This is a genomic window from Streptomyces sp. NPDC043853 (genome assembly GCF_056436025.1).
This window is the reverse complement of sequence record NZ_JBWKDJ010000004.1, coordinates 115,344-230,686: the sequence shown is the minus strand read 5'-3', so window position 1 is coordinate 230,686 and position 115,343 is coordinate 115,344. Positions and strand designations below refer to the sequence as shown.

96 protein-coding genes and 2 tRNA genes (2 of these 98 cut by a window edge) are annotated in these 115,343 nt (G+C 72.5%); 58 read left to right on the top strand and 40 right to left on the bottom strand.

The window, feature by feature from the left end; translation table 11 throughout:
- Together AC067U_RS13250 and AC067U_RS13245 are read right to left on the bottom strand one after the other, a co-directional pair.
- Nucleotides 1–990, bottom strand: partial view of a cytochrome P450 gene (locus AC067U_RS13250; protein WP_478829768.1) — the 5' portion only. Its footprint begins 258 nt before the window's first position; only the first 990 of its 1,248 coding nucleotides appear in the window; its start codon is at nt 988–990; the stop codon falls past the left edge of the window.
- Between the two features lie 14 nt (nt 991–1,004).
- The gene (locus tag AC067U_RS13245; RefSeq protein ID WP_478829767.1) at nt 1,005–2,171 is read right to left on the bottom strand and encodes a low temperature requirement protein A; all 1,167 of its coding nucleotides are present in this window, start codon (nt 2,169–2,171) and stop codon (nt 1,005–1,007) included.
- A gap of 244 nt (nt 2,172–2,415) precedes the next feature.
- Between AC067U_RS13245 and AC067U_RS13240 the strand changes: the two genes are divergently transcribed.
- From AC067U_RS13240 to AC067U_RS13215, 6 genes are all read left to right on the top strand, one after another.
- Nucleotides 2,416–3,579 (top strand): MFS transporter, encoded by a 1,164-nt coding sequence (locus AC067U_RS13240; RefSeq protein WP_478829766.1) that lies wholly within the window; start codon nt 2,416–2,418, stop codon nt 3,577–3,579.
- Complete coding sequence (locus tag AC067U_RS13235; RefSeq protein WP_478829765.1) at nt 3,576–5,873, top strand: molybdopterin oxidoreductase family protein; 2,298 nt, start codon at nt 3,576–3,578, stop codon at nt 5,871–5,873. Before AC067U_RS13240 ends, AC067U_RS13235 begins: the two co-directional genes overlap by 4 nt.
- Nucleotides 5,874–5,880: 7 nt before the next feature.
- Nucleotides 5,881–6,480: a 4Fe-4S dicluster domain-containing protein gene (locus AC067U_RS13230; protein ID WP_478829764.1), complete on the top strand. Its 600-nt coding sequence runs from the start codon at nt 5,881–5,883 to the stop codon at nt 6,478–6,480.
- Nucleotides 6,477–7,118, top strand: a complete 642-nt coding sequence (locus AC067U_RS13225) for a QcrA and Rieske domain-containing protein (protein ID WP_478829763.1) — start codon at nt 6,477–6,479, stop codon at nt 7,116–7,118. Before AC067U_RS13230 ends, AC067U_RS13225 begins: the two co-directional genes overlap by 4 nt.
- A complete protein-coding gene (locus AC067U_RS13220; protein ID WP_478829762.1) occupies nt 7,118–7,486 on the top strand; it encodes a hypothetical protein in 369 nt (122 codons plus the stop codon). The genes AC067U_RS13225 and AC067U_RS13220 overlap by 1 nt, the downstream gene beginning before the upstream one ends.
- Nucleotides 7,487–7,611: 125 nt before the next feature.
- Complete coding sequence (locus tag AC067U_RS13215) at nt 7,612–7,842, top strand: hypothetical protein (RefSeq protein ID WP_478829761.1); 231 nt, start codon at nt 7,612–7,614, stop codon at nt 7,840–7,842.
- Between the two features lie 157 nt (nt 7,843–7,999).
- Here AC067U_RS13215 and mscL read toward each other — a convergent pair whose 3' ends face one another.
- The 6 genes from mscL to AC067U_RS13185 all read right to left on the bottom strand — a co-directional run bounded on the left by mscL (nt 8,000) and on the right by AC067U_RS13185 (nt 14,184).
- Entirely contained in the window at nt 8,000–8,503 is a 504-nt protein-coding gene (mscL, locus tag AC067U_RS13210) for a large conductance mechanosensitive channel protein MscL (RefSeq protein WP_478829760.1), read from the bottom strand.
- Between the two features lie 123 nt (nt 8,504–8,626).
- On the bottom strand, nt 8,627–9,091 hold the full coding sequence (locus tag AC067U_RS13205; protein ID WP_478829759.1) for a hypothetical protein: 465 nt from the start codon (nt 9,089–9,091) through the stop codon (nt 8,627–8,629).
- Between the two features lie 331 nt (nt 9,092–9,422).
- Entirely contained in the window at nt 9,423–10,256 is an 834-nt protein-coding gene (locus AC067U_RS13200; RefSeq protein ID WP_478829758.1) for an S-methyl-5'-thioadenosine phosphorylase, read from the bottom strand.
- Between the two features lie 110 nt (nt 10,257–10,366).
- Complete coding sequence (locus tag AC067U_RS13195; RefSeq protein WP_478829757.1) at nt 10,367–10,660, bottom strand: FmdB family zinc ribbon protein; 294 nt, start codon at nt 10,658–10,660, stop codon at nt 10,367–10,369.
- A gap of 67 nt (nt 10,661–10,727) precedes the next feature.
- Nucleotides 10,728–12,071 (bottom strand): MFS transporter, encoded by a 1,344-nt coding sequence (locus AC067U_RS13190; RefSeq protein WP_478830104.1) that lies wholly within the window; start codon nt 12,069–12,071, stop codon nt 10,728–10,730.
- Nucleotides 12,072–12,663: 592 nt separating this feature from the next.
- The gene (locus AC067U_RS13185; protein WP_478829756.1) at nt 12,664–14,184 is read right to left on the bottom strand and encodes a potassium/proton antiporter; all 1,521 of its coding nucleotides are present in this window, start codon (nt 14,182–14,184) and stop codon (nt 12,664–12,666) included.
- 205 nt (nt 14,185–14,389) lie between these two features.
- Between AC067U_RS13185 and AC067U_RS13180 the strand changes: the two genes are divergently transcribed.
- Entirely contained in the window at nt 14,390–17,272 is a 2,883-nt protein-coding gene (locus AC067U_RS13180; protein WP_478829755.1) for a penicillin acylase family protein, read from the top strand.
- 22 nt (nt 17,273–17,294) lie between these two features.
- Here AC067U_RS13180 and AC067U_RS13175 read toward each other — a convergent pair whose 3' ends face one another.
- Complete coding sequence (locus AC067U_RS13175) at nt 17,295–17,912, bottom strand: 5-formyltetrahydrofolate cyclo-ligase (RefSeq protein WP_478829754.1); 618 nt, start codon at nt 17,910–17,912, stop codon at nt 17,295–17,297.
- Nucleotides 17,913–18,009: 97 nt separating this feature from the next.
- On the opposite strand from AC067U_RS13175, the gene galU reads away from it, so the two are divergent.
- The 10 genes from galU (at nt 18,010) to AC067U_RS13125 (ending at nt 27,328) form a co-directional block, all read left to right on the top strand.
- Nucleotides 18,010–18,915, top strand: coding sequence for a UTP--glucose-1-phosphate uridylyltransferase GalU (gene galU, locus AC067U_RS13170; RefSeq protein WP_478829753.1), 906 nt, complete (start codon nt 18,010–18,012; stop codon nt 18,913–18,915).
- A 3-nt stretch (nt 18,916–18,918) separates the two neighbouring features.
- Nucleotides 18,919–20,313, top strand: coding sequence for a molybdotransferase-like divisome protein Glp (gene glp, locus AC067U_RS13165; protein WP_478829752.1), 1,395 nt, complete (start codon nt 18,919–18,921; stop codon nt 20,311–20,313).
- Nucleotides 20,314–20,472: 159 nt separating this feature from the next.
- Nucleotides 20,473–20,952 carry a cyclic pyranopterin monophosphate synthase MoaC gene (moaC, locus tag AC067U_RS13160; RefSeq protein WP_478829751.1) on the top strand — a complete coding sequence of 160 codons (480 nt, stop codon included), beginning with the start codon at nt 20,473–20,475 and terminating at the stop codon, nt 20,950–20,952.
- Nucleotides 20,949–21,569 carry a MogA/MoaB family molybdenum cofactor biosynthesis protein gene (locus AC067U_RS13155; RefSeq protein ID WP_478829750.1) on the top strand — a complete coding sequence of 207 codons (621 nt, stop codon included), beginning with the start codon at nt 20,949–20,951 and terminating at the stop codon, nt 21,567–21,569. Before moaC ends, AC067U_RS13155 begins: the two co-directional genes overlap by 4 nt.
- Before the next feature lie 17 nt (nt 21,570–21,586).
- Nucleotides 21,587–22,189 carry a GNAT family N-acetyltransferase gene (locus tag AC067U_RS13150; RefSeq protein WP_478829749.1) on the top strand — a complete coding sequence of 201 codons (603 nt, stop codon included), beginning with the start codon at nt 21,587–21,589 and terminating at the stop codon, nt 22,187–22,189.
- A gap of 146 nt (nt 22,190–22,335) precedes the next feature.
- Nucleotides 22,336–23,361 carry a divisome protein SepX/GlpR gene (gene sepX / locus AC067U_RS13145; protein ID WP_478829748.1) on the top strand — a complete coding sequence of 342 codons (1,026 nt, stop codon included), beginning with the start codon at nt 22,336–22,338 and terminating at the stop codon, nt 23,359–23,361.
- A 52-nt stretch (nt 23,362–23,413) separates the two neighbouring features.
- Nucleotides 23,414–23,487: transfer RNA gene (locus AC067U_RS13140), tRNA-Ala, on the top strand.
- Between the two features lie 250 nt (nt 23,488–23,737).
- Complete coding sequence (locus AC067U_RS13135) at nt 23,738–24,202, top strand: hypothetical protein (RefSeq protein WP_478829747.1); 465 nt, start codon at nt 23,738–23,740, stop codon at nt 24,200–24,202.
- Nucleotides 24,203–24,700: 498 nt separating this feature from the next.
- Nucleotides 24,701–25,714, top strand: coding sequence for a Kelch repeat-containing protein (locus AC067U_RS13130; RefSeq protein WP_478829746.1), 1,014 nt, complete (start codon nt 24,701–24,703; stop codon nt 25,712–25,714).
- A gap of 273 nt (nt 25,715–25,987) precedes the next feature.
- On the top strand, nt 25,988–27,328 hold the full coding sequence (locus tag AC067U_RS13125; RefSeq protein ID WP_478829745.1) for a CoA transferase: 1,341 nt from the start codon (nt 25,988–25,990) through the stop codon (nt 27,326–27,328).
- A gap of 25 nt (nt 27,329–27,353) precedes the next feature.
- Here AC067U_RS13125 and AC067U_RS13120 read toward each other — a convergent pair whose 3' ends face one another.
- Entirely contained in the window at nt 27,354–27,848 is a 495-nt protein-coding gene (locus AC067U_RS13120) for a GNAT family N-acetyltransferase (RefSeq protein WP_478829744.1), read from the bottom strand.
- Between the two features lie 107 nt (nt 27,849–27,955).
- Between AC067U_RS13120 and AC067U_RS13115 the strand changes: the two genes are divergently transcribed.
- The gene (locus AC067U_RS13115) at nt 27,956–28,756 is read left to right on the top strand and encodes an exodeoxyribonuclease III (RefSeq protein WP_478829743.1); all 801 of its coding nucleotides are present in this window, start codon (nt 27,956–27,958) and stop codon (nt 28,754–28,756) included.
- Between the two features lie 50 nt (nt 28,757–28,806).
- On the opposite strand, the gene AC067U_RS13110 is transcribed toward AC067U_RS13115, so the two are convergent.
- Nucleotides 28,807–29,502 carry a MerR family transcriptional regulator gene (locus tag AC067U_RS13110; protein WP_478829742.1) on the bottom strand — a complete coding sequence of 232 codons (696 nt, stop codon included), beginning with the start codon at nt 29,500–29,502 and terminating at the stop codon, nt 28,807–28,809.
- Between the two features lie 142 nt (nt 29,503–29,644).
- Between AC067U_RS13110 and AC067U_RS13105 the strand changes: the two genes are divergently transcribed.
- From AC067U_RS13105 to AC067U_RS13090, 4 genes are all read left to right on the top strand, one after another.
- On the top strand, nt 29,645–31,216 hold the full coding sequence (locus tag AC067U_RS13105; protein WP_478829741.1) for a flavin-containing monooxygenase: 1,572 nt from the start codon (nt 29,645–29,647) through the stop codon (nt 31,214–31,216).
- Complete coding sequence (locus tag AC067U_RS13100; RefSeq protein ID WP_478829740.1) at nt 31,213–32,121, top strand: alpha/beta fold hydrolase; 909 nt, start codon at nt 31,213–31,215, stop codon at nt 32,119–32,121. Before AC067U_RS13105 ends, AC067U_RS13100 begins: the two co-directional genes overlap by 4 nt.
- Complete coding sequence (locus AC067U_RS13095) at nt 32,118–33,002, top strand: SDR family oxidoreductase (RefSeq protein ID WP_478829739.1); 885 nt, start codon at nt 32,118–32,120, stop codon at nt 33,000–33,002. The genes AC067U_RS13100 and AC067U_RS13095 overlap by 4 nt, the downstream gene beginning before the upstream one ends.
- A gap of 76 nt (nt 33,003–33,078) precedes the next feature.
- Nucleotides 33,079–33,267: a hypothetical protein gene (locus AC067U_RS13090; protein ID WP_478829738.1), complete on the top strand. Its 189-nt coding sequence runs from the start codon at nt 33,079–33,081 to the stop codon at nt 33,265–33,267.
- Between the two features lie 129 nt (nt 33,268–33,396).
- Here AC067U_RS13090 and AC067U_RS13085 read toward each other — a convergent pair whose 3' ends face one another.
- The gene (locus tag AC067U_RS13085) at nt 33,397–36,828 is read right to left on the bottom strand and encodes a S41 family peptidase (RefSeq protein WP_478829737.1); all 3,432 of its coding nucleotides are present in this window, start codon (nt 36,826–36,828) and stop codon (nt 33,397–33,399) included.
- Nucleotides 36,829–37,006: 178 nt separating this feature from the next.
- Here AC067U_RS13085 and AC067U_RS13080 point away from each other — a divergent pair, with 178 nt between their 5' ends.
- Both AC067U_RS13080 and AC067U_RS13075 read left to right on the top strand, forming a co-directional pair.
- Nucleotides 37,007–37,576, top strand: coding sequence for a TetR/AcrR family transcriptional regulator (locus AC067U_RS13080; protein WP_478829736.1), 570 nt, complete (start codon nt 37,007–37,009; stop codon nt 37,574–37,576).
- Nucleotides 37,577–37,719: 143 nt separating this feature from the next.
- Entirely contained in the window at nt 37,720–39,924 is a 2,205-nt protein-coding gene (locus AC067U_RS13075; protein WP_478829735.1) for an MMPL family transporter, read from the top strand.
- 144 nt (nt 39,925–40,068) lie between these two features.
- Here AC067U_RS13075 and AC067U_RS13070 read toward each other — a convergent pair whose 3' ends face one another.
- Complete coding sequence (locus tag AC067U_RS13070; protein WP_478829734.1) at nt 40,069–40,434, bottom strand: SsgA family sporulation/cell division regulator; 366 nt, start codon at nt 40,432–40,434, stop codon at nt 40,069–40,071.
- A gap of 179 nt (nt 40,435–40,613) precedes the next feature.
- On the opposite strand from AC067U_RS13070, the gene AC067U_RS13065 reads away from it, so the two are divergent.
- From AC067U_RS13065 to AC067U_RS13050, 4 genes are all read left to right on the top strand, one after another.
- On the top strand, nt 40,614–41,717 hold the full coding sequence (locus AC067U_RS13065; protein WP_478829733.1) for an energy-coupling factor ABC transporter permease: 1,104 nt from the start codon (nt 40,614–40,616) through the stop codon (nt 41,715–41,717).
- Nucleotide 41,718: 1 nt separating this feature from the next.
- Nucleotides 41,719–42,480, top strand: coding sequence for a cobalt ECF transporter T component CbiQ (gene cbiQ / locus AC067U_RS13060; protein WP_478829732.1), 762 nt, complete (start codon nt 41,719–41,721; stop codon nt 42,478–42,480).
- Nucleotides 42,477–43,274 carry an energy-coupling factor ABC transporter ATP-binding protein gene (locus AC067U_RS13055; protein ID WP_478829731.1) on the top strand — a complete coding sequence of 266 codons (798 nt, stop codon included), beginning with the start codon at nt 42,477–42,479 and terminating at the stop codon, nt 43,272–43,274. Before cbiQ ends, AC067U_RS13055 begins: the two co-directional genes overlap by 4 nt.
- A gap of 76 nt (nt 43,275–43,350) precedes the next feature.
- The gene (locus AC067U_RS13050) at nt 43,351–44,577 is read left to right on the top strand and encodes a serine hydrolase domain-containing protein (RefSeq protein WP_478829730.1); all 1,227 of its coding nucleotides are present in this window, start codon (nt 43,351–43,353) and stop codon (nt 44,575–44,577) included.
- 60 nt (nt 44,578–44,637) lie between these two features.
- Here the strand turns inward: AC067U_RS13050 and AC067U_RS13045 are convergent, their stop codons facing one another.
- Entirely contained in the window at nt 44,638–46,266 is a 1,629-nt protein-coding gene (locus AC067U_RS13045; RefSeq protein ID WP_478829729.1) for a penicillin-binding transpeptidase domain-containing protein, read from the bottom strand.
- Between the two features lie 48 nt (nt 46,267–46,314).
- The gene (locus AC067U_RS13040; protein ID WP_478829728.1) at nt 46,315–47,997 is read right to left on the bottom strand and encodes a dolichyl-phosphate-mannose--protein mannosyltransferase; all 1,683 of its coding nucleotides are present in this window, start codon (nt 47,995–47,997) and stop codon (nt 46,315–46,317) included.
- A 77-nt stretch (nt 47,998–48,074) separates the two neighbouring features.
- Between AC067U_RS13040 and rsmI the strand changes: the two genes are divergently transcribed.
- From rsmI to AC067U_RS12965, 15 genes are all read left to right on the top strand, one after another.
- Nucleotides 48,075–48,962 (top strand): 16S rRNA (cytidine(1402)-2'-O)-methyltransferase, encoded by an 888-nt coding sequence (rsmI, locus tag AC067U_RS13035; RefSeq protein ID WP_478829727.1) that lies wholly within the window; start codon nt 48,075–48,077, stop codon nt 48,960–48,962.
- Nucleotides 48,963–49,122: 160 nt separating this feature from the next.
- On the top strand, nt 49,123–49,617 hold the full coding sequence (locus tag AC067U_RS13030) for a hypothetical protein (protein ID WP_478829726.1): 495 nt from the start codon (nt 49,123–49,125) through the stop codon (nt 49,615–49,617).
- A 10-nt stretch (nt 49,618–49,627) separates the two neighbouring features.
- Nucleotides 49,628–50,527, top strand: a complete 900-nt coding sequence (locus tag AC067U_RS13025) for a TatD family hydrolase (protein WP_478829725.1) — start codon at nt 49,628–49,630, stop codon at nt 50,525–50,527.
- An 808-nt stretch (nt 50,528–51,335) separates the two neighbouring features.
- Nucleotides 51,336–52,634: a ubiquitin-like domain-containing protein gene (locus AC067U_RS13020; RefSeq protein WP_478830103.1), complete on the top strand. Its 1,299-nt coding sequence runs from the start codon at nt 51,336–51,338 to the stop codon at nt 52,632–52,634.
- Nucleotides 52,631–53,545: a 16S rRNA (adenine(1518)-N(6)/adenine(1519)-N(6))-dimethyltransferase RsmA gene (gene rsmA / locus AC067U_RS13015; RefSeq protein ID WP_478829724.1), complete on the top strand. Its 915-nt coding sequence runs from the start codon at nt 52,631–52,633 to the stop codon at nt 53,543–53,545. Before AC067U_RS13020 ends, rsmA begins: the two co-directional genes overlap by 4 nt.
- Nucleotides 53,542–54,456: a 4-(cytidine 5'-diphospho)-2-C-methyl-D-erythritol kinase gene (locus AC067U_RS13010; protein ID WP_478829723.1), complete on the top strand. Its 915-nt coding sequence runs from the start codon at nt 53,542–53,544 to the stop codon at nt 54,454–54,456. Before rsmA ends, AC067U_RS13010 begins: the two co-directional genes overlap by 4 nt.
- A gap of 68 nt (nt 54,457–54,524) precedes the next feature.
- Complete coding sequence (locus AC067U_RS13005; RefSeq protein WP_478829722.1) at nt 54,525–54,881, top strand: hypothetical protein; 357 nt, start codon at nt 54,525–54,527, stop codon at nt 54,879–54,881.
- Entirely contained in the window at nt 54,878–55,141 is a 264-nt protein-coding gene (locus AC067U_RS13000) for a hypothetical protein (RefSeq protein ID WP_478829721.1), read from the top strand. The genes AC067U_RS13005 and AC067U_RS13000 overlap by 4 nt, the downstream gene beginning before the upstream one ends.
- Nucleotides 55,142–55,216: 75 nt before the next feature.
- Nucleotides 55,217–56,542 carry an acyltransferase family protein gene (locus AC067U_RS12995; protein WP_478829720.1) on the top strand — a complete coding sequence of 442 codons (1,326 nt, stop codon included), beginning with the start codon at nt 55,217–55,219 and terminating at the stop codon, nt 56,540–56,542.
- 27 nt (nt 56,543–56,569) lie between these two features.
- The gene (locus tag AC067U_RS12990; RefSeq protein WP_478829719.1) at nt 56,570–58,378 is read left to right on the top strand and encodes an ABC-F family ATP-binding cassette domain-containing protein; all 1,809 of its coding nucleotides are present in this window, start codon (nt 56,570–56,572) and stop codon (nt 58,376–58,378) included.
- Nucleotides 58,379–58,537: 159 nt separating this feature from the next.
- Complete coding sequence (locus AC067U_RS12985) at nt 58,538–60,220, top strand: outer membrane protein assembly factor BamB family protein (protein WP_478829718.1); 1,683 nt, start codon at nt 58,538–58,540, stop codon at nt 60,218–60,220.
- A gap of 22 nt (nt 60,221–60,242) precedes the next feature.
- Complete coding sequence (locus AC067U_RS12980) at nt 60,243–62,156, top strand: outer membrane protein assembly factor BamB family protein (protein WP_478829717.1); 1,914 nt, start codon at nt 60,243–60,245, stop codon at nt 62,154–62,156.
- Between the two features lie 129 nt (nt 62,157–62,285).
- Nucleotides 62,286–62,960: a response regulator transcription factor gene (locus tag AC067U_RS12975; protein WP_478829716.1), complete on the top strand. Its 675-nt coding sequence runs from the start codon at nt 62,286–62,288 to the stop codon at nt 62,958–62,960.
- A gap of 198 nt (nt 62,961–63,158) precedes the next feature.
- Entirely contained in the window at nt 63,159–64,127 is a 969-nt protein-coding gene (galE, locus tag AC067U_RS12970) for a UDP-glucose 4-epimerase GalE (protein ID WP_478829715.1), read from the top strand.
- 652 nt (nt 64,128–64,779) lie between these two features.
- On the top strand, nt 64,780–65,604 hold the full coding sequence (locus AC067U_RS12965) for a LuxR C-terminal-related transcriptional regulator (protein WP_478829714.1): 825 nt from the start codon (nt 64,780–64,782) through the stop codon (nt 65,602–65,604).
- Here the strand turns inward: AC067U_RS12965 and AC067U_RS12960 are convergent.
- Nucleotides 65,601–66,098, bottom strand: coding sequence for a MarR family winged helix-turn-helix transcriptional regulator (locus tag AC067U_RS12960; RefSeq protein WP_365108659.1), 498 nt, complete (start codon nt 66,096–66,098; stop codon nt 65,601–65,603). The genes AC067U_RS12965 and AC067U_RS12960 overlap by 4 nt on opposite strands.
- Nucleotides 66,099–66,229: 131 nt before the next feature.
- Between AC067U_RS12960 and AC067U_RS12955 the strand changes: the two genes are divergently transcribed.
- Nucleotides 66,230–67,114 carry a trans-aconitate 2-methyltransferase gene (locus AC067U_RS12955; protein ID WP_478829713.1) on the top strand — a complete coding sequence of 295 codons (885 nt, stop codon included), beginning with the start codon at nt 66,230–66,232 and terminating at the stop codon, nt 67,112–67,114.
- Nucleotides 67,111–67,506: a VOC family protein gene (locus AC067U_RS12950; protein ID WP_478829712.1), complete on the top strand. Its 396-nt coding sequence runs from the start codon at nt 67,111–67,113 to the stop codon at nt 67,504–67,506. The genes AC067U_RS12955 and AC067U_RS12950 overlap by 4 nt, the downstream gene beginning before the upstream one ends.
- 82 nt (nt 67,507–67,588) lie before the next feature.
- On the opposite strand, the gene AC067U_RS12945 is transcribed toward AC067U_RS12950, so the two are convergent.
- The 5 genes from AC067U_RS12945 to AC067U_RS12925 form a co-directional block, all read right to left on the bottom strand.
- Complete coding sequence (locus AC067U_RS12945; RefSeq protein ID WP_478829711.1) at nt 67,589–69,334, bottom strand: FG-GAP-like repeat-containing protein; 1,746 nt, start codon at nt 69,332–69,334, stop codon at nt 67,589–67,591.
- A gap of 284 nt (nt 69,335–69,618) precedes the next feature.
- Complete coding sequence (locus tag AC067U_RS12940) at nt 69,619–71,349, bottom strand: FG-GAP repeat domain-containing protein (protein ID WP_478829710.1); 1,731 nt, start codon at nt 71,347–71,349, stop codon at nt 69,619–69,621.
- A gap of 255 nt (nt 71,350–71,604) precedes the next feature.
- Nucleotides 71,605–71,910, bottom strand: a complete 306-nt coding sequence (locus AC067U_RS12935) for an FG-GAP repeat domain-containing protein (RefSeq protein WP_478830102.1) — start codon at nt 71,908–71,910, stop codon at nt 71,605–71,607.
- Between the two features lie 219 nt (nt 71,911–72,129).
- Nucleotides 72,130–72,801, bottom strand: coding sequence for a TetR family transcriptional regulator (locus AC067U_RS12930; protein WP_478830101.1), 672 nt, complete (start codon nt 72,799–72,801; stop codon nt 72,130–72,132).
- Nucleotides 72,801–73,790: an acyl-CoA desaturase gene (locus tag AC067U_RS12925; RefSeq protein WP_478829709.1), complete on the bottom strand. Its 990-nt coding sequence runs from the start codon at nt 73,788–73,790 to the stop codon at nt 72,801–72,803. Before AC067U_RS12925 ends, AC067U_RS12930 begins: the two co-directional genes overlap by 1 nt.
- Nucleotides 73,791–74,018: 228 nt before the next feature.
- Between AC067U_RS12925 and ppc the strand changes: the two genes are divergently transcribed.
- The gene (ppc, locus tag AC067U_RS12920; RefSeq protein WP_478829708.1) at nt 74,019–76,748 is read left to right on the top strand and encodes a phosphoenolpyruvate carboxylase; all 2,730 of its coding nucleotides are present in this window, start codon (nt 74,019–74,021) and stop codon (nt 76,746–76,748) included.
- A 143-nt stretch (nt 76,749–76,891) separates the two neighbouring features.
- Here ppc and pth read toward each other — a convergent pair whose 3' ends face one another.
- From pth to AC067U_RS12890, 6 genes are all read right to left on the bottom strand, one after another.
- Nucleotides 76,892–77,497 carry an aminoacyl-tRNA hydrolase gene (gene pth / locus AC067U_RS12915; RefSeq protein ID WP_478829707.1) on the bottom strand — a complete coding sequence of 202 codons (606 nt, stop codon included), beginning with the start codon at nt 77,495–77,497 and terminating at the stop codon, nt 76,892–76,894.
- Nucleotides 77,498–77,589: 92 nt separating this feature from the next.
- A complete protein-coding gene (locus tag AC067U_RS12910; protein WP_478829706.1) occupies nt 77,590–78,183 on the bottom strand; it encodes a 50S ribosomal protein L25/general stress protein Ctc in 594 nt (197 codons plus the stop codon).
- A gap of 204 nt (nt 78,184–78,387) precedes the next feature.
- A complete protein-coding gene (locus tag AC067U_RS12905; RefSeq protein ID WP_219667467.1) occupies nt 78,388–79,365 on the bottom strand; it encodes a ribose-phosphate diphosphokinase in 978 nt (325 codons plus the stop codon).
- 124 nt (nt 79,366–79,489) lie between these two features.
- Nucleotides 79,490–80,938, bottom strand: coding sequence for a bifunctional UDP-N-acetylglucosamine diphosphorylase/glucosamine-1-phosphate N-acetyltransferase GlmU (gene glmU / locus AC067U_RS12900; protein WP_478829705.1), 1,449 nt, complete (start codon nt 80,936–80,938; stop codon nt 79,490–79,492).
- Nucleotides 80,939–81,044: 106 nt separating this feature from the next.
- Nucleotides 81,045–81,121: transfer RNA gene (locus tag AC067U_RS12895), tRNA-Gln, on the bottom strand.
- Between the two features lie 14 nt (nt 81,122–81,135).
- The gene (locus tag AC067U_RS12890) at nt 81,136–82,029 is read right to left on the bottom strand and encodes a hypothetical protein (protein ID WP_478829704.1); all 894 of its coding nucleotides are present in this window, start codon (nt 82,027–82,029) and stop codon (nt 81,136–81,138) included.
- Between the two features lie 131 nt (nt 82,030–82,160).
- On the opposite strand from AC067U_RS12890, the gene AC067U_RS12885 reads away from it, so the two are divergent.
- Complete coding sequence (locus AC067U_RS12885) at nt 82,161–83,462, top strand: sensor histidine kinase (RefSeq protein ID WP_478829703.1); 1,302 nt, start codon at nt 82,161–82,163, stop codon at nt 83,460–83,462.
- A gap of 60 nt (nt 83,463–83,522) precedes the next feature.
- On the opposite strand, the gene AC067U_RS12880 is transcribed toward AC067U_RS12885, so the two are convergent.
- Nucleotides 83,523–84,032, bottom strand: coding sequence for an SUKH-3 domain-containing protein (locus AC067U_RS12880; RefSeq protein WP_478829702.1), 510 nt, complete (start codon nt 84,030–84,032; stop codon nt 83,523–83,525).
- The gene (locus AC067U_RS12875) at nt 84,032–84,562 is read right to left on the bottom strand and encodes a YwqJ-related putative deaminase (RefSeq protein WP_478829701.1); all 531 of its coding nucleotides are present in this window, start codon (nt 84,560–84,562) and stop codon (nt 84,032–84,034) included. Before AC067U_RS12875 ends, AC067U_RS12880 begins: the two co-directional genes overlap by 1 nt.
- Before the next feature lie 229 nt (nt 84,563–84,791).
- Here AC067U_RS12875 and AC067U_RS12870 point away from each other — a divergent pair, with 229 nt between their 5' ends.
- From AC067U_RS12870 to AC067U_RS12860, 3 genes are all read left to right on the top strand, one after another.
- Nucleotides 84,792–85,790, top strand: coding sequence for an SMI1/KNR4 family protein (locus tag AC067U_RS12870; RefSeq protein WP_478829700.1), 999 nt, complete (start codon nt 84,792–84,794; stop codon nt 85,788–85,790).
- Nucleotides 85,791–85,798: 8 nt separating this feature from the next.
- Entirely contained in the window at nt 85,799–88,378 is a 2,580-nt protein-coding gene (locus AC067U_RS12865; protein WP_478829699.1) for an SUKH-4 family immunity protein, read from the top strand.
- Nucleotides 88,379–88,633: 255 nt separating this feature from the next.
- Nucleotides 88,634–89,521 carry a DivIVA domain-containing protein gene (locus tag AC067U_RS12860; protein WP_478829698.1) on the top strand — a complete coding sequence of 296 codons (888 nt, stop codon included), beginning with the start codon at nt 88,634–88,636 and terminating at the stop codon, nt 89,519–89,521.
- Between the two features lie 87 nt (nt 89,522–89,608).
- Here AC067U_RS12860 and AC067U_RS12855 read toward each other — a convergent pair whose 3' ends face one another.
- Nucleotides 89,609–90,478 carry an alpha/beta fold hydrolase gene (locus AC067U_RS12855; protein WP_478829697.1) on the bottom strand — a complete coding sequence of 290 codons (870 nt, stop codon included), beginning with the start codon at nt 90,476–90,478 and terminating at the stop codon, nt 89,609–89,611.
- Nucleotides 90,479–90,562: 84 nt separating this feature from the next.
- Between AC067U_RS12855 and AC067U_RS12850 the strand changes: the two genes are divergently transcribed.
- On the top strand, nt 90,563–91,279 hold the full coding sequence (locus tag AC067U_RS12850) for a CGNR zinc finger domain-containing protein (RefSeq protein ID WP_478829696.1): 717 nt from the start codon (nt 90,563–90,565) through the stop codon (nt 91,277–91,279).
- Here AC067U_RS12850 and AC067U_RS12845 read toward each other — a convergent pair.
- From AC067U_RS12845 to AC067U_RS12835, 3 genes are all read right to left on the bottom strand, one after another.
- Complete coding sequence (locus AC067U_RS12845) at nt 91,222–92,037, bottom strand: hypothetical protein (protein WP_478829695.1); 816 nt, start codon at nt 92,035–92,037, stop codon at nt 91,222–91,224. The two genes, AC067U_RS12850 and AC067U_RS12845, sit on opposite strands and share 58 nt — an antisense overlap.
- A gap of 165 nt (nt 92,038–92,202) precedes the next feature.
- The gene (locus AC067U_RS12840) at nt 92,203–93,135 is read right to left on the bottom strand and encodes a hypothetical protein (protein WP_478829694.1); all 933 of its coding nucleotides are present in this window, start codon (nt 93,133–93,135) and stop codon (nt 92,203–92,205) included.
- 533 nt (nt 93,136–93,668) lie between these two features.
- Complete coding sequence (locus tag AC067U_RS12835; RefSeq protein ID WP_478830100.1) at nt 93,669–95,336, bottom strand: MFS transporter; 1,668 nt, start codon at nt 95,334–95,336, stop codon at nt 93,669–93,671.
- Between the two features lie 572 nt (nt 95,337–95,908).
- Between AC067U_RS12835 and AC067U_RS12830 the strand changes: the two genes are divergently transcribed.
- The 3 genes from AC067U_RS12830 to mfd all read left to right on the top strand — a co-directional run bounded on the left by AC067U_RS12830 (nt 95,909) and on the right by mfd (nt 103,034).
- The gene (locus tag AC067U_RS12830; protein ID WP_393573182.1) at nt 95,909–96,703 is read left to right on the top strand and encodes an ABC transporter ATP-binding protein; all 795 of its coding nucleotides are present in this window, start codon (nt 95,909–95,911) and stop codon (nt 96,701–96,703) included.
- Nucleotides 96,700–99,273, top strand: coding sequence for an ABC transporter permease (locus AC067U_RS12825; protein WP_478829693.1), 2,574 nt, complete (start codon nt 96,700–96,702; stop codon nt 99,271–99,273). Before AC067U_RS12830 ends, AC067U_RS12825 begins: the two co-directional genes overlap by 4 nt.
- A 224-nt stretch (nt 99,274–99,497) precedes the next feature.
- Nucleotides 99,498–103,034, top strand: a complete 3,537-nt coding sequence (mfd, locus tag AC067U_RS12820; RefSeq protein WP_478829692.1) for a transcription-repair coupling factor — start codon at nt 99,498–99,500, stop codon at nt 103,032–103,034.
- 68 nt (nt 103,035–103,102) lie between these two features.
- Here mfd and AC067U_RS12815 read toward each other — a convergent pair whose 3' ends face one another.
- The 3 genes from AC067U_RS12815 to AC067U_RS12805 all read right to left on the bottom strand — a co-directional run bounded on the left by AC067U_RS12815 (nt 103,103) and on the right by AC067U_RS12805 (nt 106,709).
- Nucleotides 103,103–104,392, bottom strand: a complete 1,290-nt coding sequence (locus tag AC067U_RS12815) for an SGNH/GDSL hydrolase family protein (RefSeq protein WP_478829691.1) — start codon at nt 104,390–104,392, stop codon at nt 103,103–103,105.
- A gap of 114 nt (nt 104,393–104,506) precedes the next feature.
- Nucleotides 104,507–106,042 (bottom strand): UvrD-helicase domain-containing protein, encoded by a 1,536-nt coding sequence (locus AC067U_RS12810; RefSeq protein WP_478829690.1) that lies wholly within the window; start codon nt 106,040–106,042, stop codon nt 104,507–104,509.
- A gap of 106 nt (nt 106,043–106,148) precedes the next feature.
- A complete protein-coding gene (locus tag AC067U_RS12805; RefSeq protein WP_478829689.1) occupies nt 106,149–106,709 on the bottom strand; it encodes a TetR/AcrR family transcriptional regulator in 561 nt (186 codons plus the stop codon).
- A 61-nt stretch (nt 106,710–106,770) separates the two neighbouring features.
- Between AC067U_RS12805 and AC067U_RS12800 the strand changes: the two genes are divergently transcribed.
- Nucleotides 106,771–107,826, top strand: a complete 1,056-nt coding sequence (locus AC067U_RS12800; protein ID WP_478829688.1) for an NAD(P)H-dependent flavin oxidoreductase — start codon at nt 106,771–106,773, stop codon at nt 107,824–107,826.
- A 115-nt stretch (nt 107,827–107,941) separates the two neighbouring features.
- On the opposite strand, the gene AC067U_RS12795 is transcribed toward AC067U_RS12800, so the two are convergent.
- The 3 genes from AC067U_RS12795 to AC067U_RS12785 form a co-directional block, all read right to left on the bottom strand.
- Nucleotides 107,942–108,748, bottom strand: a complete 807-nt coding sequence (locus AC067U_RS12795) for a hypothetical protein (protein WP_478829687.1) — start codon at nt 108,746–108,748, stop codon at nt 107,942–107,944.
- Nucleotides 108,749–108,912: 164 nt separating this feature from the next.
- Nucleotides 108,913–109,647: a hypothetical protein gene (locus tag AC067U_RS12790; RefSeq protein ID WP_478829686.1), complete on the bottom strand. Its 735-nt coding sequence runs from the start codon at nt 109,645–109,647 to the stop codon at nt 108,913–108,915.
- 214 nt (nt 109,648–109,861) lie between these two features.
- On the bottom strand, nt 109,862–110,581 hold the full coding sequence (locus tag AC067U_RS12785) for a hypothetical protein (protein WP_478829685.1): 720 nt from the start codon (nt 110,579–110,581) through the stop codon (nt 109,862–109,864).
- Nucleotides 110,582–110,723: 142 nt separating this feature from the next.
- Between AC067U_RS12785 and AC067U_RS12780 the strand changes: the two genes are divergently transcribed.
- From AC067U_RS12780 to AC067U_RS12770, 3 genes are all read left to right on the top strand, one after another.
- Nucleotides 110,724–112,859, top strand: coding sequence for an N-6 DNA methylase (locus tag AC067U_RS12780; protein ID WP_478829684.1), 2,136 nt, complete (start codon nt 110,724–110,726; stop codon nt 112,857–112,859).
- A gap of 79 nt (nt 112,860–112,938) precedes the next feature.
- Entirely contained in the window at nt 112,939–113,550 is a 612-nt protein-coding gene (locus AC067U_RS12775) for a hypothetical protein (protein ID WP_478829683.1), read from the top strand.
- A complete protein-coding gene (locus tag AC067U_RS12770; RefSeq protein WP_478829682.1) occupies nt 113,547–115,055 on the top strand; it encodes a protein kinase domain-containing protein in 1,509 nt (502 codons plus the stop codon). Before AC067U_RS12775 ends, AC067U_RS12770 begins: the two co-directional genes overlap by 4 nt.
- Before the next feature lie 19 nt (nt 115,056–115,074).
- Here the strand turns inward: AC067U_RS12770 and AC067U_RS12765 are convergent, their stop codons facing one another.
- Nucleotides 115,075–115,343, bottom strand: partial view of a YfhO family protein gene (locus AC067U_RS12765; RefSeq protein ID WP_478829681.1) — the final stretch only. Its footprint extends 2,143 nt past the window's final position; 269 of the gene's 2,412 nt are visible here — the last part of the coding sequence; its start codon lies beyond the right edge, outside the window — the gene reads right to left on this strand; it ends in the stop codon at nt 115,075–115,077.

The window sequence follows — 115,343 nt, the reverse complement described above, 5'->3', positions numbered from 1 at the left end:
GTAGTACAGCACCACCTTCTCGCCCGGCACGAAGGTCCGCCCGCCCAGCGCGTGTTCGGCCCGTACGGTCCGGCGGAACTGGATGATCGGCGTCGAGTGCCGGATCATCTCCTCCACCGCGCCGTCGGCGTACCTCTCGAAGTCCGAGAGCAGCAGCTCCCGCTGGTCCGGATGGTCCGTCAGCAGGGCCAGCCCGTGCGTGATCGCGTTCCGGGTGGTCTCCACCCCGGCCACCATCAGCAGCGAGAAGAACGCCCCCAACTGGCGTGCGCCCAGTGCCTGCCCGTCCACGTTCGCGGTCACCAGCGCCGAGATCAGGTCGTCGGCCGGGTTCCGGCGCCGCTCCCGGCCGATGCCCGCGACCATCCGCTGCATCCGGGCCAGCGCCCGCAGGCCCCGCCCCGGGATCCGCAGCCGGTCGGCGAGCCCGCGCTCCACCCCGATGTTCTCCGAGGCGTGGTTGACCCGGTCGGCGATCTCCGGCCGGTACCGCTCCGGGATGCCCATCATGTTGCAGATGACCTCCAGGGGCAGCCGGGAGGCCACCGCGGAGACGAACTCGTCCGGTCGCCGGGCCAGCACGTCGTCGACGATCCGCGCCGCCACCGCGTGGACGTCGGCCTCGGCGGCGGCCAGCAGCCGCGGGGTGAACGCCCGCTGCACGATCCGCCGCAGCTGGGCGTGGTCGCCGCCGTCCAGGTTCACCATCGAGTCCCCGAACAGCGCCCGCACCCAGCGGGCCGGCTCCGGCGTGGTCACCCCCGGCGCGCTCGCGAACACCTTCGGGTTCCGGCTGGCCTCCTGCACCTCGGCGTGCCGGACCAGAGCCCAGTGGCCCCGCCCGCGCCCCTCGGCGAAGTACGAGGGCCCGTCGAGCGCCCGCAGCCGCGCGAACGCGGCGAGCCGCTCGGCCGGGGGGAGTTGCCAGAACGCCGGATCGGCCAGGTCGCCGCCCGCCGGACCGCCGTACCGCTGTGCCGGGACCCTCATGGCCGTACCCCTTCTCATCCGCTCACCTGACGACCAGAACGCGTCCGGTGGGCCAAGGTCACGCCGACCGCGACGGTGGCGGTGGCCACCAGCCCGGCCCAGAGCACCGCGTACGCACCCGTCCAGGCGCACAGCAGGATCAGCAGGGCCGAGACCGGCAGCGTCAGCTGCTGCGCCACGCCCTCCTTGAAGTGCCGGGAGTGCAGCAGCCACACGAAGGCCATGTACAGCGCCGCGGGCACGCACACGGACAGGTTCGCGGCGACCGTGGAGAGGTGCGCCTTCCCCACGGCGTGTTCCACCGCCACCTCGATCCCGGCGCCGATCGCCGCCGCCGACGCGAAGATGACGAAGTGGCCGTACCCCCACGGAATGGCCTCCCGGTTGCCGGTCAGCCGGTGGTGCACGGGCACCGCGAAGTAGATCCACCAGGCTGAGAAGACCAGCAGCAGCCCGCCCGCGGCGATCGGCAGCAGCAGGTCCAGGGCCTCGTGCTCGTCCAGCGCGGACTGGACGGCGACCGTGGCCGCGGCGATCGTCTCGCCGAGCACGATGATGGTGAACAGGCCGTACCGCTCGGCGATGTGGTGCGGGTGCCAGGGCGTCTGGTGGCCCCGCTCGGCGAGCACCGGCACCAGCAGCTCGGCCGCCACCAGCAAAAGGAACAGCCACCGCTTGCTGCTCTCCGGCGCCCACAGCAGGGCGATCCAGCCCACCTGGCAGACCACCAGCCCGGCCGCGTAGAGGTGGGCGGAGTGCCGGGCCGAGCCGGTCTCCCCGTTGGCGGCGCGCAGCCACTGGGCCGTCAGGGCCACCCGCATCACGATGTAGCCGAGGACGGCGACGGTCCAGTCGTTGTCGTTGAAGGCGCGCGGGATCCCGGCCGAGTAGACGAGCACACCGGCGATCTGCACCAGGGTCGCGATCCGGTACGGCACGTCGTCGACGTCGTAGGCGGAGGCGAACCAGGTGAAGTTCATCCAGGCCCACCACACCCCGAAGAACACGAACAGATAGCCCGTGATCCCGGCCGCGACGTGGTCCTCGGCGAGCGCGTGCACCAGTTGCCGGCCCGCCTGGGCCACCGCCACCACGAAACACAGGTCGAAGAACAGCTCCAGCGGGGTCGCCGCCCGATGGGCCTCGTCACGGCTGCGGGCGGTCATCTGTACGTACGCCATGCCGCCCAGCACATCAGCCGTACGCCGGCCGCGAGGCGAGGCGCGCGGCTCGTGGCGCCCGGGTAGCCCGCGCGGACTGGTTCCACGCCCGCACGGGCGCCGAAGCCCCCTGCTGATCCCCTCCCGTTCACCTCCCGCGGATCCGGTCGGCCCCGGCCGACCCTCCCCCGGAGGTCCCTCCAACGGGCCAACCGCACGGGTGGCAAAACGAGCCCAATCGGTACATACGACCTAGCGTGGAGCTGTGCCCGAGCCCACGGAACCACCCGCCGCGCCGCCTCCCCCCGAGGCGGCGCCCCCACAGGCCCTGCCGCCCCCGCCGGCACCACCACCCCCGCAGGCGCCTCCGATGCCTCCGGCGCCACCGGTCCGTCCTGCCGCCGGGATGTCCCTCACCGCCCGCGCCACCCTCGCCGGGGCCGCCGTCTCCCTGCTGCTCGTCCTCGCGATCGTGCTGGGCAGCCGCTTGCTGCGCGACTTCGACTCCGCCCTGCTGCCGTACGCCGTCGCCACCGTCTTCCTCGCCTTCGGCATCGCCTACCGCTACACGGTCTGGATCTCCGCCCCCGGCGCCAACCGGCTCTTCAGGAAGGGCTTCGGCAGCTTCTTCTCGGCGGACAACTTCAGGCAGGCGCCCACCGCGCTGCCGAGGATGATCGCCACCTACCTCGGCTTCCAGAAGTTCCTCGGCGCCCGCTCCCGCCCCCGCTGGATCGCCCACCAGCTGATCTTCTGGGGCTGCCTGCTGGCCGCCGCCATCACCTTCCCGCTGACCTGGGGCTGGTTCACCTTCACCTCCTCGACCGGCTCCGGCCCCGGCTACGAAATGCGGATCTGGGGGTTCAAGGTCCTCGGCTTCGACTCCCTGGACTTCTTCGGCTGGGTCATGTTCCACGGCCTGGACCTCGCCGCCGTCCTGGTCATCCCCAGCGCCTGCTACTTCCTGTGGCGGCGGATGAAGGACCGCGGAGCCATCACCGGACAGCGCTTCGCCTACGACCTGCTGCCGCTGATCCTGCTGATCGTCATCTCGGTCACCGGCCTGCTGCTCACCTTCTCCTCGATCTTCCTGCACGGCGGCGGCTACGAGTTCCTGGCGATCCTCCACATGGCCTCGGTCGTCTTCACCCTCGTCTACATCCCGTTCGGGAAGTTCTTCCACATCGTCCAGCGGCCCGCCGCCGTCGGCATGCAGCTGTTCAAGTACACCGCCCGGCAGGACGAGCAGGTCTTCGCCTGCAAGCGCTGCGGCGAGCCGGTGGACACCGCCCCGTACGTGGAGAACCTGCGCGGCACGATGAGGGACCTGGAACTCGACTTCGACGCATGGGCCGAGTACTGCCCCCGCTGCAAGCGGGTACTGCGGGGCAGCGCCTACCTCACGGACGTCAAGAAGGGGTTCAAGTGACCTCACCGCTGCCGCTCGACCCCTCGATCGCCCCGCCCGGCACCCGCAACTTCCGCGACGCGGGCGGCATCCCGGCCGACCGGTGGCACGCCGACCAGGAGGGGGAGACCCTCGTCCCCACCCACTGCTGCTTCTGCGGGGTCCAGTGCGGCATGTACCTGCGGGTGGACCGGGCCGGCAAGGTCTTCGGAGTGGAGCCCCGCAACCACGACATCAACCGGATGCGCCTGTGCCCCAAGGGCATCAACGCCTACCAGCAGGTCAACCACCCCGACCGGCTGACCTCCCCGCTGCTCCGGCGGACCCGTGACGAACCCTTCCGCGAGGTGTCCTGGGAGGAGGCCCTCGACCACACCGCCGCCGAGATCGAGCGGATCCAGGCACAGCACGGAAACGACGCCTTCGGCATGCTCGGCGGGGCCAGCCTCTTCTCCGAGAAGACCTATCTGGTCGGCAAGTTCGCCCGGGTCGCCCTGAAGACCAGGCACGTCGACTACAACGGCCGCCTGTGCATGGTCAGCGCCGCCGGCGCCAACAAGCTCGCCTTCGGCATCGACCGGGCCGGCAACCCCTTCTCCGACATCCTCCTCACCGACTGCCTGCTCATCGCCGGGTCCAACGTCGGCGAATGCTTCCCCGTGATGACCCAGTACCTGTGGGGCGCCCGCGACCGCGGCGCCACCCTGATCGTGGTCGACCCGCGGGAGACCGCCATCGCCCGCACCGCCGACATCCACGTCGCCCTGCGCCCCGGCACCGACTCCGCCTTCTTCAACTCCGTCCTGCACGTGGTGATCCAGGAGGAACTCGACGACGAGGGCTACGTCGGCGCCCACGCCACCGGCTGGGACGAGGTCCGCGACACCGTCGCCGCGTACCCGCCCGCCCGCGCCGCCGAGATCTGCGGCATCCCCGCCGAACAGATCGTCCGGGTCGCCCGGACCTTCGCGGGCGCGGACAAGGCCATGGCCTGGCACGCCCGGGGCATCGAGCACCACTCCCAGGGTGTGGAGAACTGCCTGTCCGTGATCAACCTGTGCGTGGCCACCGGCAACATCGGCAAGCCCGGCGCCGGCTACGGCACCATCACCGGCCAGGGCAACGGCCAGGGCGGCCGGGAACACGGCCAGAAGTCCGACCTGCTCCCCGGCGGCCGCTCCATCGCCAACCCCGAGCACCGCCGGGAGATCTGTGAGATCTGGGGAATCGAGGAGTCCGAGCTCCCCGCCGCCGGCACCTCGATGATGGAGATGGTCTGGCAGATGCGGCGGAAGGAGATCCGCGGCCTGATCGGCATCTGCAACAACCCCTTCGTCTCCCTGCCCAACTACGGGGTCGTGAAGGAGGGTTACGACACCGCCGAATTCCATGTCCAACTCGACTTCTTCCTTTCCGAGACCGCGGCCAACGCGCACGTGGTCCTACCCGTCACCACCTGGGCCGAGGACGAAGGCGTCATGGCCAACGCCGAAGCCCGGGTGGTCAAGCACAACAAGGCCCAGGAACCTCCCCCCGGAGTCCGAACCGACACCTGGGTGCTGTGTGAGCTCGCCAAGCGCCTGGGCACCGGCGACAAATTCGACTACCCCGGCTCCCGCGAGGTGTTCGAGGAACTCCGCATCGCCTCCGCCGGCACCGTGAACGACTACTACGGGATCACCTACGAGCGCCTGGAGGAGACCGGCGGGATCTGCTGGCCCTGCCCCTCGACCGACCACCCGGGCACCCCCCGGCTGTTCGAGGACGGCCGCACCTACCACCCCGACGGCAAGATCCACCTCCAGGTCGTCGAATGGCATCCCCCGATGGATGCCTACACCGAGGAGTTCCCCCTCTCCCTCACCACCGGCCGCACCGTGGCGCACTACCTCTCCGGCAACCAGACCCGCCGCCTGGGCGCTCTGGTCGAGCAGACCCCGCGCCCCTGGGTGGAGGTCCATCCCTCCCACGGCTTCCGCACCGGCGACCCCGTCCGGGTGGTCACCCGCCGCGGCAGCGAGGTCTTCCCCGCCCTGGTCACCGAGGCCATCCGCCCCGACACGGTCTTCATCCCCTACCACTGGCCCGTGCCGACCGCGGCCAACGCCCTCACCCTCGACGCACTCGACCCCCGTTCCAAGATCCCCGAGTACAAGGTCTGCGCCGCCCGGATCGAGGCCGCCGAACACGTCGACGAGGTCCCGGAACCCCCCACCGCCCCCGGTCACGTGGCCTACCCGGAGACCCAGGTCTCCCGCACCGATCCGCTTCCGCCCACGTCCCCGCAGGGCCGCGGCACGGCCGAGAGGAGCTGAGCGAACCATGATGGGCCGCACGATCTTCATCGACCCGGGCCGCTGCATCGGCTGCCAGGCCTGCGTCTCCGCCTGCCGCGAATGCGACTCGCACCGCGGCAAGTCGATGATCCACCTGGACTACACCGACACCGGCCGGTCCGTCGCCTCCCTTCCCACCGTCTGCATGCACTGCGAGGACCCGGTCGCGCCCTGCGCCGAGGTCTGCCCCGCCGACGCCATCCTGGTCACCGCCGACGGGGTGGTGCAGCAGGCCGACACCACCCGCTGCATCGGCTGCGCCAACTGCGTCAACGCCTGCCCCTTCGGCGTCCCGAAGATCGACCTCCAGGCGAAGCTGCAGATGAAGTGCAACCTCTGCTACGACCGCACCGCCTACGGCCTCGCCCCCATGTGCGCCACCGTCTGCCCCACCGGCGCCCTGTTCTACGGAACGCTCGAGGAACTCCAGGCCGAGCGCCCCGGGGTCCAGGTCGCGGACTCCTTCACCTTCGGCGACGTGGTCGTCAGCACGGGCGTGGCGATGGTCGTCCCCGCCGACAAGGTCCAGTGGCCCGTCCCCGGCGGCCTGCCCGTCGTCGAGATCAACGGAGTGGATGTCCAGTGACCCTGACCGAACAGCCGGAAGCCGAACCCGCCGCCCAGGCCGCCCACGAACAGCTCCGCGACCGGATCAGCGCCGACTCCCTCACCACCCGGCGCGACTACCTGCGGATCGTCGCCACCGTCTCCGGCGGCCTGGCCATCGGCGGGGTCGGCGTCGCCGCCGGCATCCTGCACCGGCACGGCGACAGCGAGACCCTCCCCGAGACCAGGAAGGTCGCCGACCAGATCCTCCCCGGGCAGTCCGTGGCCTTCCGCTTCCCCGGCGACGAGGACCGCGCCGTGGCCGTCCGCCTCGCCGACGGCACCCTGGTCGGCTACTCCGCCGTCTGCACCCACCTGGCCTGCGCCGTGCTCTGGCGGGAGGACCGCGGCACCGAGGGCGAGCTGTACTGCCCCTGCCACGAGGGCGTCTTCGACGCCCGCACCGGCGAGGTGACGGCAGGCCCGCCGCCCCGCCCGCTCCCCAGGATCTTCCTGACCGAGCGGCTCGACGGCAGCGTCTGGGCCGTGGCCACCGCCCGCTCCGGGGAAACGGCCAAGGACGCCCTCTGCCGGCAGTTCGCCGATTCCCGACCCGACATGGCCGAGCGGCTCGGCTGCCCCGGAACGGCCACCGCCCCCGAGATCAGGCAGACCTGATGAGCGACGCCCCGCTGCCTCCCCGGCCCGCCTACAGCCCCGGCAGCGCCCGGCCCCGGCTGAACCGGCCCGTCCGGGAGCGCTACCCGCAGATCCGGCCCACCAGCGGCTACGGCGACCCCCGCGTCCGGCACACCGGGCCGGGCCCGGGGGCCGGCACCGAGCAGGAGCCCGAGCGTTCCGCCAAACTCAACGCCCGGCTCGCACTGGTCCTCACCGTGGCCGCCGGCCAGCTCTGGGGCCTGACGGTCACCGTCAACGCGTGGATGCAGGGGAACACCGGGACGGCCTGGTGGGGGGCGGGATTCCTGATCCTCTCGTTCTTGGTCGTGCTCGGCCTGTGGTACCTCGATCCGAAGGACCGGTGACCAGTCGGCCGCCAGCCGGCTCCCCCCGCCACAGGCCGCGGCCCTCGAACGGGCCCGGAACACCCGCACGGGCACCGCGGCTCCCGACCGCGTCCGGGCGGCGGGGGCGGCCGTACTCTGGGTGCATGAGTACCGCCCCCGCGCCCGGTTCCGGGCCCGTCCCCGAGCCCGGGTCGCAGCCTTCCCAGGCGCACCGGCCGTCGTCCAGGCCCAAGCCGGCCCTGATCTTCGACGACCCGCTGGACCAGCAGTCCTCCGACGACACGGACCGCGGCTGGGGCGAACGGCCGACCTCCTCGGGCAGCGCCGCCGATCTGGCGCGCTTCCTCGACGAGAAGCCGCCCCACCACCTCTGAGCCGCCCGCCCCGCGCGACGCGGCAGACCTGCCAGACCTGCCAGACGCCCCGGACCCGTCGGACGCCCCGGACCCGTCGGACGGCCCGGACCCGTCGGACGGCCCGGACCCGTCAGACGGCCCGGACCCGGCCTCGGGCGGGCCCGGCCCGGGACGGTCAGGCCGGGTGGCTGCCGTTGCGCGGCTGCGCGGCCAGGTCGGAGGAGCCGGTGCGCTGCGCCACCAGGTTGTCGCGGATCTCCTTGAGCACCTCCAGCTCGGTGACCTCCAGGGTCTCCTGCACGCCCTCCCGGGCCTTCCGCCGCGCCTCCTGCCGGGCGAGGTACTTCGCCATCGGCAGCACCATCAGGAAGTAGACGACGGCGGCCGTGATCACGAAGGTCAGCGTGGCGTTCAGCACGCTGCCCCAGAGGATGTTCACGCCGACCGGGTTGCCCTTTGCGTCCACGGTGCAGGGACCCTTCAGACACGAGGTGTAGCCGTCCAGGCTCTTCGTGCCGATCGCGCCCACCACCGGGCCGATGATCCCCTTCACCACGGAGTTCACGATGTTCGTGAACGCGGCACCGATGACCACGGCGACCGCCAGGTCCACCACGTTGCCGCGCATCAGGAAGGCCTTGAAGCCCGCCAGGACGCTCTCCTTCTTCTTCTCGCTCACCACTGAGCCTTTCCTCGTTCGAACAGGACGCGGAGCCAACGGTTCCGAAAACTACGGCAGTCCGGCCGCGGCCTGTCCAATCGGCGCACACCTTCAGGTGATTCGGCTGATCATGGGCGCGATTCAGCACAGTGTCACCGCCAGCGGTGTCACGGCGCCCACACCCACGAGCTGCCGTGCGGTGTCCCGCGGCACGGACAGGACCACCAGCGCCCCGCCGTCCGCAACACCCTTGTCCTGAGCGGGGACTTCGGCCACGCGGGCACCCGCCGCCACCACCCGTGGCGGCCCGTCCCGCTCCGCCGCCACCACGTCCACCCGATCACCGGGCCGCAGCAGCCGTACCGCCGCCGCATCCGCGATCCGCACCGGCGCGGACACCAGCCGCACCACGGGGGCTGACCTCGGCCCCGGCCGGGGCTGCGGCGGTGCCTCACCGCGCTGGGCCCGCGCCTCGGCCCCGCCGGCCGCCAGCGCGGCCGCAGCGGCCACCGCCAGCCCGACCCCGGCAGCCCGCCGCCTGCGCCGCACGGCCCGCCGCAGCCGCCCGGGCCCCCGCCCGACCCGCAGCGGGGCGAACTCCGGCACCGCGCGTGGCGGCGGACACGCGACCGGAGCCGCGGACGGGGGAGACGCAGCCGAAGACGCCGAACCACGGGAAGGAGAGGAAGAAACCGAAGAGGCGGAAGAAGCCGAAGAAGCCGAAGAAGCCGAAGAAGCCGAAGGAGAGAAGGAACCGGAAGAGGGGAAGAAAGCGCCGGACATGCCGACCACCGCCCGTCGAGAGGGAGCTCACCCCGGACACCGCGCCCGGACACCCCTCACGATCCGCCACAGGGCCCGCACTCCGCCGGGCCCTGTGGACACTCCCCAGCCTGTGGAAAACCCGATCGCCCACACGGGTTACGGCCGGAAGGCCCTACGGCAGCTCGATGCCCAGGTCCCACCCATCGTGCACATGCGTGCACAGGCAGGACCGCGACTCCGTCCGCGGCAGCGCGGCCACCGCGTCGAACAGCACCTCGCGGAGCCGGCCCACGTTCTCGCCGAAGACCTTCAGGACCTCCGTGTGGGAGACGCCCTCGCCGGTCTCCGCGCCCGCGTCCAGGTCGGTCACCAGCGCCATCGAGGTGTAGCAGAGCCCCAGCTCACGGGCGAGGAAGGCCTCCGGGTGCCCGGTCATGCCGACCACCGACCAGCCCATCGCCGCGTGGAAGCGCGATTCGGCCCGGGTGGAGAACCGGGGCCCCTCCACGACCACCATGGTGCCGCCGTCCACCGGCTCCCAGGCGCGCCCGCGCGCCGCCTCGAGTGCCACCGACCGCCCGACCGGGCAGTACGGGTCGGCGAAGCTCGTGTGGACCACGTTGGGGACGGTGCCGTCGGGCAGCGGGTGCCCGTCGAAGTAGGTCTGCGCACGGGCCTTCGTACGGTCGACCAGCTGGTCGGGGACCAGCAGGGTGCCCGGGCCGTATTCGGGACGCAGGCCGCCCACCGCGCACGGGCCCAGCACCTGGCGGACCCCGACCGAGCGCAGCGCCCACAGGTTGGCGCGGTAGTTGATCCGGTGCGGCGGAAGGTGGTGCCCGCGGCCGTGCCGGGGCAGGAAGGCCACCGTCCGCCCGGCCAGCTCGCCCACGTAGAGCGAGTCGCTCGGGGCCCCGTACGGGGTGTCGACCTGGATCTCGGACATGTCCTCCAGGAAGGAGTAGAAGCCCGACCCGCCTATCACGCCGATCTCTGCGTTCACCATGCGGACCAGCCTACGAGACGCCCGCGTCCGGGTGCGCGAAAGCCCCCGCGCCGTTCGGGCGCGGGGGCCTCCGCTCAGGTCGTGCGGCTCGCGTACCGGGGTACGGAGCGTCAGGCGGCCGGGGTGCTCGGCGCGGGGGCCGGGGCGGCAGCCGGAGCCGCGGTCGACGTCGAGGACGCGGCCGCGGGCTTCGAAGAGCTGGACGCCGGGGTGCTGCTCGACGAGGCGCCTCGGCTGTCGTTCCGGTAGAAACCGGAACCCTTGAAGACGATGCCGACCGCGGAGAACACCTTCTTCAGGCGTCCCTTGCAGCTCGGGCACTCGGTCAGGGCGTCGTCCGTGAACTTCTGCACGGCCTCGAGGCCCTCACCGCACTCGGTGCACTGGTACTGGTAGGTCGGCACGATCTTCCTCCTGGCACTCTGACTCGATGAGTGCTAACGACGCTCCATGGTGACCTATTCCGGCGGATCAGTCCACCGTCACCGGCACGCGGTGACCGAGACCACGCTCGTTCACCCGCGTCACAGCCGGCCCGTCACCCTGGACCGCGGCACTCGAGGACGGCTTGGCGGCCGGCTTGGCGGAAGCCGTGGCCGCCGTGGTGAGACCGGCCTCGGCCGCGGCCTGGGCCGCCACCGACGCGGGGATCACGATGCGGCTCGGGGCCTTCGGCGCCAGCCTGCCGCGCAGCGCCAGCAGCGTGGCCAGGGCCAGCACGGTCGCGGCCATCGGCACCAGGAACCCGGAGGCGGAGCCGTACGCGTCGGTCAGCCGGCCCGCCAGGACCACGGCACCGGCCTGGCCGAAGGCGACCGCGCCGGTCAGCCAGGTGAAGGCCTCGGTGCGGGAGCCCGCCGGGACCAGGCTCTCGACCATCGTGAAGCCGGTGATCAGGGCCGGGGCGATGCACAGGCCGACCAGCAGACCGATCCCGCCGAGCACGACCGCGGAGTTCGCGGTCCACAGCAGCGAGGCGGCGGCGGTGAGGCCGATGTAGCCCACGATCAGGCGGCGGCGCGGGCCGACCTTCCAGGCGATGGCGCCCATGGCGATGCCGGCGGCCATGTTGCCCGCGGCGAAGACGCCGTAGAGCAGACCGTTGGCACCGGGGTTGCCGATCTCGTTGGAGAAGGCCGCCAGGGAGACCTGCATGCCGCCGAAGACGGCGCCGATGCCGACGAAGGCGGCGATCAGGACCCACAGGGCCGGGAAGGTGAACGCCGGGGCGTGCTTCTCACCGGCACCGGCGGCGCGACCGCGCGGCTTGGGCTGGGTGGCGCGCTGGGCGGCGAACAGCAGGCCGCCGAGCAGCGTCAGCGCGGCCTCGGTCACCAGGCCGGCGCCCGGGTGCACACCGGTGCACAGGGCCGTGGCCAGCACCGGGCCCACCACGAAGGTGAACTCGTCGGTGACGGACTCGAACGCGGCGGCCGTCGGCAGCAGCGGCGAGCCCTCCAGGCGCGCGGCCCAGCGGGCGCGCACCATCGGGCCGACCTGCGGGACACTCGCACCGGCCGGGACGGCGGCCAGCGCGAGCGCCCAGAGTGGGGCGCCCATCAGGGCGAGGGTGGCGAGGCCGCTCACTGCGGCGGAGTGCGTGAGCACCACGGGGACCAGGACGGCGCCCTGGCCGTGGCGGTCGGTGAAGTGACCCATCACCGGGGCGAACAGCGCCATCGAGATGCCGGTGACGGCGGCGACGATGCCGGCGTTCGCGTACGAGCCCGTGGTGTGCTGGACGAGCAGCAGGATGCTGATGGTCAGCATGCCGAACGGCAGCCGGGCGGCGAAGCCGGGGAGCACGAAGCTCACGGCGCCGGGGGTGCGAAGGAGCGCCCCGTATCCGGGCTTGGCGGCGCGCGCGGCGGTGGCGCCGGTGGTGGAAGTGGTGGTGGAGGACGACGTCTCGGACTTGTCGGTCGTGACCGCGGATGTCACGGCCCTTGCCTTTCTGCTGCCTGGTAGAGCGTCCCCGTCTGCGGGCGGTGCTGGCCTTGTGAGCCGCACCCGTACATGTGGGAGCCCCGAGAGCTGTCCTCTTGCGCAGAACCGAGTGATACCTGGGCGCCCGCACTTGGGGAGGGCGCCGCGGCCGCCGAGCGGTCGCGCCAGCTCTGCATCAGGCAGAGTTGGTTCGTTTGTGTTCCTTAATCGTACAGGCAAAGTCGCTGCCACGCCCTGTGATTACGCTGGCAAGATGTGTCTTAACCTTTGATTAACCGGATTGTCGCCTTCCGCTCCCATGGAAACAGGCGTGAAACCTCCCGTTCTCCTGGTGAACGAAGAGCGTGAGCGGTCAGATGATCGTCCGGTCCGCCCCGCGGAGCCTCGTGCGATCCGCCGCTGGCCAGGTGGCGTGTCCCGTACGTAAGGGACACCCCGGGCCCGGTCCGGAAGGCGCTGCTCAGTGCAGCGAGGCCCCGCCGGTCCCCAGCCAGCCGGCCAGCTTGCCGCCCCGGGCCACCGCCCGCAGCCGCGCCTCCGCCGCGTCCCGCACCTGGTCCGTCGCCACCACCAGCAGTTCGTCCCCGTGCCGCAGCACCGTGGACGGGAGCGGCACGAAGCTCTTCTCCTCCCGCACGACGAGGGTGACGGCCGCTCCGGCGGGCAGCCGCAGCTCGCTGACCTCGACGCCGTGCATCCGGGAGCCGTCCGGGATGCCGAAGGACAGCAGGTGCCCGCGCAGCTTCTCCAGCGGTGCCGATTCGATGCCGAGGTCCTGGGCGGCCTCCCCGGTCTCCCGGAGCTCCAGCTTCCGGGCCAGCCAGGGCAGGGTCGGTCCCTGCACCAGCGTGTAGACGACCACCAGCATGAAGACGATGTTGAAGATCCGGCCGCTGCCCTCGATCCCGGACACCATCGGGATCGTGGCCAGGATGATGGGCACCGCCCCGCGCAGGCCGGCCCAGGACATCAGGGTCTTCTCCTGCCAGGCCATCTTGAACGGCAGCAGGCTGACGAACACCGACACCGGCCGTGCCACCAGGGTGAGCACCAGTCCGATGACCATGGCGGGCCAGATGTCGTCACCCAGCTCGTGCGGGGTCACCAGCAGGCCGAGCAGGACGAACATGCCGATCTGGGCGATCCAGCCGAGCCCGTCGGCGAAGCCCCGGGTGGCCGGCCAGTGCGGCAGCTTCGAGTTCCCCAGCACCATCGCCGCCAGGTACACGGCGAGGAAGCCGGAGCCGTGTGCCATCGCGCCGGCCGCGTACGCCGTCACGGCGATGGCCATCACGGCGATCGGATAGAGGCCCGAGGCGGGCAGGGCCACGTGCCGGAGGCCGTACGAGCCGATGAAGCCCACCGCGAGGCCGACGGCCGCGCCGATGGCCAGCTCCAGCAGGATCTCGCCGATCAGGACGTACCAGTCGCTGATGGGGCCGACCGTCGAGAAGGCCACCACCAGGATCACCACCGGGGCGTCGTTGAAGCCGGACTCGGCCTCCAGGACGCCCGTGACCCGTGCCGGCAGTGGCACCTTCCGCAGCACCGAGAAGACCGCCGCCGCGTCCGTCGAGGAGACGACCGCGCCGATCAGCAGGGCCTGCCGCCAGTCCAATCCGATCAGGTAGTGGGCTCCGGCCGCCGTCACGCCCACGCTGATCCCCACGCCCACCAGCGACAGCATCGCCGCGGCCGGCATGGCGGGTTCGATCTCTTTCCACTTCGTGCCCAGACCGCCCTCGGCGAGGATCACAACCAGGGCCGCGTATCCGATGACCTGGGTCAGCTCCGCGTTGTCGAAGCCGACGCCGATGCCGTCCTGGCCTATCGCGATGCCTATGCCGAGGTAGATGAGCAGGCTGGGCAGACCGCTCCGCGACGAGACGCGTACCGCCGCCACCGCGACGAGCAGTACGAGCGAGCAGACCAGCAGAAGTGCGTTGAGGTCGTGGACGGTCAGCGGGCGATCCTCTCTCACGGGCCTGCCGGATCGTTCCTCCGATGGCCGGCGGTGCGGCTGTTAGTTCGTTACCTTACCTAATCTTTGACGCTTTCTTGACGTGATAGTCACATTGTGAAACGTCAGTTCGACGAAGTCCCTGACACCGCGTCCGAACGGGCGTGGTGCTGCGCCTATGGTTGCTCCCAGCACTCAGGACCACCCTGCCCCTCGAAGGACAGCGATGCCCGCCAACGATTCCGCCCCCTCCGCCAAGAAGAAGGGGCGACGCGCCCGTCTGATCGTGCTCACCCTGGTGCTGGCGCTCGTCGCGGGCCTCGGTTACGGGGCGTATTGGAGCGTGGACACTGTGCGCGCCTCCTTCCCGCAGACGACCGGCAGCCTGGCCCTCCCGGGCCTCACCGGCACCGTCGAGGTGAAGCGCGACCGCCACGGAATCCCGCAGCTCTACGCCGACAACGACCTGGACCTGTTCCGCGCGCAGGGCTTCGTGCACGCGCAGGACCGCTTCTGGGAGATGGACGTCCGCCGCCACATGACCTCCGGGCGCCTCTCGGAGATGTTCGGCAGCGGCCAGGTCGAGACCGACGCCTTCCTGCGCACGCTGGGCTGGCGACAGGTCGCGCAGACCGAGTACGACTCCAAGCTCTCGCCCGAGACCAAGAAATACCTCCAGGCGTACGCCGACGGGGTCAACGCGTACCTGAAGGGGAAGTCCGGCAAGGACCTCTCGGTCGAGCACGCGGCCCTGAAGATCAGCGACGACTACGCGCCCGAGCCGTGGAGCCCGGTGGACTCCGTGGCCTGGCTCAAGGCCATGGCCTGGGACCTGCGCGGCAACATGCAGGACGAGATCGACCGGGCGCTGATGTCCGGAAAGCTCACCCCGGAGCAGATCGACCAGCTGTACCCGGCCTACCCCTTCGACCGGAACAAGCCGATCGTCGAGGGGGGCAAGACCGAGTCCGGCGCGTACGTTCCGCAGGGCCAGTCCGGCTCCGGCACGACGGGTCGCGGCTCCACCGGCGCCGGGCGGAACTCCGTCACGGCCGGCGGCACCGGAACGGGCGCCGGCACGGGTACGGGATCCGCTTCCGGCACCGGAACCGGATCCGGGACCGGCACCAGCACCCAGACCGGGAACGGCACCACCTCCCCGGCCGGCGCCACCGAGGGTCTGCGCAGCCAGCTGACCGCCCTCTCCGGCACCCTGGACGAGGTCCCGGCCCTGCTCGGCCCGAACGGCAGCGGCATCGGCTCGAACTCGTGGGTCGTCGCGGGCAAGTACACGACCACCGGCAAGCCCCTGCTGGCCAACGACCCGCACCTGGCCCCGCAGCTGCCCTCGGTCTGGTACCAGATGGGCCTGCACTGCCGTAAGGCCTCACCCGACTGCAGGTTCCAGGTGGCCGGCTACACCTTCTCCGGCATGCCCGGCGTGGTCATCGGCCACAACCAGGACATCGCCTGGGGCATGACCAACCTGGGCGCCGACGTCACCGACCTCTACCTGGAGCAGGTCCGCCCGGACGGCTACGTCCGCGACAACAAGGTCCTGCCCTTCAAGACCCGCGAAGAGGTCATCAAGGTCGCCGGCGGCGCGGAGAAGAAGATCACCGTCCGCGCCACCGACAACGGCCCGCTGGTCTCCGACCGCAGCGACGAGCTGGAGACCGTCGGCACCCGCGCCCCCGTCGCCAGCTCCGCCCCCGACCGGGGCAACGGCTACGCGGTGGCCCTGCGCTGGACCGCCCTGGACCCGGGCAAGTCCATGGACGCCGTCTTCAAGCTCAACCAGGCCAGGAACTTCCAGGACTTCCGGAAGGCCGCCCGCGACTTCGAGGTCCCCTCGCAGAACCTGATCTACGCCGACACCAAGAACAACATCGGCTACCAGGCCCCGGGCCGCATCCCGGTCCGCGGCCAGGGCGACGGCCGCCTGCCGTCCCCCGGCTGGGACTCCAAGTACGCCTGGAAGGGCGTCCCGGGCGGCACCGCCGGCTGGATCCCGCAGGACGAGATGCCCTGGGACTACAACCCGCAGCGCGGCTACATCGTCACCGCCAACCAGGCCGTGGTCGAGACCGGCAAGGGCAAGTACCCGTACACGCTGACCACCGACTGGGGCTACGGCGCCCGCAGCCAGCGGATCAACGACCTCATCGAGGCGAAGATCAAGGACAGCGGCAAGATCTCGACCGACGACATGCGGGCCATGCAGATGGACAACAGCAGCGAGATCGCCACGCTGCTCGTCCCCATCCTGTCCAAGATCCACATTTCGGACCCGGACGTGCGCAAGGCCCAGCAGCTGCTGGACGGCTGGAACTACACCCAGGAGCCGGACTCCGCCGCGGCCGCCTACTTCAACGCGGTCTGGCGGAACATCCTCCGGCTGTCCTTCGGCGACAAGATGCCCAAGGAGCTCCGGATCGAGGGCAGCTGCCTGAACGTCCGCGACGCGACCTCCGGCCCGGTCGACGACCTCGCCGAGACGGTCCGCGAGTGCGGCATGCGCGACGCCGACTCGGCCCAGCCCGACGGCGGCGACCGCTGGTTCGAGGTGGTCCGCCGACTGATCAAGGACGAGAAGTCCGGCTGGTGGAAGGCGCCCGCGACCCGCACCGCCAAGGCCGCCACCACGCGCGACGAGCTGTTCGCGCGGGCCATGCGCGACGCGCAGTGGGAGCTGGTCGCCAAGCTGGGCAAGGACCAGAGCACCTGGAGCTGGGGACGGCTGCACCAGCTGATGCTGCGCAACCAGACCATCGGCACCGAGGGCCCCGGCTTCCTGCAGTTCGTGCTCAACCGGGGTCCCTGGAACCTGGGCGGCGGCGAGGCCACGGTCAACGCCACCGGCTGGAACGCGGCCGGCGGCTACGCCGTCACCTGGGTCCCGTCCATGCGGATGGTCGTGAACCTCAACGACCTGGACAAGTCCCGCTGGATCAACCTGACCGGCGCCTCCGGGCACGCGTACCACCCGAACTACACGGACCAGACGGACCTGTGGTCCAAGGGCGAGCTGCTGGACTGGCCGTTCGGCCCGGACGCGGTGAACGCGGCGACCGAGGAGACCCTCACCCTGAAGCCCGAGGGCTCCTGACGGCAGGGCCCCGACAGGGCCCTCACCCGCCGGACCGACCGGCGAACCGGCGCACCCCCGACGGGGTGGCCACCGCCTGCACGGGGTGGTCGTGCGGCTCCTCCGGGACCCGCGCGACCACCTCGTGGTCGTAGAGGAGCACCACCAGCGCCGGATGCGCCCCGGCCTCCGCCAGCCGCGCCAGCACCCGGTCGTACGAGCCGCCGCCGCGGCCCAGCCGCATCCCGCGGCCGTCCACCGCGAGGCCGGGCAGCAGCACCGCGTCCGCCCCGGTCACCGCCTCCGGGCCGAGCCGCGGACCGGCCGGCTCCAGCAGGCGGATCTTGCCCGGGTGCGCCGCTTCCGCGAGGCTGCCCGGGCCCGTGTACTCGGCCCAGTCGAGGTCGTTGTCGGGCAGCAGCACGGGCAGCAGCACCCGTTTGCCCGCCCGCCGCAGCCCGTCCAGCAGCTCACGCGTCCCGGGTTCGGTCCCCACCGAGACGTACGCCGCCACCGTGTGCGCCTCCGCCAGTTCGGGCAGCCCCAGGGCCCTGACGGCCAGCGCGCCGGCCGCCGCGTCGGCCGCAGCGGGGGGCAAAGCGCGCCGGGCCGCGAGCAGTTCACGGCGCAATTCGGACTTGGCGGATCGGTTCTCTGTCACGGCTCGCCTTCAAATCCCTTCCCCATACCGGATCAAATCGGTATTTGTTTACCGGAATATAACTCTCGGTCCTTGCGTACCCTCTATCGTTCTGCCCATGACTCAGTTGCACCCCGTGATCACAAAGGCCGTCATTCCGGCCGCGGGCCTCGGTACTCGCTTCCTCCCGGCGACGAAGGCCACTCCGAAGGAAATGCTCCCGGTCGTGGACAAGCCCGCCATCCAGTACGTGGTGGAAGAGGCCGTCAACGCGGGCCTGGACGACGTGTTGATGATCACGGGACGCAACAAGCGGCCGCTCGAGGACCACTTCGACCGCAACTACGAGCTGGAGTCGGCCCTCGTCGCCAAGGGCGACGACGACCGGCTGAAGAAGGTCCAGGAGTCGAGCGACCTGGCCACCATGCACTACGTCCGCCAGGGCGACCCGCGGGGCCTGGGCCACGCCGTGCTCTGCGCCGCCCCGCACGTCGGCAACGAGCCCTTCGCGGTGCTGCTCGGCGACGACCTGATCGACCCGCGCGACCCGCTGCTCCGCCAGATGACCGAGATCCAGCAGCGCACCGGCGGCTCCGTCATCGCGCTGATGGAGGTCCCCGCGGAGAACATCCACCTCTACGGCTGCGCCGCGGTCGAGGCCACCGAGGAGACGGACGTCGTCCGCATCACCGGCCTGGTGGAGAAGCCCGACGCGGCCGACGCCCCGAGCAACTACGCGGTCATCGGACGGTACGTCCTCAACCCCGCGATCTTCGACATACTGCGGGAGACCGAGCCGGGCCGCGGTGGGGAGATCCAGCTCACCGACGCCCTGCAGAAGCTGGCCGCCGACGAGACCTTCGGCGGTCCGGTGCACGGCGTGGTCTTCCGGGGCCGCCGCTACGACACCGGAGACCGTGCCGACTACCTCCGGGCCATCGTCCGCCTCGCGTGCGAGCGTGAGGACCTGGGGCCGGAGTTCCGCACCTGGCTTCGCAGTTACGTCACGGAGGAGATGGAGTAAGCCTTGAGCAGCACCGCATCCCAGGACACCGCACACGGGCCGCAGCGGCTCTGGTCGGTGGACGAGCACCTGGCGGACATCCTGGCCACGGTCAGGCCGCTGGAGCCGATCGAGCTGCAGCTGCTCGACGCCCAGGGCTGCGTCCTGGTCGAGGACGTCACCGTGCCCGTCGCCCTGCCGCCCTTCGACAACAGCTCCATGGACGGGTACGCCGTCCGGGTGGCCGACGTCCAGGGGGCGAGCGAGGAGTTCCCCGCGGTGCTCTCGGTCATCGGGGACGTGGCGGCGGGCAGCGGCGAGCTGCCCACCGTGGGCCCCGGCCAGGCCGCGAGGATCATGACCGGCGCCCCGCTGCCGCCGGGCGCGGAGGCCGTCGTACCGGTCGAGTGGACCGACGGCGGCACCGGCGGCGGTGCGGCGGCCGGCATGACCCCGGCCAGCGCCGCCCCCGAGGGGGCCGGCGGCGAGGTGCGGGTGCACCGGGCCGCCGAGGCGCGCGCCCACGTCCGGGCGCGCGGCAGCGACGTGCAGGCCGGTGACCTGGCGCTGGCCGCCGGCACGCTCCTCGGGCCGCCGCAGATCGCCCTGCTGGCGGCCATCGGCCGCGGCACGGTCCGGGTCCGGCCCCGCCCGCGCGTGGTGGTGCTGTCCACCGGCAGCGAGCTCGTGCAGCCCGGCGAGGCGCTGGCCGCCGGGACCATCTACGACTCCAACAGCTTCGCGCTGGCCGCGGCCGCCCGGGACGCCGGGGCCATCGCCTACCGGGTCGGGGCGGTCGCCGACGACGCGGACACGCTGCGCGCCACCATCGAGGACCAGCTGATCCGGGCGGACCTGCTGGTCACCACCGGCGGGGTGAGCGTCGGAGCGTACGACGTGGTCAAGGAGGCCCTGTCGGCGGCAGGCACCGCGGAGAGCGCCGGGAACGCCGGGAACGCCGGGAACGCCGGGAACGCGGCAGACGACGGGGGCGCCGCGGCCGCCGGCGGGATCGACTTCCGCAAGCTGGCCATGCAGCCCGGCAAGCCGCAGGGCTTCGGCTCGATCGGCCCCGACCACACCCCGTTGATGGCCCTGCCCGGCAACCCGGTGTCCTCGTACGTCTCCTTCGAGCTGTTCGTACGCCCGGCCATCCGCGCGCTGATGGGTCTGCCGGACGTTTCCAGGCCGGTGGTCCGGGCCCGGCTGGAGGCCGACAAGGCGCTCGGCTCGCCCGCCGCCCGCCGGCAGTTCCTGCGCGGGACGTACGACGCCGAGGCCGGCACGGTCCGCCCGGTCGGCGGCTCGGGCTCGCACCTGATCGCCGCGCTGGCGCACGCCGACTCGCTGATCGTCGTCCCCGAGGACGTCACCTCGGTGGAGCCGGGCACCGACCTGGACGTGGTCCTGCTCGGCTGACCCTCACGGCGGTCCGGGGGGTCCGGGCCGTGCGGGCGGTCCGGGCGGTGCCGGCGGTGCCGTCCGGCTGACGGTCCGCCCGGCCCGCCCCGCCCCGCTACGGGTAGCGTGTGTTGCACCACACAGGCCCGGCGGGGCCCAGAGCGGAGCGGCACAGCGATGAGTACCCAGAGCAGGCTGACGCACATCGACGAGGCGGGCGCGGCCCGGATGGTCGACGTGTCGGAGAAGCAGGTCACCACCCGCACGGCGCGGGCCAGCGGGCGGGTCCTGGTCGCGCCCCGGGTGATCGAACTGCTGCGGGGCGAGGGAGTGCCCAAGGGTGACGCCCTCGCCACCGCGCGGATCGCCGGGATCATGGGCGCGAAGAAGACCCCGGACCTGATCCCGCTCTGCCATCCGCTGTCGGTCTCCGGTGTCAAGGTCGACCTGACGGTCGCCGACGACGCGGTGGAGATCCTCGCCACCGTGAAGACCGCGGACCGCACCGGCGTCGAGATGGAGGCGCTGACGGCGGTCGCCGTCGCCGGCCTGACCGTGATCGACATGGTGAAGGCGGTCGACAAGGGCGCGGTGATCACCGACGTCCGGGTCGAGGAGAAGACCGGCGGGAAGTCGGGCGACTGGAGCCGTTCGTGAACGCGCCCCGCGGCGGCGAGGTCCACAGCCACGCCCACCCGGAGCAGGGAGCGGCCCCGGTCTCCGCACCCGCCCCCGCACCGGCCACGGCCCCCGCGCCGGTTGCCGACGGCCCGCGCGGCCTGGTGGTCACCGCCTCCAACCGGGCCTCCCAGGGCGTCTACGCCGACAAGGGCGGCCCGCTCCTGGCCGAGGGCCTGCGGAAACTGGGCTTCGTGGTCGACGGCCCCCGGGTGGTCCCGGACGGCGACCCGGTCGAGCAGGCGCTGCGCGAGGGCGTGGCCGCCGGCTACGACGTCATCCTCACCACCGGCGGCACGGGCATCTCGCCGACCGACCGGACCCCCGACGCCACCGCCCGGGTGGTCGACTACCAGGTCCCCGGCATCCCGGAGGCCATCCGCGCCGAGGGCCTGGCGCACGTGCCCACCGCGGCACTGTCCCGTGGCCTGGCGGGCGTCGCGGGCCGCACCCTGATCGTCAACCTGCCCGGTTCCACCGGCGGGGTCCGCGACGGGCTGGCCGTGCTGTCCCGCGTCCTGCCCCATGCGGTGGACCAGATCCGCGGCGGCGACCACCCGCGGCCGCCGGCCGGGCCCTCGGGGAGCGCGAGCTGAACGGGCCCTCCTGGCCGGTGGTACTGAGCGATGGCGACGTGTCGCTCCGGCCGATAAAACTGCGGGACCAGCGTGACTGGCGCGAGGTGAACCGGCGCAACCGCGAATGGCTGCGCCCCTGGGAGGCGACGATCCCGCCGCCCGCGCCCTGGGGTCCGGTGGTCCAGCGTCCGACGTACCGGCAGATGGTGCGGCACCTGCGGGCCGAGGCGAACGCCGGCCGGATGCTTCCCTTCGTCGTCGAGTACCAGGGGCGGCTGGTCGGGCAGCTGACGGTGGCCGGGATCACCTGGGGCTCGATGTGCGCCGGCCACGTGGGGTACTGGGTGGACCGCGAGGTGGCCGGGCGGGGCGTCATGCCGACCGCATTGGCGCTCGCCGTGGACCACTGCTTCCGCCACGTGGGCCTGCACCGGATCGAGGTGTGCATCCGGCCCGAGAACGGGCCGAGCCGCCGGGTGGTGGAGAAGCTCGGGTTCCGCGAGGAGGGGCTGCGGCCGCGCTACCTCCACATCGACGGCGCGTGGCGGGACCACCTGGTCTACGCGCTGACGGCGGAGGAGGTGCCGGAGGGTCTGCTGGAACGCTGGCACCGGCGCCGCGTACAGCATCGCCAGTAAAACGCAAATCTGTTCGAATTCGATCGGCATCGGCCGATCACCTGATCCGAAGAATCACAAAAAAAGTCGGTGATATCAGCCAGATCGTGCGACACACCGGCTCAATTGGCCGATGCCCCCGCCCGCGCCCCTCTACGGTGTGAGGTGTGAGCAGCAGCGGCCTCATCTACGCAGTCATCGTCGGGGCCTGGGCCGCCTACTTGGTGCCCATGTGGCTCCGGAGGCAGGACGAGCTGAACGAAGCCCGTCCGACGGAACGCTTCTCCACCGCCATCCGGTTGCTTTCCGGACGGGCGGGAATGGAGCGCCGTTACGCCAAGGAACTGCGTGAGCGCGGTGGTGAGGAGGCGCAACCCCACGCGGACCCGGACGCGGCCACGGAATTGGTGAATTCCGTCGAGGCCGACGCCCGGGCCTCAGGCATGTCCCCGACCCGTGCGGAGCCGCGGACCGCCGCCGCGGAGCGGATGGAGCGGAACCGGCGCGAGAAGCGCCACCAGGTCCTCGCCCGCCGCCGGCGCACCACCGCGGTCCTCTTCCTCGTCTTCACGCTCGGCGCGATCGTCGCCGCCGTCGGCGGCCTCCGGTTCCTCTGGGCCCCGGCCGTGCCCGCCGTACTGCTGAGCACGTACATCGCGCACCTGCGGGGGCAGGAGCGGCGCCGGTTCGCGTTCACCATGGACCGCCGCCGCGCCGAGGCCGCGGCGCGCCGCCTCCGCGAGAGCCGTCAGCCGCGCCGCCGCGACCCCGAGGATCCGGCCGCGGGCGCGGAACCCGACCCCGCGCCACCCGTCTCCCCCCAGGAGGCGGGCCGCCGCGCGCTGGTCGAGCAGACGGACCACGCCGAATGGGTGGACCAGCAGAAGGAGCGCGAGCGCGGCCCCGCCCGCGGCGACAGCTGGGAGCCGGTCCCGGTCCCGCTGCCGACCTACGTCACGGCCCCGGTCGCCCCGCGCGCCAACGGCTCCCCGGCACCGGACGCCTGGAGCCCGGCCCGCTCCAGCACCGCGGAGCCCACCGACCCGCGCCTGCGCGCCCAGCGCTCCGCGGCCCCGCCGGCCTCCCCCAAGGAGACCGGCCGGACCTCGTCCCGCCGCCCGCGGGAGGCCGGCCGCACCCCGCTGTTCGACCAGTACGAAGCCGAGGAAAGGCCCCGCGCCGCCAACGAGTGATCATCGGTTTTGGACCAGCGGCGCGGGGATGCTAATGTTTCACACGTCGCAAGGGCCTGTGGCGCAGTCTGGTAGCGCACCTCGTTCGCATCGAGGGGGTCTGGGGTTCAAATCCCCACAGGTCCACAGACGACAGTTCTTGAGTAGCTCTCAAGAATCGTCACGAGATCCCGTTCCGCCGCCAGGCGGGGCGGGATCTCGGCGTTTCGGGGCCTGTTCGAGACGGTGTCCGATCGCCCGTCCCGGTTGCCCGGCCGGCCGGGGGCGGGGTGAAGGGGATTCCTGGGGGTGGTTCGCGTACGCGACGCTTCCGACCACCTGGAGGCATGACTGCTCGCGGCGCTACCGAGCCACTGGACAGTTCGGCGATGTCCGAATGGACGACGCTTGCCTGCAGTTCTGGGTACGCCCGCTGGGCCTGCAGCTGATCAGCTTCATCGGCGAGGCCCCGACAGGGCGGAAGCTGCCGTTCGTGGTCGAGCCCGAGGTGCTGTACCGGGAGCAGGGCCGGGTCGCCTGGCATCCTGGTGTGGTGCGGGGTCCGAGCGGACTGTTCACCACCCTGGAGGTACGCGCGGAAGGCGGCGTGGAGACAGAGCTTCTCGGGACGGGCTGGCAGTTGGGCGACCACCCCGAGAACGCCCCGCTGCCGCTCGGCATCACGGCCGAGTCCCGCGGATCCCTTCTCGAGACGGCGACAACCGTGGTCGGCAGCGAACGCGCCCTCCGGGCAGACCGCTGGTTCACCCCAGAACGGGGTCAGGGACTTCGTCTCCACTACGAAGTGCCTCCACTCGGAGTGCACGTTGTCCGCGACGTCCGCGGCAACGAGCACGGATGAATCCAGTGCCACGGATGTCGCGGCCGGCGGCCACCGGGAAACGATCACCTCGCGAACAGGCGTTTCAGGGGTGTGTCAGTCCCGCAGTGATCAGCCTGTCGGCGAGTGCCAGGCGGAAGGAGTTCCTGACGGCTGTGTGACGCCTGCGCGGGACATGGCTCGGCCTCCTCTCGTCCTCGGACGGCGGCCTCTCCGATCGCGCCGGGCCGCCGTCCGGGGTAGGGGGATTCGCCCGAACCGGTCCAAGCCCGGCCCGTCCGGCCGATCCCGAGTGCGGCGCAGAGCCTGCCGGACTGGCCGGGGGGCACGATCGGGCCCGCATACACCCAGCGGACGGCGAGGAGACCGACGTTGCCACGAACGAACGAATCACCATCGCGCCATCGGCGCCGGCCGCGGCACCTCCGGCTCGCGCCGCTCCTGGCCCTGATCGCAGCCCTGGTGGGGGTGTTGCCGGCCGCGGCCACCAACGGGACGGTGTGGACGACCCTGCCGTCGATGCCTTCGCCGCGGCACCATCTGGCGGGGGCCGCCGCGCCCTGCCCGCCGGGACAGACCGGCACCTGCATCTACGCCCTGGGCGGCCACACCTCCACCCTGGCCCTCCTCCCGGAAGGCGCCACGGGCACCCTGGAGTCCTACAACCGGCTCACGAACGCCTGGACGACGCTGCGTTCGATGCCCACATCCCGCTACGGCCTGGCAGCGGCCGCCGCCCCCTGTCCGCCGGGGCAGACCGGCACCTGCATCTACGCCATCGGCGGCCAGGACAGTGACGGCGTACGCGTGGCCACCGTGCAGTCCTACAGCCCGGCCACGAACGCCTGGAGCCAGCTGACCTCCATGCCCGGACCGCGGGCGTACCTGGCGGCAGCAGCCGCCCCGTGCCCGCCTGGGCAGAGCGGCACCTGCGTGTACGCCGTCGGCGGCTCACTGGAAACCTTCAGTGGTTCCGGTTCCACCCTCAACACCGTGCACTCGTACAACCCCGCCACCAACGCGTGGAGCCCAGTGGCCCCGATGAACACGCCCCAGGGTGCGCTGGCGGCAGCCACCGCGCCCTGTCCACAGGGGCAGAGCGGCACCTGTGTGTACGCGGTGGGCGGCATCGACAACAGCCTGAGCCCCGTGGCCACCGTGCAGTCGTACAACCCCGCCACCAACGCCTGGAGCCCGGTGACCGCACTGCCGACCCCTCGGCGGAACCTGACGGCGGCCGCCGCGCCCTGCCCGCAGGGGCAGAGCGGCATGTGCATCTACGCCGTCGGCGGCCGCACCTTCGGAGCCGAGTCGATCTCGGGCGCCTTGAACACGGTCGAGTCGTACAACCCTGGTACCAATGCCTGGACGACGCTGACGGCGATGCCGACAGCCCGGTCGGGTCTGGCCTCAGGGGTCACCGTATGCCCGCCGGGGCAGACCGGTTCCTGCGTCTACGCCGTGGGCGGCGCCGTCACCAGCGGTGCCTTGACCACGGTGGAGGCTCTGGACCCGCCGATTCCCGCCGTCTGACCGCACAGGCTCTGGGCGGTCTGCCCTGTCAACAGGCAGGGACGGCTGCCGGGGCGGGACGGCGCGTGCCTGGACGGCGTCGGCCGGGGCCGGTCCCTTCGCGTCGGCGCCTCTCAAGAACCGCTGTCGGTGACGCCGGACGCGTTGCGCCCCGACCGAGCAGCGTGCTGGAGGGGGCACGTCGTCCGAGGAGAACCGTCTCGCCGCCCTTCCCGGCCAACCCTGTCCGGGAATCGGCGGAGTGCGGGCGGCCCCAGCGCGCAGAATGACGTCATGGTGATCAAGGCGCGGGGTGGGGCGGCGGGGCAGGCGTGGGCGGCGCTCGGCGGGGCGCCCGAGGCGGTCCGGAAGGTGCGGTACCGGGGGGCGGGCGGGTTCGCCGACGGGCCGCTGCCGGTGCGGGAGTTGGCGCGGGCCGCCGTCGGGGTGTGCTCGCTGGCCGCCGCCGAGCTGGACGCCGTACGGGCCGGGCGGGACGAGCTGCCCGAGGTGGAGGTCGACGAGGGGGCCGTGACCGCCGCGTTCCTCAGCGAACGGCACCTGCGGGTGGACGGGCGGACCCCGGTGGTCTTCGCGCCGCTGTCCGGCTTCTGGCGCGCCGCCGACGGCTGGGTGCGGACGCACGCCAACTATCCGCACCACCGGGCCGCGCTGGTACGGGCCTTGGGGCTGGAGGCGGAGACGCCCGAGGAGCTGGCCGAGGCCGTGGCGGGGCGCACGGCGGCCGAGGTCCAGGAGGCCGTGTACGGGGCCGGCGGGCTGGCGGTGGCCGTGGCGGACGGGTACGGGGCGCCGCAGCCGTTGGTGGAACGGGCGGCGCGGATGTGGGGGGACCGGCCCCGGACGCTGCCGAAGGCGCCGGAGGGGCTGCCGATGGCGGGCTTCCGGGTGCTGGACCTGACCAGGGTGATCGCCGGGCCGGTCGCCACGCGGACGCTCGGCCTGCTCGGCGCGGACGTGCTGCGGATCGATTCGCCCCGGCTGCCGGAGGCGGACGACGCGCAGGCGGACACCGGCTTCGGGAAGCGGTCGGCCCGGCTGGACCTCGCCGACTCCGGGGACCGGAAGGTGTTCGAGCACGTGCTGGACGAGGCGGACGTGGTGGTCACCGGCTACCGGCCGGGCACCCTGGACCGCTACGGGCTGGGCGCGGAGGAGCTGCTGGACCGGCGGCCCGGGCTGGTCGTGGCCCAGTTGTGCGCCTGGGGCTGGTCGGGGGAGTGGGCGGGCCGGCGCGGGTTCGACTCGTTGGTGCAGGCCGGCTACGGCATCTCGGCCGCGTACGCCGGCCCGGACGGCACGCCGGGCGTGCTGCCCGCGCAGGCGCTGGACCACGGCACGGGGTATCTGGTGGCCGCCGGGGTGATGCGGGCGCTGTCCGCCGGGGGCGGCCGGTCCCTGCGGTACTCGCTGGCGGGTACGGCGTCCTGGCTGGTCCGGGACATCGCGGCGGAGCCCCGGCCGGCCGGGCCCTGCCCGGCGGAGCCGTGGCTGAGGGAGGCGGAGTCGGCGTACGGGCGGCTGCGGTACGCCGCCCCGCCGCTGGCCTTCGGCCCGGGGGACTGGACCCGTACGCCGTCCCGCTGGGGGACGGACGTCCCGGCGTGGTCGTGACCGCCGCCGGGCAGCGGGCCGTGCGTCAGTGGTGCAGGGTCTTGGCCATGCAGCGGCTGCTGTCGTAGTCACGGTAGTAGCCGAACTTCGGGCACATCGCGTAGCCCGAGGAGAGGTACAGGGCGATGGCTTCGGGCTGCTGGTCGCCGGTCTCCAGGACCATGCGGGTGCGGCCCGCGGCGCGGGCGTCGGCCTCGAGCTCGGCGAGGATGCGCCGGGCCAGGCCGTGGCCGCGGGCGCCGGGTATCACGTACATCCGCTTGAGCTCGGCGTCGCCGTCCGAGTAGCCCTCGTCGTTGCGGTCCTGGCTGCGCCAGCCGCCGCTGGCCACCGCGACGCCGGCCGGGTCGTAGGCGAGCAGGTAGCGGCCGCGCGGCGGTTCGAACATGGCCGGGTCGAGCCAGGTGGCGTCGCCCTCGCCCTGGTACCGCTGCTGATACTCGATCTGGACCTCGTCGTTGAGCTTCACCGCGTCGGGGTGGTCGTACGTCACGGTGCGCAGCTGGATCCCGTCAAACATCCGGATATCGTACGGCGGGTTCGGCTGTCCGGGATGTGGCGGATCACACCGCACCGGCCCGTTGCCGAGTACCCTGCTGCACGTTTGTGCCGATCTGGGGAGCTTTCTTGATCACCGTGACTTCTGTGAACGTGAACGGGATCCGTGCCGCAGCCAAGAAGGGCTTCGTGCCGTGGCTGGCCGGGACCGAGGCCGATGTGATCTGCCTCCAGGAGGTCCGGGCCGAGGAGGCGCAGATCCCCGAGGAGGTGCGGGCGCCCGAGGGCTGGCACACCTTCTTCGCTCCCGCGGCGGCGAAGGGCCGGGCCGGTGTGGCGCTGTTCACCCGCCGGGAGCCGGACCGGGTCCGGATCGGCTTCGGCAGCGAGGAGTTCGACGCGAGCGGCCGGTACGTCGAGGCCGACCTGCCCGGGCTGACCGTCGCGAGCCTGTACCTGCCGTCCGGTGAGGCGGGCACGGAGAAGCAGGACGAGAAGTACCGCTTCATGGCCGAGTTCCGCACCTACCTGGAGGAGCTCAAGGCGAAGGCGGCGGCCGACGGGCGGGAGGTGCTGGTCTGCGGCGACTGGAACATCTGCCACCAGGAGGCCGACCTCAAGAACTGGAAGACCAACCGCAAGAACGCCGGCTTCCTCCCGGAGGAGCGGGAGTGGCTGGGCGGCGTCTACGAGGGCGCCGGCTACGTGGACGTGGTGCGGGAGCTCCACCCCGAGCAGGAGGGCCCGTACTCCTGGTGGTCCTACCGGGGCCGCGCCTTCGACAACGACGCCGGCTGGCGGATCGATCTGCACGTGGCGACGGCGGGACTGGCCGCCAAGGCCGTGAAGGGCTACGTGGAGCGCGCCGAGACGCACCCCGAGCGGTGGTCCGACCACGCCCCGGTGACCGTGGTCTACGGGCTGGGCTGAGGGCGGCGGCGCCGGTGGCGCCGCGGGTCCGGCCGGCGTAGGCGGGTGGCCTACGGGTTCGGCCGGCCGGCGGGGGCCGGCCGGCCGCGGCCGGCGATCAGACGGTCCATCGCCATCGACAGTTCCGCCTCGACCACGCTCTTGGCGAGCGGGCGGAGCCGGCCGAGAGCCTCCGGGTCGTCCGCCACGTACGTGGCGATGAGTCCGGCGAACAGTTCCGCCATCGCGTCGGCGTGCGCGCGGACCCGGCGGCCCGCGTCCAGCACCGCCGCGAGCGGCACGCCCTCGCGGACCAGTGCCGAGGAGACGTCCAGCAGGCGCCGGCTGACGTGCACGATCTCGTCCCCGTCGGCCGCCACGTAGCCGAGGTCCATGGAGGCCGCCAGGTTCTCCGGGGTGACCTCCCCCTCGAAGTAGTCGGCCATGGCCTCCGGGGTCAGGCGGACCGGGGTCTCCTCCGACCAGCCCATGCCGAGCAGCTCGCTGAGCTGGCTCACGTCGCGCCCGTTCTCGAAGGCCGCGGTGAGCTCGGCGATCCCGCCGAGGGTGTGGCCGCGTTCGAGGAGCGCGGCGATGGTGCGCAGCCGGGCCAGGTGATGGTCGTCGTACCAGGCGATGCGGCCCTCGCGGCGCGGCGGCGGCAGGAGCTTGCGCTCCCGGTAGAAGCGCAGGGTGCGCACCGGGATGCCGGCCGCCTCGGCCAGCTCCTCGGTCCGGTATTCGCGTACCGTCTGTTCGTCCGCCACAGGCGCAGCCTATGGCGTACCGCCGGTAACTTTCCCGGCGAGACCCCTACCCATGAGTATGGGAAAGCCCTACTCTCCCAACCGTGCCAGTGATTGCTGGCAGAGTCTGTGAAGGGCGGCGGGCGTGGGCGAACATGTGCGCGTGGCGGTGATCGGATCCGGCTTCGGCGGGCTGGGAGCGGCGGTCCGGCTGCGGCGCGAAGGGATCACCGACTTCGTGGTGCTGGAACGGGCCGACTCGGTGGGCGGGACCTGGCGGGACAACACCTACCCCGGGTGCGCCTGCGACGTGCCTTCCCACCTCTACTCCTTCTCCTTCGCGCCGAACCCGGACTGGCCCCGCACCTTCTCCGGCCAGCGGCACATCCGCGCCTATCTGGAGCACGTCACCGACACCTTCGGGCTGCGGGCGCACCTCCGCCTGGGCCACGAGGTCCGGATGATGCGCTGGGACGCGGACGCGCTGCACTGGGAGATCGAGACCTCGGCCGGAGACTTCACCGCCGAGGTGATCGTGTCGGCGACCGGGCCGCTCTCCGACCCGAAGATGCCCGAGGTGCCGGGGCTGTCGGGCTTCCCCGGCAAGGTCTTCCACTCCGCCCGCTGGGACCACGACTACGAGCTGCGCGGCAAGCGGGTCGCGATGATCGGGACGGGTGCCTCCGCCATCCAGATCGTCCCCGCGATCGCGCCCGAGGTGGAGCGGCTCACGCTCTTCCAGCGGACCCCGCCGTGGGTGATGCCCCGTACCGACCGGGAGATCAGCGCGGTGGAGCGCTGGCTGCACCGGCAGCTGCCGTTCACCCGGGCCGCCCGCCGCGGGGTGCTCTGGGGGCTCCGGGAGCTCCAGGTCAGCGCGTTCACCAAACGGCCCAACCGGCTCGGCCTGGTCGAGTCGCTGGCCAAGGCCAACATCGCCCGCTCCATCAAGGACCCGGAGCTGCGGGCCAGGCTGACCCCCTCGTACCGGATCGGCTGCAAGCGGATCCTGCTGTCCAACGACTACTACCCGGCGCTGGCGCGCCCCAACGTGGACCTGGTCGCGTCCGGGCTGAAGGAGATCCGCGGCTCGGTGCTGGTGGCCGCCGACGGCACCGAGACCGAGGCCGACGCGATCATCTTCGGGACTGGCTTCCACGTCACCGACCTGCCGATCGCCGACCGCGTGGTCGGGGCGGAGGGCAGGACGCTGGCCGAGGAGTGGAAGGACGGGATGCGGTCCCTGCGCGGGGCGACCGCGGCCGGCTTCCCCAACTGGATGACGATCATCGGGCCCAACACCGGGCTCGGGAACAGCTCGATGATCCTCATGATCGAGTCCCAGCTGAACTACATGGCCGACTACGTGCGTCAGCTCGGCCTGCTGGAGGGACGCGGCCAGGGCGGGAGGGCCGCGCTCGCCGCCCGCCCCTCGGCAGTGAACGCCTGGAACCGCCGGGTGCAGGACCGGATGAAGCGGACCGTGTGGAACACCGGCGGCTGCAACAGCTGGTACCTGGACGCGGCCGGCCGCAACACCACGGTCTGGCCCGGCACCACCGGCGAGTTCCGCCGCGAGACCGGGAGCGTCGACCTCGCCGAGTACGAGGTGCTGCGCGTCCGGACCGGAGAACGGACGGGCGTGCTGCCTGCGGCCGCTGCCGCCACCGGCGCCGCTACCGCTGCCGCCACCGGCACCACCACCGCCACCGCCACCGAGGAGGAAGCCGCATGAGCAGGCTGACGCACGTCACCGCCGGTCCGTACGCGCCCCCGGCCGCCCGGCGCGAGCTGGTCGCCGAATCCGCCGACGGGGCACGGCTGCACGTCGAGGTGCACGGGGACGAGGACGCGCCGGCCGTGGTGCTCTCGCACGGCTGGACCTGCTCCACCGCCTTCTGGGCCGCCCAGGTCCGCGAACTCTCCCGGGACCACAAGGTCATCGCCTACGACCAGCGCGGCCACGGCCGCAGCCGGGCGGAAGGCGTCTTCAGCACCGGCGCCCTCGCCGACGACCTGGTCGCCGTGCTCGCCGCGGCCCTCGGCGAGGGCGAGCGCGCGGTGGTCGCCGGACACTCCATGGGCGGGATGACGATCATGGCCGCCGCCGGCCGCTCCGGCTTCGACGACCGGGTGTCCGCCGCGCTGCTCTGCAGCACCGGCGCCTCCCGGCTGCCCGAGGAGTCCAGGGTGGTCCCGATGCGCCCGGGCCGCGCCCGGACCCGGCTCACCCGCGCCGTCATGTCCAGCCGGGCGCCGCTCGGGCCGGTCACGCCGGTCGCGAGGAAGGCGGTGCAGTACGTGACCATGGCGCCGGGCTCGGCTCCGGGCAAGGTCGAGGCCTGCGCCCGGATCGTGCACGCCTGCCCGCGCACGGTGCGCCACGAGTGGTCGAAGGTGCTGGCCGGCCTGGACCTGCGGCACAACCTCCCCCGGCTCACCGTGCCGACGGCCGTGATCGGAGGCACCGCCGACCGGCTCACCCCGATCGTGCACGCCCGCGGCCTGGCCGCCGAGCTGCCCCACTGCGTGGGGCTCACCGAGCTGACCGGCATGGGCCACATGACGCCGATCGAGGCGCCCGAGGCCGTCAACGAGGTCATTCGCACCCTGGTCCGGATCGAGGAGAAGAGCGCATGAGCAGCAGGCGGAGTCTGGAGGGACAGGTCGCGGTCGTCACCGGTGCGGCCCGCGGGGTCGGCGAACTGCTCGCCCGCAAACTGTCCGCGCGCGGTGCGCGGATCGCCCTGGTCGGCCTGGAGCCGGAGGCCCTCAAGGAGGTCTCCGAACGCCTCCACACCGACAGCGACCACTGGTACGCCGACGTCACCGACCACGAGGCCATGGCCCGGGTCGCCGAGGAGGTCAAACAGCGCTTCGGCAAGGTGGACATCGTGGTCGCCAACGCCGGGGTCGCGGCCGGCGGCCCGTTCGGTGACTCCGACCCGGACGCGTGGCGGCGGGTCATCGAGGTGAACCTCGTCGGCGGGGCCGTCACCGCCCGCGCCTTCCTGCCCGTGCTGACCGAGAGCCGCGGCTACTTCCTGCAGATCGCCTCGCTCGCCGCCATCACACCGGCGCCGATGATGACCGCGTACTGCGCCTCCAAGTCGGGCGTGGAGGCGTTCGCCCACTGCCTGCGCGCCGAGGTCGGCTACAAGGGCGTCAAGGTGGGCGTGGGCTACCTGTCCTGGACCGACACCGACATGGTGCGCGGCGCCGACCAGGACGACGTCATGCGCGAACTGCGGCAGCGGCTGCCGTGGCCGGCGAACCGGACGTACCCGCTGGGGCCGGCCGTGGACCGGATCGTGGCCGGGATCGAGCGGCGCTCGGCGCACGTCTACGCGCAGTGGTGGCTGCGCGGGATGCAGTCGGTGCGCGGCTACCTCCCGGCGGTCGTCTCACTGGGCGGACAGCGGGAGATGAAGCGGTTCGAACCGCGACTGGGCGCCGTTCCCAAGGGACTTGTGGGAGCGGGCGGGGCCGCCGACGAGAACGAGCGCACCCAGAGTCACTGACCGAAATGCGAGCTCTGCCCCCTCGTGCAAATCTGGTCGAGGCCCAACCACCGACACCCCTCGTGGAGTGAAAAGCATGGGTACCAAGGACCGGTTCGACGAGCAGGCAGAGCAGCTCAAGGGCAAGGGCCGACAGGCCGCCAAGAGCACGCAGGACGGCGCCTCCGAGCGCATGCGGGCCCGCCAGGAGGAGGCGGCCCAGCCCCCGCGGCGCCCGCAGCAGGAGGACGAGGCGCGACGGTCGTTCGACGACGACGACTTCTGACGGCGGCTTCCAGCGCTGCCCGGGGAAGGGGCGTGACCGTTCCGGAACGGTCACGCCCCTTCCGTTTGTTCCTCCGTTCGTTCCTCCGCTTGTCGTTCGGCGCTTGCCGTTCGGCACTTGCCGTTCGGGTCAGGGTCGCGGCGGCAGCTTCGGGCGCCGCCGGTCCGGTACGTCGCCGTACCCGGGCGGCACCGCGGCCGGGTACTGCTCCAGCAGCTCCAGCGCCAGGTACACCGCGTCGTCCAGCTGCGCGTGCCGCCCCTCCGCCCAGTCGAGCGGGGTGCGCAGCACCGCCAGGTCCGGCTCGACGCCGTGGTTCTCCACCGACCACCCGTACTCGGGGAACCAGGCCGCGTTCATCGGCACGGTGATCACCGTTCCGTCGCCGAGCGTGTGCCGGCCCGTCATGCCGACCACCCCGCCCCAGGTCCGCTGGCCCACCACCGGGCCCAGCCCCAGCAGTTTGAACGCGGCCGTGATCATGTCGCCGTCCGAGGAGGTGGCCTCGTCGGCGAGCGCGACCACCGGACCCCGGGGCGCGTTGGAGGCGTACGAGACCGGCTGCGCGTTGCGGGTGAGGTCCCAGCCCAGGATCTTCCGGGTCAGCTTCTCCACCACCAGCTCGCTGATGTGTCCGCCCGCGTTGCCGCGTACGTCCACGATCAGCGCGGGCCGGGACATCTCCGCCCGCAGGTCGCGGTTGAACTGTGCCCACCCGGAGCCGCCCATGTCGGGGATGTGCAGGTAGCCGCACTTGCCGCCGCTGACCTCGCGGACCACCGCCCGGCGCTTGGCCACCCAGTCCTGGTAGCGCAGCGGCCGCTCGTCCACCAGCGGTACCACCGCCACCCGGCGGGCCGGGCCCTCGCCCTCGGCCGGCCGGAAGGTGAGCTCGACGGTGGTGCCGCCGGCCGCGGCCAGCAGCGGGTAGGGGCCGGTCACCGGGTCCACCGGCCGGCCGTCCACATGGGTCAGGACGGCGCCCTCGCGGATGCCCGTACCGGCCAGCGGGGAGCGGGCCTTGGAGTCGGAGGAGTCGCCGGGCAGGATCCGTTTGACCATCCAGTGGCCGTCCCGCGGCACCAGGTTGGCGCCGAGCAGGCCGATCGGCCGCTGGTAGTGCGGCGGCCCCTCGTTGCGGCGGGCGGGGGCGACGTACGCGTGCGAGGTGCCGAGCTCGCCGAGGACCTCGCGCATCAGGTCGGCGAACTCGTCGGGGGAGGCGACCCGTTCGAGCAGCGGGCGGTACTGCGCGAGGATCGAGTCCCAGTCGATCCCGCACATCTTCGGTTCCCAGAAGTACGCGCGGATGATCCGCCCGGCCTCGTCGTACGCCTGCCGCCACTCGGCCGCCGGGTCCACCTCGTGCAGGATCCGCCGCAGGTCCAGGTAGACGGTGGAATCGTGGTCCCCGGACTCGGTGGCGGGGACCGCGCGCAGGTCGCCGTCGTCGTTGACGACCAGCCGGGTGCCGTCGCCGCTGGCCGCGAACCAGTCCAGTCCGGAGGCCAGTTCGGTCTTGCGGGCCTTGGAGATGTCGAAGTGCTCCAGGGTGGGCTTGCCGGTGGTGTCGGCCGGGTTGGCGAAGGTCTCGCCGAGCGCGCCCGAGATGGGCCAGCGCAGCCAGACCAGGCCGCCGCCGTGCACCGGGTACAGGGCGGAGTACTTGGAGGCGCTGACGGGGAAGGGGGTGACCCGGCTCTCCAGCCCCTCGATCTCCACCGTCACCGTGCCGTCGCCGGTGTCGCCCTCCACCGGGTCCATGCCGCCCGCGGCCGGCCGACCCTCGGCGGACAGGGCGAAGGGGGAGGGGGTCGCGGAGGAGAGCGGCACCAGGTAGGGGCGGCAGCCGAGCGGGAAGGAGAGGTCCCCGGTGTGCACGTCGTACACCGGGTCGAAGCCGCGCCAGGACAGGAAGGCCAGGTAGCGGCCGTCCCGGGTGAACACCGGGTTCTCGTCCTCGAACCGGCCGTTGGTGACGTCCACGATGGTCCGCGGGCCGGGACCGGAGATCCTGGCGATCTTGATCTGCCGCAGGGAGCGCCCGATCCCCGGGTGCGACCAGGCCAGCCAGTCCCCGTCGGGGGAGAAGGCCAGGTCGTTCACCGGGCCGTTGATGGACCGGATCAGCTCGGTGACTTCCGCGCCGCCGCCTCCGTCTCCGCCATCGCCTCCGTCCCCATTGCCTCCGTCTCCGCCGCCTCCGTTTCCGCCGCCTCCGGCCCCGCCGCCCTCGTCTCCGTCCCCGCCCTCTTCCTCGGTGTCCGAGACCTCGGCGCCCGAGACCTCAGCATCCTCGTCCGGCACGGTGAGGAGCAGCAGTCGGCCGTCGTCGGAGGCGATGGCGAGCCGTTCCCCTTCGGGGTCCGAGACCAGTTCCAGTACGCGCCCCAGCTCGCCGGAGGCCAGCCGGCGGGGTGCCCGTTCACCGGAGGCCCGCGGCAGGTAGGAGATCTCGACGGCGTCCTCGCCCTCGGCGTCGGTCACGTAGGCGACCTGGTTGCCGGAGCCCAGCATCTCGGGCAGCCGGATCCGCACCCCGGGGGTGTCGGTGATGGTGCGGGCCGGGCCGTCGCGGTGGGTGAGCCAGTACAGGCTGCCCCGGACGGCGACCGCGCTGGCCCGACCGGTGGTGTCGACGGCGACACCGTCGACGTTGCCGGCGGCCGGCACCTGGTAGCGGCGGCGGCCGGCGCGCGGGCCGCCCAGGCGGACCGGGAGCCGGCGGGGTTCGGCGTCCGGGGCGAGGGACTCCACCAGCCAGAGCTCGCCCGCGCACTGGTAGACCACGCGGCTGCCGTCGCTGGAGGCGTGCCGGGCGTAGAACTCGTCGTGGTCGGTGTGGCGCCGCAGGTCGGTGCCGTCGGGCAGGCAGGAGTACAGGTTGCCGGTGCCCTCGTGGTCGGAGAGGAACGCGATCCGCCCGGCCACGAACATCGGGGACTCCAGATGCCCGCCGAGGTCCTCCAGCAGCCGTTTGCCGTGCAGCCAGAGCCGGCCGATGGCGCCGCCCCGGTAGCGCTTCCAGGAGGCGGGCTCGTGCGGCGGCTTGCCGGTCAGCAGCAGGGTGTGCCGCGCGTTGTCCTCCGTGCCCTCCTCCGGGGCGTGCATGGCGATGTCCGAGACCGGACCCCAGGGCAGCTTGCCCCCGGGGCTGCCGTCGGTGGGCAGGCTGTAGGCCCAGGCGAAGTAGGAGAAGGGCTGGCCGTGCGAGGAGACGGCGAGGATGTCGCTGCGGCCGTCCTTGTCGGGCGGCGTCCAGCCGCACACCCGGGTGTCGGTCGAGCCCCAGTAGGTCAGCCGGCGGGCCGGCCCGCCGTCCACCGGGGCGAGGTGGATCTCGGGGTCGAGGCTGCGCCAGGTGGTGTAGGCGATCTGGCGGCCGTCGGGGGAGAACCGGGGGTGGCCCACCCGGGTCCGGTCGACGGTGATCCGCCAGGCCCGGCCGGGGGGTTGACCGTCCGCGACGAGCGGGGCGACCCACAGGTCGTCTTCGGTGGCGAAGCACAGCAGGTCGTCGTGCAGGTGCGGGAACCGGAGGTACGCGACGTCGTGACTCACCTTCCAATGCTTTCCGCGTCAGAGGGCCCCGGCAACTCGTACTGGTGATCCGATCGCGTACGTTGGTGCGTGACGGATCCCACGGGGGGAACCGAAACGAAACGGTTTCGTTCTCGTCTTCCCCGGGGGTATCGTCTCGGTGTACGAAACGGTTTCGTTCGGCGGGAGGTACGGAGAGTTGGCAAGCCGCATCACCCCCGAACGGGAGGCCGAACTGCACGGCGCGGTCCTGGACCTGCTCCGCGAAGTCGGCTACGAGGCACTGACGATGGACGCCGTCGCCGCCCGTACGAAGTCCAGCAAGGCCACCCTCTACCGCCAGTGGGGGAGCAAGCCGGAGCTGGTCGCCAAGGCCCTGCGCTGCACGCAGAAGGTGTCCCTGGCGGAGATCGACACGGGCAGCATCCGCGGCGATTTCGCGGTGATGATCCAGAACTCCGACGACGACCAGATGGCGAAGGACACGGCGCTCATCCGAGGCCTGAGCCATGCGGTTCACGAGAGCCCCGAGCTCCACAAGGCGCTGCGGGAACTGCTCGTCGACCCGGAGATCACCGGCCTGCAGGTGATGCTGCAACGGGCCGTCGACCGGGGCGAGATCGCCCCCGACTGTCCGGCTCTCGGATTCGTCCCGCACATGCTCATCGGAGCGTTCATCTCGCTGCCGCTGATCGAGGACCGACCGGTCGACCGGGAGTTCCTCACCGAGTTCGCCGACGCCGTGGTGTTCCCCGCCCTCGGCATCTGAACCTCAAGCAGTCCGTCGTACCGCGCTGTTCCGTACCGCTGTTTCGTACCGCTGTTCCTGCTGCTCCTGACACGCCGCTCTCGTCGTCGGGCCGGCATTCGATGCCCATCCCATTCCACGACTCGAACGGGAGAACCACCGACGTGGCCACCTTCCTGTACCGGCTCGGCAAGGGCGCCTTCCGGCGCCGCCGCTGGGTCGCACTGCTCTGGGTCGCGCTGCTGTTCCTCGCCGGATTCGGCGCGGCCTCGGCGTCCACCCCGACCTCAGGTTCCTTCTCCATACCGGGCACGGAGGCCCAGAAGGCCTTCGACCTCCTTGAAGAGAGGTTCCCGGCACTCGCTGCGGACGGCGCGACCGCCCGCGTGGTGATCAAGGCCCCGAACGGGCAGAAGGTCACCGACCCGGCGGTCAAGGGTGAGGTCCAGAAGATCGTCGGCGACCTGAAGTCCGGCTCGGACCAGATCGCCACGGTCGACGACCCGTACCAGGTCCAGGCCGTCAGCCAGGACTCCAGCACCGCCTACATCACCACGAAGTACAAGGTCAACTCCATGGAGCTGACCGACAAGAGCCGCGAGGCGCTCAAGGACACCGGCAAGGACGCCCAGAAGTCAGGCCTGACCGTGGAGATCGGCGGTGACGCGCTCCAGACCATGCCGGAGAACGGCTCCGGCGAGGCCATCGGCATCATGGTCGCCGCGGTGGTCCTGGTCATCACCTTCGGCTCGCTGGTCGCCGCCGGACTCCCGCTGCTGACCGCCCTGATCGGCGTCGGCATCGGCATCTCCTCGATCACCGCGCTGGCCAACGTGCTGGACCTCGGCACCACCACCGGCACCCTCGCCATGATGATCGGCCTCGCCGTCGGCATCGACTACGCGCTGTTCATCGTCTCCCGCTACCGCGCGGAGCTCGCCGAGGGCCGGGAGAAGGAGGAGGCCGCCGGCCGCGCCGTCGGAACCGCCGGCTCCGCCGTGGTCTTCGCCGGTCTGACCGTGGTCATCGCCCTGGTGGGCCTGGCCGTGGTGAACATCCCGATGCTCACCAAGATGGGCGCGGCGGCCGCCGGCACCGTGGTCATCGCCGTCTTCGTGGCGCTCACCCTGGTCCCGGCCATGATCGGCTTCGCCCAGAAGCGGGTCCTGCCGGCCGGTCAGAAGAGCCGGCTGTTCGGCGGCGGCAAGGCCAAGGCCGCCGGTGCGGAGGAGAAGCCGAACGGCGGCACCCGCTGGGCCCGCTTCGTGCTGCGCCGCCCGCTGGTGGTCCTGCTGCTCGGTGTGATCGGCCTCGGCACCATCGCCCTGCCGGTGGGCAAGCTGGAGATGGGCCTGCCCGACGAGGGTTCCCAGCCGGTCTCCACCACCCAGCGCCGCGCCTACGACATGCTCTCCGAGGGCTTCGGCCCCGGCTTCAACGGCCCGCTGATGCTGGTCGTCGACGGCGACCAGGCCGCCGCCGACAAGGCGGGCGAGCAGGTCAAGGCGCTCAACATGGCGGCGGCGGTGCTCCCGCCCACGCCGAACAAGGAGAAGGACGCCGACACCTGGATCATCACGGTGATCTCCAAGGACCGCCCGTCCTCGGTCGAGACCGAGGACCTGGTCCACAAGATCCGTGAGGTCACCGGCGACGAGGTGCTGGTCACCGGCCAGACCGCGATGAACATCGACTTCTCGCAGAAGATGGACGACGCGCTGCTGCCCTACCTGTCCCTGGTGGTCGGCCTCGCCTTCCTGCTGCTGATGGTGGTGTTCCGCTCGGTACTGGTCCCGCTCAAGGCGGCCCTCGGCTTCCTGCTCTCGGTGATCGCCGCCCTCGGCGCGGTCGTCGCGGTCTTCCAGTGGGGCTGGCTGGGCGGTCTCTTCGGGGTCGAGCAGCCCGGTCCGATCATGAGCATGATGCCGATCTTCATGGTGGGCGTGGTGTTCGGTCTGGCCATGGACTACGAGGTGTTCCTGGTCACCCGGATGCGCGAGGCGTACGTCCACGGCGAGCGCCCGGGCCAGGCCGTGGTCACCGGTTTCCAGCACGGCGCCCGGGTGGTCACCGCCGCCGCGGTGATCATGATCGCGGTGTTCTCCGGCTTCATCGGCTCCAGCGAGCAGATGGTCAAGATGATCGGCTTCTCGCTGGCCATCGCCGTCCTGTTCGACGCGTTCATCGTCCGCATGGCGATCGTCCCGGCGGTGCTGGCGCTGCTGGGGCACCGCGCCTGGTGGCTGCCGAAGTGGCTGGACCGAGTGCTCCCCAACGTGGACGTGGAGGGCGAGGGGCTGCGCAAGCACCTGGCCGAGCCCGCGGCCCACGAGGACCCGGACCAGGACCGGAAGCTGGTCAACGCCTGACGGCTGTCGTGAGAAGGACCGGCCCCGCACCTCGTCCGAGGTGCGGGGCCGGTCCCGTTCCGCCCGTTCCTTCTGCCTGTTCCTTCTGCCGGGCTGTTTCCGCCCGTTCCTTCCGCCCGTTCCTTCCGTCCGGCCGCCCTGGGCCTAACGGGTGACGGGCTGGTACGTGCGGCGCAGGAAGCGGCGCAGCGCGGCGATGTCGAACTGGACCACGGCCACCCCGTCGGGGGAGTGGAACTCCACGACCGCCTGCACCCGTCCGCAGGGCCAGATCCGGACGTCGCCGCTGCCCGAGGGAGCCTGCAGTCCGGCCTCCAGCAGCGCGCGCGGGAACACCCACTCGTTCTCGGTGCCTTCCGGCGACAGGCCCGCGGGGAACACGATCCGGACGGCGAGGGGCTCGGCCGGCGCGAACCGCAGGGCGACCGGGATGGCCCGGTAGAGCGGGTCGTCGGTGATCACTCGGGCGCGCACTCGCTCTTCGACGGCGGTGGTGGTGGTCGCAGACATCGGCCGGCTCCTCGCGTCATAAAGCGGAACAAAGCAGTCCGTATTGCTCTCCAGCCTCGCACATTCCCACCAGGACGCGCGGCCGGTTTTGTGAGGGGGTCGCTATTGCCAATAGTTTGCAGCTACCGGCATCCTTGAAGAATCAAGGAACGCGTGAGGAAGAAGGAAGCGGACACACCATGCATGTACCCGACGGATTCATCGACGCACCCGTCTCGGTGGCCGCGGGCGTGGCCGCGGTCGGCGCCGTGGCCGTCGGACTGCGCGGGGCCCGCAAGGAACTCGACGAGCGCACCGCCCCGCTGGCCGGTCTCGTCGCCGCCTTCATCTTCGCCGTGCAGATGCTGAACTTCCCCGTCGCCGCGGGCACCAGCGGCCACCTGCTCGGCGGGGCGCTCGCCGCGATACTCGTCGGCCCGTACACGGCCGTGCTGTGCATGTCCGTGGTCCTGCTCATGCAGGGCGTGCTGTTCGCCGACGGCGGCCTGACCGCGCTCGGCGTCAACATCACGGTCATGGGCGTGGTCACCGTCATCACCGCCCACCTGGTCTTCCGCGGCCTGCTCGCCGTACTGCCCCGCAACCGCGCCTCGGTCACGGTCTCCGCCTTCACCGCCGCGCTGGTCTCGGTGCCCGCCGCCGCTGCCGCCTTCACCGCGCTCTACGCCATCGGCGGCACCACCGAGGTGCCCGTCGGCAAGGTGCTCACCGCCATGGTCGGCGTGCACGTGCTCATCGGCCTCGGCGAGGCCGCCATCACCGCCGCGACCGTCGGCGCCGTCCTGGCCGTCCGTCCCGACCTGGTGCACGGTGCGCGCGGCCTGGCCGCCCCGCTGAAGCTGCGCGTGAACGGCGAACTCGTCGACGCCCCGCAGGCCGCGCCGGCCGCCGCCGCGACGCCCGCCCGCTCCACGAAGAAGCTCTGGGCCACCGGCCTGGTCACCGCCCTCGCCCTGGCCGGCTTCGTCTCCTTCTACGCCTCCGCCAGCCCCGACGGCCTGGAGAAGGTCGCCGCAGACAAGGGCATCGACGCCAAGCTCAAGGCGGACGAGGAGAAGCCCGAGGGCGAGCGCGAGTACGAGCACGCCTCCGCCGGCTCCCCGCTCGCCGACTACGGGGTCAAGGACGTGGACGACGAGCGGCTCTCCGGCGGCCTCGCGGGCGTGATCGGCGTGGGTGCGACCGTCGCCGTCGGCACCGGGCTGTTCTGGGTGGCCCGCAGCCGGCGCACGGCCGACCCGGCCGTGCAGCCCGCCTCCAGCGCCGAGCCCTCGGCGGTCTGAGGTGGCCGCCGGCCACGCGCACCGGCTCTACCGGCACGGGCACTCCCCCGTGCACGGGCTGCCGCCGCACTGCAAGCTCGCCGCGACCTTCGCCTTCGTGCTGGTCGTCGTGTCCACACCGCGCGAGGCGGTGTGGGCCTTCGGCCTGTACGCCGTCCTGATCGCCGGGGTCGCCGCGGTGGCCCGGATCCCGGCGGGCTTCCTGCTGCGGCGGCTGCTGATCGAGGTCCCGTTCGTCGCGTTCGCGGTGCTCATGCCGTTCGTCGCGGAGGGCGAGAAGGTCGAGGTGCTCGGCCTGTCCCTGTCCCTCCCCGGGCTGTGGGGCGCCTGGAACGTGCTCGCCAAGGGCACGCTGGGGGTGGCCGCGTCCGTGCTGCTCGCCTCCACCACCGAGCTGCGCGAGCTGCTCCTCGGGCTGCAGCGGCTGCGCCTGCCCTCCCTGCTGGTGCAGATCGCCTCGTTCATGATCCGGTACGGGGACGTCATCACGGACGAGCTGCGCCGGATGTCGGTCGCGCGGCGCTCCCGCGGCTTCGAGGCGCGCGGCATCCGGCACTGGGGCGTGCTGGCCAAGACCGCCGGGGCCCTGTTCATCCGCTCCTACGAGCGCGGCGAGCGGGTGCACCTGGCCATGGTCAGCCGGGGCTACACCGGCTCGATGCCGGTGATCGACGAAGTGACCGCGAGCCGCGCGCAGTGGGCGTACGCGGCGGTACTCCCGGCGGCGGCGCTCGCCGTCTGTGTGATGGGCTGGACGCTATGACTTCTGCTGCTGTTCCCTCCGCCGCTCCGGCCGATCCGGTTCCCTCGCTGGCGGTGTCCGGGCTCGCCTTCGCCTACCCCGACGGGCACCAGGCCCTGTTCGGGGTGGACCTGACGGTCGGCCGGGGCGAGCGGGTGGCCCTGCTCGGACCGAACGGCGCCGGCAAGACCACCCTCGTGCTGCACCTCAACGGCATCCTCGGCGGCGGCGTCGGCACCGTGACGGTCGCCGGGCTGCCCGTGGAGAAGCGGAACTTCGCCGAGGTCCGCCGCCGGGTCGGCATCGTCTTCCAGGATCCGGACGACCAGCTCTTCATGCCCACCGTGCGGGAGGACGTGGCCTTCGGCCCGGCCGCGGCGGGACTGCGCGGCGCCGAGCTGGACGAGCGGGTGCGGACCGCGCTGGAGCGGGTCGGCATGGACGGCTTCGCGGACCGGCCGCCGCACCACCTGTCCTTCGGGCAGCGCCGGCGGGTGGCCGTGGCCACCGTGCTGGCCATGGAACCGGAGATCCTGGTGCTGGACGAGCCCTCCTCCAACCTGGACCCGGCCTCGCGGCGGGAGCTCGCCGACATCCTCCGCTCCCTGGACGTGACCGTGCTCATGGTCACCCACGACCTGCCCTACGCGCTGGAGCTGTGCCCCCGCTCGGTGATCCTCAGCGGAGGCGTGATCGCGGCGGACGGCGGCACCCAGGACCTGCTGTGCGACGAGGAACTGATGCGGGCCCACCGGCTGGAGCTGCCCTTCGGCTTCGACCCGCGTACGTCCCTCTCGACGCGGCCCTCGCACTGACCCTGTTCGGTTTCGGTGGCGTCACGAGCGTTGCGGTGACATAACGAAGGCGGGAGCGCGGCATAGGCACCGATCCATGGGTGTTGCACGGACCGTGGACATCCAGGGTGTGGTCGCGGAGGGCTTCGAGCCCGTCAGGGCAGCGTTCGAACGGAACTTCGAGCTGCTGGGTGACCGGGGCGCGGCGGTCGCCGTGTACCGGGACGGGCACAAGGTCGTGGACCTGTGGGCCGGCACGAAGGACGCCGACGCGTCGGTGTCCGGGGACGTGCCGGGCGACGAGTCCGGGAGCGCGGCCCCGTGGGCCGAGGACACCGCGGTGGTCGTGCGCTCCGGCACCAAGGGCGTCGCCGCGGCGGTCCCCCTCCTGCTGTACCAGCGCGGGCTGCTGGACCTGGCCGCGCCGGTGGGCTCGTACTGGCCGGAATTCAAGGCCGGCGGCAAGGAGCGCACCCTGGTCCGCGACCTGCTGGCGCACCGCGCGGGCATACCCGCCCTGGACCGGCCGCTGACCCCGGCCGAGGCCGTGGACGGCCTCACCGGCGCGCGGGCCGTCGCCGAACAGCACGCATTCTGGGAGCCGGGCAGCGCACACGGCTACCACGCGCAGACCTACAGCTGGCTGCTGTCCGAGCTGGTCCTCCGGGTCACCGGGCGCTCGCTGGGCACCTGGCTGGCCGAGGAGATCGCCGAGCCGCTGGGTCTCGACTTCTGGATCGGCGTCCCGGAGGACGAGGCCCACCGGGTGGGCCGGGTGGCCCCGGTGGACCCGCCCGAGCACGCCGGCTCGCTGCGGACCCGGCCCCGCCGGAACGTGGCCGAGGCCTACGCGGACCCGGCCTCGCTGACCCGGCGGGCCTTCGCGGCCATCGACCCGCTGCCGGACGAGAACGCGCCGGAGTGGCGCGCCGCCGAACTCCCGGCCTCGGCGGGCATCGGCACCGCGCGGGGCCTGGCCCGCTTCTACGCGGCCACGGTCGGCACCGTCGAGGACGGCGGGCGGATCTTCACCCCGGCGGTCACGGCGCTGGCCGGCACGGAGCTCTCCGCCGGGCCGGACAAGGTCCTGGTGGTCAACACCCGCTTCGGCCCCGGCTTCATGCTGCACGGGCCGGCCTCCCCGCTGCTCTCCCCGGCCTCCTTCGGCCACCCCGGCCGGGGCGGCTCCCTGGGCTTCGCGGACCCGGACTCCGGCATCGGCTTCGGCTACGTCACCAACAGCCTGGCCAAGTCCGTCACGGCGGACCCCCGGGCCCAGTCCCTCATCCGTGCCCTCCGCACCTCCCTGGACGCGCAGCCGTAGCGGGTCCCGTGTGGGGCGGGCGTTCCGCAGGGCGGCACGCCAGCCCACACGACGGCGGAGTCAGCCCGCGCGGAGGACCTGGGCCACGAGGGGGCCCGCCGCGTCGCCGCCGTGGCCGCCGGCTTCGACCATGGCCGCGGCGGCGATGTCGTCGCTGTAGCCGGTGAACCAGCTGTCCGGGGCGCCCGCGCCGTCGACCTCCGCCGAGCCGGTCTTCGCTCCCTTGTCCCCTCCGACGCCGGCCATCGCCTCCGCGGCGGTCCCGCTCGTCGCCGTCAGCCGCATCATCGAGACCAGCTGCTGCCGCACCGCCGGCTTCATCCGGCGTTCCGCCGTCGCCAGCTGCCGGCCGTCCAGGTCGGCCGGCACGATCACCGGCTGCCGGAAGGCGCCCGTCTTCGCCGTCGCCGTGATCGACGCGATGTTCAGCGGGTTCATCTGGATCTCGCCCTGGCCGATGTACGCGGCGGCCGCCCCCGGACCGGAGCTCTCCGGCACCGTCCCGTCCCGGGACGGGATGCCCGTCTTCCAGTTGTCCAGGCCGATCCCGAAGACCTCGCGCGCCTCACGGGGCAGCGCCCCGTCGTCCTTCACCTCGTCGATGTGGCCGATGAAGGCCGTGTTGCAGGACTTCGCGAAGCTGGTCGCGAAGGTCGCGTGGTCGAGCTCGAAGCCCTTGAGGTTGCGGAAGGTCCTGCCGTACCAGCTCGCGGTGGCCTTGCACGGAGCGACCTTGTCCGCCGCGACGATGCCCTTGTCCAGCAGCATCTCCGCCGTCACGATCTTCATCGTGGAGCCCGGTGCCCGCGCGCCCTGCATCGCCGCGTTGAACCCGTCCGCGCGGTGGTTGGCGACCGCCAGGATGTCTCCGCTGCTCGGCTTGAGCGCCACCACCGAGGACTCCGGGTGCTTCGCGACGGCCTGCTCCGCCGCCGCCTGCACCTTCGCGTCCAGCCGGGTCTCGATCTTCCCCGGCTTGCCCGGCGCCAGGGTGAGCAGCGTCCGCTTCGGCGCGTCCGCCAGGGCCGGTTCGATCCACAGCTCCGCGCCGGGGGTGCCGCCGGCCTTCTCGCCGTAGGTCTTCCGCAGCTGGTCGAGCACCGGCCGCAGCGACGGGTACTTCTCCGGGCTGAGCTCCTGACCGTTGCGGTCCGTCAGGGTGACCGGCGGTGCCGCCGGGGTGCCCGCGCGCAGCTGCTCGTCCTTCTGCAGCTGCGGGTGGAGCACCGAGGGCTGCCAGTCCACCAGCGCCTTGCCGCTGGACACCCCGCGCACCACCGTCAGCTTCGACTCGTAGGCCAGGGGCTTGGTGCTTCCCTGGTACGTGACCTCCGCGTCGACCTTGAACGGGACCGTCGTCCCCGTCGGCGCGCCGGGGGTGATCACCGCCTTGGACACGTACGCCTTGGTCCTGAACCCGGCCACGGCCGGCTGCGCGGCCGTCGCGTTGTTCGTCAGGTCGGCGGCGGCCCGCTCGTCCCCGGCGGCCCACGCGGCCAGGAAGTCCTTGGCGGTCCGCTCGACCTCCTTCGCGGACGGCGGCCCGCTCCCCACCGACGCGGACGTGCCCTCACCGCCCCCGCCGCCCCCGGTCTCCGACCCCACCAGCGAGTACACCCCGTAACCGGCCCCGCCGACCATCAGCAGGAACACCCCGCCGATGACGGCCCCCTTCGCGGCCCCGTTCATGACAGTCCCCTCCCCAGGAGTCACCACTGTCTGAACATGTTCAACTACTCAGACCCAGGTGTCCAGCCACATTCGGTTCCGCCAGGACTCCATGGGGAGGGTCTCGCCGGTGTAGATCGGCCAGAAGTAGATGAAGTTCCAGATGATCAGCAGGACCAGGACGCCCGCCGTGATCGCGCCCAGGGCGCGGCGGCGTTCGGTCGAGCCGGCCGGGCCCAGCAGGGCGCCGATCATCATCGCCACCGCCAGGCACAGGTACGGGACGAACACCACGGCGTAGAAGAAGAAGATGGTGCGCTCCTGGTAGTTGAACCAGGGCAGGTAGCCGGCGGCCACGCCGCAGGCGATCGCCCCGGCCCGCCAGTCGCGGCGGAACGCCCACCGCCACAGCACGTACAGCAGGGCGAAGCAGGCCGTCCACCACAGCAGCGGGGTGCCCAGCGCCAGCACCTCGCGGGCGCACTTGGCGGTCTCGGTGGCCGGGCAGCCGTCGGTGCCGGGGGCGGGGGACTCGTAGAAGTAGGAGACCGGGCGGCCCAGGACCAGCCAGCTCCACGGGTTCGACTCGTAGGTGTGGCCTTCCGTGAGTCCCACGTGGAACTTGTAGACCTCGGTCTCGTAGTGCCACAGGCTGGTGAGCCAGTCCGGCAGCCAGGCCACCCCGCCCTGCTTGTCCGACCAGTCGCGGAAGTAGCCGCCCTTGCCGTTGTCCGGGCTGAGGATCCAGCCCGTCCAGGACAGCACGTACACCAGGAGGGCCACCGGGACGGTGGAGAGGAACGCGGGCAGGGCGTCGCGGCGCAGCATGGCCACGTGCGGGGCGCCCGCTCCGGCCACCCGCCGGGAGGCGGCGTCCCACAGCACGGTCAGCACGCCGAAGAAGGCGAGGACGACCAGGCCGTTCCACTTGGTGCCGAAGGCCAGGCCCAGGCAGACGCCGGCGGCGATCCGCCAGGGGCGCAGGCCGAGCCGGGTGGTCTCCGCGATCAGCGCGTCGGGCCGGGTCCGTCCTTCCTCGTCCACGGGGAGTGCCGCCGCCAGCCGGGCCCGCGCCCGGTCCCGGTCGATCAGCAGGCAGCCGAAGGCGGCCAGCACGAAGAACATCAGCACCAGGTCCAGCAGCGCCGTCCGGCTCATCACCAGGTGCAGGCCGTCCACCGCGAGCAGGGCGCCGGCCAGGCACCCCAGGAAGGTGGAGCGGAACAGCCGGCGGCCGATCCGGCACAGCATCAGCACCGACAGGGTGCCCAGTACGGCGGTCATGAACCGCCAGCCGAACGGGGTGAAGCCGAACATCCACTCGCCGAGGCCGATCACCCACTTGCCCACCGGCGGGTGCACCACGTAGCCGGGGTCCAGCGGGAGCGCCACCCCGTCCGGATTGGCGATGATCGACTTGTCGACGTCCTTGGGCCAGCTCGCCTCGTAGCCCTGCCGGACGGTCGCCCAGGCGTCCTTGGCGTAGTACGTCTCGTCGAATATCACCGCCTTGGGGCGGCCCAGGTGCCAGAACCGCAGCACCCCCGCCACCAGTGCGATCAGCAGCGGGCCGGCCCAGGCCAGCACCCGGCTCACCGCCTCGCCGGCGCGGGCCGGCATACCCAGGGCCGCCCAGAGCTGTCCGGACGGTCGGGCGTACGGCGGCACCAGGCGCGCGCGGACGTCGTCCCGCGGGGGCGGGCTGGGCGCGTGGGACTCGGCGAGCGTCGGGGTCGCGGTACTGGTGGTCACCGGGTCATCGTAGGGAACGGATCTGTGAGCCCCCCAGCACCGGGGACCCGGGGGCGCGGACTTGAGAGGATGGGGCGGTGACAGACACGCAGCCCGCCCGCACTTCCCACCCCGGCGTCCTCGTCCTGGCCGGCACCCCGATCGGCGACCTCGCCGACGCGCCGCCCCGGCTCGCCGCCGAACTCGAGCAGGCCGACGTGGTCGCGGCCGAGGACACCCGACGGCTGCGCCGGCTCACCCAGGGGCTCGGTGTGCACACCACCGGCCGGGTGGTCTCCTACTTCGAGGGCAACGAATCCGCCCGCACCCCCGAGCTCGTCGAGGCGCTGCTCGGCGGCGCGCGGGTGCTGCTGGTGACGGACGCGGGCATGCCCTCGGTGTCCGACCCCGGCTACCGGCTGGTCGCGGCGGCCGTGGAGAAGGACATCAAGGTCACCGCCGTTCCCGGGCCCTCCGCCGTGCTGACCGCGCTCGCGCTGTCCGGCCTCCCGGTGGACCGGTTCTGCTTCGAGGGCTTCCTGCCCCGCAAGGCCGGCGAGCGGCTCGGCCGGCTCCGCGAGGTCGCGACCGAACGGCGCACCCTCGTCTACTTCGAGGCCCCGCACCGGCTCGACGACACCCTGGCGGCCATGGCCGAGGTCTTCGGCGCCGACCGGCGGGCCGCCGTCTGCCGCGAGCTGACCAAGACCTACGAGGAGGTCAAGCGGGGCGGACTGGGCGAGCTGGCGCAGTGGGCGGCCGAGGGCGTGCGCGGCGAGATCACCATCGTGGTCGAGGGCGCGCCCGAAGCGGCACCGGGCGACGTGGACGCCGAGGAGCTGGTGCGCCGGGTGCGGGTGCGCGAGGAGGCGGGGGAGCGGCGCAAGGAGGCCATCGCGGCGGTCGCGGCGGAAGCGGGTCTTCCCAAGCGGGAGGTCTTCGATGCCGTGGTCGCGGCAAAGAACGCGGCACAAAAGGTGCCGTAGACCGGTAAAGAGCTAGCCTGAAAGGCAAAGGTCGGACCGCGCACCGAGCGCTTTGGGCATGAGTCGCCCAAAGACCGTCCAACAGTCGACATGGCCTGATGCGCTCTTGCCGGAAGTGGCGTCCACTGGCAGTGGACACCAGCGCTCGATAGGAGCCGGCATGAGTGAGATCGCAGACACCCCGGTCGCCGCCCCCACCCCCCGTCCCGCACCCCCGCCCGGGGTGCAGGTCGTGCACGAGGCGTACTCCTTCGCCTGCATGAGGTGCGGATACGGCTGGGAACAGGGCTATGAGATCGAGCACCACACCGATGCCCACGGCCGGCCCTTCATCTACTACACGGTGGCCGGTCAGCGGGTGCCGTCGCCGCTGTCCAACCCCACCTGTCACAACTGTGAAGGGCACGTGGTCCGGATCATGCGGTCGGGCCAGGTCGACAACGTGCTCGGCACGATCGACCGCATCTACCACCACCGGATAGCCCCCGGGATCGCCGGCCCGGTGCCGGCCGGGGCGAACGTCCCGCGCCCGGCCCGGCCGCCGAGGAAGAGCCCGGCGCACGATTCGCCCGGCCCGGTGGCGGTCTTCCCCGAGGAGGAGGAGCCGCGGCGCGGGCCGCTGGCCCGCCTCCTGGCCTGGTTCCGCCGGTCATAAGATCGGGCGTATGAGCCCCAGCCCTGCCAAGGACTCCGCGAAGGACTCCAAGGACGAGATGCCGCCGCTGCCCGAACCGCTCCGGGTGGCGGTGGCCGACTCGCACACCCACCTGGACATGCAGCGCGGCACGGTCGAGGAGGCCCTGCGGAAGGCCGCCTCCGTCGGCGTGACCACCGTCGTCCAGGTGGGCTGTGACGTGAAGGGCTCCCGATGGGCGGCCGAGACCGCCGCGGCGCACGGAAACGTCCACGCGGCGGTCGCGCTTCACCCGAACGAGGCGCCCCGGATCGTGCTCGGCGACCCCGACGGCTGGTCCCGCCAGGGCGCCCGCCCGGGCGGCGGCGAGGCCGCCCTCGACGACGCGCTCGCCGAGATCGAGGCCCTCGCCGCGCTGCCGCACGTCAACGCCGTCGGCGAGACCGGCCTGGACTACTTCCGCACCGGCCCCGAGGGCATGGCCGCGCAGGAGCGTTCCTTCCGGAGCCACATCGAGATCGCCAAGCGGCAGGGCAAGGCACTGGTCATCCACGACCGGGAGGCGCACGCGGACGTCCTGCGCATCCTCCGGGAGGAGGGCGCGCCCGAACGCACCGTCTTCCACTGCTACTCCGGAGACGCCGACATGGCCCGGGAGTGCGCCGAGGCCGGCTACTACATGTCCTTCGCCGGGACCGTCACCTTCAAGAACGCCCAGCCGCTGCGCGACGCGCTGGCCGTCGCCCCGCTGGAGCTGGTCCTCGTCGAGACCGACGCCCCCTACCTCACCCCCGCGCCGTACCGCGGACGGCCGAACGCGTCGTACCTCATTCCGCTCACCGTCCGCGCGATGGCCGCGGTACGCGGCATCGACGAGGACACGATGTGCGAGGCGCTCGCCGTGAACACGGCCCGCGCGTTCGGCTACTAGGCGCCGGGGCTGCCGGGCCGCCGGTGCCGCCGGTGCCGCGCGGCGGGGCATGACCCCGCCCGTTTTTTCGAACGCCGAGTCGGCACTGTGCGTAGCGGGTCGACTTTCCTCCGTAACCGCGGCTCCGCTAGTCTCCCCTGCCCGAACCAGGCCGGGCCGGACCAGTGGAGCGAGCGTCGTGAGCGATTCCCAGCCGTACGCGGGCGGCACGTACGCGCCCCCGGAGATGCAGCCCGTCCCGGAGGCCGCGCCCTACCCGGGCCCCGGCCCGTACCGGGACCCCGGTTCCGGCCTCCCCGAGGGCCCGGGGACCCCTCCGTTCCCGGGCGGGGATGCGTACGCGGGCGGGGATCCGTACGCGGGCCCTGATGGCTACGGGGAGGCCTATGCGGACCCGTACGCCGCCCCCGTCGACCCCCGTGCGCCGTACGCCGATCCCTACGCCGGTCCGCCGGGCAGCACCCCGTACGGCGGCGGGCCGTACGGCGGCCCCGGCGCGTACGGCGGCCCGGGCGCCTACGGCGCGGAGCCGTACCGCTTCCCCGGGTACCCCTCGGCCGACCACCAGGACGGCGGCCCCCGGCCGGACGATCCGGCCGGCGCGCACACCGGTACGGGAGCCCCCGGGCCGGCCGCCGCCTCCCCGGGCGGACTCGACACCCTCGAAACGCTCGGCGCGCTGGACTCCCTCGCCCCCGCCGAACCGGCCGGGACCGGCACGGCCGACGGCACGGACGGGCACGACGGCACCGGCGGGGCGGGCGGCACCGACGGCACCGGCGGGGCGGGCGGGGCCGGGGACGCCGCCGTGCCCGGTCCGCGCACCGGCCGCCGCCGCAAGACCGCCGACACCGCGCCGGGGCGCCGCGCCCGCGGCCGCGCCGCCGCCCCGGCGGCCCCCGCACCCGCACCGGCCGTCCCCGGGCCCGCCCCCGCCCCGGAGCGGGCACCGGCCCCGGCCCCGGCCCCGGCCGGCGGCCGGTCGGCCGGCCGCTCCCGCCGTGGCCCCGCCGGAACCGACGGCCTGCGGAAACTCGTCCCGCAGGCCCTGGTCGTCGCCGTGCTGGCCGGCGGGACCTCCGCCTTCGTCGCCGCCGACAAGGCCGTCCTCCTCACCGTCGACGGCGTCCCCCGCACCCTGCACACCTTCGCCGACGACGTCGACGAGCTCCTCCGCCGCGAGGGCGTCGGCGTCGGCGAGCACGACCTCGTCGCCCCCGCCCGCACCGCCGCCCTCGACGACGGAGACGAGATCGTCGTCCGCTACGGCCGGCCGCTGCGCCTCACCCTCGACGGCGAGCACCGCCAGGTGTGGACCACCGCCGACACCGTGGAGTCCGCGCTCCGCCAAGTCGGCGTCCGCGTGGAAGGCGCCTACCTCTCCGCGCCCCGCACCGCCGCCGTGCCCCGGGCCGGCCTCGCCCTGAACGTCCGCACCGAACGCAGCGTCACCTTCATGGCGGACGGCCGCGAACGCACCATCCGCACCAACGCCGCCACCGTCCGGGAGGCCCTCGACCAGGCCGGCATCGGCCTCGGCGGCCAGGACACCACCTCCGTGCCGCCCGACTCCTTCCCGCGCGACGGCCAGACCGTCACCGTGCTGCGCATCACCGGCACCCGGGAGGTCCGCGAGGAGCCGATCCCGTACACCACCAGGCGGGTCAGGGACCCCGAGCTGTTCGCCGGGACCGAGGTCGTCGAACAGGCCGGGCGCCCCGGTGCCCGCCGGGTCATCTACGCCCTGCGGACCGTCAACGGGGTCCGGCAGAAGCCCCGGAAGATCGCCGAAGAGACCGTGCGGGAGCCGGTCACCGCCCTGGTGAAGGTCGGCACCAAGCCGCTGCCCAGCTCGGTCGACGGCGCCGACGGACTGGACTGGGGCGCCCTGGCGCACTGCGAGTCCGGCGGGCGGCCCGGCGCGACCGACCCGTCCGGGACGTACGGCGGGCTCTACCAGTTCGACGTACGCACCTGGCAGGGGCTCGGCGGCAGCGGCCGCCCGCAGGACGCGGACGCCGACGAGCAGACGTACCGGGCCAAGAAGCTCTACGTGCAGCGGGGGGCGAGTCCGTGGCCGCACTGCGGCCGTAGGCTTTACCGGTGAGCACCGCAGAGCCGACCGAGCAGACGCCCGAGCCGCAAGGCACCCCCGACGCCCTCCTGGGCCCCGCCGACATCCGCGAACTGGCCGCGGCCCTCGGCGTACGCCCCACGAAGCAGAAGGGGCAGAACTTCGTCATCGACGCCAACACGGTCCGCCGGATCGTCCGCACCGCCGAGGTGCGGCCCGACGACGTGGTCGTCGAGGTCGGCCCGGGACTGGGCTCGCTGACGCTGGCCCTGCTGGATGCCGCCGACCACGTCACCGCCGTGGAGATCGACGACATCCTGGCCGCGGCGCTGCCCGCCACCATCGAGGCGCGGATGCCGGCGAAGAAGGACCGGTTCGCACTGGTCCACTCCGACGCGATGCTCGTGCGGGAACTGCCCGGGCCGGCGCCGACGGCCCTGGTCGCCAACCTGCCCTACAACGTCGCCGTCCCGGTCCTCCTCCACATGCTGGACCGGTTCCCGACCATCGAGCGCACCCTGGTGATGGTCCAGGCCGAGGTCGCCGACCGGCTGGCCGCCCGTCCCGGCAACAAGGTGTACGGCGTGCCCTCGGTCAAGGCGAACTGGTACGCGGACGTCAAGCGGGCCGGCGCGATCGGCCGGAACGTCTTCTGGCCGGCGCCGAACGTCGACTCCGGGCTGGTGTCGCTGGTCCGCCGCACCGAGCCGGTGAAGACCACGGCGAGCAAGGCGGAGGTCTTCGCGGTGATCGACGCGGCGTTCGCGCAGCGCCGCAAGACCCTCCGGGCCGCGCTGGCCGGCTGGGCCGGTTCGGCGGCCGCCGCCGAGGCCGCGCTCACCGGCGCCGGGATCTCCCCGCAGGCCCGCGGGGAAGCCCTCACCGTGGAGGAGTTCGCGGCGATCGCGGAACACAAGCCGGCGCAGGAGAGGCCCGCACTGTGAGCACCGACGAACACCGATCCGTCACCGTCCGGGTCCCCGCCAAGGTCAACGTGCAGCTCGCGGTGGGCGCCGCCCGCCCCGACGGCTTCCACGACCTCGCCAACGTCTTCCTCGCCGTCTCCCTCCACGACGAGGTCACCGCCACCCCGGCCGCGGAACTGCGGGTCACCTGCGAGGGCCCGGACGCCGACCAGGTCCCGCTGGACCGCACCAACCTGGCCGCCCGCGCCGCCGAACTCCTCGCCGCCCGGCACGGCCTGGAACCCGCGGTCCATCTGCACATCGCCAAGAACATCCCGGTCGCCGGCGGCATGGCCGGCGGCAGCGCGGACGGCGCCGGCGCGCTGCTGGCCTGCGACACCCTGTGGGGCCTGAACAGCTCCCGCGAGGACCTCCTCGACATCTGCGCGGAACTCGGCAGCGACGTCCCGTTCAGCCTCGTCGGCAACGCGGCGCTCGGAACGGGGCGCGGCGAGCACCTGACTCCCGTCGGGGCCGGCACCTTCCACTGGGTCTTCGCGGTCGCGGAGGGGGGCCTGTCCACCCCGGCGGTGTTCCGCGAGTTCGACCGGCTCACCGCCGGGACCGACGTCCCGGCCCCCGAGGCCTCCCCGGTACTGCTCGCGGCGCTCGCCTCGGGCGACCCGGACGCGCTGGCCGCGGCACTGTCCAACGACCTCCAGGCGGCGGCACTCTCGCTCCGCCCGGAGCTCGCCGCCACCCTGGCGGCGGGCACCGAGGCCGGCGCCCTGGCCACCCTGGTCTCCGGCTCCGGCCCGACCACGGCCTTCCTGGTCCGCGACGAGGAAGCGGCGCTGAAGGTGGCGGCCGCCCTCGAAGCCTCCGGCACCTGCCGCACCACCCGCACGGCCTCCTCCCCGGCCCCGGGCGCAACGGTCCTGCCCGGGTGAACCCCGGCGCCGCCGCGCCCGCCCGGGCTAGGCTGAGGACACCCGACGCGCACACGGGAGGCGCTCCGATGACCGAGCAGGCGGTGCACGGCACCAACCCTTTGATCCCCATGCCGGCCCTGACACCGGCGGCCCTGCGGGTAGCCGTGGCTCAGATTGCCCCGGCCTATCTGCCGGCCTTCCTGGAGGATCTGGAGCAGGCCGCCGAGCAGAGCGCCGCTCAGAGCACCATTACCCCCTTGCGGACCTTCCTGCACTGGTGGGGCGAGTTCGTTGCGATCCAACGCGTCCCAGCCCGCGCCGCACGGCTGCGGGAACTGGAGACGATCGCCGACGGGGCCTCAGACCGCACCGTGCTGGACGCGGCAGTGGCAGAGATCCAGCAGATCTTGGCCGATGCACGTAGTGAGGTTGCAGCTCCGTGAGCGACGCTTGGACCTGGCACTACAATCCGGATGCGGAGCATGTGGTCGGCGGCCTACCACCCGAGGTCGTTGCTGAGGTGGAACGACTTGCCGACCAGTTGACCATTCTCGGCCGGGACGCCGCTGCTGTGGGCCGTGGCCCACAGGAGGGCGGCGGCCTGCGGGCCCTCAAAATCTTCGGCGGCCTCGGGCTTCTGATGTTCCTCGCCCCCGAGCGGCTGCGGGAGATCTCCGTGGTCAAGGTGGTCTGGCTCGGCTGAAGCCAGCCGTACTCAGCCCGGAGATGAGTATCCGGGCGGTGCCGCGGGTGCCGGTGGGGGCGGGAACCTGGCCGCATGGGACACACCGCCGCCGAAATCGCCGACGCCACGCCCGCCGGGCGGGACCGGTACGTCGACCTGCTCCGGGCCGCATCGCTCGGGACCGTCGTGCTCGGGCACTGGCTCATGGCCGCCGTCACCCCCGACGGCCGGATAGGGAACCTGCTCGCCGTGCTGCCGGGGCTACAGGTGCTCACCTGGCTGCTCCAGGTCATGCCGGTGTTCTTCTTCGTCGGCGGGTTCTCGCACGCCCTGTCCTACCGGTCCCTGGCCCGTCGGTCGGACGGACAGCCCGTCTACACCGCCTTCGTCCGGGCCCGGCTGCAGCGGCTGCTGCGGCCCACCCTGGTGTTCGTCGCGGTGTGGGCCGTGCTCGCGACGGCGATCCAGCTCGCCGGTGGCGCCGGCGGGCTGACCGGGGCCGCGCTGCGCATCGTCACCCAGCCGCTGTGGTTCATCGGGATCTACCTCGCCATGGTCGCCTTCACCCCGCCGCTGCTCCGGCTGCACGAGCGGTACGGCTGGGCCGTCTTCGCCGCCCTCGCCGGCGCGGCCGCCGCCGTCGACCTGCTGAGGTTCGCGGCCGGGGTGCCCTACCTGGAGTTCCTGAACTTCGCCTTCGTCTGGCTGGCCGTGCACCAGCTCGGCTTCCTGCGGGCCGACGGCAGGATCACCCGCCCCGCCGTCCTCGCCGCCGCCGGCCTCGCCGGGGCCGTGCTGCTCGTGGCCCGCGGACCGTACCCGCTGTCCATGGTCGGGATGCCCGGCGAGAAGGTCTCCAACATGGCCCCGCCCACCCTCGCCCTGCTCTGCCACGCCCTGTGGCTGGTCGGCGCGGTGGAGCTGCTCCGCGCCCCCGCCGCCCGGCTGCTCGCCCGGCCGCGGGCCTGGCGGGCGGTCGTCGCCGCCAACGGCATCGCCATGACCGCCTTCCTCTGGCACCTCACCGCCATGCTCGGCGTCTACGCCGCCCAGCTCGCCCTCGGTCTGCCGCTGCCCGCGCCCGGCGGCGCGGCCTGGTGGGCCCAGCTGCCCGTACGCCTGGTGCTCGCCGGCCTCGGCACCGCCGCGCTGGTCGCCGTGTTCCGCCGCTTCGAGACCCCGGCCGCAGCCCGTCCGGCGGCATCCGGACCCGGCTCCCTCGCCGCCCTCGGCATCACCCTGTGCCTGTTCGGCGTCCTCGGACTGTCCATGACGGGACTGGGCGGGCTGCTGGAGGGCCACAGCGCCGTCCTCGTCGCCGTCCCCGTCACCGCGCCCGTCGCCATCGGGATGGTGGTCGGCGGATGGACGCTGGTCGAGCGCCCACGACCCGGTGGGACGGTTAGGCTGAGGGGCTGATCCATCCCCTTCCCTGGAGCGCGTCTGATGGCCGTCAATCTGGTCAATGTCGAGGCAGTCAGCAAGGTGTACGGCACCCGTACCCTGCTCGACGGCATCTCCCTCGGCGTGTCCGAGGGGGACAGGATCGGCGTCGTCGGCCGCAACGGCGACGGCAAGACCACCCTCATCCGGATGCTCGCCCGGCTGGAGGAACCCGACAGCGGCCGTGTCACCCATACCGGCGGCGCCCGCATCGGAGTCCTCACCCAGCACGATTCCCTCGACCCGGCCGCCACCGTCCGGCACGAGATCATCGGCGACATGGCCGACCACGAGTGGGCCGGCAACGCCCGCATCCGCGACGTCCTGACCGGTCTGTTCGGCGGCCTCGACCTGCCCGGCTTCGGCCAGGGCCTGGACACCGTCATCGGCCCGCTGTCCGGTGGTGAGCGCCGCCGCATCGCGCTGGCCAAGCTGCTCATCGCCGAGCAGGACCTGCTCGTCCTCGACGAGCCCACCAACCACCTCGACGTCGAGGGCATCGCCTGGCTGGCCAAGCACCTCCAGGAGCGCCGTTCCGCCCTGGTCTGCGTCACCCACGACCGCTGGTTCCTCGACCAGGTCTGCACCCGCATGTGGGACGTCCAGCGCGGTGCCGTGCACGAGTACGAGGGCGGCTACAGCGACTACGTGTTCGCCCGCGCCGAGCGCGAGCGGATCGCCGCCACCGAGGAGGTCAAGCGGCAGAACCTGGTCCGCAAGGAGCTCGCCTGGCTGCGCCGCGGGGCTCCCGCCCGCACCTCCAAGCCGCGCTTCCGGATCGAGGCCGCCAACGCCCTCATCGCCGACGTGCCGCCGCCCCGCGACCGCAGCGAGCTGATGCGCTTCGCCAACGCCCGCCTCGGCAAGACCGTGTTCGACCTGGAGAACGTCTCCGTCCAGGCCGGGCCCAAGATGCTGCTCAAGCACCTCACCTGGCAGCTCGGACCGGGCGACCGGATCGGCCTGGTCGGCGTCAACGGCGCCGGCAAGACCTCCCTGCTGCGCGCCCTCGCCACCGCCGCCCGCACCCAGGGCGAGCAGCAGCCCGCCTCCGGTGTGATCACCGTGGGCAAGACCGTCCGGCTGGCCTACCTCTCCCAGGAGGTCGGCGAACTCGACCCGTCCCTGCGGGTCCTGGAAGCCGTACAGCGGGTCCGGGACCGGGTGGACCTCGGCAAGGGCCGCGAGATGACGGCGGGGCAGCTGTGCGAGCAGTTCGGCTTCACCAAGGAGAAGCAGTGGACGCCGGTCGGCGACCTCTCCGGCGGTGAGCGGCGCCGGCTGCAGATCCTGCGGCTGCTGATGGACGAGCCGAACGTGCTGTTCCTCGACGAGCCCACCAACGACCTGGACATCGAGACGCTGACCCAGCTGGAGGACCTCCTCGACGGCTGGCCCGGCACGATGATCGTCATCTCGCACGACCGGTTCTTCATCGAGCGCACCACCGACACCGTGATGGCGCTGCTGGGCGACGCCACCCTGCGCATGCTGCCCCGCGGCCTCGACGAGTACCTCGAACGCCGGCAGAAGATGATCGAGGCCACGGCCGCCGCCTCGGCGCCCGCCGCCGCGGCCGCGCCGGCCAGGGAGAAGCCCTCCGGGGACACGCGGGCCGCGAAGAAGGAGCTGCAGAAGATCGAGCGCCAGCTCAACAAACTGGCCGACCGCGAGTCCAACCTGCACGCGCAGATCGCCGAGAACGCCACCGACTACGACAAGGTGGCCAAGCTCGACGCCGAGCTCAGGGAACTGCTCACCGAGCGCGACGAGTTGGAGATGCGCTGGCTGGAGCTCGCCGAGGAGGCGTGAGTTCGGACCGCCTCCGGACGCGTCCGGAGGCATAACGGCGGCATCACGGGCCGGTCCTTCCTTGGGAACAGGGGAAGTGACCGGCCCGTAGCCTGTCCGTGGTCAGTGGTAGAAAGGTTCATCCCCCCACGACCTCTGACACGCCGAAGGTATGCGCTGATGACGAACCCGCCGCCCGTTCCTGAGGGTTACGGACACCTGCCCGGTCCGCCGCAGCACGGGTACGGCGCCCCGCAGCAGCAGGGCCCCAACCCGTACGCGCAGCAGCAGCCCCAACCGCCCGCGCAGCCACCACAGCCGCAACAGCCGCCCCAGCCGCCGCAGTACGGCCAGCAGCCGCCGCAGCAGGCCGGCTACGGCTTCCCGCCGCCGATGCCCCCCGGCCCGCCGCAGCCCGCGCCCGGCGGCAGCGGGCCCGGCGGCCTGCCCGGCGGACGCAAGGGGGTCGCGCTGATCGCCGCCGCGGCCGTCGGCATCCTCGCGCTCGGCGCGGGCGGGTACGTCCTCCTGGCCGGCGACGACTCCAAGACCCCGCATGCCCAGGGCAGCCCGAGCCCGGGCGGCGACGGCAAGCCGGGCGACGCCCCGTCACCCTCCGCCTCCGTGGACGACGGGGACGGCAGCGGCAACGGCGGCTCGGAGCAGACGGACCTCAACGCCGGCCGCAAGCCCGGTGAGGACAAGGTCCTCTGGCTGCGCAACAACGACATCGACCTGCCGGGCAGCGGCGCCGCGGCGCCCGCCCAGTGGGTCGTCGGGGACACCGTCGTCAAGGCCGTCGCCAAGTCCGTCACCGGCTACGGTGTCACCGACGGCAAGCAGCGCTGGACCGTTTCCTTCCCCGCCGAGATCTGCGGGGCCACCGGTCAGACCACGCCCGACGGCAAGACCGTGGTCGCGTTCAAGAACGGCAACTCCGACACCTCCGACTGCAACCAGCTGAAGCTCGTCGACCTGAAGGCGGGCAAGGAGGGCTGGACGAAGGAGGTTCCCAAGGAGGGCCTCTTCGACATCATGAGCAAGCCCAGCCTGGCCATCACCGGGGACACCGTCACCGTCAGCCGGATGGGCACGGCCAGCGCCTTCAAGGTCAGCACCGGCGACAAGCTGTTCGGCAAGCCGGCCTCCGGCTGCAAACCCGACAGCTACGCGGGCGGCGGCGCCAAGCTGATCGCCATCGCCACCTGCTCCGACCAGACCGAGGAGATCCAGGGCGTCGACCCGGCCACCGGCAAGGCCAACTGGACCTTCAAGGTGCCCAAGGGCTGGAACGTCGGCAAGGTGTACGGCACCGACCCCGTCGTGGCCGAGGCCACCAACAAGGCCGAGAAGAAGCGTTCCATCCTGGTCGTCGGCTCCGACGGCAAGCTGCGCACCCAGCTCACCGGCGAGGGCAACTTCACCGCCCGCTGCGGCATCTCCATCTTCTCCGGCCCCCAGAGCTGCACCGGCGTGGTCGTGGACGCCGCCGCCAACACCGTCTACATGCCCACCGAGGGCGAGTCCAACGAGATCGCCGCCTTCGACCTCACCAGCGGCAAGATCAAGTGGCGCGCCCCGGCCGGCGAGGGCCGTTCCGCCCTGCCGCTGAAGACGGAGAACGGGCAGCTGATCGCCTACCTGGAGCCCGACTACGACAAGGGCGGCGAGGTCCTGTCCTTCCCGGCCGGCGGTGGCAAGCCCACCACGCTGCTGCGCAACCCGTCGGGCGCGGCCACCGTCGAGAGCGGCTTCTTCGACCCGCAGATCGACTGGGCGGGCGGCCGGCTGTTCATCTCGCAGTCCCGCCTGACCGGCCGGAGCGAGGGGCCCGAAAAATTCCTGATGGCTTTCGGCAAGTGATCGACGAGAGGCAGTAACCCCCATGAGCACCCCACCCCCACCGCCGAACCAGCCCCCGCCGCCCGCGGGCGGCTTCGGCGCCCCTCAGGACCCCCGCGCCGGCTTCGGCGCGCCCCCGCCGGTGCCCCCGCAGCAGCCCGCACAGCCCCCGGCCGCGCCCCCCGCCCCGCCGGCCCAGCCGCCGGCGCAGCCCCCGGCCGCCGCACCGGCGCAGCCGCCGGCCGGACAGCCGGGCCAGGCAGGCGGGCCGGGTCAGCCCGGACAGCCGAACTCCGGACAGCCGAACTACGGCTATCCGCAGCAGGGCTACGGCTATCCGCAGACGCCCCCGCCCGCCCAGGGCCACGGCTTCCCGCAGCAGCAGCCCGGCTACGACGCCCAGGCCCAGGCCCCGTACCAGGCGCCGTACCAGACGCCCGCCCCGCACCAGACCCAGCCGATGGGTACGGCCGGCTCCGGCGGCGCGGGCGGCAACGCCAAGCGCAACCAACTGCTCATCATCGGCGCGGCCGTGGTGGCCATCGCCGTCATCGTCGCGGGCGGCTTCTGGCTGACCTCCGACGGCGGCGGCGGCGACGACAGCCCGGTGGCCACCGGCAGCCCCACCCCGGGCGGCGGCGGCAACGACAAGCCGTCCGGCTCCGGCGGCTCCGAGAAGCCCCAGGGCAACACCAAGGCCAAGACCCTGATCAACGTCGAGCGGCCCACGGTGCCCCCGGACGCCGACGGCGGCACCAACACCATCGGCACCTACGGCTCCTGGGTCACCGATTCGGTCTACGCCAAGTCGGACGTGGCCAAGGTCGTCGGCTACAACCTCGACAACGGCACCCAGAAGTGGTCGGTCCCGCTGCCCGGGCACATCTGCGGCGCGAGCCAGCACGTCTCCGACAACAAGACGGCCGTGCTCTTCCAGTACAAGCTGCCGACCGCCCAGGAGGTGTCCCCGGCGTGCAGCAACGTCGGAGTCATCGACCTGAACACCGGCAAGCTGCTGTGGTCCGCCGAGGCCAAGTCCGTCACCAACGGCGACCGGAAGCTGGCCTTCGAAGAGGTCACCATCAGCGGCCAGACCGTCGCGGCCGGCGGCCTCTCGGGCGGCGGCGCCTGGAACCTCGCCGACGGCAAGGTCCTCTGGGAGCCCAAGACCGACAACGAGGGCTGCTACGACATGGGCTACGCGGGCGGTGAGGCCCTCGGCGTGCTCCGCAAGTGCGGCCGGATCGGCAGCCAGACCGTGCAGGCCCAGATCCTCGACCCGATCACCGGCGCGCCGAAGTACTCGTACAAGATGTCCCAGGGCATCGAGTACGGGCACATCATCTCCACCAAGCCGCTGGTCGTCACCGCGAACGTCAACCGCAGCGCGCCCAACGCCATCGGCATCAGCGACATCTTCGTCATCGACGAGTCCGGTCAGCTGAAGACCAATATCTCGCTCACCTCCGGCAACTACGACCCGGCGTGCAACAACTCGGACGTGGAGAACTGCTCCAAGATCGCGGTCGGCAACGGCAAGATCTACCTGCCGTCCGTCGAGCACCAGGGCAGCGGAGACTCCGGCGGACCCCGGACGAACGAGATCCTCTCCTTCGACCTGAACACCGGCAAGCAGACCACCGACCGCGCCGACGCCGGTGAGCGCTACACGATGTGGCCGCTGCGGATGGACGGGTCCAACATCATCGCGTACAAGCGCCCGCCCTACGACAAGGGCGGACAGATCGTCAGCATCGACGGCGCGACGATGAAGGAGACCACGCTGATGGTCATGCCGGACGACAAGGAGACCCGCCGCGCGGAGACCCAGTTCGTCCCGCAGGCCGAGTTCCGCTACGCCGACGGCCGGCTCTTCATCTCCGACGACATCATCAGCAACTCCAGCTCGGCGATCGGCGAGAAGACCTACCTCTTCGTTTCGTTCACCACCCACTGAGCTGACAGGGTCCGGTCCGCGCAGCCGGCGCCCGACCGTGTCCCGGAGCCCCCGGAAGGTCCGTCCTTCCGGGGGCTTCTGCGCCGTATCCCGGACGAGCCCTCGAACAAGCGTGTAGCTTCCCGGGACATGGGCGTACGGGTGATGGTGGTCGACGAGCACCGGCTGCTGGCCGAGGCGCTCGCCTCTGCGCTGAAACTGCGCGGGCACCGGGTGCTGGCCGCGGCCGCGCCGGCCGCCGGGGCCGCCGAGCTGGTGATCAGCCGCGCCCCCGAGGTGTGCCTGCTGGGCACCGCCTCGCCCGCCGAGCCGGGCGTCTTCGAGCCGGTGGTGCGGATCAAGCGGGAGCGCCCGCAGATCGCCGTGGTGGTCCTGGGACCGGTGCCCAGCCCGCGCGGGATCGCCGCCGCCTTCGCCGCCGGCGCCTCCGGCTACGTACGCCAGGACGAGCGCATCGAGGGCGTGGAACGGGCCCTGGCCAAGGCCAGGGCCGGTGAGGTCGCCGTATCCCCGCAGCTGCTCCAGGGGGCCTTCGCGGAGCTGCTCAACCCGGCCGCGCAGCCCGACGACGAGGGCAGCCGGCTGCTGCGTCTGCTCACCCCGCGCGAGGTCGAGGTGCTGGTGCGGGTCGCCGAGGGCGAGGACACCCGGCTGATCGCGGCCGGCATGGCCATCGCCCCGAGCACCGCCCGCACCCATGTGCAGCGGGTCCTGATGAAGCTGGGCGTGGGCTCCCGGCTGGAGGCGGCCGCGCTGGCCGCCCGTACCGGGCTGCTGGACCGGGCCGCCGGGCCGGCCTCCTGACGGGGCCTGACCGGCCCCTGGGCGCCCCTGACCGGCCCCTGACCGGCGGTGACGGGCCGGTGATCTCCGCACGCGGGCGGCGCCGAGGTTCGCGTGCCGGCGCCCCCGATTTCCGCGCGGGGCGCCGGATCGGGTAAGCCAGAGTCGGACAGGCCGCGCGAGGAAGCGCGGCCGGCGACTGCGAGAGGTAGCGAACGAGTGAGCAAGTACCTGGTCACCGGCGGGGCCGGATACGTGGGCAGTGTGGTCGCCGCCCACCTCCTGGAGGCCGGCCACGAGGTCACCGTCCTCGACAACCTCTCCACCGGCTTCCGCGAGGGCGTCCCGGCCGGAGCGGCCTTCGTCGAGGCCGACATCCGCGACGCCGCGCACCACCTGGACCCCTCCTACGAGGCGGTGCTGCACTTCGCCGCCTTCTCCCAGGTAGGGGAGTCCGTGGTGAACCCGGGCAAGTACTGGGAGAACAACGTGGGCGGCACGATGGCGCTGCTCGCCGCGATGCGAGGAGCGGGCGTGCGGAAGCTGGTGTTCTCCTCCACCGCCGCCACCTACGGCGAGCCGGAGTCCACCCCGATCACCGAGTCCATGCCGACCGCGCCGACCAACCCGTACGGCGCCTCCAAGCTGGCCGTGGACCACATGATCACCGGTGAGTGCGCGGCGCACGGCCTGGCCGCCGTCTCGCTGCGCTACTTCAACGTGGCGGGCGCCTACGGGGCCTTCGGCGAGCGGCACGACCCCGAGAGCCACCTCATCCCGCTGGTGCTCCAGGTGGCGCAGGGGCGGCGCGAGGCGATCTCGGTGTTCGGGGACGACTACCCGACCCCGGACGGCACCTGCATCCGCGACTACATCCACGTCGCCGACCTCGCCGAGGCCCACCTGGCGGCGCTGGACGGCGCGCGCGGGGGCGAGCACCTGATCTGCAACCTGGGCAACGGCAACGGCTTCTCGGTGCGCGAGGTCATCGAGACCGTCCGCAAGGTCACCGGCCACGAGATCCCCGAGGTGATCGCCGAGCGGCGCGCCGGGGACCCGGCCGTGCTGGTCGCCTCGGCCCGCACGGCGCACGAGCGGCTCGGGTGGACCCCGCGCCGTCCCGACCTCGCCGGGATCGTCTCGGACGCCTGGGAGTTCGCGCGCCGCCGCGCCGCCGAGCAGGGCTGAGGCGCACCGGCGGCAGGACCGGGGCGCAAGGCCGGGCGCGGCCGGGCCGGGCGGTGCCCCAGGGGGCGCCGCCGGGCAGCATCGAGGTGTGTCGGCGGGCAGGGTTGACGTGTGCCCGCCGACGGTGTCGCGGTGCGCGGTGCACAGCCGGCCCGGTGCGCGGCTGAGCGGGGTCAAGCACCGCTGAGCAGGGCCGGACGCGGCCGCGCCGGGGGCCGCGCGGGCTCAGCGCCGGGGGAGTGCGCGGGCGCCCGCGCGCCGGGACCGCACCCTGCGCGCGGGCGCTCGGCGCATACACGCTGCGTGAAATGTCCCTCACGCAACTGCCCGTGGCACGAGCCGGGCCGGAATCCCGTTCCCGGGCCGTTCCGAGGGGCGATTTCCGGCCACACGCAGGCCCGTTCGGTGTGCGCCTCGCCGGAAAACAGCTCGGAAAACTTCTGCTATTCGGCCAACCACCGGCGGCACCCACCCCTACGCTGAAGCGACACCGGTGGGGGCCGGTGTTGATTCAGGGGTCGAGACACGTCGGGTACGACGTCCGGTCCGGGGTAGTGCAGTGAAGACGTGGCGGCGGCCGCGGCGACTGTGGATCACCGGGTCCCGGGCGTCGTACCCGCCGTCGTCCGTTCCGCGACCCGTGGGGGTGGCTGTGGTTCGTATCAGGGTTCTCGTGGTGGACGACCACCGGATTTTCGCCGAGTCGCTCGCCGCCGCGCTCGCGGCCGAGCCGGACGTGGAGGTGTCGGCGGCGGGCAGCGGTCCGGCCGCGCTGCGCTGCCTCGACCGCGCCGCGGCCGAGGGCCGCCGCTTCGACGTGCTGCTGGTCGACGCCGACCTGGGCGTCTCCGCGCCCGCGGTGCCGGCCCAGCGCGAGCCGGGCTCGGCCCCGCCGGTGACCCCGGCCGCAGGGGGCTCCGTGGGCGCCGCCGGGGACGGCATCGCGCTGGTCGCCGGTGTCCGCTCGGCCCACCCGGCGGTCCGTACGGTGGTCCTGGCCGAGCGGGACGAGCCCCGTCGGGCGGCGCTCGCGCTGCAGGCCGGAGCCTCCGGCTGGGTCGCCAAGGACTGCTCGCTGTCCCGGCTGCTCGCGGTGATCCGCGGGGTGCTCCGGGAGGAGACGCACCTGCCCCCCGCCCTGCTCACGGGGGTGCTGCGGGAGATGACGGCGGCCCGCAAGCACCGCACCGACAGCGAACGGCTGGTGGAGTCGCTGACCCCGCGCGAGCACGAGGTGCTCCGCTGCATGGTGGCAGGGCTGGGCCGGAAGGACGTGGCCGCGCGGCTGTTCCTGTCCCCGCACACCGTCCGCACCCACATGCAGAACGTGCTCGGCAAGCTCGGGGTGCACTCCACCCTGGCCGCCGTGGCACTGGCCCGGCGGGCCGGTGTGCGGCCCGCCGACCTGGGGCCGGGCCTGGGGCCTGCCCAGCGGATCATGGCCGGGGCCGCACCTGATCTGCCGGACAGGCCCTAGCCGGGAATGTTGTCGAACGGAGCGGTCAGCCGGCGCAGCAGCGCGGCCAGGTCCGCCCGTTGGGCCCGGGAGAGCCGGGCCAGGATCGCCCGCTCCTGGGCGAGCAGCCCGGCGAGCGCCTGGTCGGCGGCCTCGCGCCCGTCGGGCGTCAGCCGCACCAGCACCCCCCGCCGGTCGCTGGGGTCGGGGAGCCGCTCCACCAGGCCCTTCTTGGCGAGTCGGTCGATCCGGTTGGTCATGGTCCCGGAGGTCACCAGGGTCTGGGTCAGCAGTTGGCCGGGAGAGAGCTGGTAGGGCGCGCCCGCGCGGCGCAGCGACGTCAGGACGTCGAACTCCCAGGGCTCCAGATTGTGCTCCGAGAACGCGAGCCTGCGGGCCCGGTCGAGGTGGCGCGCGAGCCGGGACACGCGGCTGAGCACTTCGAGCGGCTCCACGTCGAGGTCAGGGCGCTCCCGCCGCCATGCCGCGACCAGTCGGTCGACCTCGTCCTCCATGCCGATCATTGTAAGGGGTCTGTCGATATGAAGTCTCTTGACGTCAAGATATATTTTCCGCCACCCTGGGCATGGAGGGGGCCGGAACCGACTTCCGGCTCCATCCGCCCTGCCAGTAGGGAGGCTCGAACATGCATTCCGATATCGCGCCGGGACGGTGCCCCACGGCCACCGTCGACTCCGGGACTGCCGCGCCCTCCACGCCCGCCGCCCCCACCTGGGACCCCCAGCAGTACCTGCGCCACGCGGGCCATCGCACCCGGCCGTTCCTCGACCTCCTCGCGCGGATACCGGAGCTGCCCGCCGGGCCCGCGCGCATCGCCGACCTCGGCTGCGGCCCCGGCAACGTGACCGCCCTCCTCACCGAGCGCTGGCCCGACGCCCACGTCACCGGCTACGACCTCTCCCCGGAGATGCTCCACCGCGCCCGCCAGGAGCACGCCGGGCCCACCCCGGGCGGCGGCACCCTGGAGTTCCACCCGGCCGACCTCGCGACCTGGGTCCCCGAAGAGCGCTACGACCTGATCGTCTCCAACGCCGCCCTGCAATGGGTCCCCGGCCACGCCGGATCCTTCGCCGCCTGGACCAACGCACTCCGCCCCGGCGGCACCTTCGCCTTCCAGATCCCCGGCAACTTCACCGCCCCCAGCCACTCCCTGCTCGCCGCGCTCTGCGACCACCCGCGCTGGCAGGCCCGGCTGGGCGGCCAGGGCGCCCGCTACATCCACCTGCTCGAACCCGCCGAATACCTGGCCCGGTTCACCGAGCTCGGCTGCGCCGCCGACATCTGGGAGACCACGTACTACCAGCTGCTGTCCGGACCCGACCCGGTCCTCGAATGGGTCAAGGGCACCGCGCTCCGGCCTGTGCTCACCGCCCTCGGCGACGACCGCCAGGCCGCCGAGGACTTCCTGCTCGAATACCGCGACCTGCTCCGCGGGGCCTATCCGCCCGGCCCGCGGGGCACCGTGTTCCCGTTCCGCCGCATCTTCGCCATCGCCCGCAAGGAGGCATGACCGTGCTCACCGCAGTCGACCACGTCCAGCTCGCCGCACCGCCCGGCTCCGAGGACCTGCTCCGCAGGTACTACGTGCACGTGCTCGGCATGACCGAAGTCCCCAAACCTCCCGTACTGGCGGCCCGCGGCGGCTGCTGGTTCGCCGCCGGCCCGGTGCAGCTGCACCTGGGCGTGGAAGAGGACTTCCGGCCCGCCCGCAAAGCCCACCCGGGCCTGCGCGTGTCGGGCATCGAAGCGTACGCGCGGCAGCTGGAGGAGCGCGGAGCCAAGGTGGTCTGGGACGACAACCTGCCGGGCCACCGCCGCTTCTACTCCGAGGACCCGGCGGGCAACCGCCTGGAGTTCCTGGAGCCGCACGGCGCGGCCGGCCCGGAAGGCACGGAAGGGTGATCCGCAGCCGGTTATGACGCGGCGGCGCCCCGCCACCGGAAGGTCCGGTGACGGGGCGCCGCCATGCGTGCTGCTGTTCGGCTCAGTTGAACTGGGTGTAGGTGTTCCAGCCCTGGGCGAGCCAGGCGCGGCCGGCGAAGGTGTGGGGGCCGCCCCAACCCTGGGAGCGGTAGAGCCACATGGTGCCGCCGGAGTCGCGGGCGATCAGGTCGGCGCGGCCGTCGCCGGTCAGGTCGCCGGGGACGGCGATGCCGGTGTAGCCGTTCCAGCCGCCGCTGAACCAGTCGCGGGCGGTGAAGGGGGCGGAGGCGTTGCCGGTGCCCTTGTAGACGTACAGGTGGCCGTCGTGGGAGGTGGCCACGATGTCGGCGCGCCCGTCGCCGTTGATGTCGCCGCCGCCGACGATGGTCTTGTACCCGTTCCAGCCGGGGCCGACCTTGACCGGGTTGCCGAACCAGGTGCCGGTGCCGTTGCCGGCGCGGAGCCACAGGTTGCCCCAGGTGTCGCGGGTCAGCAGGTCGCCCTTGCCGTCACCGTTCAGGTCACCGGGGCCGACCACCAGGTTGGTGTTCGAGAAGTCACCGCTGACCTTGACGTCCTTGAGCTGGTTGACCAGCGTGCCGGAGGCGGGGTCGAAGCTGAGCATGTGCGCCCAGTTGATCTTGTCCAGGCCGGTGGCGTTGACCACCATCTGGCCGGCCGGCCACGGAGCCTGGTCGAAGCGCTTGTCCTGGAAGCGGCCGTTGGTCTGGTTGGCGTGCTGGTAGTGCGTGTTGCTGCCGTCCACCGCGAAGACACCGTGCTTGCCGTAGACCGGGGTCACGCCGGAGTTCACGATGACGTCGTTGTTGATCCAGCCGGATCCGCCGCTCTGCCGCGCGGAGAACTTTCCGTTGCCCTGCGAGACGTAGTAGTACAGCGTGCCGCTCGGGGTGGTCGCGTACAGGTCGGCCTTGCCGTCGCCGGTCTGGTCGTCCGCGGCGAAGATCTTGTTGTAGCCGTTCCAGCCGCCGCCGACCCAGGTGCGGGCCTTGAACGGGGCGGTGGTCGAGCCGGTGCCCTTGTAGTAGTACAGGTTGCCGTTGGGGTCCTTGGCGAGCAGGTCGGCGATCCCGTCGGCGTCCACGTCGTTCGCGCCGATGATCTGGTCGTAGATGCCCCAGCCGCCACCGACCTTGACCCGGCCGGCGAACGGCTCGCCGGTGGCCGCGCCGGTCGCACGGTAGAGGTAGAGGTCACCGGACGGGGTGCGGGCCAGCAGGTCGCCGCGGCCGTCCTTGGTCAGGTCACCGGCAGCGATCAGCTTGTTGTAGATCTGCCAGCCGGAGCCCGTCCAGGTCGGGGCCTGGGTGCCGGTGCTGTACGCCTGGTGCATCGACAGCTTGCCGTCGTAGGACCACTGCAGGAGCTCGGTGCCCCAGCCGCCGCGGATGTTGCCGACCGCGACGATGTCACGGACCGTCTCGCTCTTGTCGCCGGCGATGGTGTAGTTGCTGCTGCTGCCGTCCCCGCTCGTCAGGTTGGCCGAGGACCAGCCGTGGTGGCCGCGGGAGAGGATGTCGCTCCAGCCGTCGCCGTCCAGGTCCAGGCGCGGCTTGGCGGCCTTGTACGCGTACGTGGACTTGCCGGGCGTGGAGGAGAAGGTCCCCGCCCGGGCCGGACGCTGGAGCTCCAGCGTGCCGGTGGGGACGGACGCGGCCGGAGCCGGCTTGTCCAAGCCCGCGGGGGCGGCGACGGCCGGGCCCGCCGACAGCAGCGTGCCCGCGGCGATGGCGAGAGCGGTGCAGGCCGCGACGCGGCCCAGGCGCTGGTAGCGCGAAGAAGACAAAGGGGTTCCCCCTGGATCAGGTGAAACCGGGTGGATGTCGACACGCATGGCGGCGCACTTGCAGGAGGCGCGCGGAATCGAGCATTCCCCCCCGGGAAAGTGATCGAAGACTATCCGCGCGGCCGGAGAGGCAGAAGAGGTTTTCCGTACAACCTTTCGGGCCGTCGGCACGTCGTCGGAGGCCTTCGGCCGGAATGCGGCGGCGCCCCGCCACCGGGAGGACCGGTGACGGGGCGCCGCCATGTGCCGTCGTGCTGTTCGGCTCAGTGCTCGGTGCTCAGCGCTCAGTTGAACTGGGTGTAGGTGTTCCAGCCCTGGGCGAGCCACTGGCGGCCGGCGAAGGCGTGGGGGCCGCCCCAGCCCTGGGAGCGGTAGAGCCACATGGTGCCGCCGGGGTCCCTGGCGACGAGGTCGGCGCGGCCGTCACCGGTCAGGTCGCCGGTCACGGCGATGCCGGTGTAGCCGTTCCAGCCGCCGCTGAACCAGTCGCGGGCGGTAAAGGGGGCGGAGGCGTTGCCGGTGCCCTTGTACACGTACAGGTGGCCGTCGCCCGACTGCGCCACGATGTCGGCGCGGCCGTCACCGTTGATGTCGCCGCCGCCCACGATCGACTTGTAGCCGTTCCAGCCGGGGCCGACCTTGATCGCGCCGCCGAACCACTTGCCGGTGCCGCTGCCCGGGCGCAGCCACAGGGTGCCCGAGTTGTCGCGGGTCAGCAGGTCGCCGTTGCCGTCACCGGTGAGGTCACCGGGGCCGGCCACCAGGTTGGTGTTCGGGAAGTCGCCGACGCGGTCACCGGTGACCGGGTGGGACAGGGTGCTGCCGTTCCAGGCCAGCTTGCTCGCCCAGTTCGACCGGTCCAGGCCGGCCGCGTTGACCAGCGTGGTGGAGCCGGACGGCCAGGTGAACTGGTAGTTCAGCGGGTCGGCGAAGTACCGGCCGTTGGTCTGGTTGACGTGCTCCCGGACGCCGTTCGACCCGTCGACGGCGGCCACGCCGTGCTTGCCGAAGACCGGGGTGACGCCCGAGTTGACGACGGCCTCGTCGATCGTCCAGCCGCTGCCGAGCTTCTGCCGGGCGGAGAACTTGCCGCCGCCCGTCGAGGCGTAGCCGTACAGCTCGCCGGTGGGCTGGACGCCGTAGATGTCTGCCTTGCCGTCACCGCTCTGGTCGTCCATCGCGACGATCTTGTTGTAGACGTTCCAGCCGCCGCCGACCCAGGTGCGGGCCTTGAACGGGGCGGAGGTGGAGCCGGTTCCCTTGTAGTAGTACAGGTTGCCGTTGAGGTCCTTGGCCAACAGATCGGCGAAGCCGTCGGCGTCGACGTCGTTGGCGCCGATGATCTGGTCGTACGCGCCCCAGCCGCCGCCGACCTTCACCCGGCCGGCGAACGGGTTGCCGGTGGCCGCGCCGGTGGCGCGGTAGAGGTAGAGGTCACCGGACGGGGTGCGGGCGAGCAGGTCGCCCCGGCCGTCGCCGGTGAGGTCACCGGTGGCGACCAGCTTGTTGTAGACCTGCCAGCCGATGCCCGTCCAGGTCGCGGCCTGGGTGCCGGTGGCGTACGCCTGGTGCAGGGCCAGGCGGCCGTCCGCGTACCAGAGCAGGAGCTCGGGGCCCCAGCCGCCGCGGATGTTGCCGACCGCGAGCATGTCGCGGGCGCCGTCCGTTGCCTCACCGGACACCTTGAAGTTGGTGACCTTGTCCGTCTTGCTCTGCAGGGTGCCGGTGTACCCGTAGTGGTTCCGGAACATGAAGTCGGACCGGCCGTCGCCGTCCACGTCCAGCCGCGGCTTGGCCTTCTTGAAGGCGAAGGTGCTCTTGCCCGGGGCCCCGGCCGGAGCAGCGGCGAGGTCGCCCGCCGTCCGCTTCGCACCGGAGGCGGTGGCCGACGGCGCGGGCTTGGCGGACTCGCCGGCGGCGAAGGCCGGGCCCGCCGACAGCAGGGTGCCCGCCGACAGGGCGAGGGCGGTGCAGGCCGCGATGCGGCCCAGGCGCTGGTAGCGCGTAGAAGACAAAGGGTTCCCCCTGGATCATGCGAAGCCGGGGGGAGGGCGACACGCGCGGCGCGCGCACTGTCGGGCGCACCGGATCGAGCATTCCCCCCGGAAAAGTGATCGAAGGCTATCCGGGGGTCCGGCGAGGCAGAAGAGGTTTTCCGTACAACCTTTCCGCTTCCCGCACGTCAGGGCCGGTACGCGGCGGCGTCCCGCCACCGGAAGACCGGTGACGGGACGCCGTTGACGCCGTGGCCGCCCCGCGGGCGTTTGCCGTCAGTTGAAGCTCTTGTAGATGTTCCAGTTCGCGTCCATCCAGTGGCGCTTGGCGAACGTCTGGGTACCGCTCCGTCCGGTGGAGACGTAGCCGTAGAGGTTGCCGTTGCCGTCGCGGGCGACCAGGTCGGCACGGCCGTCGCCGTTGATGTCGCCGGGCGCGGCGATGGCGGTGTAGACGTTCCAGCCGCCGCCGATCAGCTGGCGCTCACCGAACGGGGCCTTGCCGTTGCCGGTGCCCGGGTGGAGGTAGAGGTTGCCGCTCCAGTCGTGGCCGATGACATCGGTGCGGCCGTCGCCGTTGATGTCGCCGCCGCCGACGATCGACTTGTACGTGTTCCAGTAGTTGCCGACGTAGCTCGGCGCCCAGAAGTCGACGCCGTTGTTCCAGCCCGCCTTCAGGCGATCACTTGCGTGTCGGGGCGCCGAGGCACCCGCGCCCCGGGCCGTCCGCGCTCCAGCGCCCGCCCCCGCCCCCGGCCGGCCCGCCCCCGGCTGGCCCGGCCCCGCCGGCCCCGCCCCGGCTCAGCTCTTGCGGTGCCCCACCAGCCGCGGCTTCGCCTCCAGGCCGTCCAGACCGTGCCACGCCAGGTTCACCAGGTGCGCCGCCACCTCCGCCTTCTTCGGACGGCGGGTCTCCAGCCACCACTGCCCGGTCAGCGCCACCATGCCCACCAGCGCCTGCGCGTACAGCGGCGCCAGCTTCGGGTCGAAGCCGCGCGCCTTGAACTCCAGACCCAGGATGTCCTCGACCTGCGTGGCGATATCACTGATCAGCGAGGCGAAGGTGCCCGTCGACTGCGCCACCGGCGAGTCCCGGACCAGGATCCGGAACCCGTCGGTGTAGTTCTCGATGTAGTCCAGCAGCGCGAACGCGGCCTGCTCCAGCAGCTCCCGCGGATGCCCGGCGGTCAACGCCCCCGTCACACCCTCCAGCAGCTGCCGCATCTCCCGGTCCACCACGACCGCGTACAGCCCCTCCTTGCCGCCGAAGTGCTCGTACACCACCGGCTTGGACACCCCGGCCTTCGCCGCGATCTCCTCCACCGAGGTGCCCTCGAAACCCTTCTCCGCGAACAGGGCACGGCCGATGTCCAGCAGCTGCTGACGGCGCTCCGCGCCCGTCATCCGGACCCGGCGCCCACGCCTGGGCTTGTCACTGCTGGAGGTACTGCCGTCGATCGCCACGTCCCCCATCATGCCGCGTTCGCCGCGTTCTCCTTGCGCCGGGAGTCGATCCGGGACTCCGACGGCCAGCGGACGTCACCCGCCCACCCCAGCCGCTCGAACCAGCGGATCAGCCGCGCGCTCGAATCCACCTGGCCGCGCAGCACCCCGTGCCGCGCCGAGGTCGGATCCGCGTGGTGCAGGTTGTGCCAGGACTCCCCGCACGACAGCACCGCCAGCCACCACACGTTCCCCGACCGGTCCCGCGACCGGAACGGCCGCTTGCCCACCGCGTGGCAGATCGAGTTGATCGACCAGGTGACGTGGTGCAGCAGCGCCACGCGCACCAGCGAACCCCAGAAGAACGCGGTGAACGCACCCCACCACGACATCGTCACCAGACCCCCGACCAGCGGCGGCACCGCCAGCGACAGCACCGTCCAGAACACGAAGTCACGGCTGATCCGGCGGATCACCGGATCCTTGACCAGATCGGGCGCGTACTTCTGCTGATCGGTCTGCTCCTCGTCGAACAGCCACCCGATGTGCGCCCACCACAGCCCCTTCAGCAGCGCGGGCACCGTCTCCCCGAACCGCCACGGCGAATGCGGGTCACCCTCCGCGTCGGAGAACCGGTGGTGCTTGCGGTGGTCCGCCACCCACCGCACCAGCGGCCCCTCCACCGCCATCGAACCCGCGACCGCCAACGCGATCCGCAACGGCCGCTTCGCCTTGAAGGACCCGTGCGTGAAATAGCGGTGGAAGCCCACCGTGATCCCGTGGCACGTCAGGAAGTACATGAACACCATCAGGCCCAGGTCCAGCCAGCTCACGCCCCAGCCCCAGGCCAGCGGCACCGCCGCGAACAGCGCCACGAACGGCACCGTGATGAACAGCAGCAGCGCGACCTGCTCCACCGAACGCTTGGTCTCCCCGCCGCGGGTCGCGGACAGCCGCGGCCCGCCGGCCGCCTCCGGGGCTTCGTCGATCAGATCCGGCAGATCCGGGCTGAGGGTCATGGGTATCCCTGGGGGGTGAGGGGGGCAGGGCGCCGCACCAGGTTACGCATCCGTAACCTACGGCAACGTAAGTATGGCAGCGCACAGCCCCCCGGCAACACCGCCGACGCCGCGTCCGCTACGCGGACAGCCTGCGAGTCCATCCGACCGGTCCACCTATCCTTGGTCCGTCGGACAGCGCGGTCCGCCCCAGTAGCGACGCTCGAAACACTGCAAGGAGCCGCACCTGTGAGCAGTGCTGACCAGCCCACCCCCAACGCAGAGCTGCGCGCGGACATCCGCCGCCTCGGCGACCTCCTCGGCGAGACCCTCGTCCGCCAGGAAGGACCGGAACTCCTCGACCTCGTCGAACGCGTACGCGCCCTCACGCGCACCGACGGCGAAGCCGCCGCCGACCTCCTCGGCAACACCGGCCTGGAGACCGCCGCCAAGCTCGTACGCGCCTTCTCCACCTACTTCCACCTCGCCAACGTCACCGAACAGGTGCACCGCGGCAAGGAACTCCGCGCGCACCGCGCAGCCGAAGGCGGCCTCCTCGCCCGCACCGCGGACATGCTCAAGGACGCCGACCCCGAGCACCTCCGCGAGACGGTCAAGAACCTCAACGTCCGGCCCGTCTTCACGGCCCACCCCACCGAGGCCGCCCGCCGCAGCGTCCTCGGCAAGCTGCGCCGCATCGCCGCCCTCCTCGAAGAGCCCGTCAGCGGCGCCGGCGAACGCCGCCGCCACGACCTCCGCCTCGCCGAGAACATCGACCTCATCTGGCAGACCGACGAACTCCGCGTCGTCCGGCCCGAACCCGCCGACGAGGCCCGCAACGCCATCTACTACCTCGACGAACTCCACGCCGGAGCCGTCGGCGACGTCCTCGAAGACCTCGCCGCCGAACTCCAGCGCGTCGGACTGGAACTCCCCACCGGCACCCGCCCCCTCACCTTCGGCACCTGGATCGGCGGCGACCGCGACGGCAACCCCAACGTCACCCCCGACGTCACCCGCGAGGTGCTGATCCTCCAGCACGAGCACGGCATCACCGACGCCCTGGAACTCATCGACTTCCTCCGCTCGCTCCTCTCCAACTCCATCCGCTACACCGGAGCCACCGAGGAACTCCTCGCCTCCCTCCAGGCCGACCTCGAACGCCTCCCCGAGATCAGCCCCCGCTACAAGCGCCTCAACGCCGAGGAGCCCTACCGGCTCAAGGTCACCTGCATCCGGCAGAAGCTCCTCAACACCCGCCGCCGCCTCGCCCAGGGCACCCCCCACGAAGAAGGCCGCGACTACCTCGGCACCGCCGAACTCCTCGCCGACCTCACCATCGTCCAGACCTCCCTGCGCGAACACCGCGGCGGCCTGCTGGCCGACGGCCGGATGGACCGCACCATCCGCACCCTCGCCGCCTTCGGCCTCCAACTCGCCACCATGGACGTACGCGAACACGCCGACGCCCACCACCACGCCCTCGGCCAGCTCTTCGACCGGCTCGGCGAGGAATCCTGGCGCTACGCCGACATGCCCCGCGACTACCGGCAGAAGCTCCTCGCCAAGGAACTCCGCTCCCGCCGCCCCCTCGCCCCCACCCCGGCACCCCTCGACGCCGCCGGAGCCAAGACCCTCGGCGTCTTCACCGCCGTCAAGGACGCCTTCGAGAAGTTCGGCCCCGAGGTCATCGAGTCCTACATCATCTCGATGTGCCAGGGCGCCGACGACGTCTTCGCCGCCGCCGTCCTCGCCCGCGAAGCCGGCCTCTTCGACCTCCACGCCGGCTGGGCCAAGATCGGCATCGTGCCACTGCTGGAAACCACCGACGAACTCCGCGCAGCCGACGTCATCCTCGACGACATGCTCGCCGACCCCTCCTACCGCCGCCTGGTCTCCCTCCGCGGCGACGTCCAGGAGGTCATGCTCGGCTACTCCGACTCCTCCAAGTTCGGCGGCATCACCACCAGCCAGTGGGAGATCCACCGCGCCCAGCGCCGCCTCCGCGACGTAGCCCACCGCTACGGCGTCCGCCTCCGCCTCTTCCACGGCCGCGGCGGCACCGTCGGCCGCGGCGGCGGCCCCTCCCACGACGCGATCCTCGCCCAGCCCTGGGGCACCCTCGAAGGCGAGATCAAGGTCACCGAACAGGGCGAGGTCATCTCCGACAAGTACCTCGTACCGGCCCTGGCCCGCGAAAACCTCGAACTGACCGTGGCCGCCACCCTGCAGGCATCCGCCCTGCACACCGCACCCCGCCAGTCCCCGGACGCCCTCACCCGCTGGGACGCCGCCATGGACGTCGTCTCCGACGCCGCCCACGCCGCCTACCGGCGCCTGGTCGAGGACCCCGACCTCCCCGCCTACTTCTTCGCCTCCACCCCCGTCGACCAGCTCGCCGACCTCCACCTCGGCTCCCGGCCCTCCCGCCGCCCCGACTCCGGCGCCGGCCTCGACGGCCTCCGCGCCATCCCCTGGGTGTTCGGCTGGACCCAGTCCCGGCAGATCGTCCCCGGCTGGTACGGCGTCGGCTCCGGCCTCAAGGCACTCCGCGAAGCCGGCCAGGAGGACGTCCTCGGCGAGATGGGCCAGAAGTGGCACTTCTTCCGCAACTTCCTGTCCAACGTCGAAATGACACTGGCCAAGACCGACCTGCGGATCGCCCGCCACTACGTCGACACCCTCGTCCCCGCAGAGCTCAAGCACGTCTTCGACCTCATCGAGGCCGAACACGCCCTCACCGTCGCCGAAGTCCTCCGCATCACCGGCGGCGAAAAGCTCCTGGACTCCAACAAGGTCCTCCAGCAGACCTTCGCCGTCCGCGACGCCTACCTCGACCCCATCTCCTACCTCCAGGTCTCCCTGCTCGCCCGCCAGCGAGCCGCCGCAGCCGCCGGCGAACCCGCCGACCCCCTCCTCGGACGGGCCCTGCTGCTCACCGTGAACGGCGTCGCCGCGGGCCTCCGCAACACCGGCTGACCCGGACGGTCGAACGAACGGCCGGTATCCACCGTCATCACTCGTCGTGATGACGGTGGATACCGGCCGCCAACATGGAATCCCCCGACCAGGATTCCGTCACACCCTGGACCCGGTGACCGAGGTCGACCGGATGCAAACCCCTACGAGTTGTACGCCGACTGCGCCCGCTCCAGACCCTCCAGCACCAGGCACTCCACCGCGTCCGCCGACCGGTCCACGAACCAGTCCAGCTCCTTGCGCTCGGTGGAAGAGAAGTCCTTCAGCACGAAATCCGCCACCTGCATCCGGCCCGGCGGACGCCCGATCCCGCACCGCACCCGGTGATAGTCCGCCCCCATCGACTTCGTCATCGACTTCAGCCCGTTGTGCCCGTTGTCCCCGCCACCCAGCTTCAGCCGCAGCGTCGCGTAGTCGATGTCCAGCTCGTCATGGACGGCGATGATCCGCTCCACCGGCACCTTGTAGAAATCGCGCAGCGCCGTCACCGGACCACCCGACAGGTTCATGAACGACATCGGCTTCGCCAGCACCACCCGCCGGTTCGCCGGCCCCGGAGGACCCATCCGGCCCTCCACCACCTGCACCCGACCCGCCTTGTGCGCCTTGAACTTGCCGCCCATCCGCTCGGCCAGCAGGTCCACCACCATGAAACCGATGTTGTGGCGGTTGCCCGCGTACTCGCCACCGGGATTGCCCAGGCCCACGACCAGCCAGGGAGTCGTCGCGTCCGTCGCGCCATCCGCCATCAGAAGAAACTCCTCGAACAAGGGACGACCGCCGCCCCGCTCCAGTGGAGCAGGACGGCGGCCGGTTGCACAAACGATTGAGCCGGGAGGGATCAGGCCTCCGCGGACTCCTCGCCCTCGGCGGCCTCGGCGGCCGGCTCCTCGGCCTGCGCGGCCAGGACCTGCAGCACCACGGCCTCGCCCTCGGTCACCAGGGTGATGCCGGACGGCAGCGCGATGTCCTGCGCGAGGACGGACGCGCCGGCCTCCAGGCCCTCCACCGACACGGTGACGGACTCGGGCAGGTGGGTGGCCTCGGCCTCGACCGAGAGGGTGTTCAGGACGTGCTCCAGCAGGTTGCCGCCGGCGGCCAGCTCGCCCTCGGTGACGACCGGAACCTCGACCGTGACCTTCTCGCCCTTACGGACGGCCAGGAAGTCCACGTGCAGCAGGTCACGCTTGATCGGGTGCTTCTGGACGGCCTTGGGGATGACCAGCGCGGTGCCGTCGCCCTCGATGTCCAGGGAGATCAGGACGTTCGGGGTCTTCAGCGCCATGAACAGGCCGTGGCCCTCGACGGAGACGTGCTTCGGGTCCTGGCCGTGGCCGTAGATGACACCGGGAACGGTCTTGTTGCGACGGGCCTCACGGGCACCGCCCTTGCCGAAACGGGTACGGATCTCGGCGGAAAGCTTGACCTCGGACATGCTCACTCCTCGTGGGGTGACGAAACGGACAGGGTCACCCGGCCACCAAACGGCCTGCTACGAAGAGCGCGTCGATAACGGAGCGCCACACAGAAGTGCGGCCTCCCTCGCCGAGCAACTTCACGAGTCTACCCGGCGGGGAGGCCGCACCTCAAAACGATCTAGCAGAACGTTTCCTCAGCGATCAGCGCAGAGGAACAACGCCTACTGCTGCTCCTCGAACAGCGAGGTCACCGAACCGTCCTCGAAGACCTCACGCACCGCACGCGCGATCATCGGAGCGATCGACAGCACCGTGATCTTGTCCAGCTCCAGATCCGACGGGTCCGGCAGCGTGTTCGTGAACACGAACTCGCTCACCTTCGAGTTCTTCAGACGGTCCGCAGCCGGACCGGACAGGATGCCGTGCGTCGCCGTCACGATGACGTCCTCCGCACCGTGCGCGAACAGCGCCTCCGCCGCCGCACAAATCGTGCCACCCGTGTCGATCATGTCATCGACCAGCACACACACCCGGCCCTTGACTTCACCGACGACCTCGTGGACCGTCACCTGGTTCGCGACGTCCTTGTCACGGCGCTTGTGCACGATCGCCAGCGGCGCGTCCAGACGGTCGCACCAGCGGTCCGCCACCCGCACACGGCCGGCGTCCGGAGACACCACCGTCAGCTTCGACCGGTCCACCTTCGCGCCCACGTAATCCGCCAGCACGTTCAGCGCAGACAGGTGATCCACCGGACCATCGAAGAAGCCCTGGATCTGATCCGTGTGCAGGTCCACCGTCAGGATCCGGTCCGCACCCGCCGTCTTCAGCAGATCCGCCACCAGACGCGCCGAGATCGGCTCACGACCCTTGTGCTTCTTGTCCTGACGGGCATAGCCGTAGGACGGGACGATCACGGTGATGGAACGCGCCGACGCACGCTTCAGCGCGTCGATCATGATCAGCTGCTCCATGACCCACTTGTTGATCGGAGCCGTGTGGCTCTGGATCACGAAGCAGTCCGCGCCACGGGCCGACTCCTCGAAACGAACGTAGATCTCACCGTTCGCGAAGTCGAAAGCCTTGGTCGGCACGAGGTCGACGCCCAGCTGGTGCGCAACCTCCTCGGCCAGCTCGGGGTGGGCGCGGCCGGAGAACAGCATCAGCTTCTTCTCGCCGGTCGTCTTGATCCCGGTCACAGCACAGTCTCCTCAGACGTGTTGAAAAGCACTCGCCCCCATGTGCGTCCGTCCCGCACACGGTGAGCCAGCCGAATTGCGTGCACGTACCACGGTACGCCGTCCCAGGCGCACCTGTTTCCGGTCAGTTGTCGGCCGAGTCCGAATCGCCCGCCGGCTGAGCCGCCTGCGCAGCCGCACTTCCCGGACGCTTCCGAGCCACCCAGCCCTCGATATTCCGCTGCTGGCCACGGGCCACGGCCAGCGCACCGGGCGGCACATCCTTCGTGATCACCGAGCCGGCCGCGGTGTACGCACCGTCCCCGATGGTGACGGGAGCCACAAACATGTTGTCCGAACCCGTCTTGCAATGTGAGCCGACCGTGGTGTGGTGCTTGTGCTCACCGTCGTAGTTCACGAACACGCTCGCCGCGCCGATGTTCGTGTACTCACCGATCGTCGCGTCCCCGACATAGGAGAGGTGCGGCACCTTCGTACCCTCACCGATCGTCGCGTTCTTCATCTCCACGTACGTACCGGCCTTGGCCTTCGTGCCCAACACCGTGCCCGGACGCAGGTACGCGAACGGACCCACGCTCGCCGAGTCCCCGACCACCGCCGTGTCCGCCACCGTGTTGTCCACCCGCGCGCCCGCACCCACCCGGGTGTCCTTCAGCCGCGTGTTCGGACCCACCTCGGCACGCTCGCCCACGTGGGTGGCGCCCAGCAGCTGGGTACCGGGGTGCACCAGCGCGTCCTGGCCGAAAGTGACCGTCACGTCCACGAACGTGCTGCCCGGGTCCACCACCGTCACGCCCGCCAGCATGGCCTGCTCCAGCAGCCGCGCGTTCAGCAGCGCCCGCGCCTCGGCGAGCTGCACCCGGTTGTTGATCCCCAGGATCTCCCGGTGGTCGCCGCCGACGGCCGCACCCACCCGGTGGCCGGCCTCGCGCAGGATGCCGAGCACATCGGTGAGGTACTCCTCGCCCTGGCTGTTGTCCGTACGCACCTTCTTCAGGGCGTCGGCCAGCAGGGCACCGTCGAAGGCGAAGACCCCGGAGTTGATCTCCTTGATCGCGCGCTGCGCGTCGGTGGCGTCCTTGTGCTCGACGATCGCCTTCACCGCACCGGACTCGGAGTCGCGGACGATCCGGCCGTAGCCGGTGGAGTCCGGCACCTCGGCGGTCAGCACGGTGACGGCGTTGCCGTCGGCGGCGTGCGTGGCGGCGAGCTGCCGCAGCGTCTCGCCGGTCAGCAGCGGGGTGTCGCCGCAGACCACGATCACGGTGCCGTCGACGCTGCCGCCGAGCTCCTCCAGGGCCATGCGGACGGCGTGCCCGGTGCCGTTCTGCTCGTACTGAACGGCGGTGCGGACCTCGGCGTCGATCCCGGCCAGGTGCTCCCGCACCTGCTCACGGGCGTGCCCGACGACCACGACGAGGTGGGTGGGGTCCAGCTCACGGGAGGCGGCGACGACGTGACCGACGAGCGACCGCCCGCAGATCTCGTGGAGGACCTTGGGAGTGGCCGACTTCATGCGGGTGCCCTCACCCGCTGCGAGTACGACGACGGCTGCCGGGCGGTTGGCGCTCACGGGTGTGCCCTTCGGCTTCGGGGGTGGACCCACGAAGGATACCGGGGCGTTAAGCGGCGTAAACGAGCGCGGGCCCCGACCGTTAAGTCAGGGCCCGAACCGGCGGCTCCCGGGGCAGGAGTCGAACCTGCGTCGTACCCAGATTCAAAGTCTGGTCGCCCCTACCGACAGAGCAACCCGGGATTGCCGCCGCCAGCCTACGCGTTCAAGCGGCTCGCCTCCACTGCCATGCGGGACCACCACCCCTCGATTCGCCGGTAGAGGTCCGCGCTGTTGAGCACGGAGACCACCAAGCAGCCGTGGTAGGTCTCCCCTACGTTCTTCCGGACGGTCTTCGGGTTGTGCTTCTTCAGCGTCGTCCTCTGGAGGGCCGAGCGGTCCACTTGGACCAGGTCAGCCCAGTAGTTCTCGGCTCTGGCCACGTCTCCGGACTCGTGGATCATCACCCGGAACTGGATCCGCTCCGGCTCGACGCAGAGGATGTCCAGCCAGGCTTGGTAGATGCGGATCATGTCAGGGTCGCTGTTGACGAAGATCACTCGTTCTCGTCGGGCGTACGACTTGCTCTTCTGGCCCTCGGCCCAATAGAGCCCGACGCCAATGAGGAAGAGTTCCCGCTCGGTTATCGTGCCCACTTCGTCGGCTGCCACCCGCTTGGTTTGTTGGCGCTCTGCCTCGCGCCGTTCGAGGGTGCGCTCCCAGCCGCGTCGTGCGATGGCCGACGCTTCCTCGGGGGTTCGCTGCCGGACGGGCTTCGGCAGATCCCTGACCCAGAGGGAGATCGAGCTCTTCGAGCAGCCCAGCTCGACCTGGATCTGGTCGTAGGTCATGCCCTCGAGGCGCAGCTCCCTGGCTTTAGCGCGGACGTCGTCCTTGGCGTTCGGGCGCTTCGTCCACTCAGGAGGAGGCTCGCCTTCCAAGAGACGATTGAGGATGTCGTTGTTGTGCACGTGCAAGCGGTCCCGAATCTGTCGGCGACTGAGCCCTTCACGGCGGAGGGCGATGGCCTGATCGCGCAGGTACTCGAAGGAGGCGGCGCCGGTGCGCAGGCCGCCAGTTCCGTCGCCGGGGCGGCGTCGTTTCTCTGTCATGACGGCAGGATCGTCCGGAATGTGGGATTCAGGTCTTGATGAGTGGGCGATTCAGTCGTCCGTGCGATTACCCGGGGTTTGCCGGAATTCCGTTCGCGTGTGTGCAGGGGGGCGACCTTAGGCTGGGCCGTATGACCGATACGGGGGAACGACGAGGTACGGAGGGGCGGGCGGGGCCCCTTTGGTGGGGGCGGCGCGGGGAGGCCGTCCTCGATGTGGGGCTCGGGGCGGTGTCCGCCGCCGAGTGCGGGTTCGAAGGGATCCTGTTCGCGCGGGAAGCGCATCTGCCGACGGCCGTGGGGGTGCTGTTCGGAGTGATGGTGGGGGCCACGCTCACGGTGCGCCGGCGCTGGCCGATCACCGTGGTGCTGGTGTCGCTTGCGGTGTCGCCGGCGGCGATCGGGCTCCTGCTCGGGGTGGTGTCCCTCTACACGCTGGCCGCGAGCGAGGTGCCGCGGCGGATCACCGGGCTGCTGTCCCTGCTCTCGCTCGTCGCCACCTTCGCTGTGATGTACGTGCGGACCCAGGGGGACGTCGAGGCGAGCGGGACGTTCGTGGTGGTGCTGTCGGCGTGCATAGCTTTCGCGCTGACCGCGCCGCCGGTGCTCTACGGGCTGTACCAGGGTGCGCGGCGGCGGCTCATGGAGAGTTTGCAGGAGCGGGCCGATTCGCTGGAGCGGGAGCTGGGGCTGCTTGCGGAGCGGGCCGAGGAGCGGGCGGAGTGGGCGCGTCGGGAGGAGCGGACGCGGATCGCGCGGGAGATGCACGACGTGGTGGCGCACCGGGTGTCGTTGATGGTGGTGCACGCGGCCGCGTTGCAGGCGGTGGCCGTGCGGGATCCGGAGAAGGCGGCGAGGAACGCGGCGCTGGTGGGGGACATGGGCCGGCAGGCGCTCACGGAGCTGCGGGAGATGCTCGGGGTGCTGCGGGCGGTGGAGAAGGTGGAGGAGCCGGTCGCGGTGGCGGCCGTGGCTGCCGGTGTGGCCGGGGGGCTGGTGGCGGCTTCGGTGTCGGTGGTGGAGGACGGGCCGACGCTGGGGGAGCTGGAGGCGTTGGTGGGGCAGTCCCGGGCGGCGGGGATGGTGGTGGAGCTGGTGGTCCACGGGGAGGGTGCGGGGTATGCGGCCGAGGTGGAGCAGACGGCGTACCGGGTGGTGCAGGAGGCGTTGACCAACTGCCACAAGCACGCGCCGGGTGCGGAGGTCGTCGTACGGCTGGCGCACCGGGGTGAGGAGGTGGCGATGCAGGTGGAGAACGGGCCGTGGGACTTCGAGGCGGCGGGGGCCGGGCTGCCGAGCGGGGGCAACGGGCTCGTGGGGATGCGGGAGCGGGTGCTGGCGCTGGGCGGGGTGTTCGTGTCGGGCCCGACGGACGCCGGCGGGTTCCGGGTGTCGGCGGTGCTGCCCGGGAGCGGGGCCGGGGTTCGCGGCTGAGGGCCCCGGGGTCGTGGCCTCGGGGCGGTCGGTCCGTGCGGTCCGTGGGGTCCGTTGGCGTCAGGCCGTGCGGAGGCGGACCGGCTGGAGGCCGGTGAGGAGTGCGGTGAGGGCTTCGTCGATGCTGCCGCCGAGGTACCAGTCGCCGGTGTGGTCGATGGAGTAGACCCGGCCGTCGGCGTCGAGTGCGAGGTGGGAGGTGCCGTCGGCTTCGATGCCGAGGGGGCAGAGGGGGCTGGAGAGGGCGCGTCCGAGGTCGGCGAAGGTGCGGGCGAGGTGGAGTCCGGTGAGCGGGTCGAGGCGGACGGGGGTGGGTGCTATCTGCCGGCCGGGGCCGGGGGCGGTGATGGTGAGGCCGCCGAATTCGGCCCAGGCTTCGACGGCGGCGGGGAAGACGGTGTGCCGGTGGCCTGCGGGGGTGGTGTGGTCGCGGAGGGCGTCGGCCCAGTATTCGGCCTGTTTGATGTCCCAGCGGCCGGGGTGCCAGCCGGCGGTGCGCAGGGCGGTGTCCACCGTCGCGGGGAAGCGGGTGGCGGAGGACCGGTCGTAGGAGGCGGAGGTGGCGGTCATCACTTCTCGGGCTGGGTGAGGTCGACGGGGCGGACGCCGAAGTGGGCGAGGAGGGCGTCGCAGGAGCGGCAGGGCGGGGCGTAGGTGCCGTGGAGGGGGTCGCCGTCCTCGCGGATGCGGCGGGCGGTGATGCGGGCGTTCTTGAGGGAGCGGCGGGCTTCGCTCGCGGTGAGGGGTTTGCGGGAGGCGCGTTTGCTGCGGGCGCCTTCGACGGTGGTGAGGTGGCGGGAGAGGAGGATGGCTTCGGGGCAGCGGCCGGTGAAGCGTTCCCGCTGGCCGCTGGTGAGGGTGTCGTGGAAGTCCTGGACCAGCGGGTGGAGTGTGGGGGGCTGGTCGCCTTTGCCGGCGGTGCTGGTGAGGGTTTCGCCGCGGACGGAGAGGGCTGCGGCGATGGTGGGGAGGATGCCGTCGCGGCGGAACCGGAGGACGGGTGCGGTGGTGTCGTCGGTGTTGCTCCAGCGGAGTCGGGGGTCGCCGGAGGCGGCCGTGTGGCCGTCTGAGGGTCCGTTCCGTGTTGCCGTGTTCTGCATGTCGAGTTTTCCCTCCCGTGGCGGCGGTATGGTCCGCCGTCGCGCACGCCCCCGTGCTGAGGGGACAGCCTGCCAAATGTCCTCAGGGGTGTGGAAGCGGGGTCGAATTTTCGTATCAATTCGGATGTTCCGGGGCGCGTGGCGGGGGTGGGGGTCGGGGGAGGCGGGGCCTCTTGCGGGACCGCATAGGCTGTGCTGAACCAGCCAGATCCAGCAGGGGGCTACCGCCATGACGACAGGTCGGCTCGGGCAGCAGGCCGCGCCACCCAACGCCGCGTACGCCGGGCAGGTCGTGCACTTCCCGGACCCGGTCCGGGCTGCGCGGCATCCCCAGGGTGTCCGGATGGACGGCAACGGGCATCCCGATTTCGCGCCGTACGCGCGGGCGGCGGTGGAGATCGCCGAGCCGCCGGAGGGTTTTGGTGTCGATGAGCTGCGGCTGACGGACTACGTGTCGGCGAACGCGGCGATGCGGGCGGCCGGGCATGAGTTGTGGGACACGGTGGGGCCGGTGGCCACTCCGCACGGGTGGACCTGGCATCACGTGGCGGGGACGCGGCGGCTGGAGTTGGTTCCGGTCGAGGTGAAGGCTTTGTTGCGGCACCATGCGGGTCTGGCGACGGCTCCGGTGGACCATGAGAAGCGTGGGACGCGGCCGTTGCAGGAGGTGCGTCCGGTGCATCTGGGGCTGCCGAAGTCGGTGGTGTCGGTGTCGGAGCAGCAGGTGCAGGGGGTCGAGGAGGATCTCGGGTACCGGCTGCCGGAGGCGTACCGGTCGTTCCTGAAGGCGGCGGGCGGCTGTGCTCCGGTGGGTGTCGGGCTGGACGTGGACCTGGGGCTGCTGGTGGACCAGCCGTTCTTCACGGTGCGTGAGGAGGCGGCGGTCAATGACCTGCTCTACGTCAACAAGTGTCTGCGGGACCATTTGACGAAGGACTTCCTGTGCGTGGGTTTCGCGCAGGGCGGTCTGATCGCGGTGAAGGTCCGGGGTGACGGTGCGACGCTCGGGTCGGTGTGGTTCTCGCCGTACGACGACGCGCGTGACCGGGACGGCTGGTCCGTCCAGGAGCGGGTGGAGCGGCTGCTGCTGCCGTGCGGTGCGGATTTCGACTCCTTCCTGGAGCGACTGGCAGGTAATCCGGCGGAGTTGGAGACGGTGGCCGGTCTGATGGTGGACGGCGGATTCGCGCGCTCGGTTCCCGTGTCGACTCCGTCTGTGGAGGGGTGAATCGCGTCGTGGTGACGTTCGCGCAGGCGCAGGAGCGCGCCGAGGAGTGGATCAACGGGGACGTTCCCGCGTACCAGCACCGGGAGGTGCGGGTGCGGGAGTTCGGACTCGGTTTCGTGGTGTGGGCGGAGGACCGTCCGGCGGGTCCGGTGTCGGGGGGTGGCCGGCAGCGGCTGGTCATCGCGCGGGACAGCGGTGAGGTGACGCTGTGGCCGGGGCTGCCGGTGGGTGAGGTGATCCGCCGGTACGAGGAGGAGTACGGGGCCGCCGTGGGTGCGGGGGCGGGGCAGGAGGCTTCGGTGCCGCCGCCGCGGATCGATTCGGAGCAGACCTCCTTCATGCTGAGTCCGCCGGAGTGGCTGCGGGAGGCCGCGGCGGCCGGTTCGGCTTCGGGGTCGGCTCCGGCTTCGGGTGCGCTGGGCTCCGGTTCCGGTTCCGGTGCCGGTCCGGCGGGCGGTACGCCGCCCGGTGGTGTGCCGTCTGCGGCGCCGGTGGCGGCTGACGGCGGTGCGGGTGCGCCGGATGTGCCGGGTGTGCCGGGTGTGAGTGCGCCCGCCGGTGGGGTGGCCGCGGCCGGGGACGCGGGTGATCCGTTCCTGGTCGGGGCGGAGTCCTCCGCGGTGCCGCCGGTGCCGGGGCCGGAGCCCCTCGGCCGGGACGGGGTGCCCTCCGGGGCGACCCCGTGGGCCGGGACGGACGTGAACCCCGGTGCGGACGACGCGTCCGTGCCGCTGCCCGCGACGGTGTTCGCGCCGCCGCTGTCCGGGTCGGACCTGGACGACATGGGTCCGGCGTCCGGCGTGGAGCCGGAGGCGAAGACGGCCCTGATCCCCGGGGGCAGCCAGCTGCCCCGTACGGCTGTGGCGCCCGTCATCGACCTCATCGGTGCCGCGCCCGGTGCCGCGCCCCACGGCGCGCCGGGCGGCGCGCCCGGCGCCCGGCCGGGTGCCGCGGACATCGCCGACGCGCCGACCGGTAAGGCCGAGGCGCCGCGGCGGCCCGCTCCGGCGCCCGCCGGTGGCGGGCTCGACCACGCCGCGACGATGCTGGCGCATCCGGCGGGTCCCGGCGCGCCGCAGCCGCCCGGTCCGCCCGGGGCCCCCGGTGCTCCCGGTGCTCCCGGTGCGGGGCAGCCGCCCGCGCCGCCCGGTCCGCCGGGTGCTCCGGGTGGTTCGCTGGGTGGCGGGCTCGATCATGCCGCGACGATGCTGGCGCATCCGGCGGGTCCGGGTGCGCCGCAGCCGCCCGGTCCGCCCGGGCCTCCTCCCGCCCCCGGTGCGCGTGGTGCGGGGCAGCCGCCGGCGCCCCCCGGTCCGCCGGGTGCTCCGGGTGGTTCGCTGGGTGGCGGGCTCGATCATGCCGCGACGATGCTGGCGCATCCGGCGGGTCCGGGTGCGCCGCAGCCGCCCGGTCCGCCCGGACCTCCTCCCGCCCCGGGTGGTTCGCTCGGTGGCGGGCTCGACCACGCCGCGACCATGCTGGCGGGTCCGCCCGTGGGCGGGCCGCCGGCGCCTCCCGGGCCGCCGCCCGGTCCGGTCGGCCGCGGTCCCGTACCGCCGGGTCCCGTACCGCCGGGTCCGGGAGCGCCCGGACCGGTGCAGCAGCCCGGCGTGCCCACGGTCGGCCCCGGCTACCAGGCCGTACTGCGCTACCGTGCGCCCGACGGTTCCGAGCAGCAGATCATCCGCCGCTCGGCGCCCGGTACGCCGCACCCGGAGTGGCAGATCCTGCACGAGCTGCGCGCCATGAACGTGCCTCCGCAGCAGGTGCTGGAGCTGCACACCGAGCTGGAGTCCTGCGAGCTGCCCGGTGGTTACTGCGCGCGGATGATCCGGGAGACCTGGCCCCAGGTGCGGATCACCAGTGTGGCCCCGTACGGCCAGGACCACGCGGGCCGGCAGGCGGGCATGCGGCACCTGCTCACCCACCAGGGTGAACTGCACCAGGTCGCCGACGGTCCGGCGCGTCCCGCTCCGGTTCGGGCGCCGCTGCCGCAGGTCCCGCTCCAGCCGGCCATCCCGATGGAGGCGATCGGGCAGGAGCTCGCGGGGGCCTTCGGTCCGCAGGGCGTGTTCCGGTTCGACCAGCGGGCGGTGTCCCGGCAGGGTGTGCCGGAGATCGTGGCGCACACGCTGATGGTGGCCGGTCTGCCGGTGGACTTCGGGCCGTTCTTCTGGGCGCAGGCGGCGCCGGGGCAGCCGGTGCCGACGCTGGCGGAGCTGGCGGCTCAGCGTCAGGTGCAGCCGGCTTCGGACGCGGGTTCGTACCTGGTGGTCGGCAGCGACTTCGGCAAGGCGTTGTGCGTGCAGTACGGCACGGCGCACATCGTGGCGGTTCCGGTGGAGGGCGGGCCGGGTGGTGCTCCGGTGCCGCCGCAGTTCGTGAATTCGAGCCTGCCGCAGTTCGTCCGTTCGATCGCGATGCTGGGTCATATGTGGCGGCTGCGCCAGCATCTGACGCCGGAGCAGGCGGGTCGCTGGACCGTCGATTTCCAGGCGAATCTGGCGGGTCTGGACAGTGCGGCGCTGGCCTCGCCGGAGAGCTGGTGGTCGGTGCTGCTGGAGCAGATGTGGGACGGGCTGCTGTGACCGGCCGCTGACGGTTGCTGGCCGGCCGCCGACCGGCCGCCGACCGGCTGTCGACCGGCTGTCGACCGGCCGGACAGCGGCCGGACAGCGGCCGGAGACCGGCGGCGGTGAGGCGCCGGTGCGGTGCTCGTCCGGATGGCCGGGCCGGGATCCCGAACTCGGGGTCCCGGCCCGGCCATTCCGGCTTCTGCTTGCAAATGGCGCATCCTTGTCGGGAATCCCCGCGAGAGAGGCGCTTCCAGGATGAGTGCACCCATGTCACCTCAACCGCACGGCTTCACGACCGTCCGGGTCCGCGGTTATCGCCCGGACCAGGTCGACCGCTATCTCACCCGGTTGTCCGGAAGCCGGGACGAGGCATGGGAGCGGGTGGCCCGGCTGACCGTGCTCGACCGGCAGATGGAGGCCGAGGCGGAGCGGCTGCGCGAGGCCGTGTCCCGGCTGGAGCCGCAGACCTACGAGGACCTGAGCGAGCGGGCGCGGCGGATCCTCGCCCTGGCGGAGGAGGAGGCGGAGGTCCTGCGCGAGGAGGCGCGGGCGGACGCGCAGGCCGCTCTCGCGGCGGCCGAGGCGTACGGGGAGCGGACGGCGGGGCTGGCCCGGGCGGACGCGGAGGCGGTGCGGGAGCAGACCGAGGTGCGGGCCCGGCAGGGGCTGCTGAGGTCTCGTCAGGAGTCGGACGCGCTGCGCTCGGAGGCCCGGGACGAGGCCCAGGCGTGGCGGGTGGAGGCGCAGGCCGCGCTGGACGACGTACGGCGGCGGGCGGAGGCGCTGCTCGAAGGCCAGGAAGCGCAGCAGCGGGAGCGCCGGGACGCGGCGGAACGGGAGTGCGTGGCGCGGGAGGAGGAACTCCGGGCCCGGCTCGCGGAGGCGGAGACGCACGCGGAGGCCCGGCTGGCGGAGGCGCGGCGGGCGTACGCGGAGGCGGAGGAGGCGGCCCGGCACGGCCAGGAGGATGCGGAGGCGCGCGGCGCCGAGCTGATCGCCGAGGCGAGGGTGCGGGAGGAGCGCATCGGCCGGGAGACGGAGCGGGTGCTGCGGGAGCACGCGGAGGCGCAGGAGGAGATGCGCGCCCACATGAACCACGTCCGCTCCAGTCTGGCGGCCCTGACCGGCCGTCCGGCCCCGGCCGACGGGCTCTAGGCGAGGGCCTTCGGGGGAGGGCGGCCGGGGGGATTCCGGGCCGGGCCCGGTCGGGCTGTCGTGGTCGTGCGGTCGCCCGGCTCGGGCTCAGAGGGTCCTGGCGAGGAAGGTTCCGATCAGCGGGGCGATCTCCGGGAGGTGGGTCTCCAGGGCGAAGTGGCCGGCGTCCTCGAAGAGGTGCAGTTCGGCGTCGGGGAGGTCGCGCAGGTACGCCTTGGCGCCCGCCGCGGTGAAGAAGGGGTCGCCGGCGCCCCAGAGGACCAGCGCCGGCGGCCGGTGCTCGCGCAGCCAGGCCTGCCAGGCCGGGTAGAGCTCGACGTTGGAGCGGTAGTCGAAGGCCAGGTCGGCCTGGGCGTCGGTGCGGCCGGGCAGGTCGAGGAAGTGCTGGTCGAGGGCGGGGGCGGCCGGGTCGAGGCGGGTGGGGTCGGCGACCCCGGCCGCGTACTGGAAGCGGGTGCTGCCGATGGTGAACAGGCCGCGGACGGCTTCTTCGTCGCCGGGGACCTCGCGGCGGCGGGCGATGAGCTCGCGGGCGCCGTCGGACAGGCCGTCCTCGTAGGCGTTGCCGTTCTGCACGATCAGGCCGGTGATCCGGTCGGGGCGGCGGGTGGCGAGGCGCAGGCCGACGGGGGCGCCGAAGTCGAAGACGTAGAGGGCGTACCGGTCGAGGCCGAGGGTGTCGGTGAAGGCCTCGGTGATGTCGGCGAGCCGGTCGAAGGTGTAGGTGAAGTCGGCGGGGGCCTCGGTGTGGCCGAAGCCGGGGTAGTCGGGGGCGATGAGGCGGTACCGGTCACCGAAGAGGTCCATCAGCCGGCGGAACTGGTGGGAGCCGCTCGGGAAGCCGTGCAGGAGGAGCAGGACGGGGGCGTCGGCGGGGCCGGCCTCGCGGTAGAAGACGCGGACCCCGTCGACCTCGACGGTGGCGTGGCGGTGCCGGACGGGAAGGATCTCGCTCATCACATGCCTCCTTGGGCTTCAATGGCATTAGCTTTACCGATCATGCCTAACGGGTCAAGCGGTTCCGTTAGCATTAGCTGCGTGATGGCGAACGGGACCGGGAAGCAGACCGCGAACGAAGCGGCGGACGAGTCGGTGAACGAAGCGGCGGAGGAGACGGCGCACGAGACGGCGGCGGCCCGGACGCCGGCGGTGGCCTTCCCGCTCATCGGTGAACCGCTTGCCCTGGACCTGCTCAACACGCGGCCCGCGGCGGCCGGGGACCTGATCGCCGACCGGGCCGGCCTCTCGGCGTGGCTGCGCGAGCAGACCGGCCGGCTGACTCCGGTCCGGGAGCCGGGCACGGCCGAACTGGCCGCCGTACACGCCGTACGGGAGGCCGCGGACGGCGCGCTGCGCGCGGCGGTACGGGGGGAACGGCCGTCGGCGGAGGCACTGGACGCGTTGAACGCGGCGATGGCCGCGGCGCCCGTGCGCCGGGAGCTGGTCTGGACGGGGGGCGGGCTCAGGGCCGAGCGGGCCCGTGCGGCCGCGGCCCCGCCGGCCGCACGGCTGGCGGCGGAGCTGGCGGAGGCGGTGGCGGACCTGCTCACCGACCCCAAGGTCAGCTCGGTGCGCGCCTGCGAGGCGGAGGACTGCGTCCTGCTCTTCCTCCCCGCGCACCCGCGCCGCCGCTGGTGCGTGGCCTCGGCCTGCGGCAACCGGGCGCGGGTGGCGCGCTACTACGCGCGGCACAAGGGGGATCAGGCGCAGACGGCGACCGGGACGCGGGCGGAGAAGCGGTCTGAGACCACGTCGTAGGCCACGGCGTAGGCGCGTACCGGTGAGGTGCCGACCCTGGAGCAGTCGCCCCGGTCGGTGCGGATGCCGAACGTGCCGCCGGGGAGGGTCCCGTGTGCGGAGCCCTTGACGGTGGCCTTCCACAGGATGCGGTCGTCCTTGACGGCCCGTACGGCGAGGTGGACCCGGTCGAAGTTGTAGCCGGCGCCGTTGAGCTTGAGCATCGGCTGGTCGGAGCCGCGTTCGCAGTCGCCGCTCGGGTCGCAGGTCGTGTCCCTGTGCCAGTCGGTGACCCAGAGACGGAGTGACGCCCGGCGGGCGGCGTGCCGGGCGTTGTCCTCGCGGGCCTGGTCGCGGACGCGAGGCTCGACGCAGACCGTGTCGCCCGGGTACGCCTCGCGCCAGACCCGGCCGGGGGCGCATTCCTTGGAGCCGAAGCCGGTGGTCGCGTCGGACCGGGTGTTGTCGGCGCGGACCTGGTCGCGGACGCGCGGCTCGACGCAGACGTGGTCGCCGGGCCGGGCCTCGCGCCAGACGAAGCCCTGGAGGCAGGTGTCGGGGCCGTGGTCGCCCGCCATGGCGACGATGTCGCCGTTTGCGTCCCGGCTGCCGTCCGCGGCCCCGGTTCCGGTGGTGGCGGTCCGTGCGGGGTCGGGGCTCTCCTGGGCGGACCCGGACGGGGCGGGGGCGTTGGCGGTGGTGCCGGGCCCGGCTCCCGGCTCGGGCGCGGGGCCGGAGCAGCCGGCGCCGGTGGCCACCAGCACCCCGGTGAGGATCACGGAGGCCGCCGCGCGTCCGGAGCGGCCCTGTCCGCGGCCTTGCCTGTGGCCTTGTCCGCGGCTTCGTCCGCGGCTTTCTGCGCGGTGCATGGTTCCCCCCGATGGTGTCCATCGCCGCCGTCCCCGCGAGGCGGCCGGGCACCGGCGGAGACGCGGCCCCCCGGGCTACTGGTTCCCCGCGGGCTCCGCAGGGGTGTGGCCCGGGGCCGGGCGCTGCGGGCCGACGGCGGGGGCGGTCGGGGCCGGGGTCCCGGTGCTGGCCGGGGTGAAGGCGTACGGGTCGCTGCGCAGGCCCGTGGTGGTGACGACGACCGCCTGCGGGCCGGCGAGGGGGCCCGGGCCGTCCACGACGAGGCGGCCGCCCTCGAACCGGGCCGGCGCCCCGGCCTCGTTGAAGCTGACCGTCGAGGCGGCCTGGAAGCCGCCGCCGGACACGGTGACCGGGCCGCCCGGGGACTCCTGGCGGACGTCAGTGATCACCGGATTGGGGCGGCCGGCCATCTTGTTGAGGAGGTAGGCGCCGGCCGGTGCGCCCGTCAGGGCCCAGATCTGCTCGGGGAGCCGGGGGAGGCCGGCGCCGACGTCGCCGAGGAAGAACACCACGACGTACGCCATGGTCACCGCGCTGAGGGCGACGTACTGCAGGTCGACCAGGTCGGTGCGGCCGCTGTCGTTGGCGATCAGGTCGCGTACCGGGCGGGCCCCGGAGGTGCCCCGGCCGGGGCCGGCGGCGGGCGTGGGGAGGGGTGCGGGCTTGGCGAGGGTGCCCTGCTGCAGGCGCAGGCCGACGACCGCCTTGGCGGCGATCAACGCCACGTAGGGGCCGCCGAGGAGGGGGAGGTAGACGGTGGTGAGGGGGGAGAGGGGGCCGTCGGGGTCACGGTGGAAGTAGGAGAGGCCCTCGCCGGAGAACACGCCGAAGCCGAGGATGACCAGCAGCAGCCAGACCAGGAGCACGGTCCAGGCGAGGGCGAGCGTGGTGGACGTGGACAGGCGACCGTCCCGGCCGGTGATGAAGGCGGGGTTCCGGCGCAGCCGGAGGACCACCGGTCCGGCGAGGGCGGCGAGTGTCAGCAGGGCGAGCAGAGCGGAAAGCAATTCGGGTCCCCCGGTGGCGTGTTGGCGCGGCGGGCCTGCGCTCCGCCCCGGTCAACGGTGTACCGGTTGGCCGGGGTCATGACAAGCAGGGCGCGCCCTGCGGGCGACACTCCCGGAGCTCTCCGCTGCGCGGTCCGACGGGGCACCATCCCCGGCCCCCGCGATGGGGGCCGCACCCCGACCCCTGCCGGGCCTGCGGCCCGGGGCCCGGCCAACCTTCCGGGACCGGTCGGCCGTGGTGGATGTCCGGCCGTGGTGGGTGTGTGGTGTGTGGTGGCGGGTCGCAGGGTTCCGCGCGCCCGTGGCCTGGTTTTCGGGGCCGGTTTCGTCGGGCCTGGGGCACGGTTCCAGTCGGCCTGCGGCCCGGGTTCCGGGGGCTGTTTCGGGGGGCGGCCGGACGGGACGGATCTGCGGCCCGGTGTGGCCGGTCCACGGGCCCCGCAGGGTGCGGCCCGCTTCGCGGGGGGCCGGGGGCCAGGGGCCGAAGGGCCTCGGTTTCGGGAAGGGGCGGGGTGGGGGAGGACCGCCCGCCCTCACGGGCGGGTCTCGGGCGGCAGGACCGGGAAGCGGCGGGGGGCCGCCAGGACCAGGATCAGGAAGGCGGCGAGGGCGGCGGCCGCGGCGCCCACGTAGACGTGGTCCACCGCGCTGGTGACCGCTGCCCGGAGGTGCGCGGACGCGGCCGCCGTGAGGGAGTCCGGGTGCTCCAGGGCCCGGGAGACCTCGTCGAGGTGCGCCGGGAGCCCCGGAACCGGCGCGTCGGCCAGCCGGGCCGCGATCGTGGCGTTGGCGATCGCGCCGAACAGCGCGGCGCCGACGCTCTGGCCGACCTGCCGGCAGAACAGCACCGAGGCGGTGGTCTGCCCGCGCTCCGCCCAGCCCACCGTCGACTGCACCCCCACCATCAGCGGCAGCTGGAAGAGCCCCAGCGCGGCGCCGAGCGCCAGCATCAGCAGGGCCGGTTGCCAGGGCCGGGCGGGATGAGGGAGCAGCGGGAAGGCGGCGAGGCACAGGAAACCCAGGCCGACGCCGAGCGCGGCGGTGTTGCGGAAGCCGATCCGCCGGTAGACGTGCTGGCTGAACGCGGCCGAGAGCGGCCAGCTCAGGGTCATCGCGGACATCACGAAGCCCGCCCCGACCGGGTCCAGGCCCAGCGCGGACTGGGCGTAGGTGGGCAGGAAGACCATCGGGGCGACCATCAGGAGGCCCAGCATGGCCATGGCCAGGTTGACCGCGGCGATGGTCCGGCGGCGCCACACCCAGCCCGGCAGGATCGGTTCTGCCGCGCGCCGTTCGACGTACACGACGACTCCGGCGAGCACCGCGCCCGCGCCGAGCAGGCCGAGGGAGGGCACCGACAGCCAGGGCCAGGCCACCCCGCCCTGGACCAGGGCGAACAGCACCAGCCCGCCGCAGGCGAAGACGGCGAGCGCGCCCGGCCAGTCGATGCGGGCGAGGGCGGTCCCCCGGCCGCCGGTCCCCTCCGCAGGGGCCGCCGTGCGAGCCGTCGTACGCGCCGCCGCGCGGGCCGGCTCCCGCAGGTGGCGGGCGGTGAGCCATACGGCCAGAGCGCCGACGGGCAGGTTGAGGAGGAAGATCCAGCGCCAGTCGGCGTACGAGGCGAGCAGTCCGCCGAACGCCGGCCCGGCGATGGAGGAGGTGGCCCACGCGGTGGACATCCGCGCCTGGATTCGCGGGCGCTCTTCGAGCGGGTACAGGTCGGCGGCGAGGGTCTGCACGGTCCCCTGGATGGCTCCGCCGCCGAGCCCCTGCAGGACGCGGAAGGCGATCAGCGCGGCCATGTTCCAGGCGGCGGCACAGCACAGCGAGCCGAAGAGGAACAGGCTCATCCCGGCCAGCAGCACCGGCTTGCGGCCGAAGGTGTCCGAGAGCTTGCCGTACACGGGGAGGGTGACGGTGACGGCGAGCAGGTAGCCCGCGAACAGCCAGGAGAAGACGGAGAAACCGCCGAGGTCGCCGACGATCTGCGGGACGGCGGTGGCGACGATGGTGCCTTCGAGCGCGACGAGTGCCATCGCCAGCATGAGCGCGGCCACCACGGCCCGGCGCGGCCGCCCGATGCCCCGGCCCGAGTCCGCCCCGCCCTCGCGGTCCCGGTCCGCCCCGCCCTCGCGCCCGCCGGCCGTGTCGGCAGCCGCGTCCGTGCGCACCGTCCCCGCGGTCCCGGCGGTCCCGGCCATCCCGGCTATCCCGGGCGAGCCGCCGTCGTCCGCGCCCGCGGAGTCGGCCCCGGCCGTGCCCGGGCCGCCGCGCGTGGCCCCTGCCCCGCTGCCGCCGGCCGTGCCCGCGCCGGCGGCACCGGCACCGGCACCGGCACCAGCACCAGCACCGGCACCGGCATCGGCCCCGGCCTCGGCGTTCTCGCCCGTCCCCACCGTGATCCTTTCACTGTGCACGTAACTTCGCGGAACACCTTCTCACCCGGCCCCGGTCCAGGGGTATCCCCCAGGCCTCCTCCCCCGCAGGGGGGACGACCCTTAGGGGGAGGTCCTCACAACGGTCCAGGGGTCTTTCGTCCCGGCGGAGGACGAGTATGCGGCCGGATTCTTCTTAACTGGTTCCTACCGGCGGGACCGGGGGGTGGGGTTAACCCCCGTACGGATACGGGCTAACCCCCGTACGCATACGGCGATCCGCACCAGCGCGCCGTCAACCCCCCTCGGCAGAGACTCAAGGGGTGCGACGGAGCGCCGCCCGGCGCCGCACGCGACCGGCAACGACGAACCGCGACCGGCAACGACGAACGAGGAGAATGACCGTGACAACGGCTGTGACCGACACCAGGCACGGGGGTACTGGAGGGCGTACGGCCGTCGCGGCGCGAGCGCGGCAGGTCGTCAAGGCCTACGGAGCGGGCGAGACGCGCGTGGTCGCGCTGGACCACGTCGACGTGGACATCCACCGCGGGCAGTTCACCGCGATCATGGGCCCGTCCGGCTCCGGCAAGTCGACCCTGATGCACTGCCTGGCCGGTCTGGACACGGTGAGCGGCGGCCAGATCTACCTGGACGACACCGAGATCACCGGCCTGAAGGACAAGAAGCTCACCCAGCTCCGCCGGGACCGGATCGGCTTCATCTTCCAGGCGTTCAACCTGCTCCCCACGCTCAACGCGCTGGAGAACATCACGCTGCCGATGGACATCGCGGGCCGCAAGCCCGACGCGGCCTGGCTGAACCGGGTCGTGGAGACCGTCGGCCTGGCCGGCCGGCTCAAGCACCGGCCCACCCAGCTCTCCGGCGGCCAGCAGCAGCGCGTGGCCGTGGCCCGCGCGCTGGCCGCCCGCCCCGAGATCATCTTCGGTGACGAGCCGACCGGCAACCTGGACTCCCGGGCCGGCGCCGAGGTGCTCGGCTTCCTCCGCCGCTCCGTCGACGAGCTCGGCCAGACCATCGTGATGGTCACCCACGACCCGGTGGCCGCCTCCTACGCCGACCGCGTCCTCTACCTCGCCGACGGCCGGATCGTGGACGAGATGTTCAACCCGACCGCCGACCAGGTCCTGGACCGGATGAAGGACTTCGACGCGCGCGGGCGGACCTCATGACCGTGCTGAAGACCTCGATGCGCAACTTCGTCGCGCACAAGGGCCGGATGGCGCTGTCCGCCATCGCGGTGCTCCTCTCCGTCGCCTTCGTCTGCGGCACCCTGGTGTTCACCGACACCATGACCACCACCTTCGACAAGCTCTTCGCGAACACCGTCGCCGACGTCACCGTCGGCGCCAAGGGCTCGGACGACGCGGAGAACCCGCAGAAGGGCCGTCCCGAGGTCCTCCCGCGGGACGCCGTGGAGAAGGTGTCCAAGGCGGAGGGCGTCAAGGAGGCCCAGGGCAGCGTCATCTCGCTGTCCGTCACCGTGGTCGACGCCAAGAACAAGAACCTCGGCCCGACCACCGGCGCGCCCACCATCGCCGTCAGCTGGAGCGACCAGGAACTCAAGTCGATGAAGGTCGCCTCCGGCCACGAGCCGCGCGGCCCGACCGAGGTGATGGTCGACGCCGACACCGCCAAGAAGCACAAGCTGAAGCTCGGCGACGAGCTGCGCACCATCTCCATCGTCGGCGACCACAAGGCGAAGATCTCCGGCATCGCCGAGTTCAAGGTCACCAACCCGGGCGCCACCGTCGTCTACTTCGACACCGACACCGCGCAGCGGGCCCTGCTCGACGCCCCCGGCCAGTTCACCAACATCAGCGTCACCGCCCAGGACGGCATCACCGACGAGCAGCTGAAGAGCAACATCGCCAAGGCCGTCGGCGCCGACACCTACAAGCTGCAGACCGCCGCCGAGGCCGCCGACGAGGGCCGCAAGGACGTCGGCTCCTTCCTCGACATCATGAAGTACGTGATGCTCGGCTTCGCCGGCATCGCCTTCCTGGTCGGCATCTTCCTCATCTTCAACACCTTCTCCATGCTGGTCGCCCAGCGCACCCGCGAGATCGGCCTGATGCGCGCCATCGGCTCCGACCGCTCCCAGATCAACCGCTCCGTGCTCGTCGAGGCCCTGCTGCTCGGCGTGTTCGGCTCGGTCCTCGGGGTCGGCGCCGGAGTCGGCCTGGCCGTCGGACTCATGAAGCTCATGGGCTCGTTCGGCATGAACCTCTCCACCGACGACCTCACCGTCCGCTGGACCACCCCGGTCATCGGCCTGGCCCTCGGCATCGTCGTCACCATCGTCTCCGCCTGGATCCCGGCCCGCCGCGCCTCCCGGGTCTCCCCGATGGCCGCGCTGAGCTCGATCGGTGCCCCCGAAGACCGCAAGGCCGGCATCGTCCGCGCCGTCATCGGCCTGGTGCTGACGGGCGCCGGTCTCGCCGCGCTGCTGATGGCCGGCGCCGCCGAGAAGGCGTCCACCGGCTCGATGTGGCTCGGCCTGGGCGTGGTGCTCAGCCTGATCGGCTTCGTCGTGATCGGTCCGCTGCTCGCCGGGGCCGTGGTCCGGGTGCTGTCCGGGGTCGTCCTGCGGCCCTTCGGCCCGGTCGGCCGGCTCGCCGAGCGCAACGCGCTGCGCAACCCGCGCCGTACGGGTGCCACCGCGGCCGCGCTGATGATCGGCCTGGCGCTGGTCGCCTGCCTGTCCGTGGTCGGATCCTCGATGGTGGCCTCCGCCACCGACGAGCTCGACAAGTCGGTCGGCGCGGACTTCATCGTCGCCTCCGAGACCGGCCAGCCGGTCATGCCGCAGGCCGAGAAGACCATGCGGGAGACCGAGGGCCTGGAGCACGTCACGACGTACCGCACGGTGGAGGCCGAGGTCACCGCCCCCGACGGCTCCGCCAAGAAGACCGAGCTGAGCGTCACCGACCCGACGTACCCGCAGGACGTGCGCCGCAAGATGCGCGCCGGCGAGCACAAGGACGCGTACGCGGCCGGTGCCATGGCCGTGGGCTCGGTCTACGCCGACGAGCACAAGATCAAGGTCGGGGACCGGATGAAGGTCGCCTTCGAGGGCGGCAGGACCACGGAGCTGCGGGTCGCCGCGATCACCCTCGACGAGGGCAACCTCGACCGGGGCGCGATGTACGTCAGCACCGCCACCGCCCAGGCCAACGTGCCGGCCGACAAGCTGCCGCGCCCGTTCATGATGCTGGGCAAGGCCAAGGACGGCCAGGCCGACTCCGCGTACGAGGCGCTCAAGTCCTCCCTGGCCGAGTACCCGCAGTACACGGTGCGCGACCAGACGGACTACAAGCAGGCGCTCAAGGACCAGGTCGGCACCCTGCTGAACATGGTCTACGGCCTGCTGGGCCTGGCGATCATCGTGGCGGTCCTGGGCGTGGTCAACACGCTGGCCCTCTCGGTGGTGGAGCGGACCCGCGAGATCGGCCTGATGCGCGCCATCGGCCTCTCCCGCCGCCAGCTGCGCCGCATGATCCGCCTGGAGTCGGTGGTCATCGCCCTCTTCGGTGCGCTGCTCGGCCTCGGCCTGGGCATGGGCTGGGGCGCCACCGCCCAGCAGCTCCTCGCCCTGGAGGGCATGAAGGTCCTGGAGATCCCGTGGGGCACGATCATCGGGGTGTTCGTCGGATCGGCCTTCGTGGGTCTGCTCGCCGCGCTGGTCCCGGCCTTCCGGGCCGGCCGGATGAACGTCCTGAACGCGATCGCCAGCGAGTAGCGGCGGCACTCACGACGGGCCCGATGGCCCCGGTCCTCCTCGGGGGAGGGACCGGGGCCATCGGCGTAGGCTGGGAACCCCCGGCCCGCACGGGGGTGTCTGCTGGATCAGGCCGATCAGGGCGCGGCACCGGACGCCGCGGAGCCCGGCCATATCCGAGACACCCTCCAGTCGCGTCGGGCCCCTCGTGTTGCCCAGATCCTGCGGACGGAAGCCCTTACCTCATGAGCCTGCACGGACTGCTCGACGCCGTTGTCGCGGACACCGCCCTCACCGAGGCGGTCACCGCGGCTGCCGACGGCAACCGGATGCACGTGGACCTGGTCGGTCCGCCCGCCGCCCGCCCCTTCGCGATCGCGGCGCTGGCCCGGCGTACCGAACGGACCGTCCTGGCCGTCACCGCCACCGGGCGGGAGGCCGAGGACCTGGCGGCGGCGCTGCGGTCGCTGATGCCGCCGGAGCTGGCGAACTCCGTGGTGGACTACCCGGCCTGGGAGACCCTCCCGCACGAGCGGCTGAGCCCGCGCAGCGACACCGTCGGGCGCCGGCTGGCGGTACTGCGCCGACTCGCCCACCCCAGCAAGGACGACCCGGCCGCCGGCCCGGTCAGCATCGTCGTCGCGCCGATCCGGTCGGTGCTCCAGCCGCAGGTCAAGGGGCTCGGCGAGCTGGTGCCCGTGGCGCTGCGGCAGGGCCGGAGCGCCGATCTCGGCGAGGTGACCGAGGGCCTGGCGGCCGCCGCCTACGCCCGGGTGGAGCTGGTCGAGAAGCGCGGCGAGTTCGCCGTCCGCGGCGGCATCCTCGACGTGTTCCCGCCCACCGAGGAGCACCCCCTCCGGATCGAGTTCTGGGGCGACGAGGTCGAGGAGATCCGCTACTTCAAGGTGGCCGACCAGCGGTCCCTGGAGATCGCCGAGCACGGCCTGTGGGCCCCGCCGTGCCGGGAGCTGCTGCTCACCGACGAGGTCCGGGAACGGGCCGCCGCCCTCGCCGAGCAGCACCCCGAGCTCGGCGAACTCCTCGGCAAGATCGCCGAGGGGATCGCCGTCGAGGGCATGGAGTCCCTCGCGCCCGTGCTCGTCGACGACATGGAGCTGCTGCTCGACGTGCTGCCGGCCGGCTCGATGACCGTGGTCTGCGACCCCGAGCGGGTCCGGACCCGGGCCGCCGACCTGGTCGCCACCAGCCGGGAGTTCCTCCAGGCCTCCTGGGCGGCCACGGCCGGCGGCGGAGAGGCGCCCATCGACGTCGGCGCGGCCAGCCTGTGGGGCATCGCCGACGTCCGCGACCGGGCCCGCGAGCTCGGCATGATGTGGTGGTCCATCTCGCCGTTCGCCGCCGACGAATCCATCGGCGCCGACTCCCTGACCCTGGGCATGCACGCCCCCGAGAGCTACCGCGGCGACACCGCCCGCGCGCTGGCCGACACCAAGGGCCGGCTCGCCGACGGCTGGCGCACCGTCTTCGTCACCGAAGGCCACGGACCGGCCGCCCGTACCGTCGAGGTGCTCGGCGGCGAGGGCATCCCGGCCCGGCTGGAGGCCGACCTCGGCTCCCTGGAACCCGCGCTGGTGCACGTGGCCTGCGGCTCCGTGGAGAGCGGCTTCGTCCACCCCGGCCTGAGGATCGCCGTCCTCACCGAGACCGACATGACCGGGCAGCGCACCGCCACCAAGGACCTCGGCCGGATGCCCACCCGGCGCCGCAAGACCATCGACCCCCTCACCCTGGAGGTCGGCGACTACATCGTCCACGAGCAGCACGGCGTCGGCCGCTACATCGAGATGGTGCAGCGCACCGTCCAGGGCGCCACCCGCGAGTACCTGCTCGTGGAGTACGCCCCCGCCAAGCGCGGCCAGCCCGGCGACCGCCTCTACATCCCCACCGACCAGCTGGAGCAGGTCACCAAGTACGTCGGCGGCGAGGCGCCCACCCTGCACCGGCTCGGCGGCGCCGACTGGACCAAGACCAAGCAGAAGGCGAAGAAGGCCGTCAAGGAGATCGCGGCCGACCTCATCAAGCTCTACAGCGCCCGGATGGCCGCCCCCGGTCACACCTTCGGCCCGGACACCCCCTGGCAGCGGGAGCTGGAGGACGCCTTCCCGTACGCGGAGACCCCCGACCAGCTGTCCACCATCGCCGAGGTCAAGGAGGACATGGAGAAGTCGGTCCCGATGGACCGGCTGATCTGCGGCGACGTCGGCTACGGCAAGACCGAGATCGCCGTCCGCGCGGCCTTCAAGGCCGTCCAGGACGGCAAGCAGGTCGCCGTGCTGGTCCCCACCACCCTCCTGGTGCAACAGCACTTCGGCACCTTCTCCGAGCGCTACAGCCAGTTCCCGGTCAACGTGCGGGCGCTGTCCCGGTTCCAGACCGACACCGAGGCCAAGGCCACCCTGGAGGGGCTGAAGGAGGGCGCGGTGGACGTGGTCATCGGCACCCACCGCCTGTTCTCCTCCGAGACCAAGTTCAAGGACCTGGGCCTGGTCATCGTCGACGAGGAGCAGCGGTTCGGCGTCGAGCACAAGGAGCAGCTGAAGAAGCTCCGCGCCAACGTGGACGTGCTGACCATGTCCGCCACCCCGATCCCGCGCACCCTGGAGATGGCGGTCACCGGCATCCGCGAGATGTCCACGATCACCACCCCGCCGGAGGAGCGGCACCCGGTGCTGACCTTCGTCGGCCCCTACGAGGAGAAGCAGATCGGCGCGGCCATCCGCCGCGAACTGCTGCGCGAGGGCCAGGTCTTCTACATCCACAACCGGGTGGAGTCCATCGACCGGGCGGCGGCCAGGCTGCGCGAGATCGTGCCCGAGGCGCGGATCGCCACCGCCCACGGCCAGATGGGCGAGAGCCAGCTGGAGCAGGTCGTCGTCGACTTCTGGGAGAAGAAGTTCGACGTGCTGGTCTCCACCACGATCGTGGAGTCCGGCATCGACATCTCCAACGCCAACACCCTGATCGTGGAGCGCGGCGACAACTTCGGCCTGAGCCAGCTGCACCAGCTGCGCGGCCGGGTGGGCCGCGGCCGCGAGCGCGGGTACGCGTACTTCCTCTACCCGCCGGAGAAGCCGCTGACCGAGACCGCGCACGAGCGGCTGGCGACCATCGCCCAGCACACCGAGATGGGCGCGGGCATGTACGTGGCGATGAAGGACCTGGAGATCCGCGGTGCGGGCAATCTGCTCGGCGGCGAGCAGTCCGGGCACATCGCGGGCGTCGGTTTCGACCTGTACGTGCGCATGGTCGGCGAGGCGGTGGCGGACTACCGGGCCTCCCTGGAGGGTGGTGTGGAGGAGGAGCCGCCGCTGGAGGTCAAGATCGAGCTGCCGGTGGACGCGCACGTCCCGCACGACTACGCGCCCGGCGAGCGGCTGCGCCTCCAGGCGTACCGCTCCATCGCCTCCGCCAACTCGGAGGAGGACGTCAAGGCGGTCCGCGAGGAACTCACCGACCGTTACGGCAAGTTGCCGGAGCCGGTGGAGAACCTGCTGCTGGTGGCCGGGCTGCGGATGCTGGCCCGTGCCTGCGGGGTCGCCGACATCACCCTGCAGGGCAACAACATCCGCTTCGGCCCGGTGGAGCTGAGGGAGTCCCAGGAGCTCCGGCTCAAGCGGCTGTACCCGGGCTCGGTGCTCAAGCCGGCCACCTCGCAGGTGCTGATCCCCCGCCCGAAGACCGGCAAGATCGGCGGCAAGCCGCTGGTCGGCCGTGAACTCCTGGCCTGGACCGGGGAGTTCCTCACCCAGATCCTGGGGTAGCGCGACGCGGCGGTTCCCCGCCGGCGCGCCGGCGGCGCGTCAGGCGGGGAACCGGTCCGTTCCGCGGGTCAGAGCTCGTCGAGGTCCAGGGCGGCAGCCATGGCGCGGTAGCCCGCGTCGCTCGGGTGCAGGTGGTCGCCCGAGTCGTAGGCGGGCAGGAGCCGGTCCCGGTGGTCCGGGTCGGACACGGCGCGGTCGAAGTCGACCACGGCGTCGTACGCTCCGGAGGTGCGGATCCAGCGGTTGAACGCGATGCGCTTGGCTTCGGTCTCCTCGGTTTCGTAGAAGGAGCCCCTGATCGGGGTCAGGGTGGCGCCGACCACCTTGATGCCCCGGGCGTGCGCCTGCCGGATCAGCGAGCGGTGGCCCTCGATCAGCCGGTCCACCGATACCTCTGGAGTCGGTCCGCCGACGGCGCCCGGGAGGCTGCCGCCGATGTCGTTGATGCCCTCCAGGAGGATGACCGTGCCGACGCCGGGCTCGCCCAGCACGTCCTTCCGGAAGCGGGTGAGGGCCTTCTCGCCGGCCCACGACCAGTCGTTGGTGACCTGGTTGCCGGAGATCCCGTGATTGAGGACGCTGCGCGGCCGGCCGGTGGCGGCGAATCGTTCCGCCAACTCGTCCGGGTAGCGGTTGCCGGCGTCGCCGGTGGAGCCGACGCCGTCGGTGATGGAGTCCCCGAAGGTCACCACCCCGTCCCGCCGGTGCGCGGAGTCCCGGCCGCCGGAGACCTCGACGCCGGTGAGGTAGTACCAGGAGCCGCTGGTCTCCTTGAACGCCGAGCCGTCCACATCGGAGCGGTGGTCGCCCGGGGCCCGGTAGCTGGTGGCGGAGGCGATGTGGTGGAAGGTGGCGGGACCGGTCGGCCCGGCCAGGTAGAGCGTGACGGTCACCGACTCCAGCGCCCCGACCCTGAAGGGCACCCCGTCGCTGTGGGCCGTACCGCCGGCCGGGATGGTGAGCGACCGGCCGCCGCCGAAGGACAGCTCCTTCACCGAACCCGCCCGCACCGCGCCCCCGTCGGCCGTACGGGCGACCGTCGCGCCGGTGATCCGGAGCGGAGTGCCGCCGTAGCGGTTGGACAGCTCGATCCGGGCCCGGGTGCCGCCGGTGCTGACCCGGACCACCTGCCGGACCGTGTGGTTCGAGAAACCCTGCTGCGACCAGTTCGGCCCGAAGGGCGCCGCCGGCTGCTGCGGGGAGGCGGCCCACCCGCCGCGCCAGGAAGCGCCGTCGTGCCCCGCGGCCGCGGCGGGGCGTGCGGTCAGCCCGTCCGGGCCGGCGATGGGCAGCGCGGCCAGGGTCGCCGTGGCGATCAGGGCGACGCCCGCGCGCCGTAAGCCGTTCTTCGTCGTCATTTCTTCCCCCGGTTCATCCGAAGTCCGTCCGAGTGATCGCGTGCATGCGATCACATCAAGTGATCATCGGCTTCGGCTATTCCCGGGCGCCGGGAGCCCGGCCTCCGCACGCCGTCAGCGCGGAACGGGTCCGAGGGTGTCCCACGGGTCCGCGGTGGGGGCCGGGCGGGTCCGGGCGCCACCGGGATTGCCGTCCGGATGCTGGTTGATCCAGCCCAGGCCGCCGATGTCGAGCCGGTCGCGGGCACGGGTGACGGCGACGTAGGCCAGGCGCGCTTCCGCGTCGTCGATGTCGCCGGGCAGCGGGTTGCCGTCCGCGTCCGTCTCCTCGCGGTCCACCGGTTCGGTGAAGTCCTCGCCGATCCGCACCGAGGCCCATTCACGCCCCTTGGCCTTGTGGGCGGTGGACACCACGACATCGGCGCCCTGTTCCACCGAAAGCCTGTCCACGGCATCGAGGATGAGGTCGACGCCGTGTTCGTCCACGAGGTCGACGAGCGGCAGCAGGTCGCGGCCGGACGGGTCGAACTCGGCATACTCCTGGAGTTCGCCCCAGGAGTCGAAAAGGATCAGCTCGGGGTGTGTGCTGCGGCGCCCGGCCTTGAGGTCGCGGGCGGCACGGGCCAGGGTACGCAGGGCTTCGCCCCCGCCGGCGAGGGCCACCCGGCGACCCGCCTCCAGCAGCCGCATGACTTCGAGCATGGCGCCGACGTTGGACCGGCACAGGATCGCCTCGGGCTCCGGGACCGGTTCGAGGCGCGTGTCGATGGCCGGGGTTCCGGTCAGCCGGATCGGCGATTCGACGATGTGCAGCCACCTGTTGGCCTCTTCGGCGAGGGCGGCGCCGAACCGGAAGGACTGGGACAGGGCCAGCTGGGTCCCGTCGAAGTCGCTCATCACGTCCCTGGCGCCGCGCCAGCCGTAGATCGCCTGGGCCGAGTCGCCGACCATCACCAGCTGCGCGCGGTCGCGTTGCGCGTTGAAGATCTTCTCGACCACCGGGTTGGTGTCCTGGGCCTCGTCCAGCAGCAGGAAGTCGGCCTCGATGGCGGGTTCCGTCAGGGCCCAGATCTTCAGGTAGTGATCGTGGTCGAAGCGGACGACTCCGTCCTGCGGGTTCTGCAGGTCCTCCCACGCCTTGGCCGCGTACGGCAGGACGAGGTCGACGAGCTGCGCGTGGAGGTCTTCGGCTTCGATGCCGCGCAGGCGCGGGACGTGGTGCCGCCTGATGGTGCTGTCCGCGGACTGGCAGAAGCGGGTGACGGTGCGCAGCGTCGTGTAGGAGAGCGCCTTGTTGGTCACGTTCCGTTCGCCGATACGGACGCGCATGTTGACGGCGATGCCCAGCGAAGCGCCGGTCTTCCAGCCGGGGACCCTGGGGGCGTTGAGCCTGGACGCGTACCTGCGGCCCACGGCGCCGAAGGCCAGGGAATGGGCCGTCTTGCACAGCACGTTGGCCGGGAACTTGCGGGCCGCGTCACCGGCGATGGACTTGTTGAAGGCGATGTAGCGGCCGCGCTTGCCGGTTTCGCCGGCGAGCATGGCCAACGTCGTGGTCTTTCCCGTTCCGGCACCTGCCTGAAGGACCAGGTGGTCCCCGCGCCGGAAGGCATCGACGGCCGCGCTCTGCTCCTGGGTCGGGACGGGCATCGTGCTCTCCTCGGCGGACGGCGGGACTTCGCAGCGCGACATCACCGTGACACACGAAGATCGACCGTGTCCGGCGATCACGGTTTCCGTGCCCCCGCCCGAGGCCTCAGGCGCGCAGCAGGAGGGCCGTGCGGGACCAGAGGCCGTCCAGGAGGGACGGGTCGTCGGCCAGTTTCGCGAACAGGACCATGCCCTCCAGCTGGGCCAGTACGGCCCGGGCGGTGTCCCGGGAGTGGCCGGGCAGGGCCGCGTGCACCAGGCCGATCTGCTCGTCGAAGATCTCCGCGAGGCGGGCCTGGACCACCTCGTCCTGGCCGCTCACCTCCAGCGCCAGGTTGCCGAACAGACAGCCGTTGACGAAGCCCAGCTCTGCCCGGGCGGCCCGCTGGGCCGCCGCCTGCTGCTCGAAGAGCCGGCGCAGCCGGTCCTCGCCCGGGCCCGGGGCGTCCAGGACGGCCGTCCAGGACGGCCGCTGCGCGGTCCAGTGCGCGTTGACCGCCTCCACCGTCAGGGCCTGCTTCGAGGGGAAGAAGTGGTAGAAACTGCCCTTCTTCACGTCCGCGCGGGCGCAGATCTCGGCGACGCCCACCGTGGCGTAGCCGCGCTCCAGCATGAGGGCGCAGGCCGCGTCCAGCAGGCGTTCCCGTGCGGTGCTCGTCCGTCCCATGGCGGCGAGTATACGACCGGTCCACTGGTGAATAGTTGACCGGTCGTCTAGCCTTCGGGTCATGAATGCTTTCACGGATCTGTTCGGTCTGGAACATCCCGTCGTGCAGGGCCCGTTCGGCGGCGGGCTGTCCTCCGTCGCGCTGGCCTCGGCCGTCTCCGAGGCGGGCGGGCTCGGCTCGTACGGGGCGCACATCCTCACCCCCGGGGGGATCGGTGGGCTGGTGGGCGAGCTCCGCGCGGCCACCCGCCGGCCCTTCGCGGTCAATCTGTGGGTCCCGCATCCCGACGAGGCCGCCGGACCCCCGGACGCGGACCGGCTCGCCCGCCATGCCGACCTGATGCGGCCCTGGTACGAGGAACTCGGCCTGGACCCCGCCGTCCTGGAGGACCCGCCGCCGGCCCCGGCCTTCGAGGAGCAGGTGGAGGCGCTGCTGGCCGCGGCCCCTCCGGTGATCAGCTTCGTGATGGGGATCCCGCGCCCCGAGGTCCTCGCCGAGGCCCGGCGGCTGGGCATCGCCACGATCGGCACGGCCACCACGGTCGAGGAGGCGGAGGCGGTCGAGGCCGCCGGGATGGACGCGGTCGTGGCGTCCGGCAGTGACGCGGGCGGCCACCGGGGCTCGTTCCTGAGGCCGGTGCACGAATCCCTGGTCGGCACCTTCTCGCTGGTGCCGCAGGTGGCCCGGGCGGTGTCGGTGCCGGTGATCGCGGCCGGCGGCATCGCCGACGCGCGCGGGGTGGCCGCGGCACTGGCGCTGGGCGCGGACGCGGTCCAGGTGGGCACCGGCTTCCTGGTCACCGAGGAGTCCGGGGCGAGCGAGGTGCACCGGGCGGCGCTGGCCGGTCCCGAGGCCCGGTCGACCGTCCTGACCCGGGCGTTCTCCGGGCGGCTCGCGCGGGCGATCCCCAACCGGTTCACCCGCGGGATGCGGCCGTACGAGGACCGGGTCGCCCCGTACCCGTTGCAGTACACGCTGACCCGGCCGCTGCGGGCGGCCGCGGCCGCGGAGGGCCGGGGCGGCCTCGCCAACCTCTGGGCGGGCCAGGCGGCCCCGCTCGCCCGGCGTCGCCCGGCCGGGGAGTACGTGGCGGAACTCGTCGCCGGGGTGCGGTGACCGCGCGGACGGCGGCGGGCCGGCCGCGGCCGGGCGGTTTTGGCACGGTGGGCCGGCCGGGCGCCGGCAAGCGGCCGGACCGCTGGGAAGGCCAGGCGCCGTCGGAGGCCAGGCGTCAGGCGTTGTCGGACGGGCCGCTGCCCAGCTTGTCGCCGTCCACGATGTCCTTGTCGGCCGGCGCCTGGGTCTTCACCGGCACGTTGAACTCGGAGAAGGCCATCTCCCCGGCCTCCTTGCCCGTGATGGTGGTCTTCAGGAAGTACGGCTCGCCCTGCATCGCGACCCAGTAGGTCTCGTCGCCCTTCGGGCTGCTGTTGGTGATGGTCATCGCCGGGCCGGCCGGCAGCTTGGTCTCCTCGCCCTTGCGGGCCAGGGGCAGGTTCTTGAACTCGCCCAGCAGCTCGTCCAGGTCGCACATGGCGGACATGTCCTTGGCCTGGGCGGTGGTGGCCGTCTTCTTCACCCAGCGGTCGGCGAGCTGCTTGACCACCGCGTCCTTGGTGGCGTTGGACTGGCCCTTCATCTGGGTCCGGTAGAACTGCTCGTCGGCCTTGAAGTGGAGGAGCTTGGAGTCCTTGATGATCTTCATCGACCCCTCGCCGCCCATGGACATGGAGCCCTCGCAGTCCCCGGCCTTGTTGATGGCCAGGTCGACGGTCATCGGCTTGCCGCCGTCCATCACCTGCCCCTTGACGCGCAGGGACTGGACGCCCCGGGTGGCGGTGTGGGCCTTCTCGGCTATCTGGGGGCCCGAGAGGTCGGCGAAGGGATGCTTGCTCGGGCTGGGGCTCGGACTCGCCGGGGCCGAGCCGCCCGTCCCGGCCGGCTTGGCGGTGCCGGCGCCGGAGCCGTTGCAGGCGGTGAGCCCGAGGAGGGCTGCCGATGCCAGGACTGCGGTGGCGGTCACACGGGCAGATCGCATGGGTGCTACTTCCTGTTGCTGAGGGTTACAGCCGGTCAAGGGGAGGTGGCGAGGGGCGAGTGTACGGGGCGGCACGGACATGACAGAGCCCGGGGAGCCGCCCTCCCCTCGCGGAGCGGCTTCCCGGGCGGGCGCAAGGCGGTCGGCCGGCGGCCGACGGGCGGTCAGCCGCCCATCTTCGCCAGGTCGACGATGTCCTTGGCGGCCGGCACCTCCGCCTTCACCGGCTTGTTGAAGTCGGTGAAGCTCATCTCGCCGGGCTCCTTGCCGGTCTGGGTGGTGCGGAGCAGGTACGGCTCGCCCTTGGTGGCGACCCAGATCTTCTCCGTGCCGTCCTCGGTCTTGGTGGTGATCTCCAGCGCCTCCTGGCCGTTCACCGTGGTGACCCCGCCCTTCTCGGCGCCCTCGCTCTTCTCGAACTCCTTGACCATCTGGTTCAGGTCGCAGAAGTCGGCTATCTCCTTGGAGTCGGCGTCCGTCGCCTTCGACTTCACCCACTTGTTCGCGAGCAGCTTGAGGACGAGGTCGGCCTCCTCCTTGGGCGTGTCCTTGAACTCGGCGCGGTAGAACGCCTCGTCGGCCTTGAGGTAGAGGTCCTCGCCCTTCTTGATCACCTCGGCCTTGCCCTGGCCCTCGTAGCCGAAGCTGCCCTGGCAGTCGCCGCCGCCCTTGGTGATGGACACGTTGATGCGGAGGGTCTTCCCGGTGCCCTCCTCGGCCATGGAGCCGGCGACGGTCAGCGAGGTCACCTTCTTGAGGGCCTCCACCGACTTGTTGGCCACCTCGGAGCCGGACTGGCCGGCGAAGGGGCCGGACTCGGAGGGGAAGCACCCGGTGAGGCCGAGGGCGGCGGTGCAGGAGAGGGCGGCGGAAGCGGTGATCAGGCGAGTGGTGCGCATGGGGGGAGTTCTTTCTGGGGGGAGCGGGGGCGGGGAGCGGGGCGGTGTCGCCCGGCGGGCCCGGCAGAGCCCGCCGGCGCGTCACAGTACGGGGAGGCGACCGGAAACGGAACCGTGGGGTCCGGTCGCTGCTCGTTGTCGTGCGGTCGTGCGGTCGTGCGGTCGTGCAGTGGCGCGGCGGCGCCGTGGCGCGTTCGCGTACGGGCCGGCGGGGTCAGCCGGTCTTCTTCCAGTCGGCGCAGCCGCTGGTCTTGAAGTAGCCGTCCTTGGCGGCGATGGTCACCACGGCCGAACCCGTCGGGTTGTCGTTGGCGGCGATGGAGTCGAGACCGTGCTCGGCGTCCTTCGCGCGCTCCCAGTAGCAGCCGGCGCCGCCCTCGGCCGGTCCGGCCGACTTGTAGGTGCCGGGAGCGATGTCCAGGCCCACCTTGAACATGCCGCCGTCGCCCTTGATCTCGGACTTCGGGGTGCCGGTCGCCTTCGCGTCCACGGCCTCCCAGTCCTTGCAGTCGTTGGTCTTGAGGATCTTGGCGGGGGCCTTGACGGTCACGTAGCTGGAGCCGGACACGTTGTCGTTGGCGATGATCGAGTCGAGCTCGCCGGAGGAGTCCTTGGTCAGCTCCCAGTAGCAGCCGGTGCCGCTGTTGCCGGTGGTGCGGTACGTGCCGGGCTTGAGGTCCTTGCCCACCTCGAAGGTCCCGTTGCCCTTGAAGGCGGTCGCCTTCTTGGGCTCTTCCTTCTTCTCCGCGGACTTCTCCGGAGACTTCTGGGCGGTGCCGCCGGTGCCGGGGTCGGCGGGCTTGCTGCTCGCGGCGCCGCCCTTGTCCTTGGTCTTGTCGGTGTCCGTGTCGGTACAGGCGCTCAGGGCTGCCAGGGCGAGCGCCGTACCGATACCGGCGAGGGCCGTGCGGGTGAGCCTGGAGGCGTGCGACATGTCTGGCCTTTCATCGATCCGGTGGTGGGGGGACGGGGGTAATCACAACAGAAGCTGTGAACCGAGTCAACAAGATTCTTGAATCTCATCCAGTTCACGCTGTGAAGCTGGTTCTCGACTGTGAACGGGTATTCTCGGGTGCATGCCGGAGAACACCGCAGAGGCCGTCACCGAGGTCACCGCCGCCGAGATCGCCCGCCTCGCCGGCGTCGGCCGCGCGGCCGTGAGCAACTGGCGGCGCCGCCACGCCGACTTCCCCAAGCCGGTCGGCGGCACCGAGACCAGTCCCTCCTTCGCGCTCCCCCAGGTCGAGGCATGGCTCCGCGCCCAGGGCAAGCTCGCCGAGGTGCCACTGCGCGAACGGGTCTGGCAGCAGGTATCCGGCCACCCCGGCGGAGCCGTCGCCGGACTCGTCGAAGCGGGCTGCGTCCTGCTCCTCGTACGCGATCGGCCGACCGATTGGCTGGAGGCCGCCGCCGTCTCCGACCCGCGGACGGCCGCCCTGCTCCGGCCCCTGCTCGCCGAGGTCCTCACCGCCCGCCTCGGCCCCGGCCACCCGCTGGCCGGCCTCGCCGCGGAGGGGGTCCCCACCGCCTCCGTGCCGCTGTTGCGCGGGGCCGCCGAACTCGCCGCCGAACTCGGCGCCCGCAAGGCCTTCGAGTTCCTGCTCGGCCGCCACCTCGACGCCAACCCCCGGCAGTACACGCTCACCCCGGCCGGCCCCGCCGAGCTGATGGCCGCCCTGGCCGGCCCCGGCGCCCGCACCGTCCTCGACCCGGCCGGCGGCACCGGCACCCTGCTGCGCGCCGTCCGGGACTCGGGCCTGCCCGCCACCGCCCTCCGCGTCCAGGACGCCGGCCCCGAACTCGCCGCGCTCGCCGCGCTCCGGCTCGCCCTGCACGGCGACGCCGAGGTCCGCGCCGCCGCCGGCGACAGCCTGCGCGCCGACGCCTTCCCGGGCCTGGCCGCCGACGCCGTGCTCTGCCACCCCCCGTTCAACGAGCGCAACTGGGGCCACGAGGAACTCGCCTACGACCCCCGCTGGGAGTACGGCTTCCCCGCCCGCACCGAATCCGAGCTCGCCTGGGTGCAGCACGCCCTCGCCCACCTCCGCGAGGGCGGCACCGCCGTGCTCCTCATGCCGCCGGCCGTCGCCGCCCGCCGCTCCGGCCGCCGCATCCGCGCCGACCTGCTCCGGCGCGGCGCCCTGCGCGCCGTGGTCGCGCTGCCCGCGGGCGCCGCACCCCCCTACGGCATCCCGCTCCACCTGTGGGTGCTGCGCCGGCCCGCCCCGCACGGCCCCGCCGCCTCAGGGCTGCTGCTCGTCGACACCGCCTCCCTCGCCGCCGACGGGCGGGACAAGTCCGCCTGGCCCGCCGTGCACACCGCGGTGCTGGACGCCTGGACGGCCTACGACCGCACCGGCACGGCCGAGGAGACCCCGGGGGTCAGCCGGGTCGTCCCGGTCATCGAACTCCTCGACGACGACGTCGACCTGACCCCGGCCCGGCACCTCCCGCCGCCGGCGGCGGGCGGCAGCCCGGCAGAGCTCGCACGCGTACGGGAGCGCCTGGACGAGACCCTCGCCCGGGCCGCCCGGCTCACCCCACCGCCGCCCGCCGCCCCCGCCCCGGCCGCCGGCGGGTCCCCCCGGGCCTCCTCCGGAGCGGGCCGGCTGCCACTCACCACCATCGGCGAACTGGCCCGGGCCGGCGCCGTGCTGCTCCGCACCGGCAGCGCCACCGGCACCGGCAGCGCCACCGGCGGCATCGCCGTCCTGACCGAACACGACGTCTACGCGGGCACCACCCCTTCCGGCGCCCTCGCCGACAACCCCGAGGAGCGCCCGCTGGCTTCGCCGGGAGGACCTCCGCTGCTCACCGAACCCGGCGACGTGGTGGTCCCCGTGGTCGGCGGGGTCTCCCTCGCCCGCGTGATCGGCCCGGACACCGCCGGCGCCGCCCTCGGCCGGAACCTGCAGCTGCTCCGCCCCGACCCCGACGCCCTCGACCCCTGGTTCCTGGCCGGATTCCTGCGCGGCACCGCCAACAACCGGCAGGCCAGCAGCTACGCCTCCACCGCCACCCGGCTCGACGTGCGCCGGCTCCAACTGCCCCGGCTGCCGCTCTCCGACCAGCGGGCGTACGGCGAACGCTTCCGCGCCCTCGCCGAGTTCGAGGACGCGCTGCGGCTGGCGGGCCGCCTCGGCGAGCAACTCGTCCAGGGCATGTACGACGGACTCACCGACGGGACCGTCACGGTTGGGTACAACCACTGACCCCCCTGGGGAGTCGGTGTATACGCTCGGACCCGCACGTCCCCGTCAGTCGTTTTCGCGCCAGTCCCCAGGAGCAGTGATGCACGGCCCCGGCTACCCGCCGCAGCACCAGGAACCCCGGCCCAGCAACGGGTTCCTGGTGACCATGCGCGTGCTGTTCGCGCTGCTGCCCGTGCTCAGCTGCGGCATGCTCGCCTTCGGGACGCTCGTCCGGCTCGCGGTCGTCACCCGGCGTCCGCGCGACTGGGCCCTGTGCGTGGCCGACGGCGTCCTGATCGTGGCCTGCCTCGCCCTGGTCGGCGAGGACCCCACCGACGACGCCAGCACCTGGATGGGCAACACCGGCATGATCACCATGCTGTCCATGGCCGTGGTGGTCGTCGTGTACTTCCTCTACAGCGACATCAAGCACTGGGAGAACGTACGGGCCGCCGCGCCCGCCGGCTGGTACCCGCCGACGCCGCCGGTCACCCCGCAGTACGGCTACCCGCCGGTGGACCACACCGCGCCGACGCACACCCCGCCGCCCGGCCACACCACCATCCCGATGCAGCCCGCGCAGCCCACCTCGCAGCCCGCGCCCCAGCCCCACCAGCCGCCCCACCAGCCGCCCCGCATCGGCCAGGTCCGCGCCGAACTCGACGAGCTCAGCGAACTGCTCCGCAGGCAGCAGGGGGAGCAGGACCGGTGACCGAACGCGTCATCGCCGACCGGTACCAGCTCGCCACCGTCCTCGGCCAGGGCGGCATGGGCCAGGTCTGGACCGCCTACGACCGGCGGCTCGACCGCCGCGTCGCCGTCAAGCTGCTCCGCCCCGACAAGGTGGCCGGCCCCGGCACCGTCGCCGAGGAGCTGCGCCGCCGCTTCGTCCGCGAATGCCGGGTCACCGCACAGGTCGACCACCCCGGTCTGGTCACCGTCCACGACGCGGGCAGCGACAGCGACGACCTCTACCTGGTGATGCAGTACGTCGAGGGCGCCGACCTCGCCGACCACCTCGCCGAGCACGAGCCCTACCCGTGGCCGTGGGCGGTCTCGGTGGCCGCGCAGCTCTGCTCGGTGCTCTCCGCCGTCCACGCCGTGCCCATCGTCCACCGCGACCTCAAGCCGCGGAACGTGATGGTCCGGCCGGACGGCACCGTCCTGGTCCTCGACCTCGGCGTCGCCTCGGTCATGGACACCGACACCACCCGCCTCACCAACACCGGCACCCCGATCGGCAGCCCCGCCTACATGGCCCCCGAGCAGGCCATGGGCGGCGCCGTCGGCCCGTACACCGACCTGTACGCCCTCGGCGTGCTGATGTACGAACTGCTCAGCGGCAGCGTCCCGTTCGCCGGGTCCACCGCGCTCGGGGTGCTGCACCGCCACCTGTACGAGCCGCCGCTGCCGGTGCGCCAGCTCCGCCCGGAGATCCCGCCCCAGCTGGAAGCCCTGCTGCTGCACCTGCTCGCGAAGGACCCGCAGGACCGCCCCGGCTCCGCCCAGGAGGTCTACGAGGCCCTCGCCCCGCTGCTGCCCACCGCCGGAAGCCAGGCCCCGGCCGGGCCGATGGACCCGACCCGGCCGTTCCTCCGGCCGCAGGCGCCCTGGCCGGACCGGGCCACGGCCCCCGTCGTGCCGCCCCGCCCGGCCGCCCCGCCGCGCCTGGACATCGCCTCCACCGTGGACGAGGTCAAACGCCTCCTCGACCAGGGCCGGCTCACCCAGGCCGTGGACATGCTGGGCGCCCTGCTGCCGGCGGCCGCCGCCGAGCACGGGGAGAACTCCCCGGTCGTCCGCTCCCTGCGCAAGCAGTACGCGGCCACCCTGATGGACGACGGCCAGTACCGGCGCGCCCTGCCCGAGCTCCGTCGGCTCGCCGACGAACTCCCGCCCGGCGACCCGAAGTCCCTCCGGTTCCGCTACGACGCGGCCCAGTGCCTGGACCAGCTCGGCGAGCCGGCCGCGGCCCTCGCGGAGTACCGCTCGCTGCTGCCGCTGTTCGAGAACCACTACGCCAACCCGGACCCGGAGCTCGCCCTGGAGGTCCGCCGCCGGATCGGACACCTGCTCCTCTCCCTCGGCGACCGGCAGGCGGCCCACGACATGCTGGCCCGCCTGCTCTACGACGCCGAACGCCTCCACGGCCCGGCCCACCCGCTCCCGGCGGAGGTCCGCCGCACCCTGGCCTGGCTGGGCCAGGTCCGCGGCTGACCCCGCCCCCCGGCGCGGGCTATCGGGCGGCTCCGGCCAAGGTGCCGGCCTGGTCCGGGACATCCGCCCCGGACCCGGCGGCGCGCCGGGCCGCCCGCGCGGGAAGGAAGGACAGCAGGGCCAGACCCGCCACACCGACCCCGCCCAGGCCCAGCCCCGCCAGCAGCCCCGGCGGGCGGAAGGTGCAGGTCACCGTCGTGGTGCGGCCGTCCAGCGGGGCCGCGACCAGACCCAGGTGGCTCTCCGCCGACCGCCCGTTGCACGTCCAGCCCGCGATCCGGGGCGCCG

What these genes read in the sequence shown, in the direction of transcription:
- AC067U_RS12930 (WP_478830101.1), bottom strand. Translation starts at nt 72,801, where the DNA reads ATGGGGGACGTGGCGATCGACGGCAGTACCTCCAGCAGTGACAAGCCC.
- AC067U_RS13180 (WP_478829755.1), top strand. Translation starts at nt 14,390, where the DNA reads ATGCCCGCCAACGATTCCGCCCCCTCCGCCAAGAAGAAGGGGCGACGC.
- AC067U_RS13065 (WP_478829733.1), top strand. Translation starts at nt 40,614, where the DNA reads ATGCATGTACCCGACGGATTCATCGACGCACCCGTCTCGGTGGCCGCG.
- AC067U_RS13025 (WP_478829725.1), top strand. Translation starts at nt 49,628, where the DNA reads ATGAGCCCCAGCCCTGCCAAGGACTCCGCGAAGGACTCCAAGGACGAG.
- AC067U_RS12805 (WP_478829689.1), bottom strand. Translation starts at nt 106,709, where the DNA reads ATGGGACGGACGAGCACCGCACGGGAACGCCTGCTGGACGCGGCCTGC.
- moaC (WP_478829751.1), top strand. Translation starts at nt 20,473, where the DNA reads ATGAGTACCCAGAGCAGGCTGACGCACATCGACGAGGCGGGCGCGGCC.
- AC067U_RS13125 (WP_478829745.1), top strand. Translation starts at nt 25,988, where the DNA reads ATGGTGATCAAGGCGCGGGGTGGGGCGGCGGGGCAGGCGTGGGCGGCG.
- AC067U_RS13135 (WP_478829747.1), top strand. Translation starts at nt 23,738, where the DNA reads ATGGACGACGCTTGCCTGCAGTTCTGGGTACGCCCGCTGGGCCTGCAG.
- AC067U_RS12810 (WP_478829690.1), bottom strand. Translation starts at nt 106,042, where the DNA reads ATGCCCGTCCCGACCCAGGAGCAGAGCGCGGCCGTCGATGCCTTCCGG.
- AC067U_RS13005 (WP_478829722.1), top strand. Translation starts at nt 54,525, where the DNA reads ATGACCGAGCAGGCGGTGCACGGCACCAACCCTTTGATCCCCATGCCG.
- AC067U_RS12955 (WP_478829713.1), top strand. Translation starts at nt 66,230, where the DNA reads ATGCATTCCGATATCGCGCCGGGACGGTGCCCCACGGCCACCGTCGAC.
- AC067U_RS13220 (WP_478829762.1), top strand. Translation starts at nt 7,118, where the DNA reads ATGAGCGACGCCCCGCTGCCTCCCCGGCCCGCCTACAGCCCCGGCAGC.
- AC067U_RS12960 (WP_365108659.1), bottom strand. Translation starts at nt 66,098, where the DNA reads ATGGAGGACGAGGTCGACCGACTGGTCGCGGCATGGCGGCGGGAGCGC.
- AC067U_RS12890 (WP_478829704.1), bottom strand. Translation starts at nt 82,029, where the DNA reads ATGACAGAGAAACGACGCCGCCCCGGCGACGGAACTGGCGGCCTGCGC.
- AC067U_RS12795 (WP_478829687.1), bottom strand. Translation starts at nt 108,748, where the DNA reads ATGCGATCTGCCCGTGTGACCGCCACCGCAGTCCTGGCATCGGCAGCC.
- AC067U_RS12790 (WP_478829686.1), bottom strand. Translation starts at nt 109,647, where the DNA reads ATGCGCACCACTCGCCTGATCACCGCTTCCGCCGCCCTCTCCTGCACC.
- AC067U_RS12870 (WP_478829700.1), top strand. Translation starts at nt 84,792, where the DNA reads ATGACGACAGGTCGGCTCGGGCAGCAGGCCGCGCCACCCAACGCCGCG.
- pth (WP_478829707.1), bottom strand. Translation starts at nt 77,497, where the DNA reads ATGGCGGATGGCGCGACGGACGCGACGACTCCCTGGCTGGTCGTGGGC.
- AC067U_RS12950 (WP_478829712.1), top strand. Translation starts at nt 67,111, where the DNA reads ATGACCGTGCTCACCGCAGTCGACCACGTCCAGCTCGCCGCACCGCCC.
- AC067U_RS12815 (WP_478829691.1), bottom strand. Translation starts at nt 104,392, where the DNA reads ATGACGACGAAGAACGGCTTACGGCGCGCGGGCGTCGCCCTGATCGCC.
- AC067U_RS12800 (WP_478829688.1), top strand. Translation starts at nt 106,771, where the DNA reads ATGAATGCTTTCACGGATCTGTTCGGTCTGGAACATCCCGTCGTGCAG.
- AC067U_RS13090 (WP_478829738.1), top strand. Translation starts at nt 33,079, where the DNA reads ATGGGTACCAAGGACCGGTTCGACGAGCAGGCAGAGCAGCTCAAGGGC.
- AC067U_RS12850 (WP_478829696.1), top strand. Translation starts at nt 90,563, where the DNA reads ATGGCGAACGGGACCGGGAAGCAGACCGCGAACGAAGCGGCGGACGAG.
- AC067U_RS13055 (WP_478829731.1), top strand. Translation starts at nt 42,477, where the DNA reads ATGACTTCTGCTGCTGTTCCCTCCGCCGCTCCGGCCGATCCGGTTCCC.
- AC067U_RS13030 (WP_478829726.1), top strand. Translation starts at nt 49,123, where the DNA reads ATGAGTGAGATCGCAGACACCCCGGTCGCCGCCCCCACCCCCCGTCCC.
- AC067U_RS13070 (WP_478829734.1), bottom strand. Translation starts at nt 40,434, where the DNA reads ATGTCTGCGACCACCACCACCGCCGTCGAAGAGCGAGTGCGCGCCCGA.
- AC067U_RS13045 (WP_478829729.1), bottom strand. Translation starts at nt 46,266, where the DNA reads ATGAACGGGGCCGCGAAGGGGGCCGTCATCGGCGGGGTGTTCCTGCTG.
- AC067U_RS12775 (WP_478829683.1), top strand. Translation starts at nt 112,939, where the DNA reads ATGCACGGCCCCGGCTACCCGCCGCAGCACCAGGAACCCCGGCCCAGC.
- mfd (WP_478829692.1), top strand. Translation starts at nt 99,498, where the DNA reads ATGAGCCTGCACGGACTGCTCGACGCCGTTGTCGCGGACACCGCCCTC.
- AC067U_RS12830 (WP_393573182.1), top strand. Translation starts at nt 95,909, where the DNA reads ATGACCGTGACAACGGCTGTGACCGACACCAGGCACGGGGGTACTGGA.
- AC067U_RS12780 (WP_478829684.1), top strand. Translation starts at nt 110,724, where the DNA reads ATGCCGGAGAACACCGCAGAGGCCGTCACCGAGGTCACCGCCGCCGAG.
- AC067U_RS13245 (WP_478829767.1), bottom strand. Translation starts at nt 2,171, where the DNA reads ATGGCGTACGTACAGATGACCGCCCGCAGCCGTGACGAGGCCCATCGG.
- AC067U_RS12975 (WP_478829716.1), top strand. Translation starts at nt 62,286, where the DNA reads ATGGGCGTACGGGTGATGGTGGTCGACGAGCACCGGCTGCTGGCCGAG.
- AC067U_RS12855 (WP_478829697.1), bottom strand. Translation starts at nt 90,478, where the DNA reads ATGAGCGAGATCCTTCCCGTCCGGCACCGCCACGCCACCGTCGAGGTC.
- AC067U_RS12825 (WP_478829693.1), top strand. Translation starts at nt 96,700, where the DNA reads ATGACCGTGCTGAAGACCTCGATGCGCAACTTCGTCGCGCACAAGGGC.
- AC067U_RS13120 (WP_478829744.1), bottom strand. Translation starts at nt 27,848, where the DNA reads ATGTTTGACGGGATCCAGCTGCGCACCGTGACGTACGACCACCCCGAC.
- AC067U_RS12910 (WP_478829706.1), bottom strand. Translation starts at nt 78,183, where the DNA reads ATGTCCGAGGTCAAGCTTTCCGCCGAGATCCGTACCCGTTTCGGCAAG.
- AC067U_RS13095 (WP_478829739.1), top strand. Translation starts at nt 32,118, where the DNA reads ATGAGCAGCAGGCGGAGTCTGGAGGGACAGGTCGCGGTCGTCACCGGT.
- AC067U_RS13230 (WP_478829764.1), top strand. Translation starts at nt 5,881, where the DNA reads ATGATGGGCCGCACGATCTTCATCGACCCGGGCCGCTGCATCGGCTGC.
- AC067U_RS12985 (WP_478829718.1), top strand. Translation starts at nt 58,538, where the DNA reads ATGACGAACCCGCCGCCCGTTCCTGAGGGTTACGGACACCTGCCCGGT.
- AC067U_RS12875 (WP_478829701.1), bottom strand. Translation starts at nt 84,562, where the DNA reads ATGCAGAACACGGCAACACGGAACGGACCCTCAGACGGCCACACGGCC.
- AC067U_RS12925 (WP_478829709.1), bottom strand. Translation starts at nt 73,790, where the DNA reads ATGACCCTCAGCCCGGATCTGCCGGATCTGATCGACGAAGCCCCGGAG.
- galU (WP_478829753.1), top strand. Translation starts at nt 18,010, where the DNA reads ATGACTCAGTTGCACCCCGTGATCACAAAGGCCGTCATTCCGGCCGCG.
- AC067U_RS12880 (WP_478829702.1), bottom strand. Translation starts at nt 84,032, where the DNA reads ATGACCGCCACCTCCGCCTCCTACGACCGGTCCTCCGCCACCCGCTTC.
- AC067U_RS12785 (WP_478829685.1), bottom strand. Translation starts at nt 110,581, where the DNA reads ATGTCGCACGCCTCCAGGCTCACCCGCACGGCCCTCGCCGGTATCGGT.
- AC067U_RS13100 (WP_478829740.1), top strand. Translation starts at nt 31,213, where the DNA reads ATGAGCAGGCTGACGCACGTCACCGCCGGTCCGTACGCGCCCCCGGCC.
- AC067U_RS13050 (WP_478829730.1), top strand. Translation starts at nt 43,351, where the DNA reads ATGGGTGTTGCACGGACCGTGGACATCCAGGGTGTGGTCGCGGAGGGC.
- AC067U_RS12990 (WP_478829719.1), top strand. Translation starts at nt 56,570, where the DNA reads ATGGCCGTCAATCTGGTCAATGTCGAGGCAGTCAGCAAGGTGTACGGC.
- AC067U_RS12860 (WP_478829698.1), top strand. Translation starts at nt 88,634, where the DNA reads ATGTCACCTCAACCGCACGGCTTCACGACCGTCCGGGTCCGCGGTTAT.
- AC067U_RS13200 (WP_478829758.1), bottom strand. Translation starts at nt 10,256, where the DNA reads ATGGTGAACGCAGAGATCGGCGTGATAGGCGGGTCGGGCTTCTACTCC.
- AC067U_RS13130 (WP_478829746.1), top strand. Translation starts at nt 24,701, where the DNA reads ATGCCTTCGCCGCGGCACCATCTGGCGGGGGCCGCCGCGCCCTGCCCG.
- AC067U_RS12995 (WP_478829720.1), top strand. Translation starts at nt 55,217, where the DNA reads ATGGGACACACCGCCGCCGAAATCGCCGACGCCACGCCCGCCGGGCGG.
- AC067U_RS13215 (WP_478829761.1), top strand. Translation starts at nt 7,612, where the DNA reads ATGAGTACCGCCCCCGCGCCCGGTTCCGGGCCCGTCCCCGAGCCCGGG.
- AC067U_RS12980 (WP_478829717.1), top strand. Translation starts at nt 60,243, where the DNA reads ATGAGCACCCCACCCCCACCGCCGAACCAGCCCCCGCCGCCCGCGGGC.
- AC067U_RS12835 (WP_478830100.1), bottom strand. Translation starts at nt 95,336, where the DNA reads ATGGCCGGGACCGCCGGGACCGCGGGGACGGTGCGCACGGACGCGGCT.
- AC067U_RS12885 (WP_478829703.1), top strand. Translation starts at nt 82,161, where the DNA reads ATGACCGATACGGGGGAACGACGAGGTACGGAGGGGCGGGCGGGGCCC.